Annotated in this window: 83 protein-coding genes and 1 tRNA gene (1 of these 84 running past the window's edge); 48 read left to right on the forward strand and 36 right to left on the reverse strand. The window is 31.8% G+C overall.

What is annotated here, in order from left to right:
- Positions 1 to 455, reverse strand: the start of a protein-coding gene (gene tyrS / locus ABD771_RS05625) for a tyrosine--tRNA ligase (protein WP_345091863.1). 841 nt of this gene lie to the left of the window's left edge; 455 of the gene's 1296 nt are visible here — the first part of the coding sequence; the start codon lies at positions 453 to 455; the stop codon falls past the left edge of the window.
- A 175-nt stretch (positions 456 to 630) separates the two neighbouring features.
- Here tyrS and ABD771_RS05630 point away from each other — a divergent pair, with 175 nt between their 5' ends.
- Positions 631 to 1632 (forward strand): NAD-dependent epimerase/dehydratase family protein, encoded by a 1002-nt coding sequence (locus tag ABD771_RS05630; protein WP_345091866.1) that lies wholly within the window; start codon positions 631 to 633, stop codon positions 1630 to 1632.
- Here the strand turns inward: ABD771_RS05630 and ABD771_RS05635 are convergent, their stop codons facing one another.
- Genes ABD771_RS05635 through ABD771_RS05645 form a run of 3 tightly spaced genes read right to left on the reverse strand, consistent with a single transcriptional unit; the run spans position 1633 to position 4084 of the window.
- A complete protein-coding gene (locus tag ABD771_RS05635) occupies positions 1633 to 2007 on the reverse strand; it encodes a DUF4296 domain-containing protein (protein WP_345091869.1) in 375 nt (124 codons plus the stop codon).
- 3 nt (positions 2008 to 2010) lie between these two features.
- Complete coding sequence (locus ABD771_RS05640) at positions 2011 to 3351, reverse strand: dihydroorotase (RefSeq protein WP_345091872.1); 1341 nt, start codon at positions 3349 to 3351, stop codon at positions 2011 to 2013.
- Between the two features lie 7 nt (positions 3352 to 3358).
- Entirely contained in the window at positions 3359 to 4084 is a 726-nt protein-coding gene (locus tag ABD771_RS05645) for a polyprenol monophosphomannose synthase (RefSeq protein WP_345091875.1), read from the reverse strand.
- Positions 4085 to 4188: 104 nt separating this feature from the next.
- Here ABD771_RS05645 and ABD771_RS05650 point away from each other — a divergent pair, with 104 nt between their 5' ends.
- Both ABD771_RS05650 and ABD771_RS05655 read left to right on the forward strand, forming a co-directional pair.
- On the forward strand, positions 4189 to 4854 hold the full coding sequence (locus tag ABD771_RS05650) for a DUF4271 domain-containing protein (protein WP_345091878.1): 666 nt from the start codon (positions 4189 to 4191) through the stop codon (positions 4852 to 4854).
- A gap of 18 nt (positions 4855 to 4872) precedes the next feature.
- Entirely contained in the window at positions 4873 to 5622 is a 750-nt protein-coding gene (locus ABD771_RS05655; protein ID WP_345092103.1) for a uroporphyrinogen-III synthase, read from the forward strand.
- Positions 5623 to 5701: 79 nt separating this feature from the next.
- Here ABD771_RS05655 and pckA read toward each other — a convergent pair whose 3' ends face one another.
- A complete protein-coding gene (pckA, locus tag ABD771_RS05660; RefSeq protein ID WP_345091881.1) occupies positions 5702 to 7327 on the reverse strand; it encodes a phosphoenolpyruvate carboxykinase (ATP) in 1626 nt (541 codons plus the stop codon).
- A gap of 80 nt (positions 7328 to 7407) precedes the next feature.
- Complete coding sequence (locus ABD771_RS05665) at positions 7408 to 7794, reverse strand: DUF423 domain-containing protein (protein WP_345091884.1); 387 nt, start codon at positions 7792 to 7794, stop codon at positions 7408 to 7410.
- 124 nt (positions 7795 to 7918) lie between these two features.
- Here ABD771_RS05665 and ABD771_RS05670 point away from each other — a divergent pair, with 124 nt between their 5' ends.
- The 5 genes from ABD771_RS05670 to ABD771_RS05690 all read left to right on the forward strand — a co-directional run bounded on the left by ABD771_RS05670 (position 7919) and on the right by ABD771_RS05690 (position 11327).
- Positions 7919 to 8680, forward strand: coding sequence for a DUF3108 domain-containing protein (locus ABD771_RS05670; protein WP_345091888.1), 762 nt, complete (start codon positions 7919 to 7921; stop codon positions 8678 to 8680).
- A 1-nt stretch (position 8681) separates the two neighbouring features.
- Positions 8682 to 9017, forward strand: coding sequence for a hypothetical protein (locus ABD771_RS05675; protein ID WP_345091892.1), 336 nt, complete (start codon positions 8682 to 8684; stop codon positions 9015 to 9017).
- 116 nt (positions 9018 to 9133) lie between these two features.
- Complete coding sequence (locus ABD771_RS05680; RefSeq protein WP_345091895.1) at positions 9134 to 10510, forward strand: saccharopine dehydrogenase family protein; 1377 nt, start codon at positions 9134 to 9136, stop codon at positions 10508 to 10510.
- Between the two features lie 53 nt (positions 10511 to 10563).
- A complete protein-coding gene (locus tag ABD771_RS05685) occupies positions 10564 to 11034 on the forward strand; it encodes an Lrp/AsnC family transcriptional regulator (protein ID WP_298118511.1) in 471 nt (156 codons plus the stop codon).
- A 14-nt stretch (positions 11035 to 11048) separates the two neighbouring features.
- Positions 11049 to 11327, forward strand: coding sequence for a hypothetical protein (locus ABD771_RS05690; protein WP_345091899.1), 279 nt, complete (start codon positions 11049 to 11051; stop codon positions 11325 to 11327).
- A gap of 47 nt (positions 11328 to 11374) precedes the next feature.
- Here ABD771_RS05690 and ABD771_RS05695 read toward each other — a convergent pair whose 3' ends face one another.
- The 4 genes from ABD771_RS05695 to ABD771_RS05710 all read right to left on the reverse strand — a co-directional run bounded on the left by ABD771_RS05695 (position 11375) and on the right by ABD771_RS05710 (position 16264).
- Positions 11375 to 12064 carry a zinc metallopeptidase gene (locus tag ABD771_RS05695; protein WP_345091902.1) on the reverse strand — a complete coding sequence of 230 codons (690 nt, stop codon included), beginning with the start codon at positions 12062 to 12064 and terminating at the stop codon, positions 11375 to 11377.
- 73 nt (positions 12065 to 12137) lie between these two features.
- Positions 12138 to 12323: a hypothetical protein gene (locus ABD771_RS05700; protein ID WP_298304902.1), complete on the reverse strand. Its 186-nt coding sequence runs from the start codon at positions 12321 to 12323 to the stop codon at positions 12138 to 12140.
- Positions 12324 to 12372: 49 nt separating this feature from the next.
- Positions 12373 to 13044, reverse strand: a complete 672-nt coding sequence (locus ABD771_RS05705) for a hypothetical protein (RefSeq protein ID WP_345091906.1) — start codon at positions 13042 to 13044, stop codon at positions 12373 to 12375.
- 190 nt (positions 13045 to 13234) lie between these two features.
- The gene (locus tag ABD771_RS05710; RefSeq protein WP_345091909.1) at positions 13235 to 16264 is read right to left on the reverse strand and encodes a leucine--tRNA ligase; all 3030 of its coding nucleotides are present in this window, start codon (positions 16262 to 16264) and stop codon (positions 13235 to 13237) included.
- Positions 16265 to 16484: 220 nt separating this feature from the next.
- On the opposite strand from ABD771_RS05710, the gene ABD771_RS05715 reads away from it, so the two are divergent.
- The 5 genes from ABD771_RS05715 (at position 16485) to ABD771_RS05735 (ending at position 19819) form a co-directional block, all read left to right on the forward strand.
- Entirely contained in the window at positions 16485 to 17360 is an 876-nt protein-coding gene (locus tag ABD771_RS05715) for a cell division protein FtsX (RefSeq protein ID WP_345091912.1), read from the forward strand.
- 29 nt (positions 17361 to 17389) lie between these two features.
- Positions 17390 to 17635, forward strand: coding sequence for a DUF3098 domain-containing protein (locus ABD771_RS05720; RefSeq protein ID WP_298304913.1), 246 nt, complete (start codon positions 17390 to 17392; stop codon positions 17633 to 17635).
- 81 nt (positions 17636 to 17716) lie between these two features.
- On the forward strand, positions 17717 to 18526 hold the full coding sequence (locus tag ABD771_RS05725; protein ID WP_345091915.1) for an undecaprenyl-diphosphate phosphatase: 810 nt from the start codon (positions 17717 to 17719) through the stop codon (positions 18524 to 18526).
- A gap of 3 nt (positions 18527 to 18529) precedes the next feature.
- Positions 18530 to 19213 carry a tRNA pseudouridine(55) synthase TruB gene (truB, locus tag ABD771_RS05730; protein WP_345091918.1) on the forward strand — a complete coding sequence of 228 codons (684 nt, stop codon included), beginning with the start codon at positions 18530 to 18532 and terminating at the stop codon, positions 19211 to 19213.
- 3 nt (positions 19214 to 19216) lie between these two features.
- The gene (locus ABD771_RS05735) at positions 19217 to 19819 is read left to right on the forward strand and encodes a hypothetical protein (protein ID WP_345091921.1); all 603 of its coding nucleotides are present in this window, start codon (positions 19217 to 19219) and stop codon (positions 19817 to 19819) included.
- Positions 19820 to 19826: 7 nt separating this feature from the next.
- Here the strand turns inward: ABD771_RS05735 and ABD771_RS05740 are convergent, their stop codons facing one another.
- Positions 19827 to 20417: a thioredoxin family protein gene (locus ABD771_RS05740; RefSeq protein ID WP_345091925.1), complete on the reverse strand. Its 591-nt coding sequence runs from the start codon at positions 20415 to 20417 to the stop codon at positions 19827 to 19829.
- Positions 20418 to 20510: 93 nt separating this feature from the next.
- On the opposite strand from ABD771_RS05740, the gene ABD771_RS05745 reads away from it, so the two are divergent.
- The 4 genes from ABD771_RS05745 (at position 20511) to ABD771_RS05760 (ending at position 25260) form a co-directional block, all read left to right on the forward strand.
- Positions 20511 to 21296 (forward strand): patatin-like phospholipase family protein, encoded by a 786-nt coding sequence (locus ABD771_RS05745; RefSeq protein ID WP_345092106.1) that lies wholly within the window; start codon positions 20511 to 20513, stop codon positions 21294 to 21296.
- A gap of 78 nt (positions 21297 to 21374) precedes the next feature.
- Positions 21375 to 22082 (forward strand): UMP kinase, encoded by a 708-nt coding sequence (pyrH, locus tag ABD771_RS05750; RefSeq protein WP_345091927.1) that lies wholly within the window; start codon positions 21375 to 21377, stop codon positions 22080 to 22082.
- Between the two features lie 33 nt (positions 22083 to 22115).
- Positions 22116 to 22676: a ribosome recycling factor gene (gene frr / locus ABD771_RS05755; protein WP_345091930.1), complete on the forward strand. Its 561-nt coding sequence runs from the start codon at positions 22116 to 22118 to the stop codon at positions 22674 to 22676.
- A gap of 103 nt (positions 22677 to 22779) precedes the next feature.
- Complete coding sequence (locus ABD771_RS05760; protein ID WP_345091933.1) at positions 22780 to 25260, forward strand: DUF5686 family protein; 2481 nt, start codon at positions 22780 to 22782, stop codon at positions 25258 to 25260.
- 2 nt (positions 25261 to 25262) lie between these two features.
- On the opposite strand, the gene ABD771_RS05765 is transcribed toward ABD771_RS05760, so the two are convergent.
- Complete coding sequence (locus ABD771_RS05765) at positions 25263 to 27530, reverse strand: cation:proton antiporter (protein WP_345091935.1); 2268 nt, start codon at positions 27528 to 27530, stop codon at positions 25263 to 25265.
- Positions 27531 to 27718: 188 nt separating this feature from the next.
- Here ABD771_RS05765 and ABD771_RS05770 point away from each other — a divergent pair, with 188 nt between their 5' ends.
- The 5 genes from ABD771_RS05770 (at position 27719) to ABD771_RS05795 (ending at position 34332) form a co-directional block, all read left to right on the forward strand.
- Positions 27719 to 30139, forward strand: coding sequence for an efflux RND transporter permease subunit (locus tag ABD771_RS05770; protein ID WP_345091937.1), 2421 nt, complete (start codon positions 27719 to 27721; stop codon positions 30137 to 30139).
- A 52-nt stretch (positions 30140 to 30191) separates the two neighbouring features.
- Positions 30192 to 31628, forward strand: a complete 1437-nt coding sequence (gene asnS / locus ABD771_RS05775) for an asparagine--tRNA ligase (RefSeq protein WP_345091939.1) — start codon at positions 30192 to 30194, stop codon at positions 31626 to 31628.
- Between the two features lie 89 nt (positions 31629 to 31717).
- Complete coding sequence (locus tag ABD771_RS05780; protein ID WP_345091942.1) at positions 31718 to 31996, forward strand: GxxExxY protein; 279 nt, start codon at positions 31718 to 31720, stop codon at positions 31994 to 31996.
- A 225-nt stretch (positions 31997 to 32221) separates the two neighbouring features.
- Positions 32222 to 33688 (forward strand): RNA polymerase factor sigma-54, encoded by a 1467-nt coding sequence (rpoN, locus tag ABD771_RS05790; RefSeq protein WP_345091945.1) that lies wholly within the window; start codon positions 32222 to 32224, stop codon positions 33686 to 33688.
- A 38-nt stretch (positions 33689 to 33726) separates the two neighbouring features.
- On the forward strand, positions 33727 to 34332 hold the full coding sequence (locus ABD771_RS05795; protein WP_345091948.1) for a hypothetical protein: 606 nt from the start codon (positions 33727 to 33729) through the stop codon (positions 34330 to 34332).
- Here the strand turns inward: ABD771_RS05795 and ABD771_RS05800 are convergent.
- The 5 genes from ABD771_RS05800 to ABD771_RS05820 form a co-directional block, all read right to left on the reverse strand.
- Complete coding sequence (locus ABD771_RS05800; protein ID WP_345091951.1) at positions 34327 to 35025, reverse strand: porin family protein; 699 nt, start codon at positions 35023 to 35025, stop codon at positions 34327 to 34329. The two genes, ABD771_RS05795 and ABD771_RS05800, sit on opposite strands and share 6 nt — an antisense overlap.
- Positions 35026 to 35282: 257 nt before the next feature.
- Positions 35283 to 35369: transfer RNA gene (locus tag ABD771_RS05805), tRNA-Ser, on the reverse strand.
- A 49-nt stretch (positions 35370 to 35418) separates the two neighbouring features.
- The gene (locus ABD771_RS05810; RefSeq protein WP_345091955.1) at positions 35419 to 36444 is read right to left on the reverse strand and encodes an asparaginase; all 1026 of its coding nucleotides are present in this window, start codon (positions 36442 to 36444) and stop codon (positions 35419 to 35421) included.
- On the reverse strand, positions 36434 to 37570 hold the full coding sequence (locus ABD771_RS05815) for a 1-acyl-sn-glycerol-3-phosphate acyltransferase (RefSeq protein ID WP_345092112.1): 1137 nt from the start codon (positions 37568 to 37570) through the stop codon (positions 36434 to 36436). Before ABD771_RS05815 ends, ABD771_RS05810 begins: the two co-directional genes overlap by 11 nt.
- A 196-nt stretch (positions 37571 to 37766) precedes the next feature.
- Positions 37767 to 38534 carry a TatD family hydrolase gene (locus ABD771_RS05820; protein ID WP_345091958.1) on the reverse strand — a complete coding sequence of 256 codons (768 nt, stop codon included), beginning with the start codon at positions 38532 to 38534 and terminating at the stop codon, positions 37767 to 37769.
- Between the two features lie 162 nt (positions 38535 to 38696).
- Here ABD771_RS05820 and ABD771_RS05825 point away from each other — a divergent pair, with 162 nt between their 5' ends.
- Entirely contained in the window at positions 38697 to 39134 is a 438-nt protein-coding gene (locus ABD771_RS05825) for a retropepsin-like aspartic protease (RefSeq protein WP_345091961.1), read from the forward strand.
- 1 nt (position 39135) lies between these two features.
- Here the strand turns inward: ABD771_RS05825 and ABD771_RS05830 are convergent, their stop codons facing one another.
- The 6 genes from ABD771_RS05830 to ABD771_RS05855 form a co-directional block, all read right to left on the reverse strand.
- A complete protein-coding gene (locus ABD771_RS05830; protein WP_345091965.1) occupies positions 39136 to 40347 on the reverse strand; it encodes a TCR/Tet family MFS transporter in 1212 nt (403 codons plus the stop codon).
- Positions 40348 to 40434: 87 nt separating this feature from the next.
- Positions 40435 to 41451, reverse strand: coding sequence for a type I restriction enzyme HsdR N-terminal domain-containing protein (locus ABD771_RS05835; RefSeq protein WP_345091968.1), 1017 nt, complete (start codon positions 41449 to 41451; stop codon positions 40435 to 40437).
- 126 nt (positions 41452 to 41577) lie between these two features.
- Positions 41578 to 42798 carry a 2-oxoglutarate dehydrogenase complex dihydrolipoyllysine-residue succinyltransferase gene (gene odhB / locus ABD771_RS05840; protein ID WP_345091971.1) on the reverse strand — a complete coding sequence of 407 codons (1221 nt, stop codon included), beginning with the start codon at positions 42796 to 42798 and terminating at the stop codon, positions 41578 to 41580.
- A 69-nt stretch (positions 42799 to 42867) separates the two neighbouring features.
- The gene (locus tag ABD771_RS05845) at positions 42868 to 43218 is read right to left on the reverse strand and encodes a HepT-like ribonuclease domain-containing protein (RefSeq protein ID WP_345091974.1); all 351 of its coding nucleotides are present in this window, start codon (positions 43216 to 43218) and stop codon (positions 42868 to 42870) included.
- Positions 43205 to 43507, reverse strand: a complete 303-nt coding sequence (locus ABD771_RS05850; protein WP_345091977.1) for a nucleotidyltransferase family protein — start codon at positions 43505 to 43507, stop codon at positions 43205 to 43207. Before ABD771_RS05850 ends, ABD771_RS05845 begins: the two co-directional genes overlap by 14 nt.
- A gap of 58 nt (positions 43508 to 43565) precedes the next feature.
- The gene (locus tag ABD771_RS05855; protein WP_345091980.1) at positions 43566 to 46337 is read right to left on the reverse strand and encodes a 2-oxoglutarate dehydrogenase E1 component; all 2772 of its coding nucleotides are present in this window, start codon (positions 46335 to 46337) and stop codon (positions 43566 to 43568) included.
- 114 nt (positions 46338 to 46451) lie between these two features.
- Here ABD771_RS05855 and ABD771_RS05860 point away from each other — a divergent pair, with 114 nt between their 5' ends.
- Positions 46452 to 46994 carry a hypothetical protein gene (locus tag ABD771_RS05860; RefSeq protein WP_345091983.1) on the forward strand — a complete coding sequence of 181 codons (543 nt, stop codon included), beginning with the start codon at positions 46452 to 46454 and terminating at the stop codon, positions 46992 to 46994.
- Here the strand turns inward: ABD771_RS05860 and ABD771_RS05865 are convergent.
- Both ABD771_RS05865 and ABD771_RS05870 read right to left on the reverse strand, forming a co-directional pair.
- Entirely contained in the window at positions 46991 to 47347 is a 357-nt protein-coding gene (locus tag ABD771_RS05865) for a hypothetical protein (RefSeq protein WP_345091986.1), read from the reverse strand. The two genes, ABD771_RS05860 and ABD771_RS05865, sit on opposite strands and share 4 nt — an antisense overlap.
- A complete protein-coding gene (locus ABD771_RS05870) occupies positions 47340 to 48314 on the reverse strand; it encodes a polyprenyl synthetase family protein (protein WP_345091989.1) in 975 nt (324 codons plus the stop codon). The genes ABD771_RS05865 and ABD771_RS05870 overlap by 8 nt, the downstream gene beginning before the upstream one ends.
- Before the next feature lie 169 nt (positions 48315 to 48483).
- Here ABD771_RS05870 and ABD771_RS05875 point away from each other — a divergent pair, with 169 nt between their 5' ends.
- From ABD771_RS05875 to ABD771_RS05890, 4 genes are all read left to right on the forward strand, one after another.
- The gene (locus ABD771_RS05875; RefSeq protein ID WP_345091993.1) at positions 48484 to 49077 is read left to right on the forward strand and encodes a TetR/AcrR family transcriptional regulator; all 594 of its coding nucleotides are present in this window, start codon (positions 48484 to 48486) and stop codon (positions 49075 to 49077) included.
- 98 nt (positions 49078 to 49175) lie between these two features.
- Positions 49176 to 50498: a TolC family protein gene (locus tag ABD771_RS05880; RefSeq protein WP_345091996.1), complete on the forward strand. Its 1323-nt coding sequence runs from the start codon at positions 49176 to 49178 to the stop codon at positions 50496 to 50498.
- A 51-nt stretch (positions 50499 to 50549) separates the two neighbouring features.
- Entirely contained in the window at positions 50550 to 51695 is a 1146-nt protein-coding gene (locus ABD771_RS05885; protein ID WP_345091999.1) for an efflux RND transporter periplasmic adaptor subunit, read from the forward strand.
- Positions 51696 to 51770: 75 nt separating this feature from the next.
- Positions 51771 to 55241, forward strand: coding sequence for an efflux RND transporter permease subunit (locus tag ABD771_RS05890; protein WP_345092002.1), 3471 nt, complete (start codon positions 51771 to 51773; stop codon positions 55239 to 55241).
- Between the two features lie 70 nt (positions 55242 to 55311).
- Here the strand turns inward: ABD771_RS05890 and ABD771_RS05895 are convergent, their stop codons facing one another.
- A complete protein-coding gene (locus ABD771_RS05895; RefSeq protein ID WP_345092005.1) occupies positions 55312 to 56310 on the reverse strand; it encodes a TlpA family protein disulfide reductase in 999 nt (332 codons plus the stop codon).
- Positions 56311 to 56470: 160 nt separating this feature from the next.
- On the opposite strand from ABD771_RS05895, the gene aspS reads away from it, so the two are divergent.
- The 19 genes from aspS (at position 56471) to ABD771_RS05990 (ending at position 74133) form a co-directional block, all read left to right on the forward strand.
- Positions 56471 to 58222: an aspartate--tRNA ligase gene (aspS, locus tag ABD771_RS05900; RefSeq protein ID WP_345092008.1), complete on the forward strand. Its 1752-nt coding sequence runs from the start codon at positions 56471 to 56473 to the stop codon at positions 58220 to 58222.
- 221 nt (positions 58223 to 58443) lie between these two features.
- Positions 58444 to 58644 carry a cold-shock protein gene (locus ABD771_RS05905; RefSeq protein WP_298116537.1) on the forward strand — a complete coding sequence of 67 codons (201 nt, stop codon included), beginning with the start codon at positions 58444 to 58446 and terminating at the stop codon, positions 58642 to 58644.
- Between the two features lie 203 nt (positions 58645 to 58847).
- Positions 58848 to 59213 carry an NADH-quinone oxidoreductase subunit A gene (locus ABD771_RS05910; protein ID WP_345092115.1) on the forward strand — a complete coding sequence of 122 codons (366 nt, stop codon included), beginning with the start codon at positions 58848 to 58850 and terminating at the stop codon, positions 59211 to 59213.
- A gap of 32 nt (positions 59214 to 59245) precedes the next feature.
- On the forward strand, positions 59246 to 59791 hold the full coding sequence (locus ABD771_RS05915) for an NADH-quinone oxidoreductase subunit B (protein ID WP_298116535.1): 546 nt from the start codon (positions 59246 to 59248) through the stop codon (positions 59789 to 59791).
- Between the two features lies 1 nt (position 59792).
- Complete coding sequence (locus ABD771_RS05920) at positions 59793 to 60314, forward strand: NADH-quinone oxidoreductase subunit C (RefSeq protein ID WP_345092013.1); 522 nt, start codon at positions 59793 to 59795, stop codon at positions 60312 to 60314.
- A 28-nt stretch (positions 60315 to 60342) separates the two neighbouring features.
- Positions 60343 to 61578: an NADH dehydrogenase (quinone) subunit D gene (nuoD, locus tag ABD771_RS05925; RefSeq protein ID WP_345092016.1), complete on the forward strand. Its 1236-nt coding sequence runs from the start codon at positions 60343 to 60345 to the stop codon at positions 61576 to 61578.
- A 79-nt stretch (positions 61579 to 61657) separates the two neighbouring features.
- Positions 61658 to 62188 (forward strand): complex I 24 kDa subunit family protein, encoded by a 531-nt coding sequence (locus tag ABD771_RS05930; RefSeq protein WP_345092019.1) that lies wholly within the window; start codon positions 61658 to 61660, stop codon positions 62186 to 62188.
- Positions 62189 to 62192: 4 nt separating this feature from the next.
- The gene (gene nuoF / locus ABD771_RS05935; protein WP_345092023.1) at positions 62193 to 63560 is read left to right on the forward strand and encodes an NADH-quinone oxidoreductase subunit NuoF; all 1368 of its coding nucleotides are present in this window, start codon (positions 62193 to 62195) and stop codon (positions 63558 to 63560) included.
- 76 nt (positions 63561 to 63636) lie between these two features.
- Positions 63637 to 64683, forward strand: coding sequence for an NADH-quinone oxidoreductase subunit G (locus tag ABD771_RS05940; RefSeq protein ID WP_345092027.1), 1047 nt, complete (start codon positions 63637 to 63639; stop codon positions 64681 to 64683).
- Positions 64683 to 65714 (forward strand): NADH-quinone oxidoreductase subunit NuoH, encoded by a 1032-nt coding sequence (gene nuoH, locus ABD771_RS05945; protein ID WP_345092030.1) that lies wholly within the window; start codon positions 64683 to 64685, stop codon positions 65712 to 65714. The genes ABD771_RS05940 and nuoH overlap by 1 nt, the downstream gene beginning before the upstream one ends.
- A gap of 11 nt (positions 65715 to 65725) precedes the next feature.
- Entirely contained in the window at positions 65726 to 66271 is a 546-nt protein-coding gene (locus ABD771_RS05950; protein ID WP_345092033.1) for a NuoI/complex I 23 kDa subunit family protein, read from the forward strand.
- Positions 66272 to 66273: 2 nt separating this feature from the next.
- Positions 66274 to 66795, forward strand: a complete 522-nt coding sequence (locus tag ABD771_RS05955) for an NADH-quinone oxidoreductase subunit J family protein (protein WP_345092036.1) — start codon at positions 66274 to 66276, stop codon at positions 66793 to 66795.
- Between the two features lie 2 nt (positions 66796 to 66797).
- Positions 66798 to 67118 (forward strand): NADH-quinone oxidoreductase subunit NuoK, encoded by a 321-nt coding sequence (nuoK, locus tag ABD771_RS05960; protein WP_345092040.1) that lies wholly within the window; start codon positions 66798 to 66800, stop codon positions 67116 to 67118.
- A gap of 6 nt (positions 67119 to 67124) precedes the next feature.
- Positions 67125 to 69020: an NADH-quinone oxidoreductase subunit L gene (gene nuoL / locus ABD771_RS05965; protein WP_345092043.1), complete on the forward strand. Its 1896-nt coding sequence runs from the start codon at positions 67125 to 67127 to the stop codon at positions 69018 to 69020.
- 11 nt (positions 69021 to 69031) lie between these two features.
- The gene (locus ABD771_RS05970) at positions 69032 to 70468 is read left to right on the forward strand and encodes a complex I subunit 4 family protein (protein WP_345092046.1); all 1437 of its coding nucleotides are present in this window, start codon (positions 69032 to 69034) and stop codon (positions 70466 to 70468) included.
- Positions 70469 to 70508: 40 nt separating this feature from the next.
- Positions 70509 to 70874, forward strand: a complete 366-nt coding sequence (locus ABD771_RS05975; protein WP_345092049.1) for a four helix bundle protein — start codon at positions 70509 to 70511, stop codon at positions 70872 to 70874.
- A gap of 57 nt (positions 70875 to 70931) precedes the next feature.
- Positions 70932 to 72311, forward strand: coding sequence for an NADH-quinone oxidoreductase subunit N (locus ABD771_RS05980; RefSeq protein WP_345092052.1), 1380 nt, complete (start codon positions 70932 to 70934; stop codon positions 72309 to 72311).
- Between the two features lie 116 nt (positions 72312 to 72427).
- Positions 72428 to 73702, forward strand: a complete 1275-nt coding sequence (locus ABD771_RS05985; protein WP_345092055.1) for a Y-family DNA polymerase — start codon at positions 72428 to 72430, stop codon at positions 73700 to 73702.
- Positions 73693 to 74133: a LexA family protein gene (locus ABD771_RS05990; RefSeq protein ID WP_345092061.1), complete on the forward strand. Its 441-nt coding sequence runs from the start codon at positions 73693 to 73695 to the stop codon at positions 74131 to 74133. Before ABD771_RS05985 ends, ABD771_RS05990 begins: the two co-directional genes overlap by 10 nt.
- A gap of 6 nt (positions 74134 to 74139) precedes the next feature.
- Here ABD771_RS05990 and ABD771_RS05995 read toward each other — a convergent pair whose 3' ends face one another.
- From ABD771_RS05995 to ABD771_RS06025, 7 genes are read right to left on the reverse strand one after another with little or no spacing between them, the layout of a single operon-like run.
- Complete coding sequence (locus ABD771_RS05995; RefSeq protein ID WP_345092064.1) at positions 74140 to 75810, reverse strand: sodium/sugar symporter; 1671 nt, start codon at positions 75808 to 75810, stop codon at positions 74140 to 74142.
- 1 nt (position 75811) lies between these two features.
- Positions 75812 to 76864, reverse strand: a complete 1053-nt coding sequence (locus tag ABD771_RS06000) for a UDP-glucose--hexose-1-phosphate uridylyltransferase (protein WP_345092067.1) — start codon at positions 76862 to 76864, stop codon at positions 75812 to 75814.
- A gap of 39 nt (positions 76865 to 76903) precedes the next feature.
- Entirely contained in the window at positions 76904 to 78073 is a 1170-nt protein-coding gene (gene galK, locus ABD771_RS06005; RefSeq protein ID WP_345092070.1) for a galactokinase, read from the reverse strand.
- 35 nt (positions 78074 to 78108) lie between these two features.
- Positions 78109 to 80511 carry a beta-galactosidase GalA gene (gene galA, locus ABD771_RS06010; protein ID WP_345092073.1) on the reverse strand — a complete coding sequence of 801 codons (2403 nt, stop codon included), beginning with the start codon at positions 80509 to 80511 and terminating at the stop codon, positions 78109 to 78111.
- 2 nt (positions 80512 to 80513) lie between these two features.
- Positions 80514 to 81521 (reverse strand): glycoside hydrolase family 53 protein, encoded by a 1008-nt coding sequence (locus ABD771_RS06015; protein WP_345092076.1) that lies wholly within the window; start codon positions 81519 to 81521, stop codon positions 80514 to 80516.
- Between the two features lie 2 nt (positions 81522 to 81523).
- Positions 81524 to 82606: a glycoside hydrolase family 53 protein gene (locus ABD771_RS06020; RefSeq protein WP_345092079.1), complete on the reverse strand. Its 1083-nt coding sequence runs from the start codon at positions 82604 to 82606 to the stop codon at positions 81524 to 81526.
- Between the two features lie 3 nt (positions 82607 to 82609).
- Complete coding sequence (locus tag ABD771_RS06025; RefSeq protein ID WP_345092082.1) at positions 82610 to 83653, reverse strand: aldose epimerase family protein; 1044 nt, start codon at positions 83651 to 83653, stop codon at positions 82610 to 82612.
- Positions 83654 to 83756: 103 nt separating this feature from the next.
- Between ABD771_RS06025 and ABD771_RS06030 the strand changes: the two genes are divergently transcribed.
- Entirely contained in the window at positions 83757 to 84755 is a 999-nt protein-coding gene (locus ABD771_RS06030; protein WP_345092085.1) for a GntR family transcriptional regulator, read from the forward strand.
- Between the two features lie 278 nt (positions 84756 to 85033).
- On the opposite strand, the gene ABD771_RS06035 is transcribed toward ABD771_RS06030, so the two are convergent.
- The 3 genes from ABD771_RS06035 to ABD771_RS06045 form a co-directional block, all read right to left on the reverse strand.
- Complete coding sequence (locus ABD771_RS06035; RefSeq protein WP_345092088.1) at positions 85034 to 88780, reverse strand: GEVED domain-containing protein; 3747 nt, start codon at positions 88778 to 88780, stop codon at positions 85034 to 85036.
- Positions 88781 to 88789: 9 nt separating this feature from the next.
- Positions 88790 to 89203, reverse strand: a complete 414-nt coding sequence (locus ABD771_RS06040; protein ID WP_345092091.1) for a hypothetical protein — start codon at positions 89201 to 89203, stop codon at positions 88790 to 88792.
- 491 nt (positions 89204 to 89694) lie between these two features.
- Positions 89695 to 91386: a tetratricopeptide repeat protein gene (locus ABD771_RS06045; protein WP_345092094.1), complete on the reverse strand. Its 1692-nt coding sequence runs from the start codon at positions 91384 to 91386 to the stop codon at positions 89695 to 89697.
- Positions 91387 to 91636 lie beyond the last annotated feature (250 nt).

The raw sequence follows: 91636 nt of genomic DNA on the forward strand, positions 1-91636 counted from the left end.
TCTTTTGCCATCATATAATTTACCGTGATTCGTTTTCCGACGTCACGAGCAAAATTGATAAACGAAAAGTCTTTCATCCAATCGTAGTTATTTACTAAAATTGGAGCATTAGCTGCAGTTGAATTAAAATCTAAAAAACGAGATAAAACACCTTTTATTCCGGCAACATTTTTTTCTAAAGTAGCTTCATCAAGTAAGTTTCTCTCATCAGATTTTCCTGAAGGATCACCAATCATTCCAGTAGCACCACCAACAAGAGCAATTGGTTTGTGTCCAAATTTTTCTAAATGAACCAATAAAATAATTGGCACCAAACTTCCAATATGCAACGAATCACTTGTTGGATCAAATCCAATATAGGTCGTTGTCATTTCTTTTAAAAGTTGCTCTTCTGTGCCTGGCATAATATCGTGCACCAATCCGCGCCATTGTAATTCTTCTACTAAATTCCTCATTTTATTCGATAATTTGCGCAAATATAGTTCTAAGATTTCAGATTTCAGATTTCAGATTTCAGATTTTGAATTATTTTGCTAGAAAAATACTGAATACCACTTCTAAACTCCTAAACCTTTAAACTTTTAAACCTTTAAACTTTTAAACTTATTTCTTAAATCCTATCTTTACAAAATGATATTAGTTACTGGTGCAACAGGATTAGTCGGAGCTCATTTAGTACTTCATTTGTTAGAAAATGGTGAAGAAAATATTCGTGCCCTTTATCGAAATCCAAAAAATATAGAGAAAACAAAATCTCTTTTTGATTTGTATAAAAAAAGTGAACTATTCTCTAAAATAAACTGGACACAAGGTGATATTCTAGATGTTCCTTCGTTAGAAATTGCTTTTGAAAATATTGATTATGTCTATCATTGTGCGGCATGTATTTCTTTCAACCCAAATGATGAAGATCAACTTCGAAAGGTAAATATTGAAGGAACTGCCAATATTGTAAATTTTTGTATTGACAAAAACGTTAAAAAACTATGTCACGTTAGTTCAATTGCTGCTCTTGGCGATTTAGCATTGCACGAAACCATCATTACTGAAGAAACAGAATGGAATCCAGAAGTTTTACATAGCGATTATGCCATCTCAAAATATGGCGCCGAAATGGAAGTTTGGCGTGGTCAGCAAGAAGGATTGAAAGTGGTAATTGTAAATCCGGGCGTTATTTTTGGACCTGGTTTTTGGCAACAAGGTAGCGGTGCTTTTTTTACCTCTATTGAAAAAGGAATTCCATTTTACACTTATGGTTCCTCTGGTTATGTTGCTGTTACAGATGTTGTGGAAATAATGCATAAATTAATGAACTCTGATTGTAATGGAGAACGATTTGCATTGCTGTCTGAGAACATTACTTACAAAAATATTATCTACAGTATCGCTGAAAAAATAAAGGCTAAAAAACCAAAAATTGAGGCAAAACCCTGGATGCTCAATATTGGATGGCGATTGGATTGGGTGCTCTCTTCTATTTTTAGAACCAAAAGAAAAATATCTAAACATGCGGCGCAATCAATTCTAAATAGTGATGCGATTTCAAATGAAAAAATAAAAAACTATTTGAATTATGATTTTGAGGCTATTGACAATTACTTAGATAAAATTGTAGTTCATTATAAAAAATAATTACTTTACAATTCCTTCTTCAAGATTTTGAACTGGAATTGGAGCACCGCTTAACTTCTTATTTTCTTTATCTAAGCGCTCTTTAACTTCTTCATACATTCTTTTATACTCTTTAATATCTGAAGCATAATATTGAGTACTTTTTGCGAAAGTTAAACTATCTACTTTATATTTTTCTTTTAAAAAGACACTTGCTTTAGGATAATTTCGAGTAGCAGAACCTTGATTTCTAGCCGCTTCTAGAATTGCTAAATCATAAATAATCTCTTTCATCTTATCCTTTTCGATAAGATTATCTGGCTTTTCAATTATTTCATTCTTGCAACTTGGTAGTACAAATGAAATTATAAATAAAATAAATACTATTTTTTTCATTTCTTATCTATCAAACAGTAAACGTTTTCCGGCTTTAATTTCTTTGACTTTAGAATTTTCATAAACCAATTGTCCATTTACAAAAGTATGTGTAATTCTTGATTTAAAATTGGTTCCTTCAAATGGTGACCAACCGCATTTGTATAGAATATTATCTTTATTCACACTCCAAGGCATCGCAGGATTAACAATTGCCAAATCGGCATAAAAACCTTCTTTTATAAAACCTCTATTTTCTATTTTGAAAATCTTAGCCGGATTGTGAGCCATTTTCTCAACGATTTTCTCCACAGAAATTTTACCTTGATGATGCGCTTCAAACATAGCCACAACAGCGTGTTGAACTAATGGTCCTCCTGATGGTGCTTTTGTGTAAACTTGTTGTTTTTCTTCTAATGTATGTGGTGCATGATCTGTAGCTATAACATCGATTCTATCATCTAACAATGCTTTCCAAAGTCCTTCTCTATCTGAAGCGGATTTTACTGCTGGATTCCATTTGATAAAATTTCCTTTTGTAGCATAATCTTCGTCTGAAAACCATAAATGATGGATACAAACTTCAGCTGTAATTTGTTTTTCTTCTAACGGAATTTTGTTGGTAAACAGATCCAACTCTTTTGCCGTTGAAATGTGAAATACATGTAAACGTGCACCAGTTTCTTTAGCTAACTTAATTATCTTTTCAGTAGATTTATAGCAAGCGTCAACACTTCTAATTTCAGGATGTAGCGCTACAGGAATATCGTCTCCATATATAGCTTTATAATGTTCTAAATTACTTTTTACAGTATTTTCATCCTCGCTATGAACAGCAATTAATAATTTTGTGCTTGAAAATATACTTTCTAAAGCGGCAGTACTATCAACCAACATATCACCAGTTGAAGATCCAAGAAATAATTTTAACCCAGCAACATTTTTGGGATTTGTCTTAAGAATTTCTTCTAAATTATTATTGGTTCCGCCCATCATAAAAGAATAATTGGCATACGAAGTTTGAGCAGCAATTTGATATTTATCTTCTAATAATTCTTGTGTAACAGCATTCGGAACTGTGTTGGGTTGCTCAATAAAAGAAGTAATTCCGCCAGCAACAGCCGCACGACTCTCTGATTCAATAGTGCCTTTATGAGTTAAGCCTGGTTCACGAAAATGCACTTGATCATCGATTGCTCCTGGGATTAAATAATTCCCTTCGGCATCAATAACTTTACAATTGGAACTTTTGTGGCTTATGCTTTCGGCAATTTCTTTTATAAACTCGCCTTCAATAAGAACATCGCCTTCAAAAATTTTACCTTCATTTACAATCCTTGCATTTTTAATTAAAACGGTATTCATATATTTTCTATAATCTATTAAATAATTTTTTTATTCTAAGTGATAAAACACCAAAGATGGCTTCTTTAATAATAGAACCACTCATTTTAGATTGTCCTTTGGTTCTATCTGTAAAAATTACTGGTACTTCTTGAATGATAAATTTTTTAGAAAATGCTCTGTATTTCATTTCAATTTGAAAAGCATATCCAATGAATTTAATTTTGTCAAGATTAATTGCTTCTAAAACTTCTCTGCTATAGCAAATGAATCCTGCAGTAGCATCCATAATTTTCATTCCGGTAATCATTCTCACATAAACTGAAGCAAAATAAGATAGCAAAACTCTACTTAAAGGCCAGTTTACAACATTCACTCCGGTAACATATCTTGATCCAATAGCTAAATCGGCACCTCCAAAATGGCACGCATCATACAATCGCTCTAAATCATGAGGATTATGTGAAAAATCGGCATCCATTTCAAAAATAAATTCATAATCATGAGCTAGTGCCCATTTGAATCCATGAACGTAAGCAGTTCCTAATCCAGCTTTTTTTGTTCTTACTTCAAGAAAAAGTTTATTTGGAAATTCTTTTTGAAGTTCTTTTACTTTATCTGCTGTTTTATCTGGCGAATTATCATCTACAATAAGAACATGAAAAGGTTTATGTAAAGAAAATACAGCTCTCACTATACTTTCAATATTTTCAATCTCGTTATAAGTTGGAATAATTACAATGCCGCAATTCATATTTGTTGATAAAAGTTTGTGCAAAAATACTCATTTTATTACTTCATAATCTTAATAATATTATAATACTAATCAACAAATAAAATTTAGTAATTTTGCGGTTCATGATAGCATTAGAATTACATCCACGAATTATAGAAAACAAAGATTGGGCAACAATTATTTTTGTGCTTTCCTTATTTCTAATTGTTTTAGCAAAATCAGTCTTTGAAACGAGATTTAACGATTATATTCGATTAATTGTATCAGATAAATATACTAAAATATATCGAGAAAGTAGTCATTTAATGAGCGGATTTAATGTAATTCTATTTACAGTAAATATAATTTCACTTTCGTTTTTTATTCAATTAGTTTTAGTACACTACAATTATGGCATTAAAACTGATTGGATTCTTTTTACAAGAATTTTTACCTTATTGACCGTTTTTATACTTTCTAAATTTCTCGTAGAGAAGATTATTGCCGCAACATTTGGGATTGAAGAAATCATCGAGCAGTTTAATTTACAGAAAGTTACCTTCAGAACCTATATTGGATTACTACTATTACCAGTTTCGATTATCCTGTTTTATGGTAATTATTCAACGAATTCTTTAATTATTACCGTAATTTGTATATTATTAATAATAAACTTAGTGACTTATCTTATTTCTTTGAAAAATTATCAAAATTTAGTATTCGGTAAGTTGTTTTATTTTATTTTGTATCTTTGCGCACTTGAAATAGCTCCATATTATTTCATATTTTATTTGATTACAAAAAATTAGAGTTTAAACATGGCAAATTTGAAAGTAAGAACGATTTTGGTTTCGCAACCAGAGCCAAAAGTAGAAAATTCGCCTTATTTTGATTTACAACAAAAGCATAAGGTAAAGATAGATTTTCGTTCTTTTATTCACGTAGAAGGCGTAAGCGCGAAAGATGTTAGAGCTCAAAAAATTGACCTTAACAATTTTACTGCAATCATATTAACAAGTAGAAATGCAGTAGACCACTTTTTTAGAGTGGCTGAAGAAATGCGTTATAAAGTTCCAGAAGATTTAAGATATTTTTGTCAATCAGAAGCTATTGCTTTTTATCTACAGAAATATGTTGTTTATAGAAAACGTAAAATTTATGTTGGTCAAAAAGATTTTGCAGACATGAGTTCACTTTTCAAAAAATATAAAGATGAAAAGTTTTTACTTCCTGCTTCAGATCAATTAAATGCTGACGCGCCTGTGACATTAAACAACCTAAAAATCAATTGGACGCAAGCTGTTTTTTATAAAACGGTAATGAGTGATTTATCTGATTTAGCTGATGTTTATTATGATGTTTTGGCTTTTTTCAGTCCAACAGGAATCAAATCATTATTTAAAAACTTCCCAGATTTTAAACAAAATGACACGAGAATAGCTGTTTTTGGAAGCACTACTCAAAAAGAAGCTTTAGAACATGGTTTAAGAATTGATATTCTTGCTCCAACTCCAGAAACACCTTCTATGACAATGGCTCTTGAGCGCTATGTTGCAGAAGCTAACAAAGGAAAATAAAATTTTATTTATAGATATCAAAAAAGCCCAACAGTGATGTTGGGCTTTTTCTTTGTTTAGGTATAGTTTGTTTGTTATTTTATAATTGTGGTCCAGCATTTACTAAATTCTGTCCCTCAGCATTGTCTGTATATTGAACGAAGTTTTTAATGAATCTTCCAGCTAAATCTGTTGCTTTAGTTTCCCATTCAGAAACATCTGCATAAGTATCTCTTGGATCTAAAATGGCTGGATTAACATCATGTAAAGAAGTTGGAACCTCAAAATTGAATGTTGGAATTACTTTAGTTTCCGCTTTCTCAATTGACCCATCAAGAATAGCATCAATTATGGCACGAGTATCTTTTATAGAAATACGTTTTCCTGTTCCATTCCAACCAGTGTTAACCATATAAGCTGTAGCATTGTGTTGTTCCATCTTTTTTACCAATTCTTCACCATATTTAGTTGGATGCAATGATAAAAATGCTTTTCCGAAACATGCAGAGAATGTTGGTTCTGGTTGTGTAACACCTCTTTCTGTTCCAGCCAACTTAGCTGTGAAACCTGATAAGAAATAATATTTAGTTTGCTCAGGAGTTAGTTTAGAAACTGGAGGCATGACTCCAAAAGCATCTGCCGTTAGGAAAATCACTTTTGTTGCATGACCAGCTTTAGAAACTGGTTTTACAATATTGTGAATATGATTAATTGGATAAGAAACACGAGTATTTTGTGTTACAGAACCATCTTTAAAATCGATTTTTCCGCTGGCATCAACTGTTACGTTTTCTAATAATGCATCTTTTTTAATCGCTCCAAAAATATCTGGTTCGTTTTCTGCACTTAAATCGATGGTTTTTGCATAACATCCACCTTCAAAATTGAAAACACCATCGTTATCCCAACCGTGTTCATCGTCACCTATTAATTCACGTTTTGGATCAGTAGATAAAGTTGTTTTTCCTGTTCCAGACAATCCGAAGAAAACTGCTACATCGCCATCTTTTCCTTTATTTGCTGAACAGTGCATAGAAGCAATTCCTTGTAATGGCAAGTAATAGTTCATCATTGAGAACAATCCTTTTTTCATCTCACCACCATACCAAGTTCCACCAATTAATTGTACTTTCTCCGTAAGGTTGAATGCTACATAAACTTCAGAATTTAACCCATGAGCTGCGAAGTCTTTGAAACTAGTTTTTGAACCATTCATTACAATAAAATCTGGTTCACCAAAATTTTCTAGTTCAGCATCAGTTGGACGTATGAACATGTTTTTCACAAAATGTGCTTGCCATGCTACTTCCATAATGAAACGAACTTTTAAACGAGTATTTTCGTTAGCGCCACAAAAAGCATCAACAACAAATAATCTTTTCCCTGAAAGTTGATTTACTGTTGTTTCTTTAAGAGCATTCCAAGTTGTTTGAGAAATTGGTTTGTTGTCGTTTACCGCTTTTTCAGAATTCCACCAAATAGTATTTTCTGTTATTGCGTCTTTTACAATATATTTATCTTTAGGCGAACGACCCGTGAATTCACCAGTCATTACGTTTACAGCTCCAAGTTCAGTCAATTGACCTTTTTCGTAACCTTGTAAACTTGGACTTAATTCTTCATTATATAAAAATTCAAAAGATGGATTGTATATAATTTCTTGGACATTTTTGATTCCATATTGTTTTAACGAAATCGATTTCGTAGATTGGGCAGTATTCTCCATAAAATTGTATTGTGTTGCAATTAATAAATTGACTGCAAAGGTAAAAATTAATTATTACAACGTTGTAGTTTATTAAAAAATTATGCTTTTTTCTTTAAAAAATGTAAAGAAAAAATTGCCCAAGCCATGATTAGCAACATACCTCCTATTGGTGTGATAAACCCAATAACTTTAAAATTGAAAGCATTTAAACTATCTGTAGCCAATAAATAAATAGAACCAGAAAAGAAAATAATTCCTAAAATAGTGAGCACTAAAATTGTTTTTTTTGTTTTAAAACTCAAATGATTGTTTAATCCTAAAAACAGCAAAAACAAAGCGTGATACATTTGATATTTTACTCCAGTTTCAAATGTAACTAATTGATCTACACTCAAAACTTTCTTTAAAGCATGAGCACCAAAAGCTCCTAAAATAATTGCTGTCATTCCAAAAAAACCTGCTGCGGAAAATATTTTCTTATCCATAATATTAGTTCTTAATAATTTTTAACAAAAATATCAGTTATATATGGAATGCTCAAGGATTTTTATGTTTTCCTTTTGATTTTAACAATTATAAAATTTTATATTTGTACCATAATTTTAAGAAATGAAAAAAGCAACATTTATTATCGCTACCCTATTGATTTTCTGTTCCTTTACAGCAGATAACAAAGTAGTTATTCCATCAGGTGAAAAATTAGTTTATGCTGGCTCTTATAATATGAGTGGATTGATGACACAATTGGCTCAAGTAACCATGTCTACTGAAAATCAGAGTACTTCAAAAAACACATATTTACATTTGAACTGCGAATTAGCAACGTTTAGCAAATGGGATAAATTTTTCAAAATAAGAGATATTTACGAGGCTTACGTAAACCCGACCACTTTAAAACCAAGTTTATATAAAAGAAGTGTTGACGAAGGTGGTTACACTAAAAAAGAAAAATACGTTTTCAAAGGAAATTCTGTCACAAGCACCTCAAAAAAAAGGAATAATCCCGAAACAACTCGTACTTTCAATATTGGAGCTTCGACTCTAGATGTAGTATCGTTACTTTATAAAGTAAGAACTATCGATTTTTCGAAAATGAAATCAGGACAAACTAAATCATTTACCATTGTTTTTGACGAAAAAGAAATTCCTGTTACATTAAAGTACATGGGAACAGAAAGCGTTAATGCAGGGAATCTTGGACAAAAAGAATGCTACAAATTATCTATTGGTGCAAAAACTAACAAGCTAAAAGGAACAGACAAAAACTTAATTTGGCTTACCGCCGATGCAAAAAAAGTACCTGCATTAATGAAGTTTAGTATTCCTGTTGGAACAGGACAATTAACATTAACTTCTGCAACTGGAATTTAAGATGAGAAAGGCTTTATTAATTTTGTCATATGTATTTGTTATCTTGAGTATTGTTTTTTCGATACTTCCATTAGATACTTTAGCTCTTTTACCAATTGGAGCTGCTTTGATTTTGATTTTTATAACTTTCAAAAAATCCGAGACTAATCAACGTAAACTTGTTAAATGTTTGTTTGCAATAACTTATATCTGCGCAATATTTGTATTGGGAAAAACTTATCTAATAAAAGATGAAGTGGAAAAAGACCAACAATTTGAACAACAAAAAATTGAAACAAAACAAGAAGCAAAAAAGGAACTTGAAGACTTAGAAAAAGACCTTGAAGGTTTAGAATAAATTATTACATAAAATTCAAAAGCTCAATCAATTTTGGTTGGGCTTTTTTGTTTTTATCAAATTATTAATGAAAATCATTCCAATTTCATAAATTTGTATCCAATTACAAACAAACCATGAGAAACATTCTTATCATAGGCGCAGGTCGTTCGGCTTCTTCTTTAATTCAATACCTTTTAAACAAATCTTTTGAACAGAATCTTCATATAACTATTGGAGATTTATCTTTAGAATTAGCTCAAAGAAAAACCAACAATCATCCTAATGCAACTGCTATTCAGTTAGACATTAACGATGAAACACAACGTCATGCGGAAATTCAAAAAGCTGATATTGTAATTTCGATGTTACCTGCTCACATGCACATTGAAGTTGCCAAAGATTGTATCACTTTCAAAAAACACATGGTTACTGCATCTTATGTTTCTGATGCAATGCAAGGTTTAGATGCTGCTGCGAAAGAAAATGGATTGATTTTCATGAATGAAATTGGGCTCGACCCAGGAATTGACCACATGAGTGCCATGAAAGTCATTGATGAAATTCGTGAAAAAGGTGGTAAAATGATTTTATTCGAATCCTTCTGTGGCGGATTAGTCGCTCCTGAAAGTGATGATAATCTTTGGAATTACAAATTCACTTGGGCACCAAGAAACGTTGTTTTAGCTGGTCAAGGTGGCGCAGCAAAATTCATCCAAGAAGGTAAATATAAATACATTCCATACAATAAATTGTTTCGTAGAACCGAGTTTTTATTAGTAGAAGGCTTCGGAAAATTTGAAGGTTACGCCAACAGAGATTCACTAAAATACAGAAGCGTTTATGGTCTTGATGATGTGTTGACTTTATATCGTGGAACTATCAGAAGAGTTGGTTTTTCAAAAGCTTGGAACATGTTTGTACAACTAGGAATGACCGATGATACTTATATAATGGAAAATTCTGAAACGATGAGTTTCCGTGAGTTTATCAATTCTTTTTTACCCTATCATCCAACGGATTCTGTTGAAATTAAAATGCGTTTGGCACTAAATATTGAACAAGACGATATCATGTGGGACAAATTATTAGAATTAGATTTATTCAACCCAAATAAAATTGTTGGTTTAAAAAATGCCACTCCAGCACAAATTCTAGAACGTATATTGAATGATAATTGGACTTTACAACCCAACGACAAAGATATGATTGTAATGTACCATAAATTTGGTTACGAATTAGACGGAAAACAACAACAAATTGACTCCAAAATGGTTTGCATTGGTGACGATCAAACCTACACTGCCATGGCAAAAACTGTTGGATTACCGGTTGCAATGGCTACATTACAAATCTTAAACGGAAACATAAAAACGCCTGGCGTTCAATTACCCATTAGAAAAGAAGTTTACGAACCTATTTTGAAAGAATTGGAAGAATTTGGAGTGATTTTCAAAGAAACTGCTATGCCTTATATTGGCTATAATCCTGATAAATTAGTAACAAATAACTAATATTTGTTTTAATTTAAAACAAAATACATATTTTTGATTTAAAATTATAATCAATGAAAATCAATCAGCTTCAAATTGAAATTGACGGAATCGATAAAGAAATTCTTCGTTTCTTGATGGAAGATGCTCGAAAACCAATATTGCAAATCGCTAATAAAATAGGAATTTCAGGCGCAGCAATTCACCAACGATTGAAAAAACTAGAAGATGCTGGTGTAATTTCAGGTTCTAAATTTATCGTAAATAACAAAGTTTTAGGTTATAAAACGATGGCTTTTATTGGTGTTTACTTAGAAAAAGCGGCTTCTAATGCTGAGGCTGTAAAAGAATTAAAAAAAATTCCTGAAGTTTTAGAATGTCATTATACTACAGGTAATTGGAGCATTTTAATCAAAATTATCTGTAGAGACAACGAACATTTAATGCAACTTTTGAATAAAAAAATCCAACCCATAGATGGTGTTTCTCGAACAGAAACTTTTATTTCATTGGAACAACAAATAGAAAGACAAATACAACTCTAGACAATAAATATAAAATGAACCTCAACAAATTTTCAAAAGAAAACCTTACAATTGCTTTTTACACTATCTATATTTTGATTGCAGGTGTTTGTTATGAACTTTTTCCTGGCGATGCAAAAACACCTAATTTTGGTGTGCTTTTATTTTATTTAATGGTACCAATTAGTTTGATTTACTTTATGGTGCATTTAGTACGACAATTGTATGGCGGAAAAAATCATGTGAAATGCCTTATCATTCACGGAGTTGTTTGGGTGTCAATTCTTGTAATTCTATCCTCTTTTGTAAAATAAAAAATCCGTCTGTTATAGACGGATTTTTGCTTTATACTCGATTCAAATTAATCATCATTACTTCTACCCATAAAGATAGAAATGTAATACAATAATGTTCCTATCGAACCAATTGCAGCTACAACATAAGTTCTTGCAGCCCATTTTAGTGAATCTTCAGCTCCTGCATATTCGGCTTGGTTTAACATGTTTTTGTTTTTCAACCATGCTAAAGCTCTATTACTTGCATCATATTCAACTGGTAAAGTGATTATTGTAAACAAAGTTGTTGCAGAGAAAATTACAATTCCAACAAGTAATAACGATGGAAAAGTATTTACCATTAGTATACCAGCTAGCAAAATCCACTGGACAAAATTGGATGCAAAAGAAACTATTGGCACCAATTTAGAACGTAATTGCAACATACTATAAGCCGTTGCGTGTTGCACAGCATGTCCACATTCGTGCGCGGCAACTGCGGCAGCTGCGGCATTTCTTTGATTATAAACTGCTTCACTCAAGTTTACCGTTTTATCAGCTGGATTGTAATGATCCGTTAATTGTCCTGGAGTTGAAATTACTTTTACATCATAAATTCCGTTATCTGCTAGCATTTTTTCTGCTATTTCAGCACCAGACATTCCGTTTTGTAAATGCAATTTTGAATAAAACTCGAATTTGCTTTTCAATCGGTTGCTTACGAACCAACTCATTAGCATGATAATTCCAGCTAAAACCATATATCCCATTCCCATATTTTTATATTTAAAGTTTATAGAGTAATATCAAATTACAAGCCAAATTTAAAAAATGACAAGTTGACATTTATTATCTACAAATAGTTATAAACGCAATCAACTCACTAGCTTCATAATAAGTAAAAGAAATATTGACTATTTCATATCCTTCATTTACTTTTTTATCAAGAAAATGTTCTACTTCTTTAGCTAACTCTTCTTTCATTCCGCCAAAACCAGCAGTTTTCTTTAGAATGTGAACTTCGTGTTTTTTCATTATAATTGTTTCTTACTTATACGTAAAAAATGAAAAATGTTACAAAACTCTACAATAAAGTAATCCCAAAAACAAAACGATTATTTCCTTGTTCCTTAACAGTGTTGTTCACATCGGCGTAATCTGATTTCCATTTACCATTTGTAAATGCAAATTCATATCCAACATTTAATCTAAGTTTGGTAGACTTATTATTAAAAAGATACAATGATGCTGATGGTCCTACAAAGAACAAATTATTTCTTAAAGACAGATTTCCAACATTATTAGCTGGTGTTAAATCGTTAAGATCAATAACGTTATTTTTAGTAAAAACGACTAATTCGCCTGTAGTATTTGAAAAGTTTAACCCTGTTGTGAAGGCAACTTTTTCTTTGTTTATTAAATTGTAGTGAACTCTTAATCTTGTAGTAAAACCAATATATCTATTTTCATTATTTCCGGCCTCATTTTTAGAATTTAAAAATCCAAAGTCAATGTCTCCAGAATATTTTTTTCCAAACATGGTCATACCTATAAAAAACTCTGGAGTAAAACTATTAACCTCAGGAAGTCCGGCAACTTTCAGCTTTTTATCAATACTTAACTCATCTTGAACTTGAGCATTTAGTCCGTAGGTGAAATAAAATTTTGGTTTTTCAGGAGTAGTAGTTCCTTCCTTTTCCTGAGCAAATGACCAACTAATAAAAAATAATGCGATTAAAACTTTAAAATTTCTCATATTTACTTTGATTAATGTTATTTTATTCAAAGCTACAAATCAGATTTTTTTTCTAATTCATTTTTAACTTTAAATTATAAATCATCTAACGTTTATTTTCTCAAAACGAAAACAATAGATATAAAAAACCGCAAATTCGCGAATTTCAATATAGTAATTTGTAAATTTGCGGTAAATAATAATTGAAAAATTATCCCACCAAGTTAATGACTTTTCCTGGAACGATGATTACTTTATTTGGAGTTCTTCCGTCTAATTGTTTGATGGTTCTTTCGTCTGCCATTACAATTTCTTGAATTTGCGGAACGGTTAAATCTAAAGGTAATTTAATTGTAAAACGCATTTTACCATTAAACGAAACTGGATATTCTTTCTCAGATTCAACTAAATATTTCTCTTCACAAATTGGAAAAGCAACAGTTGAAACCGAACCTTCATGCCCTAATTGACTCCATAATTCTTCAGCAATATGTGGAGCATAAGGCGAAACCAAAATCGCTAATGGTTCTAGAATTGCTCTATGGTTACATTTCATTTGAGCCAACTCATTCACACAAATCATAAACTGTGAAACTGATGTGTTGAACGAGAAATTCTCGATATCTTCAGTAACTTTTTTGATGGTTTTATGTAAGGATTTGTACATATCTGCTGAAGGTTCATCATTTGTTACGATAGAACCATTATCATCAAAATACAAGCGACATAGTTTTTTCAAGAAACCTGAAACTCCTGTAATTCCTGCAGTATTCCATGGTTTTGCTTGTTCCAATGGACCTAAAAACATTTCATACAAACGCAACGTATCCGCACCATAATCATTACAAATATCATCTGGGTTGACAACATTGTATTTCGATTTTGACATTTTTTCTACTTCGCGACCTACTATGTATTTGTCATTTTCTTCTTTTATAAAAACAGCTTCTTTATAATCTGAATATAAAGGATGGTTTTTGAAAGCATCAATATTTAATTCATTTGTGATATCATTTATTACTGCTAAATCAACGTGGATTGGAGTAAAATCAAATTTCACACTAACACCACAACTTTCTAAATTTGATATTTTATTAGTTATTAAAACCTCAAATTTCTTTTCAATTTCTGAAATTCTTTGATTTATTTCATCTGTAACATTTCCTCTTTCGATACTTTCTTTAGTGCCTTTAGAAAAAAGAATTGGATTTTCGTTTATTAATTTTTTAAATAGCTCAGTCATCTCATTAGTTGAGTTACCCTGTTCCGCCCAAGTTACGTCAAAATAGGTTCTATAAACAAAAGCACTCATTCCCAAAATCATTCCTTGATTAATCAACTTTTTGAATGGTTCTTCTGTTGGTGCGTAACCTCTATCTTTTAGGAATTTGTTCCAAAAACGAGAATATAATAAATGTCCGGTTGCGTGTTCGCTTCCTCCAATATATAAATCTACATTTTCCCAATATTTTAGTGCATCGGCTGAGGCAAATTCGTTTTCGTTGTGTGCATCCATATAACGCATCCAATACCACGAACTTCCTGCCCAACCTGGCATAGTATTCAATTCTAAAGGAAAAATAGTCACGTTGTCAATCAACTGATTACTGACCACTGAACACTGAACACTATTCCACGCCCAAGTCGTTGCGTTTCCTAGTGGCGGTTGTCCGTCTTCGGTTGGCAAATATTTTTCAACTTCTGGCAATACGATTGGTAAATGTTTAGCATCAATCATTTGTGGCAATCCGTTCACATAATATACTGGAAATGGTTCACCCCAATATCTTTGACGAGAAAAAACCGCATCACGCAAACGGTAATTGGTTTTGCCTTTTCCTTGTCCGATTTTCTCCAATTCTTCTATGATTTTTTTTGTTCCGTCTTTGTAACCCAATCCGTTTAAGAAATCAGAATTTACTAATTCAAAACCACCTTTTTCGCCATAAGCCGCTTCAGAAATATCTTGATTGAAAATATTTTTAATTTCAGGCATTCCTTGAGTTCCTTTGAAGAAATTCGCGAAAGCATAATCACGCTCATCACCACAAGGAACCGCCATAACTGCGCCTGTTCCGTAACCAGCCAAAACGTAATCGCCAATCCAAACCGGAATTGGTTCTTTAGTAAATGGATGTTCGGCAAACGCTCCTGTGAAAACTCCTGAAATGGTTTTTACATCGGCCATTCTTTCTCTTTCCGAACGTTTTGCAGTGGCTTCCACATAAGCATCAACAGCAGCTTTTTGTTCTGGTGTTGTAATTTGTGAAACCAATTCGTGTTCTGGAGCCAAAGTCATAAATGTAACTCCGAAAATAGTGTCAGGACGAGTTGTGAAAACAGAAATTAATTTATCTGAATCTTTCAATTTGAAATCAACAGAAGCACCAACTGATTTTCCAATCCAGTTTCTTTGTGATTCTTTTATTGATTCACTCCAATCAATAGTATCTAAACCTTGTAATAATCTTTCGGCATAAGCAGAAATTCGCATCGACCATTGCGTCATTTTTTTACGAATCACAGGATGACCGCCACGTTCTGAAACACCGTTTACAATTTCGTCATTTGCCAAAACGGTTCCCAAAGCTGGACACCAGTTTACTTCGGTTTCTGCTAAATACGTTAATCTATATTGTAAAAGAATTTTTTGTTGTTCTTCTGATGAAAAAGCGTTCCATTCAGAAGCTGAAAATGAAACGATATTGTCATCACAAACCGCATTTACAGTAGCGTTTCCTTCATTTTCAAAAATTGAAATTAAGGTTGCAATATCTTCCGCTTTATCTGTATTTTTATTGTACCACGAATTGAACAATTGAATGAAAATCCATTGTGTATGTTTGTAATAATCGGCATTTGAAGTGCGTACTTCTCTACTCCAATCGAATGAAAATCCAATTTTATCTAATTGTTCACGGTAACGCGCAATGTTTTCTTTGGTTGTTGTATCTGGATGCTGCCCAGTTTGGATAGCATATTGTTCTGCAGGCAAACCAAAAGAATCATAACCTTGCGGATGCAAAACATTGAAACCTTTATGACGTTTAAATCGAGCTACAATATCGGAAGCAATGTAACCAAGCGGATGACCAACATGCAATCCTGCTCCTGATGGATAAGGAAACATGTCCAAAACGTAATATTTTGGTTTTTCGCTGTTATTTGATGCAGCAAAAGTTTGGTTTTCTGCCCAGTATTGTTGCCATTTGGCTTCGATTTGTTCGTGAAAGTATTTCATTCGTCCTTTTTACATTAAAATTTTAGCGGCGATAAACATTGCTATTGTAAGAATTTACTTTGTTAATTTTTTTACTTAAAACCTTGAAAGTTAATCGAAAGTTAATGTCTACGCTAATTGGCCACAAATTTACATTTATTGTACTAAACACAAAACTTTAAACGTTATAAACTATGAATAAACAAATTCTTTATTATTTTTACGGCTTAAATTACAATGTATGTCATCAAATTTCGATAAATTTCAAAAAAGAAGAGTAATCACTTCCTATGTTTCAGTTGTGATGAGTGTGTTTTTAGTATTATTTTTACTAGGAATGCTTGGTCTTTTCATTATCAATTCTAAACGTTTATCAGACAACTTTAAAGAAGATATTGTAATGACTGTTTTCTTTAAAAACGAAGCCAACGACACTGTTTTCAAGCAATTTGAAGCCGAAATGAAGGCTGGGAAATTCGCTAAAGATTTCAAATATATTTCAAAAGAAACTGCAGCCAAACAACATAAAGAAGTAATCGGAGAAGATTTTATGCAATTTCTTGGAGTAAATCCATTGCAAAATTCTTACGACATTCACCTTAAAGCGGATTATGTAACTAATCCTGGTTTCTCTAAAGTGGAAAGTCAAATACGTAAAAATCCTTTGGTTGCTGATGTAGTTTATGACAAACAATTAATCACTTTAGTAAACGATAATGTTAGAACCATAAGTATGTGGGTTTTAATTGTAAGTGGTGTTTTTGCTTTTATTTCGGTTTTGTTGATTAATAGTTCTATGCGTCTTTCTATTTATGCCAACAGATTTATCATTAAAACTATGCAGATGGTTGGTGCAACAAAATCATTTATTAGAAAACCATTTGTAAAAAGAAGTATTATTCTTGGAATCATTGGTGCTGCTTTAGCTGTACTAGCATTACTAGGAGTTCTTTTATATGTATCAACAAACTATCCTGCATTGGATATTTTTAAAGATATTGAATTAACTATTGTGGTTTTATCGGGAGTTTTAGTTCTTGGAGTTTTAATAACTTGGATAAGTACTCACTTTGCCACACAACGTTTCTTAAATCTAAGAACCGACGATTTATACTAATAGACAAATAGATACAAGATAGAATACTTATGAAAAATAACGAACAAAAACCAGATTTTCTTTTTGATCAAATCAACTATAAATTTCTTTTAATTGGAATTGCAGTTATTGCCTTAGGATTTATATTAATGTCTGGTGGCGGAAGCACTGATCCAAAAGTTTTTAATGAAGATGTGTTTAGTTTCAGAAGAATTAGATTGGCTCCAACAGTGGTGTTAATTGGTTTTGGAATTACAATTTATTCTATTTTCAAAAATCCTAAATCTAGTAAATAGTGAATAATAATTAGTGAATAGTTTTATAATTCTATTTACTAATTACTTTTTTACTTATCACTCATCACTAATTACTGAAAAATGGATTTACTTCAAGCAATTCTTATTGCAATAGTAGAAGGATTAACAGAATATTTACCTGTATCTTCAACTGCTCACATGATTTTTACAAGTTCTTTCTTTGGTATTCAAGAAGATGATTTTGTAAAATTATTTCAAGTTTCAATTCAATTTGGTGCCATTCTAGCAGTTGTAGTTTTGTATTGGAAAAAGTTTTTTGACTTTACAAAAATCAATTTCTATATCAAATTGGCTTGTGCTGTAATTCCTGCATTGGTTCTAGGGAAAATATTTGATGATAAAATTGATGCCGTTCTAGGAAATCCTATTCCAATTGCTATAGTTTTAATTCTTGGCGGAATTGTTTTACTATTCATTGATGGACGATTTAATACTCCAACAGTTGCTAACGAAGAAGATATTACAATCAAAAAAGCCGTAACTATTGGTTTTTGGCAATGTTTAGCGATGATGCCAGGAACAAGTCGTTCTGCTGCTTCTATAATTGGCGGAATGCAACAAGGATTGACAAGAGAAACGGCAGCAGAATTTTCATTTTTTCTAGCCGTTCCAACGATGTTGGCTGTAACTACTTACTCGCTTTTCCTTAAAACTTATGAAGTTTCTCAATTGAAAGGTTACGAATTATTAACCCAATCAAGTGAGAATCTAAAATTGTTTCTAATAGGAAATATTGTTGCCTTTGTTGTTGCTGTTATTGCTATAAAATTCTTCATCGGAATCATTAAAAAATATGGTTTTAAACCTTGGGGTTACTACAGAATTATAGCTGGAATTATTTTATTGACCTATTTTTCTTTAAACAAATAAAAATTGAAAACAGCCGAAGATTTTCTTGAAGGTCAAATACTTTTAATTGACAAACCGTTGACTTGGAGTTCGTTTCAAGCGGTGAATAAATTAAAATACATTTTAAAAAGAAAATACGATTTACCAAAAAAATTCAAAATTGGTCATGCTGGAACGTTAGATCCGTTAGCTACTGGTTTATTGATAATTTGCACAGGAAAATTTACAAAAAGAATTACAGAAATTCAAGCACAAGCCAAAGAATATACTGGAACAATTACCGTTGGAGCAACAACACCAAGTTACGATTTAGAAACTGAAGTTGATGCTACTTTTCCAACCGAACATATTTCAGAAGCCTTAATTCTTGAAACAACCAAACAATTTCTTGGAGAAATAGATCAAAAACCACCTGTTTTTTCTGCTATCAAAAAAGATGGCAAACGATTATACGAACACGCTCGTGCAGGAGAAGATGTTGAAATTGCCTTTAGAAAAACAACCATTCATGATTTTGAAATTACAAGAATTGCTCTGCCAGAAATTGATTTCAGAGTAAAATGCAATAAAGGAACCTATATTCGTTCTTTAGCATTTGATTTTGGAATTGCATTAAATTCAGGTGCGCATTTAACAGCTTTACGAAGAACAAAAATTGGTGATTACGATGTAATTAATGGCGTTTCACCTGAAGCATTTGAAAATTAATTTATGAGAAAAATATTCTTTTTCCTTTTTACTTTTTTGTCAATAACCACTTTTTCACAAATACAAAAAGACACTATAATTGACAAAAAAAGTCATTTAGAATCTTACTTAGAACAAGAGAAATCAAAACCATTAAGTGAAAATGGTCAATTTTTTATTTTTGACATAAGTGTTCCTTTCAGAGGAAATGAAACTTATGGTGAAATTGATGAGAATGGAAATCGAAGTGACTATTGGTTTCTTCCTGATGGATTTGGAGCAAAATTTGGCTACGGAATTCATTTCAGTGAATGGATTGGACTAAGTTTAAACACAGGATTTGATGTCATTGCCCAACAAAAGCTATTCAGCGTTCCTGTTTATGCTTCGATAGTTTTAACACCAAGTGTTTCTTCTGAAAGTTCTATTTTATTACAATACGGTTTTGGAAAATCTTTCGCTATAGGACGCGGAAATCTCTCAGGTTATTATAACAAATTTAGAATTGGTTTTGGAGATGAAGAATTTCTATTTTTTGCTGACTTGAGTTTAAATGGTTTTAATGTGCGAAACATTGCAAACACTGGAAGTATCAGTTTGGGATTGACCATTCCAGTATTTAAATAATTGCTAACTAAAGTAACTCAACAATTTCTTTTTGAGTAGAAACTCCTTTGTCTTGTAAGTACCATTTCTGTAATTCAATTTTAGCAGTTTCATCAACAATTCCGTGAGCAGCTTTGTAATCTAAAATTAGTTGTTTAGCTGCTTTTGGTCGTGGTCCGAAATCATTTACAACTTCATTAGTAGCTTTATCGATAATGATTAACTTCGGAATTGATTTGGTTCCATTTGTCAAAAATAAATTCATTAAATCTTCATTATCGTCACGAAGCACAATTCTCAAATCTATATTCTCTGAAACTTCTGCCATTTTATTAATAACAGGAAGAATTTGAGCAGCATCACCACACCAACTTTCTGAAATAACCAACCAAGTATACTCTTTGGATAGCTTTTGTAAAACTGCTTTGACTTCATCAACAACTTGAGTGGTTTTATCCAATCGATGCAATCTTGCTTCGTTCAATTGCGTGTAATGTATTAGATCTTCTCTTTGTTCATGACCTGTAGTTTTAACTTCTTTAGCCAAATCAGTTACAAAATCTCTATATTCTTGGTATGAAAAACTAACTTTCAAGCTTTTCTCTATAATTGAATTCATTTTTGTTAAATTTATTCTGCAAAATTAGTTTTATTTTTACAAATGAAATGTAACAATAATTACACTGAGGCGTTATCTAAACAAAAAACAGGAATGGATTTACAGTCAAAATCAATTGGTTTAGCACTATCTGGCGGCGGTTCAAAAGGATTAGCTCATGCAGGTGCATTAAAATTTCTTGATGAACAAAATATCAAACCATCTCAAATTGCTGGTTCAAGTGCAGGTGCAATAGTTGGTGCGTTGTATGCTTGGGGCAAAACTCCTGAAGAAATTTTATCTTTTTTCAAATCAATTTATTTTTTTCACTGGAAACATTTTACCATCAAAAAAGCTGGAATTATTGATTCGGAATCTTTTAAAAAGTATTTTGAAGATATTTTTAAAGATTCCAAAATGAGTGATTTACCAATTCCAATGCACATTACGGCTACCGATATGGTAAAAGGCAAACTTAAAATTTTGAATAATAGTTCTCGAGTTGTAGATGCTGTTCTTGCTTCTTCGGCAGTTCCTGGTGTAATTTCTCCTTATATAATTAATGGAAATTTATATAGTGATGGCGGTATTTTAAATCATTTCCCGACAGATGTTTTGCAAGGAAGATGCGACAACATTATTGGTGTTTATGTTAGTCCGATACAAAAAATTGAAGCTAAAGATTTGAATTCTATTAAAGCAGTTACAACAAGAGCTTTTGATTTACTTTCTGCTAACTCCAATTTTCAGAAGTTTAATCATTGTGATTGGGTTATAGAACCTGAAGAGTTGGTGAGATTTAGTACTTTTGAAACCAATAAAACAAAAATGGATAAAATATTTGAAATTGGTTATCAAGCTGCAAAAAAATCATTTGAACAATTGAAGGATAATTTTTAATTTACTATTTCATAAAATCATATTATAACTATATTTGCACAAGAAATACACAACCTTGTTCAAAATAAATATCTACCAATGAAATACAAAAGAATACTTCTAAAACTGAGTGGTGAGGCATTAATGGGTGAAAGACAATATGGAATCGATCCTAAAATTCTATCCGAATATGCTGATGAGATTAAGCAAATTCACGACAAAGGTGTAGAAATTGCAATAGTTATTGGAGGTGGAAATATCTTTAGAGGTGTTGCCGGAGCAAGTAACGGAATGGACAGAGTACAAGGTGATTATATGGGAATGTTAGCAACCGTTATCAACGGAATGGCATTGCAAGGAGCATTAGAAGACAAAGGAATGTTGACTCGTTTACAAACAGCCTTAAAAATTGAAGCTATTGCAGAACCATACATAAAAAGAAGAGCTGTTCGTCATTTAGAAAAAGGAAGAATAGTTATTTTTGGAGCAGGAACAGGAAATCCTTACTTCACAACTGACACAGCTGCTGTTTTACGTGGAGTAGAAGTTCATGCAGATGTAATATTAAAAGGAACTAGAGTTGACGGCGTTTATACTGCTGATCCTGAAAAAGACAAATCGGCTGTAAAATTTGACTATATCTCATTTGAAGATGTACTTAAAAAAGGATTAAACGTAATGGATACAACTGCCTTTACTTTAAGTCAAGAAAACAAATTGCCAATCGTAGTATTTGACATGAACAAAAAAGGAAACTTACTAAAAATCTGCGAAGGCGAAAATGTTGGAACAGTAGTAAATATATAATTAGAAAACTTTTAGAATAAAATCTGAAATACAATGGAAGAAATTGACTTTATAATTGATGAAGCTAAAGAAGCAATGAATGGTTCTGTAGCACACTTAGAAAAATCTTTTTTAAATATTAGAGCTGGAAAAGCGTCTCCTCAAATGTTGGGTAGCGTTTTTGTTGACTATTATGGTTCACAAACGCCACTTTCACAGATTGCAAATGTAAGTGTTCCTGATGCTAGAACTATTACTATTCAACCATACGAAAAAAGCATGTTGCAACCAATTGAAAAAGCAATTATGATTGCCAATTTAGGTTTTAACCCAATGAATAATGGTGATTTAATTATCATAAGCGTTCCTCCACTTACAGAAGAGCGTCGTCGTGATTTAGTAAAACAAGCTAAAGCCGAAGCTGAAGAAGCAAAAATTGGTATTCGTAACCATAGAAAAGATGCCAATACAGATATCAAAAAACAAGAAAAAGAAGGTGTTTCTGAAGATGTTTGTAAAGTAGCGGAAGAAACTATACAAAAACTAACCGATAGTTTTATAAAAAAAGTAGAAGAGCATTTGGTTCAAAAAGAAGCTGAAATAATGAAAGTATAATTTTCGTTAAATGTATATTAAAATCCGTTCGATAGTTCGAGCGGATTTTTTTATTCCTACATTTGTCATAATTCTTTTACACGATTTAAACAAAATCATCTTAATGAGAAAATTTTGGGTTTTTCTATTTATTCTTTTTTGCAATTATGCTATTTCGCAAAAAATAATGCAAGGTCAAGTAATTGATTATGATACTACTGTACCAATTGCTTTTGCAAAAATCACTCACAACAACAAAACTATTTCATCCAATTGGGAAGGTAAATTTACTATTACAATAACCGATGATAAAAAACCAATAGTTGTCACGTACAAAGGATATTATGATAAAAATTATCATTTAACCGTTGGCGCCAAATTTCTAATTATAAAAATGGTAAATAATAATACCATGAAAGAGAAAGAAATTTTTTCGGAGAATCAAGTAAATCTTATCATCAAAAAAGTAATTGAAAACAAGAAAAGCAATCAACCTGAAAAAGCTTTAAATACTTTTGAATATAAAAATTACGAACACTTACTTGTAACTGCTAATCCAGATTCTATTTCTAGCAAAATTGATACGATATACAAAAAATCGCTTTTTGGAAGAAAGAAAATGCAATTTGATTCTACCAATTATAAATTTAAAAAACTAGTTGAAAACCAACATATTTATCAAACTGAGAAAGTAAATTTATTACAACACAACAATTCTGGCACCAAAGAGACTATAATTGCTTCGAGAATGGCTGGATTCAAAAAACCGCTTTATGAATATTTAGGATTAAATTTAGTATCTTATTCATTATATGAAAACAGCTTAGACATTCTTGAAATTCCTATTCGAAATCCAATTTCTAGTTATGGAAGAAAATTGTTTGTTTTTAAAATCATAGATACTGTAAAAATTCAAGATAGAACAGTTTACAGAATTTATTTTCAACCTAAAAAATTAAATTCCAACAAGTTAAGAGGATTACTTTTTGTTGATGCTGAAAATTTCGCCATTGCAAAAGCATTTTACAGAATTTACGGAATTGTAAATATTAATGCTACTTACACCTTTAATTATCTAAAAGATCATAAAGTTTGGTTTCCTGAAAAAAGAAAATTTATCGTTGTAAAAGGAAACAATAGTGAAGATTTAAAAGTTTTTGGAGGAACTATAAAATTCAATTCAAGCATTGAAGGTTTGCAAAAAGATGCTTCCGACCAAATGTATCTCAAACTAGAATCTACACCATACGATGTAAAAATAAATGAGGCGGTTTTCTTCAAAACACCAAGCATCAAAATTGATGTTCCTGAAGCTAGTATGTCTAAACCAGACTCATATTGGGAATCTTTAAAAAAGGACACTTTAGACAGAAGAAGATTGCGTACTTATACCAATCTAGATAGTTTGTCTTTAGCTGAAAACATTGAACAAAAAATCTTTTTAGGTAAAAAAATAATCAATGGTTATGTTCCAGTAAGTTTTGTCGATATAGACTTAAAAACGTTAATAAAATTCAACAATTATGAAGGTTTTAGATTAGGAATTGGTGGCGTTACAAACAATAAACTATCAGACAAATACAAAATCAGTGGCTACGTTGCTTACGGATTTAAAGATGATAAATTAAAATACGGAATAACACCTTCCTATTTACTAAACAAAGAGACCAATTCATGGGTTAGTGCTTCATATGTTGATGATTTGAGTGAAATTGGGCAAATTCAATTTGCTACTCAATCGCGTCGCTTTAAGATTTATGATCCACGACCAATAAATATTTCTACATTCTATAATCACAAAACCTATTCTACATTTATTGAAAGTAAATATGTTCCCAAAACGGACATTTATTTTGGTCTAGCTAGAACAGAAATTCAACCACTTTTTGGATATATTTATAATGTAAATGATAAATTGTATTCCAATTTTACTTTTACAACAGCACAGTTTGCAATACAATGGAGTCCTTTTAGTGGTTATATGCAAACCTCATCTGGACGACTTGAAATTGAAAAAAGATTCCCAAAATTCTCTTTTCAATTTACAAAATCATTTGAAAACATTCTCGACAGCGATTTTGACTTTTCAAAAATAGATTTGCGTATTACTCACGAAATTCCATTTCTTTCTGGACAAAATACATCTTTAATTTTTCAAAGCGGATTTGCTTTTGGAAACGTTCCATTGACGCATTTATATAGTATTGCGCCAAATAATTTAAATCGTGAAACGTTGTTTAAACGAATCACCTTTGCCGGAAAAAACAGTTTTGAAACCATGTTTTTCAATGAATTTTTCTCTAGTAAATATGTGAGCTTTCATGTAAAACATACTTTCAATAAAGTGAAATTAGCTTATAAAATAAAACCACTAATTTCTGTTGTAACACGAATGGCTTGGGGTGAAATGGACAAACCAGAACAACACATCGGACTACAATACAAAACTATGGAGCGAGGCTTTTTTGAAAGTGGCGTTGAAGTCAACCAAATTTTCAAAGGATTAGGCTTGACCTTTTTTGTGAGATATGGTCCGAATGCTTTGCCAAAATTTGAAGATAATTTTGCCTTGAAACTGAGTTATATATTGGATTTAGGGTTTTAAGATTATGGCTTAATAATCAAAACCGAAGGAATATTACTTAACCAAACACTTTGAGAATCAACAAGATTTTTCCAACTTTCTAAGGAAATAATCATTAAATCTTGTTTTAATAAAAACCCTGCTTTCATTTGACTTTCATCAATCGTTGCAGTTTTTTCAGGATAGGATTTTTCTAAAGCAGTAATAGCATTTTCAATTACAAAATTGTTTTTTACCTGATTGTTAATGTCTAAAATTGTAACTTTAGAATCGTTATTGTAAACTAATTTTTGAGCATATTCAATCAAAAAGGTGTCTTCTGTGCCAAATATTGGTAAGAAAATCTCATCTACTTTTACTAAATCTTTATCAATTAAAATCCCAAGCGGCTTTTTAGTTTTAGAAATTACTAAACGAGTTCTATCATCAAATGGAGAATTTTCGAACAACCCTTCTTTTCCTGTAAACTTATCTAACAAACGATCTGGATTGATGATTCGAGTTGTAAATCCAAGTACTTTCCCAAGAAAAGAACCCTCAAAAATAGACTTCCCTAAACCTACTAAAACCAAATCATATCCTCCTCTAACAGCAATGTCTGCAATATCTGTTTCAATATCTATAGTTGATTTAAAAATTGTTGTCAATTCTTGATTTAAAATTTTTGACTCATCAAGAATAGGTTCAAAAGTTTCTTTTTCATATTCCTCAAGATTGTAGGAGTGAACTTCATCACTCAAAGACAAATGCAAAGCGGTTACATTAGAATTTTCTTTTTGCTTTTTAATGAAACTATTTGCCAAACGAAGCAGTGATTTTCCTTTTTCATTATTTCCAAATGAAATTAAAATCTTGAAACTACTATTGCTAATTTCGTTTGGGATAATAACCTCTCTTCTTTTGAAAAAATAATTAATAACATCAATCGCCGGACCTGTCATAAAAGTGGTAAATAATGCCATGATTACCATCATCGTAAAAACTTCCGCTGAAAGAACTCCTAAATCGTAACCAATATTAAGAACAACTAATTCCATCAGTCCACGAGTATTCATTAACGCGCCAATGGTTAAACTATCTCGCCAATTCTGCCCAACAAACCTTGCTGCTAAAGCACTTCCAACAAATTTTCCAACAACTGCCACAAGGATTATTAATCCGGTAATTTTCCACAAATAGGGGTCATTGATTAAGCCAATTTGTGTACGCAAGCCTGTAAAAACAAAGAATAATGGAAGCAATAAAATCAAGGCAACATCTTCTACTTTCTCAATAAAAATCTTTCTAATATTTATAATGTCGGGCATAATTGCTCCTGTCATAAATGCACCAAAAAGTGCATGAATTCCAATAATTTCAGTTAAATAAGAGGAAATAATTAAAGTTAAAAGAAAAATAGCAACAACTGGTTTGCTTAAATTATCTCTTTTCGCATATAAATCTCCAATTTTTTTGAGGAAAGGTTTAACCACAAAAAGCATCATTAGAACATAAACCGTTGCTAATAAAATAATATAAAGAGAACTAACAAAAGTACCAGCTTTTACAATTGCTATAACAGCAGCTAACAAACACCATGCTGTAATATCATCGGCTGCAGCACAGGTAATAACAATTGTTCCGAGTTTGGTTTTATGAATTCCTCTCTCTTGAACAATTCTTGCTAAAACAGGAAATGCTGTTATACTCATTGCAATTCCCATAAACAAACTAAAAGACAAAAACTCAATGCCTTCTGGAGCAAATTTATGATAGATAAAATAAGATAATCCTATACCTAGAGCAAAAGGAAACACAATACTTGCATGACTTATAACAACTGCTTCGTTGGCTTTGTTTTTTAAGACTTTCAAATCAAGCTCCATTCCTATTACAAACATGAAAAGAATCAAACCAATTTGACTTAAAAACTGTAAATTCCCTAACGATTCAACAGGGAAAAGCATAGCAGAATATTCTGGCATGTACATTCCAACTACAGATGGACCAAGAAAAATTCCTGCAATGATTTCACCAATAACGCTTGGTTGACCAATTTTTCTAAAAATCCAACCAAAAAATCTTGCTACAATAATTATCGTTATAATTTGTAATAATAAAATAGCTAATGGATGTTCAAGATTGTGAACTAATGAATTAAGAAATTGTCCGAAAAGACTATCACTTGAAGTTTTAGCAATAACATTTCTCCCTATTTCCAATGACTTGCCTTTGGAGACAATCCAAAACATAAGCGCAATAAATCCGCCTGTTACACCAAAGTAGAATAATGCATTCTTAAAGTTTTTCATTCTTGTCCAAAGCTTTTTTTAAAGATACAAATATGGTAAAAAGTTAATCATAAATTGTAAAATGGATATAAAATTAATATAAAATTAAAATTTATAAAATTTATACCTATTTTCACTTAAAAGATGACTATAAGTTCTTTTGTTTTAAGCGGTTTTCACTACCTTTGCACTCGTTTTTAAATCTTCAAATGAAAAAAATATCAGGTATAGGTTTTTGGGAATTAATTGCCCGAATTATCATCAGAAATAGAATTTTACTAATATGTTTAGTTGTATTGATTACAATTCTAATGGCTTTTCAGTGGAAAGATTTGAAATTTACTCATACAGAAGCCAACTTAATTCCTGCCGATGATAAAGTAAATGTTGACTATAATAGTTTTCTAAAAAACTTTGGTGAAGAAGGAAATCTTATAGTTATTGCTACAAAAGATAAAAAATTATTTACTCCTGAAATTTATAAAAAATGGAGTGAATTAATGCATCAAATCAAATCCGACAAAGAAATTGAATTGGTAATCACCGTTGATAATCTTCAAAAACTTACCAAAAACGATTCGTCACAAACATTTGAACTAAAACCTTTAGTTGATCAATCAAAAACGCTTGACGAAAATTATTTAAAACAAATTAAATCAGAATTGTTTAACAAAATGCCTTTTTATGAAGGTTTATTGTTTAATAAAAAATCAGGTGCCATTCGTTCAGCAGTTTATTTAGACAAAAAAATTGTAAATACCATTGCAAGAAAAGAATATGTTTTACATAATCTGATTCCGAAATTAAATAAATTTAAAGACGAAACAGGAATTGAATTGCATACTTCGGGAATGCCTTATATTAGAACGTTAAACGCCAAAACCATAGTTGACGAAATTGGAATATTCATTGGTGCAGCTTTACTGATTACCTCCTTAATTTTCTTCTTTTTCTTCCGTTCGTTTAGAGCTACTTTAATTTCATTAGTAATAGTAATTATTGGTGTAATGTGGTCTTTTGGAATCATTGCACTAATGGGTTATGAAATCACTGTTTTAACTGCTTTAGTTCCAACTTTAGTAATTGTAATTGGAATTCCGAATTGTATCTTCTTCATCAATAAATACCATCAAGAATATCAAAAACACGCCAATAAAGCCAAAGCGCTTCAACGTGTAATTACAAAAACTGGAACGGCAACGTTGATGACCAATTTAACTACTGCATTTGGTTTTGCTACTTTTATTGCTACAAATAACACGTTGTTATCAGAATTTGGAGTAGTAACATCAATCAATATCATCGCTATTTATTTACTTTGTTTGATTATAATCCCAATTTTCTTTAGTTACATTCCTGCACCTATTCCAAGACATCTTGGGCATTTAGAACGAGAATACTTAACTTCTTTCATGAATTGGATTGTTCGAACTGTAAAATTCAATCGTGTTGGGGTTTATGTAACTTCTGTAATTCTTTTAGTTTTTGGAATCATCGGAATTTATGAAATTCGAATTTCGGGAAGTATTATTGAGGACATGCCTAAAAAGTCGGCTTTCTTTGACGACATTCGTTTCTTTGAAAAAGAATTTGATGGTGTTATGCCATTAGAAATAATGATTGACACCAAAAAGAAAAATGGCGCCATGAAGTTGACCAATTTGCGAAGAATGGAAGATTTGGAAGAAACCATTACGGATATTCCTGAACTTTCTAAACCATTGTCTATTGTTAATGTTGCCAAAAGTTTCAACCAAGCTTACTATAACGGAAATCCTGATTTTTATACATTACCTTCTCCAAATGAAGAATTTGCGTTATTGCCATACATTAAAAACTCTCTTAAAAATTCGAAAGACAATCAATTGAAAAGTTACATTTCTGATGATGGAAGTGTAGCCAGAATCACCACCTTCATTAAAGACGAAAATGGTGAAAAGATGAAATCAATCGAAACGCAATTGAGAAATAAAATCAACAAAATATTTCCATCACCAAAATATGAAGTTATAATCACTGGAAAATCATTAGTTTTCCAAAAAGGAACTAAATATTTGTTAGACAATTTATTATCATCATTATTGTTTGCGTTTTTAATTACAGCAGGATTGGTGGCAATAATGTTCCGATCTTTCAAAATGGTTTTAGTATCTATTATTCCAAATTTATTACCACTTTTAATGACAGCAGGTTTGATGGGATTTTTAGGAATTCCTTTAAAACCATCAACAATATTAGTTTTCGGAATTGCTTTTGGAATGTCAGTTGATGATACCTTACGATTCTTAGCACAATACCGATTGGAACTTTCAAGAAACGATTGGAAGATAAAAAAATCTGTTTTTGCGACCTTTGACGATGCCGGAATCAGTATGTTTTATACATCAATCGTATTATTCTTTGGATTTTCCGTATTCATGTTATCAAGTTTTGGTGGAACGATTGCTCTTGGTGGATTGGTAGCTTTAACGCTATTTTTCGGAATGTTATCCAATTTAGTTTTGCTTCCATCATTAGTATTAACTTTGAACAAAACATTGGCAAACGAACAAGAGTTAAAAACTCCAATTATAGACATCTTAGAACACACTGACGAAGAATTGGACGAATTAGAAAAGAAAAATAATTAATTTATATTTGCATAAGATATCTAATATCTAATATTTAAAATCTAATATTAAAATGAAACATACAAAAGTTAAAGACTTATTAAGTAGTTCTAAAGCGAATTATGAAGTAAATGCAAAAGGTTGGGTTAGAACTTTTAGAAACAATCAATTTATAGCGTTGAACGATGGTTCGACAATTAATAATATTCAATGTGTAGTCGATTTTGAAAACACATCTGAAGAAACATTAAAAAGAATTACAACTGGAGCAGCAATTTCTGTAACTGGAGCTTTGGTTGAAAGTCAAGGTGCAGGACAGAAATATGAAATTCAAGTTTCTAAATTAGAAATTCTTGGCGATTGCGATGCAGAAAAATTTCCGATACAACCAAAGAACAAACCTAGTTTAGATTTTCTTCGTGAAAACGCACATTTACGTACTCGAACTAACATGTTTGGTGCTATTATGAGAGTTCGTTCGGTTCTTGCTCATGCCGTTCACACCTATTTTCAAGAAAAAGGTTTTGTATATGTAAACACGCCAATCATAACAGGTTCAGATGCTGAAGGTGCAGGAGAAATGTTTAAAGTTACAGCTTTACCATTTGACAATACACCAAGAACAGAAGACGGTAAAGTAGATTATAAAGAAGATTTCTTCGGAAAAGAAACTAATCTTACTGTGTCAGGTCAATTAGAAGGAGAAACTTTCGCAATGGCTTTGGGACAAATTTATACATTCGGACCAACATTTAGAGCTGAAAATTCTAATACTTCGCGTCACCTTGCTGAGTTTTGGATGATTGAACCAGAAGTTGCCTTCAATGATTTAGACGACAACATGGATTTGGCAGAAGATTTTATCCAATACGTAATTAAATATACGATGGATAAATGCCCTGAAGATTTAAAATTTTTAGAAGGACGTTTATTAGACGAAGAAAAATCAAAACCACAAGCGGAACGCAGCGAAATGGCTTTGTTAGATAAATTAAATTTCGTTTTAGAAAACAATTTCAAACGTGTTTCTTATACTGAAGCAATAGAAATTTTAAGAGATTCAACTCCAAATAAAAAGAAAAAATTCAATTATATTATAAACGAATGGGGTGCAGATTTACAAAGTGAGCACGAAAGATATTTAGTTGAAAAACATTTTAAATGTCCGGTAATTTTGTTTGATTATCCAGCTAACATCAAAGCATTTTATATGCGTTTGAACGAAGATGGAAAAACCGTTCGTGCAATGGATATTTTGTTCCCAGGAATTGGAGAAATCGTTGGTGGTTCGCAAAGAGAAGAACGCTACGATGTTTTAGTTGAAAAAATGAAAGCATTAGGAATTGACGAAGAAGAACTTTGGTGGTATCTAGATACGAGAAGATTTGGTTCTGCAGTTCACTCAGGTTTCGGATTAGGATTTGAAAGATTAGTACTGTTCGTAACAGGAATGTCTAATATTAGAGACGTAATTCCTTTCCCAAGAACACCACAAAACGCAGAATTCTAAGACACTGAAATTTGCCGCGAAGACACAAAGACACAAAGATTTAATTGATTTGTGCCTAACTATTTTATAAGCCAATAACATTTTTATATATGCCATCAGAAAGAATTGAAGAAATAGCGAGAGTTATTGTGAACTCAGCATTTAAAGTACACAAAGAACTTGGACCAGGATTGTTAGAAAAAATTTATGAAGCCTGTCTTGCTTATGAAATTGAAAAAGCAGGATTAATTGTAAAAAGACAAGTTGATATTCCAATTATATATGACGGAATACAATTGAATGAAAAATTAAGATTAGATTTGATTGTTGAAAATCTTGTCATTATTGAAACTAAAGCAGTTGAGATTATAAATCCTGTGTATTATTAGCCACTTAAGATTAACAAATAATGAATTAGGATTTTTAATTAATTTTAATGTTCCATTAATTAAGAATGGAATAAAAAGATTTATAAACACAAAAAAGTAGCCACAAAGGCGCTAAGACACAAAGAAAAAGTTTAAATTTTAACCTTTTCTATATTTTTTTTAAATAAAAAACTTTGTGCCCTAGTGTCTTCGTGGCAAGAAAAACAAAAAAATTAGTGACTTAAAATGTTAAAGCAAAACTTACAATTCAAATTATCTCAAAAATTATCTCCTCAACAAATTCAGTTGATGAAGTTGATTCAATTGCCTACTTTGGCTTTTGAGCAACGATTATTGGAGGAAATGAATGAGAATCCGGCATTAGAAACGGGTAAAGATGAAGAAGAAGTTTATGAAAAGGATGAACTTGACAACAATGACGAATATGATGATTATGAAGGAAGTGATAACATTGAAGCTGATGACATCAACATCGATGAATATTTAAGTGACGACGATACACCAGATTACAAACTTCAATCAAATAATTATAGTGACGACGACGATGATCGCGAAAGCCCATTTGCTGCGCCAGTAAGTTTTCATCAAGATTTAATTAATCAATTGAATACTTTTATACTTACTGATGAGCAAAGAGATATTGCCGAATTCCTTGTTGGAAGTATTGATGATGATGGTTATTTAAGACGTGACATTCAAGATATCGTTGACGATATGGCTTTTACTCAAGGTGTTTATACTGATGAAAAAATGGTTGAAAAAATGTTGCATATCATTCACGAATTAGAACCTGCTGGAGTTGGTGCTCGTGACTTACAAGAATGTTTGCTATTGCAATTGAAACATAAAACTCCTACAGAATATGTTGATTTAGCCATTGACATCATCGGAAATCAATTTGATGCATTTACTAAAAAACATTACGACAAATTATTATATAAATACGGAATCTCTCAAGATCATTTGAAGAAAACAATTCATGAAATTGAAAAATTAAACCCAAAACCAGGAGGTTCGTTTACAGGAAATAATAAAGTTACCGAAAATATTGTTCCCGATTTCGCCATCAGAATTAACGATGGTGAATTAGAATTAACTTTAAATGGACGAAATGCTCCATCATTGCACGTTTCAAAAGATTATCAAGAAATGATGCAAACGTATAAAAATTCGAGAGACAAATCGAATTCCCAAAAAGATGCCGTACAGTTTATTAAGCAAAAATTGGATTCTGCTAAATGGTTTATTGATGCTATAAAACAACGTCAGGAAACACTATTTGTTACCATGAATGCCATCATGCATTTTCAACAAGAATATTTCCTTGATGGAGAAGAAACTTCAATGAAACCCATGATTCTGAAGGATATTGCTGATATGGTTGGTCTTGATATTTCAACTGTTTCTCGTGTGGCAAATAGCAAATATGTTGACACGCCTTATGGTACAAAATTGATAAAAGAATTCTTCTCTGAAGCCATGAAAAATGATCAAGGTGAAGATGTTTCTACTTTAGAAATCAAAAAAATTCTTCAAAATACTATTGAAGAAGAAGACAAAAGCAAACCACTTCCAGACGATCAATTAGCCGAAATTTTGAAAGAAAAAGGTTATCCTATTGCTAGGAGAACTATTGCAAAATATCGTGAGCAATTAGATATTCCTGTGGCTCGAATGAGAAAGAAGATTTAATTCAAAAAATCTTATATTTGTTTATCAAATAAATCATTTTGAAAAAAATACTTCCTTTTTTTTCGTACCTCTTCCATCCTATTTTCATTCCGATATTGGGTACGGTTTTTTATATACTTTTTGGAGGTAATTATTACATAACTGAACAATATTATTTGCTGTTGCTTCAAGTAATTATAATTACATTTTTCCTTCCACTATCTTTCTTTTATTTACTTAGAACATTTGGAAAAGTAGATACTATAATGCTCTCTGACTTGTCGCAAAGAAAAATTCCGTTGTTAATGCAAATGATTTTAACTGCAGTTTTAATTCAGAAAAGTGTTACTATAGAACAATTTCCTGAATTGTATTTTTTCTTTCTTGGAGGAATTGGTAGCACCTTTATTGCCTTCGCATTAATTTTTGTCAAAATCAAAGCAAGCATTCATATGATTGCAATGAGTGCGCTTAGTTTTTTTGTAATTGGATTGAGCATGCATAATGAGTTAAACATCATTTATACCATTGCATCATTGTTTTTAATAACAGGGATTGTTGCTTCATCGAGATTAGTAATGAAAGCTCACACAATAGAAGAGTTAATTATTGGATATGTTTCAGGCATGTTGCCTCAAATCTTAATGTGGATTTTGTGGCTATAAAATATAAAATTGTAACCCAAGGTTAAAAGTGGTCATTTTTATATCTTCACCATTAATTTTTGCCGATTTATAGATTGGACTTAATCCGTAATAAGCATAAAAATTCCAAGTATTCCATCCAGCTGCCATATAACAACCATATTGGAATTTATTCAAATCAGTATTAGACTTGTAAACTTTTGTTTGAACGTCATTCACAAATTTGTATCTATCACCAATTAAATAACTCAATTTGAAACCTGTATAAATTCTCCAAAATCTATGAGAATCTGGTGTTGAAGAACGCCATCTAAATTCAATTGGTAAATCTAAATAATTTAGTGAAGTTTTATTCTTGTCATAATAAATATCAGACGACAATATTTCATAAGTGTTTTCAGTTTTACCAGCAACTTCTAATCTATTTTGATATAAATTATCGTTATAAATATTTAAAGAATAACCCAATCCAGCTGCAATTGCAATAGTTCTGTTTTTATTAATTGGCATGTCTCTCAAAAAACCAATACAGAAACCTGAAGAAAATTTGTTTTGATTAATTCCGTTTAAATTTTTCAAACTGTTGTAAGTAAAATTCAAATAAAATTGATCTTCTCTGTATAAAGAATCTACAACTTTTTTTTCCACAACTTCTTCTTGCGCAAAAGCACTAAAAAAGAAAAATAAAGTTAGTATGGAAAAATAAAATCGCATAAACTGAGAATTATTTTGATTAGGATATTGAATTTGAAAACTTACTTTAATTAATTTTTAGCAACTAAAATAAGATTTGAACTGCTCTTTAATTAATTTTTTCTAAAAATTTAAAAAAACATCTTAGCAACTAAAATGGGATTCGAACTCCTGCTTTAATTAATTTTTTCTAAAAATTTAAAAAAACATCTTAGCAACTAAAATGGGATTCGAACTCTTTTTAATTAATTTTTTCTAAAAATTTAAAAACTTCTTAGCAGAGAGGATGGGATTCGAACCCACGATACAGTTACCCATATACAAACTTTCCAGGCTTGCTCCTTCAACCACTCGGACACCTCTCTAATTGTTGTACAAAGAACAATAAAAATTAGCAATAATCAAAGCGAAAGGTTAATCCATTTCTCCTCGCAATGACGTTTCAAAAATGGTTTTAAAAACATTTGAAGCTACTTTTTGACCTAACAAATACATTAGTTTTGTAATTGCTGCTTCTGTAGTAATATCTTTTCCTGAAATTAATCCGATTTTTTTTAATTGTGTGCTTGTTTCATATTGTCCCATGCTCACACTTCCGCCTGAACATTGTGTTACATTGATGATATACAAACCATTTTTGATGGCTTTTTTCAATATTTGAATAAACCATTCTTCCGTAGGAGCATTTCCAGAACCATAAGTTTCCAAAACAATTCCTTTCAAATTAGGAATAGCAACAATAGCTGAAAACACCGATTCACTTATACCAGGAAACATTTTAACAACAGCCACATTATCATCTAATTCTTTGTGAACGCGAAGTTTTTTCGTGTTTTTTGGTAATAAAGACAAATTATTTACATTCAAATGAACTCCTGATTCTGCTAATGCAGGATAATTTGGCGAAGTAAATGCGTTAAAATGTTCAGCATTAATTTTAGTCGTTCGGTTACCGCGATATAATTTGTACTCAAAATACAAACAAACTTCTTGAACAACAGGTTTTCCTTTTTGTTGTAGTGATGCAATTTGAATTGCAGTAATTAAATTTTCTTTGGCATCAGTTCTTAAATCACCAATTGGTAATTGTGAACCTGTAAATACAATAGGTTTTGAAACATTTTCTAGCATAAAACTCAATGCAGAAGCAGAATAAGACATCGTATCGGAACCATGTAAAACTACAAATCCATCAAATTGAGCATAATTATCCTCAATAACTGAAGCAATTTGGACCCACTTTTCAGGATTCATATTCGAAGAATCTATAGGTTTTTCAAACGAAAAAGTTTCTATTTGACAATCTAATTGTTTCAATTCTGGAATTTTATCCAATAATTGATTAAAATCAAATGCCTTTAAAGCACCTGTTTCAAAGTCTTTCATCATACCAATGGTTCCACCGGTATAAATCAGAAATATTTTTGGTTTAGATTGCATTCTCGTATTTGGATTTATTCACAACAGGATTGGCATACATATTTAAAAAACTTTCTACCATGAAATCATTGGTTACATCAATCTTCATTTCCAATCGTCTTTCAAATAATGACTTTTCGTCTTCTGTATATTTGTCTGAATATTTATTGGTTTTATTCAATAAATCATAAGCGATATAATTGGTTGGCCACAATTTATAAGATTGCAAAATTGAATCATCAATAACTTGCGCTAATGCCTGAATTTGTTTGTTAGAATTGTCATTTTCAGCCGAAATCAAATCCAATTCAGTATCTAAAACATCTCCAACGTGAATGTGAATTCGCTTTTTCTGACCAATAATTCCGCTTAATAAATTTACGAAATCTTCGTTTTTATCTTTAACGTAAACCTCATCGTTAGCTTCTGCCATAAGTTGAGGCATTTTTAAAGCATCCGTTGGATCATATTCATACGAAATTGAAACCGGAACTATTTTTAATTTCTTAAAATAATCCATTAGATTGGCGCCATCAGAACCCATTCCAAGCATTTTTAAAACGCCTGAATGTGTGGCGTCATTGCCATCTTTAGTTCTTCCTTCGCGTTGAGCAATCCAAACCGAACGGTTTTCTCGAAGAAGTAAATGACCAATATATTCTGACATTAACTTGGAGCTTTGCAATAATTCACGAGGCGGCAAACCTCTTTGAACCAAGAAATTACGATTTAATTTTGCCAATGTATTCATGAAATCTCTTTTCACAAGATTATCACCAATAGCAGAAGCCGTCATCACTAATCCATGATCAAACAAACAAACGTTCAACAAAGAAGTATCTAAAATGATATCACGATGATTAGAAATAAACATATAAGAAGTGTTTCTTTCTAATTTTTCAAATCCGGAAGTAGATAATCCTTCCGATGATTTTTGTAAGACTTTTTGAATCGCTTGATAAATAAAATTGCATTGAAAATCTCTAATAGAATGCGTACGTTTCAGTTGCTCTTTCCAAACCTCATCGTCAAGATCAGGAAATGCAAAATTCATAATCGCTTTCATCATCGGATGATTTAACGACGCTTTTATAGCATCATTAACCTCTGTTTCATAAAACGGACGAATGGCGTCAAATTTCTGCATTTTAGATTTCATTTTTAAGAAAAACAAAATAACAAAAAATTTATGACTTTTTGATTATATAATGGTTAAATGGATTAAAGTTGACACGAATTTCACGAATTATCACAAATTTAAAATTCAAAAAAATTACACGAATTTAGAAAGCATATTTATTAGTTCTACTTTAGTGAAAACCTTTTAAATTTGTGTAAAAAAATTAAATTCCAAAAATATCCTTGGAATTTTCTGTAGTAATTCGAGCGATTTCTTCAATGGGAAGATTATATATTTCAGCTAATTTTTGAGCTACTAAAACGGTATAACTGCTTTCATTTCGTTTGCCACGATGCGGATTTGGGGCAAGATAAGGTGAATCGGTTTCGAGAACAATATGTTTTAAATCGATATCTTTCAAAAACTGATCAATCTTTCCGTTTTTGAAAGTGGCAACGCCACCAATTCCTAGTTTTAACCCTAAGGAAATAGCGCGTTCTGCTTGTGAAAAATCGCCTGTAAAACAATGAAAAATTCCGAACAAATCATTGCTTTTTTCACCTTGAAGAACTTCAAAAGTTTCATCAAAAGCATCACGACAATGAATATTTATAGCTAAACCTTGCTTTTTTGCTAATTGAATTTGCTGTTGAAAAGCAAACTGTTGTTCTTTCAAAAAAGTTTTATCCCAAAATAAATCAACGCCTATTTCACCAACGGCATAGAATTTCCTTTTTGTAAATTCGGCTTCTACATGAGCCAATTCTTCAAGATAGTTTTCTTTCACATAACATGGATGCAAACCCATCATCAAGAAAATATTATCTGGAAATAACGCTTCCAAATCATACATTCGTTGCGTATAAGTAGAATCAATCGATGGAATAAAAAATCGTGAAACGCCTGCATCAATAGCTCTTTGAATCATTTCTGTTCGGTCGTCTTGAAATTGGGAAGAATATAAATGCGTGTGTGTATCCGTGAAAATCATTTTTTTTTATTGTAAGTTGAACACTTCGACTCGCACAGTGTAAAAGTTTCGAGTTGCAAAAGTAAGGAAAGAAAGTGTGAAAAAATACTGTAGATTTTACAATTAAAATATAGGGCAATTGTTTTGTTTGACTATTTTTGTTTGAATGTTAACTATTAATACATGAAAGACTTTCAAGATGTGCTTAAAAAAGCAAAATACAAAAAAATTGCTTTCAAAGTTTCTAAAACCCAGCATTTACTGATAAAGGCAAGTATTAATGGCGTAAAAGGAAACTTTATTCTAGATACTGGTGCGAGTAATAGTTGTGTTGGTTTTGAGAGTGTTGAATTATTTCTACTTACAGCCAAAAAGTCTAAAACTAGAGCCACTGGTGCCGGTGCCACTGGAATGTTTACACAAATTGCAAAAAACAACACCTTACAACTTGGCAGATGGAAAGAAACTGAATTTAGTTTAGTAGTTTTCGATTTATCACATGTAAATGAAGCGTTACAACAATATAAAGCCAAACCTGTTCATGGAATTATTGGTGCCGATATTTTATTACAAGGAAAAGCTATTATTGATTACTACAATCATTGTTTGTATTTGAAATAGATTATTTATTCCTAAATGAAAAATACGCAATAATGGTGCTTAAAAACATCAAAATTCCACCTAATACAAATGGAGCGCCTGCAAATTGAAACGGTGCTTCTTTATGAGTAAAAAAATAAAAAACAGTACTCATCATTGGCGGACCAACAATAGAAGAAGCACTCATCAAACTTGACAATGTTCCTTGAATTTCTCCTTGCTCGTTTGCAGGAACTTGACTTGATATAACAGCCTGCATTGCAGGACCAGCAACTCCTCCAAGACAATAAGGTATTAAAAAGGCAAACATCATCCAACTTTGTGAAGCAGTTGCAAAAAGAAACATTCCAACAGTATATAATGCCATTCCAACATAAATACTTTTTTCGTTTCCTAATTTCGGATTTATAACGCGTATCAATCCGCCTTGAACTATTCCGACTAAAAGTCCGATAGCTCCAAGTGAAATTCCTACCATTTTTTCATCCCAATTAAATTTGTACATCGTAAAATAACTCCAATTACTATGAACAGCATGTGAAGCCGTATAAAGTAAGAAAATGGAAACTACAAGACCAATTAACTTTGGATATTTTCTCAAATTCATAAAAGCACCAATTGGATTAGCTCTTTTCAAACTAAATTCTCTTCGGTTGTCTTTTGATAAAGATTCAGGTAAAATAAAATAACCGTAAAGGAAGTTCAATAAACATAAAACTGCTGCTGCGTAAAACGGAACTCTTGAACCATATTGTCCTAAAAGTCCTCCGATTACTGGACCAATAATAAATCCTAAACCAAAAGCTGCACCAATCATTCCAAAGTTTTTGGCTCTGTTTTCTGGTGTGCTGACATCTGCTATATAAGCAGAAGCTGTTGTAATACTTGCACCCGAAATTCCGGCAATAATTCGTCCGACAAAAAGCCAAGTAATGGTCGGAGCAAATGCCAATAGCAAATAATCTAACGAAAAAGCAAACAGCGAAATTAGAATAATGGGGCGTCTACCAAATTTATCACTTAAATTCCCAATTAATGGGGCAAATATAAATTGTGTTATTGCGTATGCAAAAGTCAACCAACCACCAATTTTTGCAGCTTCACTAATATCACCATGAATTAACTCCTTAATTAACTTCGGAATCACTGGAATAATAATTCCCCAACCTGTAATATCGATAAGCATGGTTATAAAAATAAAACCTATCGCTGCCGATTTTTTGTTTGATGCCATAAAAAGTATTGGTTAGTGAACACAAATAAACGAAAAAATCCCAAACTCTTTAGGAATTTGGGATTGGTAATTAATGTTATATTTATTTTATTTTTGGAAATATATCATTGCAGCATCTAATATTGTTTTTTTCAAAGCTACTACACTTTCAATTCCTTTAACATCATATTTTTTTCCACTAATTTCTATGTAATAATTGTTTTTTGAACTTAGTATTTTACAAACTATTTTTTTATTATTATCATCAACTAAAATATTAAAACTATTTTTTTGATCTCTATAACTTATTCTTTCAGCATCAATTTCTTTTCTATGTATTAGAATAGTTTTAATTGTATGATATATTTTCAACTCTTCGGCAGTAGTAATTATTAAACTGCCATTTTTAGATTCCTCTTCAATAACTTTTTTAAGTGCATTTTGAATTGAATTTGAATTAATTTGTTCTCTAATTTTTAATTTAATTTGGTCTGTCATCCTCTTTCCATTCATTCTATTAAAAATTGCTTTAATAAAATCATCAGAAGGCTCATATAATTCATTAGCAAATGCATTTGAAAATCCCTGAAGAAAATAATATTCTGAAGCTTCATCTAACAATTCTTTTACATCGATATTGTTTTTATGTAATTTAGATAAATTATCGATTAATGAATCATTAATATCATTAAAATTAAAAACTAAAAATGGATTTACATTTATGCTCGTTTCTTTATTTCCTTCATCTGCACTATAAACTCGCCATTCAATTCCGTTTGTTAAAATCCCAATTTTACAACTTGGAGTATTAATAAAATAACCATTTAATTGCCATGCTTCTTTATCAGTTAAAGTCTTACCATACTTTTTACATTCAATAATTATTTCAGGGTTTTTACCTTTGACTAATAGTCCAATATCTGCTTTGTCATTTTTTTGTCCCCAGCCAGCATTTATCTCAGTCAACATATCATCCATTCTACTATAACCAAGTGTTTCAATTATAGGCTCAATTAAATATTGTCTTGTTTGTGCTTCGTTCGTACACTTTTCGTCCATTTTACTAAAATCAATTTTAGAAAGTGTTTTTTTAATTACGTTTGAAATTTGTTTATTTACTGGCATATTTTCAAATAGATTAATATAGTTATGTCAAAGATATTGATTTCTTTTTATTTTATTATTCTCTTAATAAAAAAATCCCATTCAGTTTCCTAAACGGGATTTTAAATATTATAGTTAAATTAAAATCTACAATTCTAATGCTTTTTTAGCATTTCCACCCATTAAATGTTCTACTGGATTTTCTAATGCTTCTTTAACAGCCACAAGGAAACCAACTGACTCACGTCCGTCGATAATTCTGTGGTCATAAGATAAAGCAACATACATTACTGGAGCGATAACTATTTGGCCGTTTTTCACGATAGCTCTATCAACAACATTATGCATTCCTAAAATTCCTGATTGTGGAGGATTGATGATTGGTGTTGACAACATACTTCCAAAAACACCACCATTAGAAATAGTGAATGTTCCACCTGTCATTTCATCAACCGTAATTTGTCCGTCACGAGCACGAATTGCTAATCTTTTGATTTCAGCTTCAACTCCTCTAAATGATAATGTTTCAGCATTTCTCATTACAGGAACCATTAATCCTTTTGGACCAGAAACCGCAACTGAAATATCACAGAAATCATAAGAAATTTTCTCTTGACCATCAATCATTGAATTCACGTCTGGAAATAATTGTAAAGCTCTTGTAACCGCTTTAGTAAAGAAAGACATGAAACCTAAACCTAATCCGTGTTTTTCTTTAAATGCATCTTTATAATCAGCTCTTAAAGCATAGATAGCTGTCATGTCAACTTCATTGAAGGTAGTTAACATAGCGGTTTCATTTTTAGCAGAAACTAATCTTTCAGCTACTTTACGACGTAACATTGATAATTTTGTTTTTTCCGAACCACGATTTCCGCTAGTTGGAGTTCCCATTGATGGTACCGCATTTACAGCATCATCTTTAGTGATTCTTCCCCCTTTTCCAGTTCCAATGATTTCCGTTGGTTGGATGTTTTTCTCGTCTAATATTTTTTTAGCCGCTGGTGAAGGCGTTTGTGTAGCGTATGTTTTTTCAGCAACTGGAGCCGCTTTTACCTCAGCTTTTGGAGCTTCTACAACTGGTTTCGCTTCTTCTTTTGCTGGTGCTTGAGCATCACCTGATGGTTTAGCTGCGCTTGTGTCAATTAAACAAACTACTGCTCCAACAGCTACTGCATCGCCTTCTTCTGCTTTTAGAGTAATAATTCCGCTTGCTTCTGCAGGTAATTCAAGAGTTGCTTTGTCTGAATCTACTTCAGCAATTGCTTGGTCTTTTTCTACATAATCGCCATCTTTTACTAACCAAGTAGCAATTTCAACTTCTTTTATCGATTCGCCTGGAGAAGGCACTTTCATTTCTAAAATCATATTCTTTTAGTTTAAAGTTTCAGGTTTAAAAGTTTAAAAGTTTAAAAGTTTATTCTGAAAATTATATAATTATTTGTTATTATGTTCTTTTATTATTAGTTCAATTTGAAAATGCAATTCAGGAATTTCTTGTGTGATTATGTTCCAAATAGTCTCATAATCTACTCCCTGATAATGATGAATAATTTTATCTCTCAATTTAGCCATGTAACTCCAAGGAACGGAATTATATTTTAATCTAAAATCTTGATTCAGATTTTTTGTTGCTTCTCCAATTATTTCTAATGCTCTAGTTATAGCTCTTTTTAAAGTTTCATCATTATAAAAATCTTCTTCATCTAACTTTTCAACTATAGTTAGAATATAGTTTATTTCTATAAAAATGTGCTTAATGAATTCTATTTCATCAGATTTTGACATAATCTACCTCTTTTAAAATATGTGGTCCAATAAATTCACTTAATCCTTTTTTAGAAACAATATCAATTTTATTATTTTTAAAGAGGTTTTCTAATAAATCACAAAAATCAATATAATTTTTTAGAGTTTTCTTCTCTTTAATTATATCAACTAAGAAATCAATATCACTATCTTCTGTTTGTTCATTTCTTACGTAAGAACCAAACAAACCAATTTCTGTAACACCAAAACTTTTAATTGTTTCCTTGTTATCTTGGATAGTTTTGAATATGTCTTGTTTAGTTAACATAGATATTTTAAAATTTATAATCTATTCTCTTTGTTCTTTATTCTATTTTCTTCTTTAATTATCTAAATAAATTTTTATCAAAAACCATTCTAATTGCATCAGCGTGACGTCTTCTATCTCTAGTATGACTTCCTGCTGCTGGTGCTGCATAAGCTTTTAATGATGCTAATCTCCATTTTACTAAATCGAAATTCATCAACATATAACTATATGCTCCCATGTTTTTTGGCTCTTCTTGTGCCCAAACATAATCGTCAGCGTTTGGATAACTAGCAATAATAGCTTTTAATTGTTCTACTGGCAAAGGAAATAATTGCTCTACACGAACCAAAGCTACATCATTTCTTTCTAATTTTTCTCTTTCTGCAAGAATATCAAAATAGAATTTTCCGGTAACGAAAACTATAGTTTTTACTTTTTTCTTGTCAACTGAATTGTCATCAATTGTTTCTTGGAATTGTCCATTGTATAATTCTTCTTGAGTAGAAACACATAATGGATGACGCAGCAAACTTTTTGGAGAAAAAACCACCAACGGTTTACGGAATTTCGTTTTCATTTGTCTTCTCAATAAATGATAGAAATTGGCTGGCGTTGTACAATCAGCTACATACATATTATGACGTGCACAAAGTTGTAAATAACGTTCCATTCTAGCCGAAGAGTGTTCAGCACCTTGACCTTCATATCCGTGAGGTAATAAAAGAACAATTCCGTTTTGGTTGTTCCATTTGTCTTCACCGCATGAAATATATTGGTCAATCATGATTTGCGCACCATTAGAGAAATCTCCAAACTGTGCTTCCCAAATTGTTAATGCATTTGGATTAGCTAAAGCATAACCATAATCAAAACCTAAAACACCATATTCTGAAAGGAAGGAATTAAACACATTGAACTTCCCTTTTTTATCTTTAAGTGAATTTAAAAGAATTACTTCTTCTTCACTATCTTCTACTTTTACGACGGCATGACGGTGAGAAAATGTTCCTCTTTCAACATCTTGTCCTGAAATTCTAACATCAAAACCTTCGGTTAATAGTGAACCATAAGCTAATGACTCAGCTGTTCCCCAATCGATAACATTGTTATCATACATTGTTTTTCTGTCATTAACAATTTTTGAAATTTTGCTAATAAACTTTTTATCAGACGGCAATGTTGAAATTTCGTTGGCTATTTGATCTAATTTCTTTTTATCAAATTTAGTGTCAAATTTTTGCAACATAACATCATCAGAAACTTGTTCGAATCCTTTCCACTCGTCTTGTAAGAATGGTTTGATTATCGTCAAATCTTTCTTACGAGATGCTTGAAGATTTTCATCTAATTTATCTTTGTATTCGTTTTCAATTTTGGTAATGTAGGCAGCGTCAACGATTCCTGCAGTAATTAATTTCTCTGCATAAATATCTCTTGGATTTCTATGTTTAGCAATGATTTTATATAAAACTGGTTGTGTGAAACGTGGTTCATCACCTTCATTATGTCCATATTTTCTATATCCTAATAAATCGATAAACACATCGCGTCCAAATTGCATACGGAAATCTAAGGCAAATAACATTGCGTGAACAACTGCTTCAGCATCATCTGCATTTACATGGAGAACTGGCGATAGTGTAACTTTTGCAACATCTGTACAATAAACTGACGAACGTGCATCTTGATAATTTGTGGTAAATCCAACTTGGTTGTTGATTACAATATGAATAGTTCCACCAGTTTTGTAACCATCTAATTGAGCCATTTGAACAATTTCGTATACAATTCCTTGTCCGGCAACAGCTGCGTCACCGTGAACTGCAATTGGTAATACTTTAGAGAAATCGTCTGGAGTATATTTATCTTGTTTAGCACGCGCAATTCCTTCAATTACAGCACCAACAGTTTCAAGGTGCGAAGGATTTGGAGCTAAATTGATGTTGATTTTTTTACCCGATTTGGTTTTTCTTTCAGAAGTTAAACCTAAATGATATTTTACGTCACCATCAAAGTATTCTTTATCGTAATCTTTTCCGTCAAATTCTGAGAAAATATCTTGAGTTGCTTTTCCGAAGATATTAGCTAAAATATTTAATCTTCCTCTGTGTGCCATTCCCATAACGAAATGTTCTACACCTTTTTCTGCCGCAGATTCAATCAAAGCGTCAAGTGCAGGAATGATACTTTCACCTCCTTCAAGAGAAAAACGTTTTTGACCAACATATTTTGTATGAAGAAAGTTTTCAAAAGAAACCGCTTCGTTTAGTTTTCCTAAAATGTGTTTCTTTTGGTCTCCGTCAAAATTTGGAAGATTATCGTTTACATTTATTTTATTTTGAATCCACTGAATAACTTCTGGTTTTCTCATGTACATGTACTCAATACCAATATGTTGGCAGTACACATTTTTAAGATGAGTGATGATTTCTTTTAAAGTTTGAGATTGCTGTCCAATTACTTTAGCAGCATCAAAAACGGTATTCAAATCTGCATCTGAAAGTCCGAAGTTTACTAAATCTAAATTTGGTTCGTAGGTTCTTCTTTCACGAACAGGATTAGTTTCAGTAAAAAGGTGACCACGTGTTCTGTAACCATCAATAAGTTTAAGAACATTAAACTCTTTTTGAAGTTTTTCAGAAGCTTGTCCGTTATCTATAGATGTTGCAGCATAATTGGCTACATATTCACCTGCGTTTTCTTCGTTGAAAGTTGCCATTCCAAAGTCAAAACCTTGAAAGAAAGCACGCCAACTTGGTTCAACACTATCAGGATTTACAAGATATTGATCGTATAATTGAGCGAAAAATTCGGTGTGAGCTGCGTTTAAGAAGGAAAATCTATCCATATTTAAAGATAAAATAATCGTTGTGTTAAAAAATTTATGCAAAAGTAAAATATTTATAACAATCTTTCAATGTTTTTACTACTTTTATGTCGCTAATTAACTATATATACATGTATGAAAAAGAATGCCTTACATAATTTAACAAAAAGATTAACATTTGTGTTTTTTATTGCGCTTAGTTTACAAATGATAGCGCAAGAAAACCCTAATACTGAAAATAAAAGTGATTTTTGGAGCGATGTACAATTTGGTGGTGGAATAGGTCTTGCCTTGGGATCAGGTTACAGCAATATTTCTATTTCTCCAACAGCTATATTTAACGTAAACCAATATGTTTCTGTAGGTGCAGGATTGCAATATAGCTTTTTAAAACAAAGCGATTTTTACTCCTCTCACATGTATGGTGGAAGTGTAATTGCCTTATTCAATCCAATCGAAGAAATTCAATTATCTACCGAATTAGAGCAATTAAGAGTAAATGTAGATTTAGAAGGTTCTAATAGTAATTCGGCTGATTTTTGGAATACTGGTTTGTTTGTTGGAGCTGGCTATCGTATGGATAATATAACCATAGGCATTCGTTATAATGTTTTGTTCAATAATGATAAAAACGTGTATGCTGACGCTTTAATGCCATTTGTCAGAGTATTTTTCTAATATTTACTTCTAAACCAAACTTTCATCCATTCGCGTTTTAAAATTAAAAACGAGACTTGTTCGGAAAGTTCCATAATATCGGAACCATCTAATTTTTTTACTTGATCTTCTGGAACATCAACTATATAAAGTAAACTCAAATACTCAGCGAATTTGTATTGAATTAATCGGTAAATTTTTTCGTGAAGTTGAACTTTTAATTCATCAGGTTTAGTGCTTAGATGAAAATCTACAGGTTCATTTGCAAAATTGAAATCCTTATTCAATTGCTCAATAAGTTTTTGGTACAAATTCTCTTTTTCTGCCTCAGAAAGTAGGTGATCTGTTGATATTGGAGCTATAAAACTAGACATTTCTATTCATTAAGTTTTCCCCAAAAGCTTTTAACATTTGTTTTTTATCATTTGAAATATTCATTTTTTCTAAGGTTTCAAATGCTTTAAATGTATATTCTTGAATAGCTTTTTGCGTAGCTGCAGATGCCTTTGTTTGATTAAAAATTGATTTTACTGATTCTATTTTATCCGAATTATCACTTGGTTGAATAGAAAATAAATGTGTTAATTGCTCTTTTTCATCAGCATTAGAAAACTCCATTGCTTTCAAATATAAATAGGTTTTTTTGTTTTCAATAATATCACCACCCACTTGTTTACCAAAGGTTTCAGGATCACCAAAAGCATCTAAATAATCATCCTGCAATTGAAAAGCTATTCCTAAATTCAAACCAAAATCGTAAATCAAATTGGCATTTTCTACTGACGTTTCAGCCACAATTGCTCCCATTTTCATTGCTGCACCAACCAAAACAGCTGTTTTGTATTCAATCATTTTTAGATATTCCGGAATCGTAACGTCTTCTCTAGTTTCAAAATCGACATCATATTGTTGTCCTTCACAAACTTCTAAAGCTGTTTTGCTGAACAATTTTGCTAATTCTCTAAAAATTTTTGGTTCGTATTCTTCAAAATGTTGGTAAGCCAAAATTAGCATTGCATCACCAGAAAGAATTCCGGTATTAACATCCCATTTTTCATGAACCGTTTCGTTTCCTCTTCTCAATGGTGCATCGTCCATAATATCATCATGAACTAATGAAAAATTATGAAAAACTTCTATTGCTGTTGCTGCTGCTAATGCTTTTTTACAATCTACATCAAAAACTTCGGTCGCCATTAATGTTAAAATTGGACGCATCCTTTTTCCGCCTAAATGAAGAATGTATTCAATAGGTTCATAAAGATTTTTGGGTTCTTTATCCAAATGCAATTCTGTGAAATAAGCTGAAATAAGTTCTTGATAGTGAGAAAGTGCGTGCATTAATTGTGAGTTTAATTTTTAATGTTTCAGGTTCACAAAAGTAAGTCAAAAAAACTTTAAAGAGCAAAACCGAAACTTTATCAAATGTTAAATTTATGTAAATACTATGGAAACTATTTTTGTATTCAAAGTTTCCAACTTACATTTGTAATCGAAATTTAGAAGAAAAATGAAAGAAAAAATCATCAAAAAAGCAACAGACATGTTCCTGAAACTTGGTTTCAAGAGTGTAACTATGGATGATATTGCTTGTGAAATGTGCATTTCTAAAAAAACAATTTACAAATATTTTAGCAACAAAGAGAAATTAATTGAAGAAGGAACAGAAGTTATTCATCAAAATATTCATGCTCTAATGGATGAAGTTGTAGCAAAAAACCTTAATGCAATTGAAGAAAATTTTGAAATACGTAAAATGTTCAAGGAAATGTTTCAATCTTTTGATCATTCACCAGCGTATCAATTGAAAAAACACTATCCTGAAATTTATGAGAAAATGATGGCCAATGAAATTGAAGATTGCAATAAAATGTTTTCTCAAAATATTGTAAAAGGAATTCAACAAGGACTTTATAGGCAAGAAACAGATGTTGAATCGGCTACAAAATTCTATTACACCCTTATTTTTTCAATAAATGAAAATACTCAATTAGAAAGTGACGCCTACAAACTAGAAGGAAAAGCATTAGAATATCATACAAGAGCCATTGCAACACCTAAAGGAATAATAGAATTAGAAAAACAATTAATAAACTATATATAATCAACAATCCATGAAATCGCCATAAACACAAGTCTGCGAATGCAAACATCTATGAAAATAGCGATACATATGCACCAAAAAACAAATAATATTTACATATGAAAAACAAAATCATTCTAACCTTACTTTTCTTTGCTTCTTTACTGCAAGCCCAGGAACAAAAAAAAAGCTATTCTTTTACACTAAAACAAGCCATTGAACATGCTGTTCAAAATAATTATTCAGTAATTAATGCAAACAGAGATATTGAAACAGCTAAACAAAAAAAATGGGAAACTACTACAATAGGTTTACCTCAAATTAATGGAGCTGTTGGCTATCAAAATAATTTTAAATTACAAACCAATATTATTGATTTTGGTGGTGTTCCAACAGCATTAACTTTTGGAACTAAACACAATATGAATGCTTCTGCAACATTGAGTCAATTAATTTTTGATGGCTCTTATTTGGTAGGATTGCAATCAGCAAAAACCTATTTGAAAATATCTGAAAATGCAAAAGTAAAAACTACACAAGAAATTAAAGAGATTGTAATAAACTCTTATGGAAATGTGCTTTTAGCTGACGAAAGCATTTTAATACTTCAAAAAAACAAAGGTATTTTAGAAAAAACGTTGTCTGACACCAAAGAAATCTATAAAAACGGATTGATTGAAGAAGAAAATGTAGAACAATTACAAATCACTTTAGCATCCATTAATAGTTCCCTAGAAAATGTAAAGCGTCAAAAAACAATAGCAAATGATATGATGAAATTGTTGTTAGGAATAAACTTAGATAAAGAGTTAAAACTAACAGATAAGTTAGACAGCTTAACACAATCTAATGTTGACCTAGCATTATTAAAAGAAGAGTTTAATGTGACAAACAACATTGATTATCAAATAGGTCAAAATCTTCAAACTAGTAAAGAATTACTTTTAAAGTTAGAAAAAAGTAAAGCTTTACCATCACTTGGAGCAGCAGTAAATTTTGGTTACAATTCCTTTGGAAATGAATTCAATTTTTTAAATCAAGATCAAAAATGGTATAACTATTCTAATCTTGGTATTAATTTAAACGTTCCTATTTTTAGTAGTTTTGGAAGAAGTTCTAGAACACAACAAGCAAAAATTGCTTTAGAACAATCTAAAACACAATTAACAGAAACCGAACAAAAACTAAAACTACAATTTGAAAAAGCTAAAAGTGATTATGAATTTAGTTTAGAACAACTGACAACTTATAAAAGTAATTTGAATTTAGCAGAACGAATTGAAAACAAAAACCAAATCAAATTTACAGAAGGTTTGGCTAGTAGTTTCGATTTAACGAAAGCTCAAGAACAATTATACTCTGCTCAACAAAATTATCTTCAAGCAATGCTTGATGTGATCAATAAAAAAGCAACTTTAGAAAAATTAATAAACAAAAACTAATCCCAAAAAAATATGAAATCGACAATTCACGAATTCCAAAAAATAAAAGTCATGAGTAAAAAAATACTTTTAATCACTATAATATCTTTATCGATATTGTCTTGTTCCAAAAAAGAAAATGCTACAACTGTTGATGAATTAATTAAAGCTGGTAATGTAAAAGATCTTCAAACAAAAAAAGGTGTTATTCAAGCTGATTTAGCTAAAATTGATGAAGCTCTTTCAAAATTAGTAGATGTTAAAAATCAAGAAGCTTTAGTTTCTGTCTTAACTGTAAAAGATACTACTTTTAATCACTATTTAGAAATTCAAGGTAATGTTGACACAAAAGAAAACATTCTTGTTCAACCAGAATTCGGTGGAAACCTTACTTCTTTAACTGTAAAAGCAGGACAAAGAGTTTCTAAAGGACAAATTCTTGGTAGAGTTGATGATGCAGGTATGAGTCAACAATTGGCAAGTTTGGAAAACCAATATGCATTGGCAAAAACATCATTTGAAAGACAAAAAAATCTTTGGGATAAAAAAATTGGCTCTGAAATTCAATTTCTTCAAGCTCAAACTCAAATGGTTTCTGCTCAAAAAGCCGTTGCGCAGATGAGAGCTCAAGTATCTAAAACATTAATTCGTGCTCCTTTTTCAGGAACAATAGACGAAGTTTTTGTAGAAAAAGGGCAAATTGTTTCGCCAAGTCCACAAGGTTTGATGAGGATAATAAATCTTGGAAACATGTATGTTTCAACATCTGTTCCTGAAACCTATATCGGAAAACTAAAAGTTGGTACCGAAGTTGATGTTTTCTTAACTTCTTTGGGCAAAACTTACAAAGGAAGAGTGCGTCAAGTAGGTAATTATTTAAATCCAAATAACAGAAGTTTCGGAATTGAAGTAAGTGTACCAAATCCAGAAAACTTATTACGTCCAAATCAAGTTGCAAAACTAAAAATCATTGATTATACCAATAAAAATTCGATTGTAGTTCCAAGCAATGTTATTCAAGAAGATGGAACAAAAAACAAATTTGTTTTCACGGTAACTAATTCTAATGGAAAAACAGGAACTGCTAAAAAAGTACTTGTAAAAATTGGAAAATCTTCTGATAATGTAACCGAAATTGTAAGCGGATTATCAGCAAATGACATTATTGTAATAGAAGGTGTAAACACTATTGCAGACGGAATGAAACTTAATTTCTAAATGTAAAATAGTTGTCAGTTTTCTGTTGTCAGTTCTAAACCGACAACTGATAACCGACAACCAACAACAAAATATATGAGTCACACAAATAAAGAATTCAGTATATCAAGTTGGGCAGTTGACAATCGAGTTACTGTTTACATCTTGACCTTATTAATCGTTGTTACAGGTGTAATTGCCTATGTAACAATGCCTCGTGAAGATTTTCCAGAAATCATTGAGAACAAAGTTTACATTTCGTCTGTTTTCCCAGGAAATTCTGCCGAAGATGTTGAAAAATTAGTTATCAAACCACTTGAAAAAGAATTTAAAAACATTTCTGGTGTTGAAAAAATCACTTCTAGTTCGTTTCAAGATTATGGTATGATTATCGTTGAATTTGCCGATAAAGTTGGTATTGAAGAAGCGAAAACTAAAATCAAAGACAAAGTCGATTTTTCTAAAGCGGATACAGATTGGCCAAATCTTGACAACGGAAGCAAAGTAGAACCAAACGTATTTGAATTAAACATTTCAGAAGAAGTGCCAATTTTAAATATCAATTTGCAAGGAAATTATACTACACAACAACTTAAAAAATATGGCGAATTGCTTCAAGATGATATTGAAGAAATTCCAGAAGTTAAAAAAGTAGATATTCTTGGTGTCGATGATAAAGAAGTTGAAATCGCTGTAGATATTTTCAAAATGACCGCTGCACAAGTTTCTTTTGACGAAATTCAAAATGCTGTGAAATATGAAAACATGACACTTTCGGGTGGAAATTTAGTTTCTCAAGGTTCTAGAAATAACATCAGAATTGTGGGTGAAATAAAAGATCCTAAAGAATTAGAAAATATTATAATCAAATCTTATGGTGGCGCAGTTTATCTAAAAGATATTGCAACAATCAGTTTCAAGGAAAAAGAAAAAACTACCTATGCTCGTGAAAAAGGAACTGAAGTGGTGATGTTGAATGTAAAAAAACGTTCTAATCAAAACATGATTTCGGCTATTGAGCAAGTAAAAGAAAAATTAGAAAAAGCGGAAACTTCATATTTGCCATCTAACTTAAAACTAACACTTTCAAACGATCAATCATCAAGAGTTGAACACCAAGTTAGTGAATTATCAAACCACATTATTTTTGGTATTGTGTTGGTAATGATTGTATTGATGTTTACTATGGGATTACGAAATTCGCTTTTCGTTGGAGCAGCAATTCCGCTTTCTATGTTGATGGCTTTTAGTATTCTTTCTATGTTTGGATTGACCTTAAACACTATGGTTCTTTTCGGATTAGTTATGGGATTAGGAATGCTTGTTGACGACGGAATCGTAGTTGTAGACAACGTTTTTGCCAACATGAAAAAAGGAATGGATAGAGTTACCGCTTCCAAAGTTGGTATTGGCGAAATTGCTTGGCCTGTAATATCCTCAACTGCAACAACACTTATGGCATTTTTACCATTTGCATTGTGGCCAGGAACTATGGGTAAATTCATGAAATATTTCCCAATTACATTGACAGTTACACTTACGGCTTCATTATTTGTGGCAATGGTTGTAAATGCTGCCATGACTGGTGGTTCTATGGCTATTGAAGATAAAAATGTTTCTAAAAAATCAGCAAAGACCTATTCAATTGTATTTACAGTAATAGCTGTAATTTTTGTGATACTTGGTAATATTTATGATTCAAAATTTGCTAAAGCAATTGGACATTTAGCAATAATTTCATTAGGATTAATGTGGTTGTACAAACTAAAATTACACCAATGGACGCAAGATTTTCAACATAACTTTTTTCCAAAAATGGAAGACAAGTACAAAAATTTCTTGGCTAAAATATTGACAGGAAAAAGAGCTTGGTTTGCCTTGGCAGGAATTATTGGTTTGTTGTTTTTCTCCTTCATTTTACTTGCAATTTTCCCAAGAAAAGTATTGTTTTTTCCAGAAAATACTCCAAATCAAGTAATTACTTATATTGAATATCCGCAAGGAACAGACATTAAAAAAACTAACAAAGCAACCTTATTTGTAGAAAAACAAGTTATCGAAATTTTGAGCAAATATGTTGATGAAACTACCAAAGAAAATTTCTTGGCAGAATCTATTGTTTCTCAAGTTGGTGTTGGTGCAGGAAATCCTAATGTTGACGCAGGTTCAGCATCGGAAACACCTTTCAAAGGAAAAGTAACCGTAAATTTCTCTGAATTCAAATTCCGTCAAGGCATTGACACCAATGTAATTTTAGAAGAAATTCGTGCTAAAGTAAAAGGTATTGCAGGCGCAACTGTTACGGTTGAAAAAGATTCAAATGGTCCGCCAGCAGGTTATCCAATTAGTATTCAACTTACAGGAACTGACTATGATTTGATGTTGAAAGAAGCCGACAAAATGATTGCTTTTATTGATACCAAAAACATTCCAGGAATTGAGCGTTTGAGTGTTGATGTTAATAAAGAAAGTCCAGAACTTGAAGTAAAAGTAGATAGAGTTAGTGCAGGAAGTTTAGGCGTTTCAACAGGACAATTAGGATTTAATTTACGTCGTTCCGTTTATGGTCAAGAAATCTCAACTTATAAAGAAGGTGACGACGATTATAATATTACGATGCGTATGCAAGAGGACCAACGCAAGAACGAAAATGTATTGTTCAATCAATCATTAACTTTCCGTAATCAAAATAATGGACAGATGATGCAAGTGCCAATTTCGGCAGTTTCTCAAACGGAAAAAACGACTACTTACAACCAAATCAAAAGAAAAAACCAAAAACGAATCATGACGGTTTATTCTAATGTTTTAACAGGTTTTAATGGTGACGAAATAACAAAACAAATTCAAACAGAATTAAAAGGATATGAATTACCAAAAACAGTAACCTATTCGTTTTCTGGAGTTCAAGAAGAACAAGGAAAGAATCAAAGTTTCTTGATGTACGCACTGTTTTTAGCCTTGGCAGGAATCACAATTATTATTGTTTTGCAATTTAATTCGGTTTCAAAAACAATGGTAATTTTATTTACAGTTATCTTGAGTTTCAGTGGAGTTTTCTACGGATATGTCATTGCAAATATGGATTTCGTAATCCTAATGACAATGATGGGGATTATTTCTCTTGCCGGAATTGTAGTAAAAAACGGAATTGTATTAATGGACTTCTTTGTACTTTTATTAGATAAAAAAGTAGCAGACAAGCATTTATCAAGCCACGATGATTTATCGCTTGAAGAAATAAAAGAAGTAATCATCGAATCAGGTAAATCTCGTTTACGTCCAGTATTATTGACTGCTTTAACGGCGGTTCTAGGATTAATTCCTTTGGCAATTGGTTTAAACTTTGACTTTTTCTCTTTAATAACAGACTTAAATCCACATATATTTATTGGTGGAGATAACGTAATGTTTTGGGGACCATTAGCATGGACTATCATCTTCGGATTAACCTATGCAACTGTTTTAACTTTGATTATGGTTCCAGTAATGTTCTACTTAGTAAAACGAGTAAAATATAAATTGAGAGACAGAAGAGAAAACAGAAGAATTGCAACTGAAGATTAATAAAATTGTTTATTAAACAAAAAAGCTCCGAAGAATATTCGGAGCTTTTTATTTTATAAAATGATTTCTATTATTTCAATAAAGCATCAAGTTGTTCTTGCAATTTAGGGTTTGAAGGTCTATCAGCATCTGCATTAACCACTTTTCCAGTTGGATCGATTAAAATAAATCTTGGAATAGAATTAATTCCAAATGCTTTAATAAAATCAGACATCCAATTTTTATCAGCATACAATTGAATTCCTCCAAGTTGTTTTTCAACGACAAACTTTTTCCACTTCTCATAATCTTTTTGCTCATCAACAGAGATACTTACAAAAGCAATTTTTTTATCATGATATTTCTCTTCAATTTTTTGAAGTGAAGGAATTTCAGCACGACAAGGTCCACACCAAGTTGCCCAAACATCAATATAAACATACTTACCTTTTAAATCCTCTAACTTTGTTTTTCCACCTGCATGGTTTTCATAATCAAAAGAAGGTGCTTGAGTATTGTTTAATTTTTGTTGTTTTAGTTTCTCTCCAAAATACATCTTCATTTGAAACATTTCTGTTTCCATAGCTTTTTTCTGTAGTGCAACAAAATTTGGATCTAATTTTACAGCATCCAACTTTGCAATATCTCCTTTTTGCTTTTCTGTAATTTTAGCGGTAAACTCTTCCATAGTTTTAGCAGCAAAAAGACTTTCTGCATCAAATTTACTTTCACTCAATATTTTTTGAGCTAAATAATTATTCTCCGCTGCTCCTTTTCCAGAATAAACAATCGATTCGTCAAAATTTTCTGCATCCATTTTCAATTTTAAGTCAAAACCATTTTTCAAAAACAGTTCACTGTACTCAGCCCCATCAAACAATTGATACATTCCTTCTTTAATTTCAAATGACGAACTAAAATGTCCATCACCTTCTACTTTAATTTCTTTTACAATAATTCTATTATTTTTAATAAAAAGGATATCGCCATTTCTGTGAGCAACATCTGCTTCAAACTTTACAACATTATCTTGCCCAAAGCTTATATTTGATAAAACAAGCGCAAATAAAAAGAATCCAAATTTTTTCATATCATTAATTTTAATTTAAGTAAAACCAAATGTAGTTAAATTTATTTACCATCAATTATTCATTATGAAAATATTTAGTGTTTATTTTCGGTTGAAGTTTTTTACTTTTGCACTCGAGACCGAAGGTCGTATTTTTATTTATAAAAAAATTTTATTCCAAATGTATAGAAGTCATAATTGTGGTGAGTTGAACGCCTCACATATTAATCAAGAAGTAACACTTGCTGGTTGGGTACAAAAATCAAGAGATAAGGGATTCATGAATTGGGTTGATTTACGAGACCGATATGGAATAACTCAATTGTTATTTGACGAAAGTCGTTCCGAAAAATCAGTTTTTGAATTGGCTAAAACCCTTGGAAGAGAATTTGTAGTTAAAGTAAAAGGAACTGTAATTGAGCGTGAAGCCAAAAATAAAAATATTGCAACTGGCGAAATTGAAATTCTTGTAAAAGAAATGACAATTCTAAATGCAGCTTTAACTCCACCTTTCACTATTGAAGATGAAACCGACGGAGGTGAAGACATTAGAATGAAATACCGTTACTTGGATATTCGTAGAAATCCAGTTAAAAACAGTTTGTTGTTCCGTCATAAAGTAGCACAAGCAGTTAGAAATTACCTTTCTAATTTGGATTTTTGTGAAGTTGAAACACCTTATTTAATCAAATCAACTCCAGAAGGTGCTCGAGATTTCGTAGTTCCAAGTAGAATGAACGAAGGTCAGTTTTATGCTTTACCACAATCACCTCAAACATTCAAACAACTATTGATGGTTGGTGGAATGGATAAATATTTTCAAATTGTAAAATGTTTCCGTGACGAAGATTTACGTGCCGATAGACAGCCAGAGTTCACCCAAATCGATTGCGAAATGGCATTTGTAGAACAAGAAGATATTTTAAATGTATTTGAAGGATTAACACGTCATTTACTAAAAGAGATAAAAGGCATTGAAGTAGAAAAATTCCCAAGAATTACCTACGATTACGCAATGAAAACTTACGGTAACGACAAACCAGATATTCGTTTTGATATGAAATTTGGTGAGTTAAACGAAGTAGCAAAACACAAAGAATTTCCAGTTTTCAATTCCGCTGAATTAGTTGTTGGAATTGCAGCTCCAAATTGCGCAAATTATACTCGTAAAGAAATTGATGCATTGATTGATTGGGTAAAACGTCCACAAGTTGGCGCATCTGGAATGGTTTATGTAAAATGTGAGGCTGATGGAACTTATAAATCATCGGTAGATAAATTCTACGACCAAGACGATTTAGCAAAATGGGCAGAAATTACTGGTGCAAAAGCTGGTGATATGATTTTTGTGCTTTCTGGTCCAGCTGACAAAACTAGAACGCAACTTTCTGCATTAAGAATGGAATTAGCAACACGATTAGGATTAAGAAATCCAGCAGAATTTGCTCCATTATGGGTTGTAGATTTCCCATTATTAGAATTGGATGAAGAATCTGGAAGATGGCATGCAATGCACCATCCATTTACTTCGCCAAAACCAGAAGACATGGAATTGTTAGCAACAAATCCAGGAAAAGTTCGTGCCAATGCTTACGATATGGTTTTAAACGGGAATGAAATTGGTGGTGGTTCTATTAGAATTCACGATAAAGCAACCCAACAATTAATGTTCAAATATTTAGGATTTACAGAAGAAGAAGCTCGTAATCAGTTTGGATTCTTGATGGATGCGTTCCAATTTGGAGCACCACCACACGGAGGTTTAGCATTTGGATTGGATAGATTAGTAGCAATTCTTGGTGGTCAAGAAACCATTCGTGATTTTATTGCCTTTCCAAAAAACAATTCTGGAAGAGATGTAATGATTGATGCGCCATCTGTAATTGATGACTTACAATTGAACGAATTACACATAAAAGTTGATTTGAAGTAAAAACTATCAAATTCTCAAATATTATAAAAGCAACTATTTAAAAATTTATAAATAGTTGCTTTTTCTATTACAAAATTTAGAATTTTTCAAATATTATGTTGAAAATCATTCAATTATAATTTTAAATTATTATAAAATTTTTAAAATTTTATTTAATTTTTGTTTGCTATGTCATAAATAAGTATATCTTTGACCATTATTAATTTTTTTTACATTACAAAATGCGCACAGGTACAGTTAAATTTTTCAATGAGTCTAAAGGTTACGGATTCATTACAGATGATGAAAATGGAAAAGACATTTTCGTTCACGCTACAGGTATTAAAGCTGAAAACTTAAACGAAGGAGACAAAGTTTCTTACGAAGAAGAAGAAGGAAGAAAAGGTAAAGTAGCTGCTCAAGTAGTAGTTATCGAAGACTAATATATATTATTTTTTGATTGCCTAAATGGTCTAAACGCTCTGAAAATTTCAGAGCGTTTTTTTGTTTTAATAAATATTATTTAGAATAGGTTTAAATAAACGATTTTAACGGATAAATAACAAACGTTTATCTAATGATTTTTGAGAATTAAATAATGCAATGTATATTTGTAGCTATTTTACAAATACTAACTTTTAGAGACATGCCATCTACACAAATTGATTATTTACCAATCTTAATGCAAGCTGGTCTAGCAATAGGATTTGTTGTCGCAACTATTATTGGTTCTAGTTTTCTTGGACCAAAAAGACATTCTAAAAACAAAGATAAAAATTTCGAATGCGGTATTGAATCTGTAGGAAATGCTCGTATTCCTTTTTCTGTAAAATATTTTCTTGTTGCAATTCTTTTTGTGCTTTTTGATGTAGAGGTTATATTCTTGTATCCTTGGGCGGTAAATTTTAAAGAATTAGGAATAGATGGAATGATAAAAATGGTTATTTTCATGTTGTTACTTTTAGTTGGTTTCTTCTACATTATTAAGAAGAAAGCATTAGAGTGGGAATAGATTAATTACGAATTATAAATTACGAATTATAAATGAGTGATTCTAAAACAAAAATGGTTGCTCCACCAGAAGGAGTAACAGGTGAAGGATTCTTCGCTACTAAACTAAATGATGTTGTTGGGTTAGCACGTGCTAATTCACTTTGGCCTTTACCTTTTGCAACTTCTTGCTGTGGTATTGAGTTCATGGCTACCATGGCGTCTCATTACGATTTAGCGCGTTTTGGTTCAGAAAGAGTAAGCTTTTCTCCGCGACAAGCCGATATGTTAATGGTAATGGGAACGATTTCTAAAAAAATGGCACCTATTTTACGTCAAGTTTACGAACAAATGTCTGAACCTCGTTGGGTGATTTCTGTTGGTGCTTGTGCGTGTTCAGGTGGAGTTTTCGATACATATTCTGTTTTACAAGGAATTGACAAAGTAATTCCAGTAGACGTTTATGTACCAGGTTGTCCTCCAAGACCAGAACAAATTGTTGATGGCGTAATGCAATTACAAGAATTAGTGAAGAATGAATCTGTTCGCAGAAGGAATTCTCCAGAATATAAAGAATTATTAGCTTCTTACAACCTATAATATGGCTTTAGAAACGGCATACATACAAGAAAAAATGACTCAAAAATTTGGAAACAAAGCTTTGAATTTTTCTATGAGTCGAGATATTTTTTCATTCGAAGCTACTTCAGATGCTATCTACGAAGTAATTAGAACTTTAAAAACAGAAGAGGATTTAAATTTTCACTTCTTAACCGATTTATGTGGGGTTCACTATCCAGACAATGATGAAAATCATCAATTTGCAGTAGTTTATCATCTTCACAATTGGGTTGAAAATGTTAGAATTAGAATAACTACTTATCTTAATGGTGAAAATCCGGAAGTTCATTCAATGACCGATTTATTTCTTTGCACCAATTGGATGGAAAGAGAAACATTTGACTTTTACGGAATCAATTTCATAGGTCACCCACAATTGAAACGTATTTTGAATATGGATGAAATGGTTTCTTTTCCGATGCGAAAAGAATTTCCAATGGAAGATAGCGGTAGAACAGATAAAGACGATCGTTTCTTTGGAAGAACGGCACAAAAAATATAAAACAAAATAAATAATTCAACATTATAAAATGTCAGACTTATTATTATTACCAGAGCATCGATATGCCAAAGTTATTGAACAAACTCGCAACGAAGACGGAAGCGAGCTTTCAATATTAAATCTTGGTCCAACGCATCCAGCAACACATGGTATTTTTCAAAATATCTTGCTTATGGATGGTGAACGAATTCTTGATGCAGAACCAACCATTGGTTACATTCACCGTGCTTTTGAAAAAATTGCAGAAAACCGTCCTTTTTATCAGGTAAATGTTTTGACTGACAGAATGAACTACTGTTCTTCTCCTATTAATAACATGGCTTGGTGGATGACAGTCGAAAAATTATTAGAAATTGAAGTTCCAAAACGGGCTCAATATTTAAGAGTTATCGTAATGGAATTAGCGCGTATAACAGACCACTTAATCTGTAATTCGATTCTAGGAGTTGATACTGGAGCTTATACAGGTTTCCTTTATGTATTCCAATTTAGAGAAAAAGTATACGAAATTTACGAAGAAATTTGTGGTGCTCGTCTTACAACAAATATGGGTAGAATCGGTGGTTTCGAAAGAGATTGGTCGGAAGCTGCCTTCAAAAAATTAGACACTTTTTTAACAGATTTTCCAGTTGCTTGGAAAGAATTTGAAAACCTTTTCGAAAGAAACAGAATTTTCATCGACAGAACTGTGAATGTCGGACCAATCACTGCTGAAAAAGCAATGCAATATGGTTTAACTGGACCTAATTTACGTGCTGCCGGAATTGATTATGACGTTAGAAAAGCACAACCTTATTCTTCTTATGAAGATTTTGAATTTGATGTTCCTGTAGGAAAATCAGGTGATACTTACGATAGATTTTGTGTAAGAAATGCCGAAGTTTGGGAAAGTTTAAGCATCATCAAACAAGCATTAGCAAAATTACCAGAAGGACCAATTCATGCTGATGTTCCTGATTATTATTTGCCTCCAAAAGAAGATGTTTACCACAATATGGAAAGCTTAATTTATCACTTTAAAATCGTGATGGGTGAAGTCCCAGTTCCAGTAGCAGAAATCTATCATCCTGTAGAAGGCGGAAATGGAGAATTAGGATTTTATTTAATAACTGACGGAAGTAGAACGCCATACAGACTTCACTTTAGAAGACCTTGCTTCATTTACTATCAAGCTTATACAGAAATGATTAAAGGTGGAATGTTATCTGACGCCATCGTAATATTATCAAGTTTAAATGTAATTGCTGGAGAATTAGACGCATAATAAGAAAGATTGCAGAATGCAGATTTTAGATTGCAGATTCAAATATCTAAAATCTAAAATTTAATATCTAAAATTAGAAATGGAAAGATCACATATAAAACAAGAGATAAACATAACTGAATCATTGATGAACCGTATCAATGAATTAATCAGTCATTATCCTGAAGGCAAACAAAAATCGGCTTTACTACCAGTTTTGCACGAAGTTCAAGATGCTCACGACAATTGGTTGAGTATTGAATTGCAAAACAAAGTTGCTGAAATTCTTCAAATTCAAAATATTGAAGTTTACGAAGTTGTAACTTTTTACACGATGTTCAACCAACGTCCAATTGGAAAATACATGTTTGAATTCTGTCAAACTTCTCCTTGTTGTCAAAACGGAGTGGAAGATTTAATGGATTACACCTGTTCTAAATTGGGTGTAAAAGTAGGCGAACCAACTCCAGACATGATGTTTGAAGTTCGCGGTGTGGAATGTCTTGGCGCTTGCGGATATGCTCCAATGATGCAATTGGGTGATTTCTACCAAGAGCATTTAACAAAAGAAAAAATCGATCAGTTAGTGTCTGATTGTAAAGACGGAAAAATCACTTTACACGATAAATAGTATCATGGGAAGAAAAATATTATTAGACAAAATAAACGTTCCAGGAATTAAAACTTATGAAGTATATCGTCGTGAAGGCGGTTACGCATCAGTAGAAAAAGCCTTGAAAAAAATGACTCCAGATGAAGTTGTTGAAGAAGTAAAAACTTCAGGACTTCGAGGACGTGGTGGTGCAGGATTTCCAGCGGGAATGAAATGGAGTTTTATCGATAAAAAATCAGGTAATCCAAGACATTTAGTTTGTAATGCTGACGAATCAGAGCCAGGAACTTTCAAAGACCGTTTCTTAATGGAGTACATTCCTCACCTTTTGATTGAAGGAATGATTACATCAAGTTACGCTCTTGGAGCAAACTTATCCTACATCTACATTCGTGGTGAATACATGTGGGTTTACAAAATTTTAGAAAGAGCCATTGCCGAAGCAAAAGCTGCTGGTTGGTTGGGTAAAAATATACTAGGTTCAGGTTACGATTTAGAACTTTTCGTTCAAATTGGTGGTGGTGCTTACATCTGCGGAGAAGAAACTGCACTAATTGAATCACTAGAAGGAAATCGTGGAAATCCAAGATTGAAACCACCATTTCCAGCTGTTAAAGGTCTTTGGCAAAATCCAACCGTAGTAAATAACGTAGAAACGATTGCTGCTGTGCCTTGGATTATCAATAATTCGGGTACTGACTATGCTGCAATCGGAATTGGTCGTTCAACTGGAACCAAATTAATTTCAGCATCTGGAAACATAAAAAATCAAGGCGTTTTCGAAATTGAATTGGGTGTTTCTGTTTACGAATTCATGAATTCTGATGAATATTGTGGTGGAATGCAAACCGACAGACCATTAAAAGCGTTAGTTCCTGGAGGAAGTTCGGTGCCAATTTTACCAGCCAATTTAATTTACAAAACTGCTGCTGGTGAAGACCGATTAATGACTTACGAAAGTTTATCTGATGGTGGATTCGCAACTGGTTCTATGTTAGGTTCTGGAGGATTTATTGTTTATGATGATAGAGCATGTATTGTTCGTAATACTTGGAATTTTTCACGTTTCTACCACCATGAATCTTGCGGACAATGCACACCATGCCGCGAAGGAACAGGTTGGTTAGAGAAAGTATTACACCGAATTGAAAACGGTCATGGACGCGAAGAAGACATCGAATTGTTGTGGAGTATTCAATCTAAAATTGAAGGAAATACAATTTGTCCATTAGGTGACGCGGCTTCATGGCCAGTTGCTGCGGCAATTCGTCATTTCAAAGAGGAATTTGAATACCATATTCGTTTCCCAGAAAAAGTAAAAAATAGAGATCACTTTGTTGCTGAACCATTTGAAAAAATGGGACATTTAGTAGCAAAACAAGAAATATAATTTAAAAGTACGAAGTTATAAGTTGGAAGTACGAAGTGGAAACACTTAAACTTTTAAACTTTTAAACAATTTGAAAATGAAAGTAACCATAGACGGTCAAGAAATAGAAGTAGAAGCAGGAACAACCATCCTTCAAGCTGCTCGTATGATTGGTGGAGAATCAGTTCCACCAGCCATGTGTTATTATTCTAAACTAAAAGGAACTGGTGGAAAATGCCGTTGTTGTTTAGTTGACGTTACAAAAGGTAGTGAGGCTGACCCAAGACCGATGCCAAAATTAGTAGCATCTTGTGTTACTGGTTGTCAAGACGGAATGGAGGTAGCCAGCAAATCTTCTGAAAGAGTAACCGAAGCTAGAAAAGCAGTAACCGAATTCCTTTTGATAAATCACCCATTAGATTGTCCGGTTTGTGATCAAGCTGGAGAATGTGATTTGCAAAATTTATCATTTGAACATGGAAAATCGGAAACTCGTTTCATAGAAGAAAAAAGAACTTTCGAACCTGAAGATATTGGTCCACACATCCAATTACACATGAACCGTTGCATCGTTTGTCAACGTTGTGTCGAAGTTGCCGATCAATTAACTGACGGAAGAGTTCACGGAGTTTTAAATCGTGGTGATCATTCACAAATTTCAACATGCGTTTCTGCAGCAATTGATAACGAATTCTCTGGAAATATGATTGATGTTTGTCCAGTTGGAGCTTTAACAGATAAAACTTTCCGATTCAAATCTAGAGTTTGGTTCAACAAACCTTTCAACGCTCACAGAGAATGTACTACTCCAGGATGTTGCGGAAAAACAACACTTTGGATGTTTGGAAACGAAATCCAAAGAGTTACAGCGAGAAAAGACATTTACCATGAAGTAGAAGATTTTATCTGTAACACTTGTCGTTTTGACAAAAAAGAGGTTGCCGATTGGATCATCGAAGGACCAAGAAGATTCGAGAAAGACTCTGTTATCAATCAAAACAATTATACACGTAAAATGGATAAAGTGGTGATTGAAACAGAAAAAGGAATATTAATGGGAAGAGATATTGACCGTAAAAAAATCAGTATGTCCGAAATTGATTATAACGAAAAAATTGATGGTAACAAAATAGATACAAAATAATGGATAGTGCATTTATAATAGAAAAAAGTATCTTTATTGTTGTGATATTTGCAGTCACAATGGTTATGGCAATGTATTCAACTTGGGCAGAACGTAAAGTTGCTGCATATCTTCAAGACAGAGTTGGACCTAACCGTGCTGGTTGGGGTGGATTATTACAACCACTTGCCGATGGAATGAAACTTTTTGCCAAAGAAGAATTTGAACCAAATACTAAAAATAGATTTTTATTTTTTGTTGGTCCAGCAGTAGCAATGAGTACGGCATTAATGACCAGTGCTGTAATTCCTTGGGGTGATAGATTAGAAATCTTTGGTAGAACGGTAATTCTTCAAGCAACAGATACAGACAGCGCAATTTTATACATTTTTGCTGTAGTTTCACTTGGTGTTTATGGAATTATGATTGGAGGTTGGGCTTCAAACAATAAGTTCTCATTGATGGGAGCAGTTCGTGCTGCATCACAAATGGTTTCCTATGAAATTGCAATGGGATTATCCATAATTGCTTTATTGATGATGACAGGAACATTGAGTTTAAAAGAAATCTCTGTTCAACAGCATGGTTTACATTGGAATGTATTCTATCAACCATTGTCATTCCTAATCTTTTTGATTTGTGCTTTTGCAGAAACCAACAGAACACCTTTCGATTTGGCAGAATGTGAATCAGAATTAATTGGTGGTTATCATACCGAATATTCCTCCATGAAAATGGGATTCTATTTATTTGCTGAATATGCTAATATGTTTATTTCGGCAACAATAATTTCTGTCTTATTCTTTGGTGGATACAATTATCCAGGAATGAGTTGGGCTATAGAAAATTGGGGTGTAAATATTGGAAATGTCATTGGAATTTTTGCTTTGTTTGCCAAATTGTGTTTCTTCATCTTTTTCTTTATGTGGATTAGATGGACAATACCAAGATTTAGATACGATCAATTGATGAATTTAGGATGGAGAATATTAATTCCGCTATCTATTGTCAATATTATTATAACAGGAATTTGCATTCTAGCTTTTAAATAAGAAAAGAAATTATGTCAACATCGATACAAAGTATATCATTATCAGGTAAGAAAAAACAAGTTTCTAATAAGGAAATGACTTTTCTTGAAAGAATGTACCTGATAGCAATTTTTAAAGGTTTATGGATTACCATCAAACACTTTTTTAAGAAAAAAGCAACGATTCATTATCCAGAACAAGTACGTGAATTTAGTCCAGTTTATCGTGGTCAGCACATGTTGAAACGCGACGAACAAGGAAGAGAAAACTGTACGGCTTGTGGTTTGTGTGCTCTTTCATGTCCAGCAGAAGCAATAACAATGAAAGCCGAAGAACGTAAAAAAGGAGAAGAACATTTATACAGAGAAGAAAAATACGCTTCAATTTACGAAATTAATATGTTGCGTTGCATTTTTTGCGGATTATGCGAGGAAGCTTGTCCAAAAGACGCAATTTACCTTTCAATCTCAAAAGAATTAGTTCCAGCACAATATAATAGAGAAGATTTTATTTTCGGAAAAGATAAATTAGTGATGCCACTAGAAATGGCTATGGCAAATACTAAAAAACTTAATTAATTATGTCACCGATACTTATCATATTTTACGTTTTAGCTGCTATCACATTAGCAACAGCGTTTTTGACCATATACAGTAAAAACCCAATTCATAGTGCTATTTATTTAGTATTATGTTTCTTTTCGATTGCTGGACACTATTTATTATTTAATGCACAATTCCTTGCCATAGTTCATGTAATAGTCTATTCTGGTGCCATTATGATTCTTTTCTTGTTCACCATCATGTTAATGAATTTGAATAAAGAAGATGAAGTTCACAAACCAAGAATTACTAGACTTGGTGCCATAACAACATTTATTTTATTGAGTACAGCATTAGTTTTAATATTTATGTACTCAAAACCTTTCGTTGGCGATTACCCTACAACTGGTGAAGATTTTCAATCCATAAAAAAATTAGGTACTGTTTTATTGGATGACAAAGAAGGATTTATGATTCCATTTGAATTTGCTTCTATCCTACTTTTAGTGGCAATGATTGGAGCTGTTTTATTATCAAAAAAAGAAAAACCAACTAAATAATCATGGAGAATATTTTAAATCAAATTGGTATTGAAAATTACATTTTCCTTTCTGTTCTTCTATTTTGTATAGGAGTCTTTGGAGTATTGTATAGAAGAAATGCCATCATTGTTTTTATGTCAATAGAAATTATGTTGAATGCAGTAAACTTACTATTTGTTGCCTTTTCAACGTATTGGCAAGATGCAAAAGGAGAAGTATTTGTATTCTTTTCAATGGCAGTTGCTGCTGCAGAAGTTGCTGTAGGTTTAGCGATATTAGTTGCTGTCTTCCGAAATATTGGTTCGGTAGATATATCAAATTTAAAAAACTTAAAAGGATAATCCCTAATGGAGAATAGTTTAGTTTTACTCTTATTATTAACCCCATTTGTTGGGTTCTTATTCAATGTTTTCTTTGGAAAGAAAGCAGGAAAAAACATTTCAGGTGCCATTGGAACACTAGCTGTTGTTGTCTCTTTTGCAATGAGTGTTTACTTCTTCATGCAATTAAATACTTCAGGCAAACCAATTCAAGTTAAATTATTTGATTGGATTCAATTAGGAAATCTAAAAGTTGATTTTGGAATTTTATTAGACCAATTATCATTATTATGGTTATTATTTGTAACTGGAATTGGTTCTTTGATTCACTTATACTCTATCAGCTACATGCACGATGATGAAAATATGCCCAAGTTTTTTGCATATTTGAATTTGTTTATCTTCTTCATGATAACATTAGTAGTTGGAAGCAACTTATTAGTAATGTTTATCGGATGGGAAGGTGTTGGTCTTTGTTCTTATTTACTTATCGGATTTTGGTATAAAAACCAAGATTATAACGATGCAGCAAAGAAAGCTTTTATCATGAATAGAATTGGTGATTTAGGTTTCTTGATTGGGATCTTTATTTTGGCAAATTTATTCTCTACTGTTGATTTTGTTCAATTAAAACAAATAGTTACTGGTATTAGTCAGATGCCTTATCCAAATTCATTTTGGTTACAAATTTCAATAGCGGCTTTATGTTTATTTATAGGAGCAACAGGAAAATCTGCACAATTACCACTTTATACTTGGTTACCAGATGCGATGGCCGGACCAACTCCAGTTTCAGCATTAATTCACGCTGCAACGATGGTAACAGCTGGTATTTTCATGATTATAAGAATGAATTTCTTATTTGATTTAACTCATGATGTACAACATATAATTGCAGTAGTTGGAGCAATAACAGCTTTAGTTGCTGCATCAATAGGATTATTTCAAAACGATATTAAAAAAGTACTAGCTTATTCAACAGTTTCTCAATTAGGACTAATGTTTTTAGCTTTAGGAATGGGTGCATATACTGTAGCTGTATTCCATGTTATAACACATGCATTCTTTAAAGCTTGTTTATTTTTGGGTTCTGGTTCAGTAATTCACGCTTTACATGGCGAACAAGATATGCGTAAAATGGGTGGTTTACGAAAAGTAATGCCAATAACTTTTGCAACAATGTTAATTTCAACATTAGCTATCGCTGGTATATTTCCTTTCGCAGGATTTTGGTCAAAAGATGAAATTTTAATGGTAGCCTTTGAACACAATAAAGTTCTTTGGATATTTGGTTCTATAGCGTCAATTATGACAGCATTCTATATGTTCCGATTAATGTACTTAACATTCTTCAGAGAATTTAGAGGAACAGAAGAGCAAAAACATCACTTACATGAGAGTCCGAGTTTAATAACTTTGCCACTTATCATACTTGCTGCATTAGCTACAGTTGGTGGATTAATTAATTTACCTGGAAGCAATTGGTTAAATCATTTCTTAGAACCAATTTTAGCGGCAAAACAGGAACATCATGCTCTTGGAAGTCAAGAATACATGTTGATGGCTATTGCCTTAACAGGTGCAATTATTGGAATTGTTTGGGCGTATTCGAAATACATCAAACAAGGATTTGTTCCAAAAGAAGATTCAAAAATAACAGGTTTCTCAAAAACCATTTATAACAAATATTATGTTGATGAATTTTATACTTCATTAATTGTAAAACCATTGAATGCACTTTCAAATTTCTTTAGAACAACTTTAGAACCTGCTCTAGGAAAAGTAGTTTACGGATTTGGAATGGTTGCAAATGGAATCGGAAATCAAGGGAAAAAATTACAAACAGGAAGTATTGGATTGTATTTATTTGCATTCGTAATAGGAATTTTAGCCATAGTTAGTTACTTATTTTTAGCTCAATAATTTAAAACAAAATGAACGTATCACTTATATTAATACTACTCTTAGTTGGTGCCATTGCAACCTTCCTTTCTGGAGATAAATTCGCTTCTAAAGTGGCTTTATTATTTAGTTTGGCTGCTTTAGTATGCTCTTCAATATTAGTAAATCAATTTTTGGGCGGAATAAACATTAGCTTATCAAATCCTTGGATTTTACAACCTAATGTATCCTTTGCACTTAAAGCCGATGGGTTATCTTTAGCAATGGTACTTTTAACAACTTCATTGCTTCCATTAATTGTATTATCTTCTTTTGGAAATAATTTCAATAATTCTAAAAACTTCTATGGATTAGTTTTATTCATGGCATTTGCTATGGTTGGAACTTTCTTAGCAAGCGACGGATTATTATATTATATCTTCTGGGAACTTGCTTTAATTCCAATATACTTTATAGCATTAGTTTGGGGTAATGGCGATACTGAAGAACGTAAAAAAGCCGTAGTTAAATTCTTCATTTATACTTTAGGTGGTTCCTTATTTATGTTAATAGCATTTGCTTATTTATATACTAAAGCCGGAAGTTTCCTATTGGATGATTTAACAAAATTAGATTTATCTACAACCGAACAAACTTGGATTTTCTTAGCTTTCTTTTTAGCTTATGCTATTAAAATTCCTATCATACCTTTCCATACTTGGCAAGCAAAAGTTTATCAAAAAGCACCAACTGTTGGAACAATGCTTTTGTCTGGAATTATGTTAAAAATGGGATTATATAGTGTAATTCGTTGGCAATTACCAATTGCACCTTTAGCTGCTAAGACTTATATGCCAGTTTTAATTGGTTTGAGCATTGCTGGAGTTATTTATGGTTCAATTGTGGCTTTACGTCAAAAAGATTTGAAAAAATTATTAGCATACTCATCTCTTGCTCACGTAGGATTAATTGCCGCTGGTTGTTACACTTTAACAGCAGATGGTTTAAGCGGAGCTGTTTCTCAAATGATTGCTCACGGATTTGTAATCGTTGGGTTATTCTTTGCGGCAGAAGTAATTTTCAGAAGATTTGGAACGTACAAAATTGATGAAATGGGCGGTGTTCGTTCGCAAGCATCAAAATTCACTTCTATGTTTATGATTTTGGTTTTAGCATCTGTTGCTTTGCCAGGAACATTGAACTTTATTGGAGAGTTTACCGTTTTGTATAGTTTATCTCAAGTAAACATTTGGTATGCAGTTCTTGGTGGAACAACCATAATATTAGGAGCTTATTACATGTTAAAAATGTTCCAAAATGTAATGCTAGGAGAAACAAATACTAAATTATTTACAGACGTTACAATAACCGAAATAATTGTCTTTGTGATAATAATCGCCTTTTTACTATTCTACGGATTATATCCAAAACCAATTGTAGATTTGGTAATGCCAAGCATAAAAGAAACTCTAATTCAAATTAATAGATAGTTTGATTTAGGATTCTTAGAATACGTAGAGCACACAAGTTATGACTAAAGAAGAATTAAAAGCAAGAACGAAAAAATTTGCTGTTGATACGTTTAAGTTTTTAATGGAAATTGAAAAAAACAAAGCTGTTGATGTAATTTCGTTTCAACTTTTTAAATCTTCATCATCTATTGCAGCAAATTATAGAGCAGTATGTAGAGGAAAATCAGATGCTGATTTTTTAAACAAATTAAAAGTTGTTGATGAAGAAGCTGACGAAAGTTTGTTTTGGTTAGAATTTTTAAAAGAATTAGAAATTAAATACAATACTGTCGAATTAGAAAGATTAATAAAAGAAGCCGATGAATTGGTGTCAATTTTTTCAGCTGGAATAAAAACAATTAAATCAAGAAATAATAAAAATTAAGATTTAATGGTGTTGGATAAAATCCTAAATCATTAAATCCTAAATCCTTAATAAAAAATGAATACATTAATAGCAATATCAGGTTTAGGCGTTTTCTGTCTTATAGCTGAAATCTTTAATTTTAGAAAAGCAATTGTACCTGTAGTTATCTTAGGTCTATTAGCAATACTAGGTACAACACTAAATATTTGGTCATTTGGAGAATTGTTAAACAGTCAATACACCAATATGATTGTTGCTGATAAATTTTCTAATGCTTTTTCATCGTTATTCATTGTTCTTACTATATTTTTAGTAGCCATGAGCCATGATGTTTACAAAGATCATGAGACAAAAATTTCTGACTTTATAGCAATAAAAATTTTCCTTTTAGCAGGTGCTGTTGCGATGGTTTCTTTTTCTAACTTATCAATGTACTTTTTAGGAATTGAAACATTATCAATAGCTCTTTACATTCTTGCAGGAAGTAGCAGATTAGATATAAAAAGTAATGAAGCCGGAATGAAATATTTCTTAATGGGTTCGTTTGCATCAGGATTTATTCTATTTGGTATCTGTTTGATTTATGGAGCTATGGGAAGTTTTGATGTTACAGAGATTAGCGAAATGTCTCGCTCAGCAGAATTACCAATTTGGTTTCCAATAGGAATTTCATTGCTAACAGTTGGTATGTTATTCAAAATTGCAGCAGTACCTTTTCACTTTTGGGCTCCAGATGTTTATGAAGGTGCACCTTCAATTGTAACAGCAACCATGAGTACTTTAGCAAAAGTTGTTGCTTTTGCAACATTGTATAAATTATTGGCTACTATGAATGCTGATATATCTTCGGCATACCAAAATATTATCATAATAGTTTCAATTGCTTCTATGACTGTTGGAAATATTATGGCTTTACGTCAAAATAATGTAAAACGTATGTTGGCGTTTTCAGGTATTTCTCATGCTGGTTTTATGATGATGACTTTATTGAGTCTATCTAATTCATCTGGGAACTTACTTTATTATACGGTTGCTTATGCTTTAGCAGGAATTGCTTCCTTTGCAGTAATCATAAATGTTACAAGAAATAAAGACAATGAAGATATTTTAAACTTCAACGGACTTGGAAAAACCAATCCAATAATGGCAGCTGTTTTAACAGCGTCACTTTTATCAATGGCTGGAATCCCAATTTTCTCAGGATTTTTTGCTAAATTCATGTTGTTTACTCAAACCATTCAAGCCGGATTCCTAATTGTTGTTATTGCTGGTGTTATTAATTCTATTATCAGTGTTGGATATTATTTCAAACTAATTTTAGCAATGTATACTAAAGAACCAAATGAAGAAAAACAAAACACACCATTTGTATATTATGCGGTTGGAATAGTTTCAATTGTATTAAATATAATCATCGGACTATATCCGTCTTTAGTTACAGATTTGATTAATTAAGAAACTACGTTTTCAAAAATATCCAAACCATCAAAAGCAATTTTGGTGGTTTTTTATTTATCAACAATCGAATTATTTAACAATCGTGAAATTCAATTATTGACTAATTTTGTACTATGTATGCATTAGTCGATTGTAACAATTTTTATGCTTCGTGCGAACGTGTTTTCCAACCTCAATATAATGGAAAACCGGTTGCTATTTTGTCTAATAATGACGGTTGTGTCATCTCTAGAAGTAACGAGGCTAAAGATGTTGGAGTTCCAATGGGTGCGCCCGAATTTAAAATTCGTGAACTTCTGAAAGATAAAAATGTTAAAGTGTTCTCTTCTAATTACCCACTGTATGGCGATTTGAGTAATCGTGTGATGAAAACTTTAGAAGCGTTTACTCCAAATCTTGAAATTTACAGCATTGATGAAGCCTTTTTAAACTTTGATGGAATGTCGATATCTGATTATCATGATTATGGCATTCAGATGAAGAAACGTGTACAAAAATGGGTTGGAATTCCAGTTTGTGTTGGATTTGCACCAACTAAAGCGTTATCAAAAGTAGCTAATAGAATTGCTAAAAAGTTTCAAGACAGAACAAAAGGGATTTATGTAATTGATACCGAAGATAAACATATCAAAGCTCTAAAATGGACCAAAATTGAAGACGTTTGGGGAATTGGATTCCGGTTGAGAAAAAAAATGATGGCACACAATATTCTAACAGCTTATGATTTTACAAAACCTCAACACGAAGCTTGGATAAGAAAAGAAATGGGCGTTATAGGTATGCGATTGAAATATGAATTAGAAGGAAAATCAGTTTTAGATTTAGAACCTATTCGGGAACAGAAAAAAAGTATTGCTACTACAAGAAGTTTTCCAAAACAGATTTCAGAATTTGATGATTTAAGAGAACGCGTGGCAACCTTTTCAGCAGTTTGTGCCGAAAAATTACGCAAACAAAAATCATGTTGCCAGACGATAATTGTAATGTTAGTAATTGATAAACACAAATACCAATCGCAAAAATACTATTTCAACAAAGCTATTACTTTGCCCTATTCAACCAATTCAACTTTGACAATTTCAACGGTTGCTATATCCATGTTGAAAGATTTGTACAAAGGAAATGAAGGAATCAAATTCAAAAAAGCAGGAGTAATAGTTACTGAATTAATTGATGAAGATAAAAAGCAACTTCAATTATTTGAAGAAGAAAATCCAAAGCATTTAGCGATAATGAAAGCTATGGATTACTTAAATGCAAAAATTGGAGATCGAAAAGTAAAATTAGGAACACAAAATTTAAATCTAACTTGGAACATGAAACAAAATCATTTGTCGCCAAGATATACCACAAGATTCAATGAAATACTAGAAATAAAATGCCACTAAAAAAAGAACCCTCTTTAACTTTTTTCCGTCCAGATTTAGAAAGCGAGTTGAAAATTCCTTACATAAAAGAAGGAGTTTCTGCTGGATTTCCATCGCCTGCAACCGATTTTATGGAAAGCGGAATTGATTTGAATAAAGAATTATGTAAAAATCCGTTAACGACATTTTACATAAAAGTGAAAGGAAATTCAATGATAAACGCAGGAATAAATGATAAAGATATTTTAGTTGTTGACAGAAGTTTAGAACCTCAAAACAATAAAATTGCTATTTGCTTCATCGATGGTGAATTTACTGTAAAACGAATCAAAACCGAAGAGAATTGCATGTATTTAATGCCCGAAAATAAAAATTACCAACCCATAAAAGTCACAGACGAAAATGAGTTGATAATTTGGGGTATTGTAACTTATGTAATTAAAAATCTATAATTCTCTCTACCAGAAAACAGTATATAAAGCAGCGGTAACAGCAACAATAACAAGCATTCCTACAGTAAAACTTGGTGACATTTTGAACATCGTTTTATCAACTTCTAAGCCATTGGTTTGAACACCTTTTTTATTTTCATAAATACTAATAAAATACATTCCGATAACGCAAATTAAGAATACAAATCCCATTCTATCAATAAACGGAATTTCATATACGCCATCAGCATTTGGCACTGCAAATCCCATCGGATTTAAGAATGATAAATCAACGAAAGCTGGCATGAATTTGAAAATGATTGAAAGAATAAATCCGCCAATCGTTGCAAACAAAGCGGCGTTTGAAGTAGTTTTTTTCCAAAAGAAACCCAAAATAAACATCGCAAAAACTCCTGGACTCACAAAACCAGTATATTCTTGAATGTATTGAAAACCTCCTTTTTTATCTATTCCTAAAAATGGCGCAACGACAACTGCTATAATCATTGCGGTAATAATTGTTAATTTTCCAATATTTACTAATTTTTTCTCGCTTGCCTCAACATTAATTTTTTCTTTATAAACGTCCAATGTAAAAATCGTTGCAATGCTATTGGCTTTTCCTGCCAAAGAAGCTACAATCGCTGCGGTCAATGCTGCAAACGAAAGTCCTTTTAATCCAACAGGTAATAAATTCAATAAAATAGGATAAGCTCGGTCAGGATTTACACTTCCGTCTTGTAACATTTCCGTTTGAAAATGTCCGTTTTGATATAAAACATAGGCTGCAATTCCTGGTAGAACCACAATAATTGGCATTAATAATTTTAAAAAAGCCGCAAATAAAATTCCACCACGAGCTGTTTTTAAATCGGCACCTAAAGCTCTTTGGGTAATATATTGGTTACAACCCCAATAATTCAGATTGATAATCAACATTCCACCAATTAGTACAGAAAGTCCTGGTAAATCCATATAATTAGGATTCGATTTATCAAAAATCATATGAAAATGATCATCGGCTTTGTCTCGCATAATAGTAAATCCGTTGATAACTCCATCTGAACCAAATTCAGTTGCTACTAAATTTAATGCTAAATACGTGGTAATCAATCCACCTAATATCAAGAAAAATACCTGTATAACGTCGGTGTAACCAATAACTTTCATTCCGCCAAGTGTTATCATAACCGCAAAAATCGCCAAGAAAATCATACACAAAGTAATATTCAAACCTGAAATACTGCTAATTGCAAGAGCTCCTAAATATAATATTGAAGTAAGATTTACTAAAACATACAACAGCAACCAAAAAACCGCCATAATCATTGCTACATTGCCATTGTATCGTTTTTTGAGATATTGCGGCATCGTGAATATTTTGTTTTTAAGATATACTGGCATGAAGAAAATCGCTACAATTACCAAAGTAATTGCTGCCATCCATTCGTAAGTGGCAATAGCTAATCCCATTTTGAAACCACTTCCACTCATTCCAATAAACTGCTCAGCACTAATATTACTTGCAATTAAAGACGCTCCAATCGCCCACCAAGTAAGCGAACCTTCAGCAAGAAAATAATCGTTACTACTGGTTTGCGCTTTCTTTTTGCGGTTGTAAATCCAAAATCCGTAGCCTACAATTATGATAAAATAGAGGAAGAAAACAATATAGTCTTTGGTTGCTAAGGTTTGCATATTAGTTGATTTTAGTTTTATAATGTTGGTGGGGTAATTCTCTTAAAATTTTAGCACTTTGTTCAGGTGAAATATCGCGTTGCGCTTCGGCAAGCATTTCGTAACCGACCATAAATTTTTTTACAGTTGCGCTTCGTAACAATGGTGGATAAAAATGCATGTGAAAATGCCATTCTGGATGCGAAACTCTGTCCGTTGGCGATTGATGAATTCCTGCTGAATAGGGAAAAGAGGTTTCAAATAAATTATCATATTTGATGGTTAATTCCTTTATGATTTCGGCAAATGCCTTAGTTTCATCATTGGTCATTGCGATTATGTTTCCGAAATGGCGCTTACTTACTATCATCGTTTCATATGGCCAAGTTGCCCAAAACGGAACCAAAACCACAAAATGGTCATTCTCAATAACGACGCGCTCTTGCAACTTCAATTCTTGTTCAAAATAATCTTTCAACAAACTTGATTGGTTTTTATCGTAGTAAGAACGAAGGTTTTTTTGAGTCTTTTCTATTTGAGTTGGTAAAGAAGACTGTGCCCAAATTTGACCATGCGGATGCGGATTACTACAACCCATTACGCTTCCTTTATTTTCAAAAATTTGAACGTAATTGATAAAATCTTGACTTCCTAGTTCGATGTATTGCTCTTTCCAAACTTTTACTACTTTCTCAATATCTGAAACTTCCATTTCGGGTAATGTGAGATTGTGTTTTGGTGAAAAACAAATGACTTTATTGATGCCACGCTCTGGTTTTAACTGAAATAAATTGTTGGAATTATTTTCAAAATCAACCTCATCTCGCAACAAAGCAGAAAAGTCATTTTCAAATACATAACAATCGGTATAATTGTCATTTTTCACCCCATTGGAACGAACATTTCCCGAACACAAATAACAATTTTCATCGTGTTCTGGACGATTTTCTTCTGCAATTTTCTCGTTTTGACCTTGCCATGGACGTTTGGCGCGATGTGGCGAAACCAAAATCCATTCGTCTAGTAACGGATTGTATCTTCTATGTGGATGTTCATTATGGTTGAATTGCTGCATAATTTTAGTTTCTCGCAAAGTCTAAAAAGCGATATGATTTTAATTTTTATACTCTGTTGTTCCTTTGGATATTTTGACTTTATATGATTTTAAATCTATTCCAAATTTGGAACGATATTGTTGTGAAACTTTTTCGATTAATTCCTTTTCCGATCCTTTTTCTACTAAATTTATCGAACAACCTCCAAATCCTCCACCCATCATTCTTGCACCTAAAACAGAAGCTTCGTTTGCTACAGCATCGACTAAAAAATCTAATTCCTCACAACTCACTTCATATTCTTTAGACAAACCGTGATGTGTTTCAGACATTAAATTTCCTAATCTATTAAAATCTGAATTTTCTAAAGCATCAACGGCATCTTGGACACGTTGAATTTCTTTTACTACAAAATGACATCTTTTGTAAACGATTTCTCCTAATTCATTTTTAAGAGTATTTACCATTTCTTCAGTACAATTTCTAAAGGTTTTTACTTCCGGAAAATGACTTTTTATAATGACTAAACCTTGTTCAACTTCGTTTCTTCTGTCGTTGTAACCTGATGTTAAATGAGTGTGTTTTACATTGCTATCCAATAAAAGTAACGAATATTTTTTGAAATCAGCTTTATGATATTCGTATTCTAAGGTATTGCAATCCAATTTAATTACTTTATTTTTTTGGCCAAAAACAGATGCAAACTGGTCCATAATCCCACAATTTACACCAACAAAAGTATGCTCTGATTTTTGTCCGATTAGCGCAATTTCCTCTTTGGTTAAGCCTAAAGTAAACATTTTATTGAACGCATAAGCAAATCCACATTCCACAGCCGCAGAAGATGAAAGTCCTGAACCAATAGGAACGGAACTACTAAAAACTGCGTTAAATCCGTTATCAAATTGTTTTTTTTCTTTTAGTTGTTGCAAAACACCAAGGATGTAATTAATCCACATGGTTGGATTTGGAACTAAAGTATCCTTCAAATTAAATTCAAAAACCTCATTCAAATCTTTAGCTATAATTTTACAATCAGAATTTTTATTGGGCGAAATTGCGATGCAAACGTATTTATTAATTGCGGCTGGCAAAACAAATCCGTCATTATAATCTACATGTTCGCCTATAATATTGATTCTTCCTGGTGAAAGGAAAATATGTTCCGGTTTATTTTGAAAGGTTTTTTCAAAATGTTCCGTTGTGTTTTTTATTAATTTTTTCTTCATTTTATGCTTTCCCGAAAATTTAGGATTTTTTCAAATTATTTTTGATTAATTTCCACTACAGTTGAAAGTAATCCGTTTGATTTTACCTCCAATTTTACATCGCCAACTGATTTTCCAGCTTGAATAATCACTTGACATTTTCCGTTGAAAGCGATTCTTTGCCAAGCTCCATCAGCACATTTATCTGGTTCGTGTGAACTTGGATCACCACTGCCTACTCCAATAATTTTAGCATCGCCAGAAATATAAAATTTCACCATATTATCAGCAACTGGCACTTCACGACCATTGTCATCTACTATTGAAATATTCACCACTACGCCATCTTTTCCGTCAGCTAAAACTGTGGTTTTATCAGCAACTGCGACCACTTTTGTAGCATGATTAGTAGTTTCTACTTTTGTAGTTAGCTTTCTTCCATTCTTGTAACCAATAGCTTCTAAGGTTCCTGCTTCATAGATAACATTCCACTGCAAATGACTGTTTCTCTCCATGGTTTTCTTTCCAAGACTTTTTCCGCTTAAGAAAAGTTCTACTTCATCGGCATTAGAATTTACCCAAACATCAATTGGTTTTCCCACTTTTTCTGGCCAATTCCAATGCGGTGAAATGTGCAAAATATCGTCGTTTGTCCACCAACTTTTATAGTAATAGTAAATGTTTTTTGGGAAACCACATACATCTAAAATTCCAAAATGCGAACTGATATTTGGCCATTTATAAGGCGTTGGTTCACCTCGATAATCAAATCCTGTCCACACAAAACCTCCAAGCCAATAGTCATTTTCTGCAGCTAATTTCCACCAAGTTTCAGCTTTACTTGCCCACCAAGGATGTGTAATGTCTTGGTCTGGAACATAGGCGCGAATTTCATCTTTTTCATAGATTCCACGAGTAGTTACGGTACTTCCCATTTCAGTTCCAAGTAAAGGTTGATTGGGATGATCAAGATGGTAATCGGCAACGGCATATTCTCGATAATTAAATCCGCGGATTGGAATTACTTCATTTACACCTTTAAAATCATTTGCCATATCGGCAGCATAAGTCGAAGTTCGACTTGGGTCTAATTCTTCTTGAATGGCTAAAAGTGTTTTTGCAATTCGCTTTCCATAATCGTTTCCTTGAATGTTTTGTTCCTCATTTCCAATGGACCATAAAAAAACGGAAACGTGATTTCTATCGCGTTTAAGTATTCTTTTAAATTGGTCGATATATTCTGGACTGCTGTTTAGCAAACGTTGTTCATCAAGAACTAACATTCCCAAACTATCACAAGCTTCTAAAAGTTCTGGAGTTGGTGCGTTATGACTAGCTCTGTATGCATTGGAACCCATTTCTTTCAGTAATTTTATACGATAATATTGCATGAAATCAGGTAGCGCACTTCCAATTCCGGCATGGTCTTGATGATTGTTTGTTCCCTGAATTTTGATTTTTTTACCGTTTAAGAAAAAGCCTTCTTTAGAATCGAATTTAACCGTTTTAATTCCGAAACGAGTTTTCGTTTGATGTAGAATTTGGTTTCCCGATTTTACAACAGAAATTACCCTATACAAATACGGATTTTCAAGTGACCAAAATGTAACATTGTTCAAATTCAAATTTTGCTTAATGGTAGTTTTCCCATTTACTGAAAGTGCTACTTTTTGTTCAGAAGTTTTACCTAATTGTTTGCCGTTTCTATCAGTAATTATGGAATAAACAACTGCATTAGAAGATTGTAGATTTTTATTTTCAATTTCAATTTCTACAGTTACTGTTGCGTTTTTACCGTTTACTTTTGAATGAACAAAAACACCATCATTTGGTATGAAAATTTTATTGGTAACATTCAACCAAACGTGTCGATAAATTCCGGCACCTTCATAAAACCAACCTTCATATTGTGTGGCATCCACTCGAATTACAATGACATTATCGCCTTCAAAATTGATGTAATCCGAAACATCATAAGAATTGCCAACGTAACCACTAAAATTAGTTCCCACATAAAATCCGTTCAACCAAATTTCAGCATTTCTATAAATACCGTCAAATTGAAGTTCAAATCGTTTTCCATCGTCTTTTTTATCTACAGAAAAACGTTTGCGATACCAACCAATACTCGTTTCTGGATAAGCACCACCAACAGGTTTGTAACCATGACTATCCATTTCAACTTGGTCTGATTTTACAAAAGGAAGTTCAACAACCCAATCGTGAGGAACGTTAATTTTTTTCCAGGTGGAATCCACAAACTTTGGATTTACAATAGTCGTCGCATACACATTAGACTTGTGAAGCAAAGTTGTTTTTCCATAATCGAAATCTTTGGAAACATCAGATGAATTTCCAAAATGAAATTTCCAATCTTCGTCTAAACTTATTTTTTTCTGAGCAAAAGTTGTACTTAAACTCATTAGAAGTAAAGCAAAATAGTATATTTTTTTCATCATAATTATTCTTTAAAAGCATCTAATGCTGGTGAAGGTTTTCCATCTGCTTGCCATGCACTTAAACTGTAACCACTCCATGATTTTGCTCCTTGTGGTTCCCAATACATCACTCCCAAACCTCTATTATTTGGCACTTTTTTAACGGCTTCAATGGTAGCTTTTAATAATTCATAAGTGTTTTGAACTTTGTCGTCTTCACCACCAACTTCAACAATCATAACGTCTTTATTGTAACGTTTTACCATATCGTTTAGGTTGAATTCTAAGTCGGCAATGGTTTCAGAATAATCTTTTTTAATCCAATACGGATAATAAGAAAGTCCGATGATGTCGTATCTTACATTTTGAGCTGTGGCATTATCAAAAAACGTTCTAAATTTTGCATTGTTATTGCCCTCATCAACATGAACGATTACTTTGATATTTTTATCTACAGCTTTTACAGCATCGTAACCTTTATTCAAAAGTTGACCTAGTTGGTTCCAATTATCGGTACTTCCCTCTGGCCACATCATTCCGCCTGGTATTTCATTTCCAACTTGAACCCATTCAGGAGTTACACCTGCATTTTTCAGAGCAGAAATGACTTCAAAAGTATGATTGTAAACATCATTTAGCAATTCTGGAAAAGTATGATTTTTCCAAGCTGCAGGTTTATTTTGCTTTGCAGGATCAGCCCAAGAATCGGAATAATGAAAATTAATCATCACTCGCATTCCCATTTTTTGCGCACGTAATGCCATTGCTACCGTTTCGTCTTTACTGCTATGTCCGCTAGCTTTGTCGTCATTTGGATTTACCCAAACACGCAAACGAACGGAATTCATTCCTCTATCTTTAAGTAATTGTAAACACTCTTTTTCGGTTCCGTCTTGGTCGTAAAATTTGTAACCTGTGGCTTCCATTTGAGGCAACCAACCCACATCGGCACCTTTTACGAAAGATGATTTAGAACTTTTACATGAAGCAAATAAAACGAAAAGCGCTATTATTTTTAGAATATTTTTCATTATTAATTTGGACTAAAAGCATCCATCACTGGAAGCGAATTGTTGTTAAAATCCCATAAAGCTTGATTTTCCCATGAAGAACCATTTGTAGATTGCGTACCTCTAAAAGCAACCCACTCTGAGCCCCAATAGCAAAAACCTAGTCCGTGAGAATTTTGTTTCACAAGGTTTTTTATTGCCAAAACAAAATTTTTCTGACCATCAGTAGTTGCTGGATATGTTGTAATAAGTTGGTCATTTTGTCCTACAATATTATTGGTCCAATCGTTCCAATTTAATGTAAAAGGATAAGCTGTTTCGGCTATAATAACTTTTTTGTTGTGTGTTTGTCCCAATGAAGTAATTGTAGCATTTACATCCGAAAGATTTTTTCCATGCCAAATTGGATAATAAGACAATCCGATGTAATCATAATTTACAGTACTCATTTTATTGAAAAACCATGTAGCTCCACTTCCAATTCCTGCATAATGAAGCATTATTTTTGTATTAGGTTTTTGTGTTCTAATTTTAGCACTTATGGCATTAATCAGTTGTAGACTCTGACTTTCATTATTGATTAAATGTCCTTGAGGCCAAAGTAATCCGCTGTTGATTTCGTTACCAATTTGGATAATATCAGGATTGATTTCAGTTAAAATAGTTGATGTGTAATTTTCAGCCGCTGTTTTTAAATCATTAAAACTTAAACTTTGCCATTCAGCTGGAGTTGTTTGATTGGCTGGATCTGCCCAAGTATCTGAATAATGAACCGAAAGCCAAACTTTAAATCCGGCATTTTTAGCTCTTGTTACTAATGTTTTCACTTCATTAAAAGTAGATTGATTTACGGTTGGATTTTTCCATAAACGAATTCTTATCGTATTACAACCTGCATTTTTTAAAGTTGTTAATGCGTCTTGTACTGCACCATTATTTTTATATGTTATTCCTTCACTTTCGATTAAGGGTAAAAATGACATGTCTGCGGCACGAATAAAATCATCCGTTGGTGTTGGAAACGGTGATGGTGTTGGTTGAGCATCATCACTTGAGGAACATGACACTAATGAAATACTAAAAATTAAAATAAATAGCTTTTTCATAACTTATATTTTTTCAAATTTGAATGTAGTTTCATGATGATAGGTTTCGCCTTTTTTCAAAATTGCACTTGGAAAATGTTCGTGATTTGGTGCATCTGGAAAATTTTGAGCTTCAAAACAAATACCACTTAATGGGTGGTAACTAGCGCTTTCCTTTCCTTTTATTTGATTAAAACAATTCCCTCCAACATAAATATGAACTGCAGGTTGATTGGTAAAAACCGACATTTTCAGATTATTCTTTTTACTTATTAATATTGCCGAAACAGTATCGTTATCATTTAAAACAAAGGTGTTATCAATTTTAGTCGGACATTCTTTTGGTGAACTAAAATCAAATGGGCTTCTAGCAACTTCAAAAAATCTACCAGTTGGTATGTTTTCAATATTGGTTTCCAAAGTTTTGGATGAATTTACAAATAAATCTTGATTTACAGTATCTTCAGAATGTCCATCTAAGTTAAAATAGCTATGCTGTGTTAGATTTATTATGGTATCTTCAGTAGATTTCGCAATCATATCAACTTTTAATTCGTTTTCTTCAGTAAGAGTATAGGTAACTTGAGTGGTCAATTGTCCTGGAAAATTTTCTTCATTTTCTAAACTGATATTTTCCATCATAATAGAATTTGTTGTAACACTCATAACGCTCCATAATGCTTTGCTAAATCCATTGATTCCTCCGTGAAGTTGATGAGAACCATGATTTTTTGTAAGTTCTACTTTATTTCCATTTAAAATAAATTCGGCATTTTTTATTCTTCCTGCATATCTTCCGACTATTGCGCCTAAATATGGAGCACTAGGTAAATTATATGATTGAATATAATTTTCTATAGTTTCAAACCCTAGAACAATATCAACTTTTTTATTTTTAGAAACAGGAACTTTTATTGAAGTAACTACTGCTCCATAATTAATGATTTCTACTTCAAAACCATTTTTATTTGACAAATTGTAACAAAATACTTCTTCTCCACTTGGTAAACAACCAAATGATTTGTCTTTTTTAAGTTCCTTAAAATGTGAATTACGAATTTGTAACATCGTTATTTTATTAATACAATATCAAATGTAAAAAAATACATTATTAAACCATACCAGTACCTACCAGTTTTTATGTAACTTGCCACCAGTTAATTCATTTGTCATGAAAATTATTACTGTTGATAATCATTCAAATTTACCCAAGTACAAACAAATTGTTTTTTCGATAGAAGCAGCTATTTCAGAAAATCGATTGACAAAAAACGACAAATTACCTTCGGTCAACAAAGTTAGTTTAGAGTATTCTATTTCAAGAGATACGGTTTTACTAGCTTATGATGAACTCAAAAAACGTGGTATTATTTATGCCATTTTAGGAAAAGGATATTATGTAAAAAGTGTTGAATTTAGTTTTGAACAAAGAATTTTTTTATTGTTTGATGAGTTAAACATTTTTAAAGAAGATATCTACAATTCTTTTTTGGAAAAGATGAATAATACAGCCCAAATTGATATTTTCTTTCATCATTTTAATATTGAGATGTTCAAAAAATTGATAAACGAAAGCAATGGGAACTATTCAAAATATATCATAATGCCAACAAATTTAGTTGGTGCGGCATCATTAATAAAAACCCTTCCAAAACAAGATGTTTATATTTTAGATCAAACAAATTCGGATTTGAAAGATTATCCTTCCATTCATCAAAATTTTATAAAAGATATCTATGAAGCGTTATTAAAAGGAAAACATCTAATTGACAAATACCAAAAGTTAATTTTAATCTTTCCAGGATTTCGTGAACCATTAGGAATGAAAATTGGATTTGAAAAATTCTGTAATGACAATCTTTTAACTCATGAAGTTATCAATCAATTTGAAGAAAGAGAGTTACAACGAGGTGAAATTTATGTAATTCCAGATGACAGAGATTTAGTAAAAGTTATTGAAAAATCTAAAACTCAAAATTTAAAATTAGGATTGGATTTCGGAATTATTTCCTATAATGAAACACCTCTTAAAAAGGTTGTAGAAAACGGAATCACTACCATTTCAACTGATTTTCAATATATGGGCAAGCGACTTGCAGAAATGATTTTAGAAAATAAAAAAGTTCAAATTGAAAATAATAACAATTTGATTATCCGGAATTCATTGTAAAAAAACCTTCTGAAATAATCAGAAGCTTTTTTTTTACACAATTCATTTAAAATTTTAACCAACTAATATTTTATTGCATAAATTTTGCAGATTACATTTGTAATTAAAACTTTTGAATTAAGACTAATATATACTGATTTAAATATTTTTATAATACTTCTTAATCTGTATAAAAAATAATAAGCATATACTTTATGAGCTAAGTAAATCGAAATTTAAAACAAAAACCTCCTCAGTTTCCTGAGGAGGCTTTAAACTATTTAGTTTTTGTTTAAAAACTATCTTTTAATAACACGTAGTGTTTTAGTGTTGGACTCTTGAGATACAATGACATTGTAAACTCCAGATGGATATTGGTTTCCTAATTCGAAGTTTTGAATATCAGAAGCATTTATCATTTTGTCTTCTACTAGTTTTCCTATCATGTCATAAACTCTAACATGAATGTTTGCCTCACTATTAGTTTTTACATCCAACTTGAAGTTGGCTGCAAATGGATTTGGATATGCTAAAGCCTCAAATACATTTACTACTTCTAATTGAACATCGGATGCAATAATTCTTGATGTTTGCATAGGAGTCTTGATGGTACATGTTTTACTAAAAGATCCAAAATTTGATTGATTTGGAAACTTAATAGCTACTTGAACAGAGTATATCTCACCATTTGGAACTAATCCAGGGAAGTTATCTAAAGTAAAGCTATTATTTGAACTATCGTAAAAAGTGTCATAATCGATTCCATTGAAAACTCTAAATCGATACATTGTTGCACCTGCTACTGCATCTGCTTCTATTAACATCGAATTACTTGTAACTTGATAATTGTCGCACTGTGAAGCTACCAACGAAGTTGTTGTTAGATTTTGATATATTACATTACATGAATTACCATATGACCCATAATTCCCATTAAATCCAGCAGCTACACGTATTTGATAAGTTTGATTTGGTTGTAAGTTACTGATTAAACCAAGAACTAAAGCTCTATTATTTCTAATTACTTCTATTGGATTAATAAGGCTATTTCCACTTATTTCAAATTTATAACTTGTTGCCCCCAAAACTGTATCTGCAAATATAAAACTAGAACCATTAAATGTGTTTCCACAATGTGTACTGATTAATTTTGTTGGCTTAATTACAGATGTAGTAAAGGTACATGTTGGTCCCCAATCCGAAAATTCTCCATTTGCTCCAAATTTAATAGCCACTCTTACATTGTAAGTTTGATTAAATATTAAACCATTAATTTGGTTTAAACTTAAAACAGGTGATGTATTTGTAAGATAAACAGGGCTTGTCAAGTTACCGCCTGAGATTTCGAATTTATAGTTTGTTACTCCAGCTATTAGACTTGTATTTAGAATATCATCAAGCGCTACATTTTTATTGCAATCTGAACTTGTTAAACTTGGAGGATTTCCCGGGAATACAGTTTGTATAGAGCAAGAAGCTCCATAAAATCCAAAATTGGTATTCCCATTTAATTTAACAGCTACTCTAACGCTGTAAGTTTGATTAAATGAAAATCCAGGTATTTGACTTACGCTTAAAAACCTATAATTTCTAATCAATTCTATAGGTGAAGTTAAATTTCCACCGCTAATTTCAAATTTATATTCACTTGCATTATTGACATTAGTTGCCTGAATTACATCAGTATTATTTACTTGTCTGCCACAATCCAAATCTCTTAAATTAGTGTAATCCCCACAAGCAACGGTAATATTAAAAGTTCTTGTACCGCCACATGCTGTAGTAAAGGATACAGAAACCTGATTAGAGTTTGCAAAATTTATTGGGTGAGTAATACTAACTTGTATACTTGATGTACCAGAACCACCCGTTATGTTCATACCAGTAGGTAAACTCCATACATAATTTGTTCCTATATCTGTTGGTACCGAGTAGGTAGCAGTGGTTAGCGAACATATGTTGGTAGGTCCTGCAATATTTCCGGTAACGCTGCTCACGGCAAGTGTGCGAATAATTCCTGTTCCACATGAGTTACTACCTTGAACATTAATGTTACCAGATCCAAAATTAGATAAATTAAAACTTACTACAATAGCATTTGTTCCTTGCCCAGAAACCAAAGTTGCACCAGTTGGAACAGACCAATTGTAGTTTGTAACACCTGCTACAGCAGCAACAGCGTAAGTATATTGATTTACTGGATTGTTGTTTAACACCTGACCATTAGCGCCTATGGTAGCTTGTGCAGCACCACATACAACCGCAGCACCACTTATCCCGCTTAAAACAGGAGTAGTACCAACAGTTAGGTTAACAGCAGCACTCGTTCCGCAAGAAGAGATAGAACGAACACTTACCAAACCTGATACAGCGTCAGTAACAGCAACAGAGATACTAGAAGTTCCTTGTCCTGAGGTAATAGTCATTCCAGAAGGAACAGTCCATTGGTAGGTTAACCCAGCAACATTAGTAACACTATAGCTTGCTTGTGTTAGAGAACATACAGTACTTGGTCCTGCTATTACAGAAGGAAGTGGAGCGCCAGAAACGTTAATTGTAGCTATTTGCGTAGCTGTTGCCGTAGAACAACTAACACGAATTTGACCCGATACAAAATCTGAAGTTGAAGAAACTGTTATACTTGAAGTTCCCTGACCAGATACAATAATAATACCCGTAGGTACTGTCCAAAAGTAAGTACCGTTGTTTACAGTAGTAGCAGTATACTCTTGCGTAGCATTTGTACAAAGTTCAATCTCACCTGTAATTGCTAAAGCAAAACCACCAGGAGGTATTGGCGCCGCTCTACGAATACGTAGACTACGAGTTGGACTCTCATTACAAGTATTTGTTGCCTTAACACGAAGCGTACCATCGGTATAAGTAGAAGATAAATTCACTGTTATCGATGGACCTGTTTGAGAAAGAATAGTCATACCAGCTGGTAATTCCCAAACATAACTTGTAACACCAGTAACTGGTGTTACAGAATAAGTTGCAACAGTTGTTACAGAAGGTAAAACTGATATTCCGTTAATTGAACTTAATGCTCCTAAATTAGGCAATATTGTAACAGCTACCGCAGTTCTCGCACTTGTTGAACCCGATATGGTCTGTGAAACGAAATAGCTTCTTGTTGCTAAAATAGTATTATTACTTAGCGCAACTCCACCATTTGCAGTTGTAAACCAACTTAAATTAGAGCCTGTAGCTACTAAATTAGCTACTGTTGATCCTGGGCAAAATTCTTGGGTAGCAGGGGCTGTTGGTGGAGGAGTAAATGATCTAAAATTAGCAGTAATGGTTTTTGCTTGATTCATTGTTACTGTTATTGGGTTGGTTGTACCAGTAGCAGCTCCACTCCATCCTGTAAATGATTGCGGCGCAATAGGCGTGGCAGTTAGTGTAACTAATGAATTTTCTGCAAAATTAGAAAAGTTTACATTGTTGGCAGTATTGATACCTGATGGATTACTTACCACATTACCAGTACCTGTTCTATTTACTGTTAGTCCCACGGGATTTACTCCTCCTTGTACAGAGGAACCAAAATCAAAGGTATTACCATAGGCGTAATCACCACAAAGCTCAGGTATAAAGTTATATACCATTATTAAACGCATTCTAACTGGACCGTTAAATGCATTTGCTGGTACTTGTATATTTCCTGTAAATGTAAAAGTAGAACTGTCAATAAACTCCGTTTCGTCATAAACCAACTCTCCTGGATCTTCTAAATTTCCATTGTTGTTAAAGTCAATCCAAAATTTCACATATTCTTGGTAAGGTCCATTGGTTGTTACAACTACGCTTAATGGTACCGTTGTACCTGCTTGTAAAATAGGTATAGGAACGCTGGTGTAGTTGTAATACCCGGGACCTGTGTAATCGTTGTTACCCTGGAAGGATACTCCATTAAATGTTAGTGATTCAACATATTCGCAACAGAATTGCGTCGCCGTCGAAGGGCACAAATCTGTTTGGGCATGGTTAAGCTGACTAATCAACAAAAACCATATAATGAATAGTTTGGTAATTATCTTCATAATTTAAAATTAATTAATTGATTGTTGGTATAAATTTGTAATACGCTGTAATCCGTCTTCAGTGGAAAATTTATCTTTAGGAAAAATAATCCAAACATAGCCATATGGTAAACCGTGATTTACTTGAAAAGAAAATCCGTTTTCAGAAAGTTTTCGATAAAAATTATCTTTTTGTGGAGCTGATAATTGACCAATGTCACTTAAAAAATAAATTTGATTTTTATCGGTAACTAAATGCACAAATTCGCCATTAGCAGGTTTAACTTTTTGAATTTCTTCAATTGTTTCTGCAGATAAACTTTTAAAATAATTTTCTACAATTAGAGTACGAATTCTACCATTTTCACTATGAAAAATCGACTTGTTCTGCGAAAAACAAGTTCCCATAGTGACAAAGAATAGAACTAAAAAATAATGTTTCATTGTTTTGTTTTTTAAATTAATTTTTACTTTTTTAATTGTTTCTACAATAAGATTGATTTTCTATGTCATTGGCCAAATTTTTTTAAGATTAATTATTATTGTACAAATTTGGAATTTTTTTGATTAAAATATATATAGAAAAAATATAGATTTTTTTTTACTTAATTTTATTTAAAATATTGAAAAACAATTAGTTTGGATAAAATGATTTTATTGTGTTTACTTTTTCTCAGTCACTATTTTTTTTTAAATTTAGTTAATTTTTCAGTGAAGCTTTTTAACGGTATAACTTCATAGATAAATAATAATGATGCTTACAATTATTTATATTTTTTTTTAATTTTATTGATACTAGAAAGATAAAGTTGCGGCTTTTTTATTATTGCAAAATAGCTTAGATTGTTTTAGAAAAATAAGATACTGTTATTTTGTATGTTTGTCAGACTTTATTTTATTTAAATAGATTTTTTATGAAGACTTTTCAGTTGCTACTACAGTTCGTTTACATATTCTACAAGTTCATTCTCAGATGAGAAGTTCATTTTTTTTCTAAGTAAGTATTTTTTACTTATAACACTTTCATATGAGATGTTTATAAGCGTTGCAATTTCTTTATTATTTAAGTTTAGTTTTATCAATGATAAAAAGTCAATATCTTTTTTTGTTAGTACGGGATATGTTTTTTTTATTTTTATGGTAAAATCAGGATGCATGTTTGTGAATCTAATTTCAAATTCGCGCCAATAATCATCATTATTAAAAAAACTTTCAATTTTAACAATTATATTTTTCAGTTCTTTATCGTTTGTTTTAATAATATTTGATTGTAAAAAATCAATAATATTAGATTTAATTTGGAATATCTTTAATTGAAGTGCTGTGAGCTCTCGTTCTTTTATTCTTAATAGCTCTCCTTCCAATTTTAATTGCTCGTCTTTAAGTAGGTTATTTTGTTCGTTTAGTTCTTTTTCTTGTTGCAATTGCATCAATATTAGGCCTTGTATTTTATTTTTCTTCTTGTATTTATCAAAAAAATAGGAAATTAGTAATACTGTAAAAAGTATTAAAATCCAAATAATAGTATTTTGTAGTTTTAAATTGGATACTTGTAATTCAAGGTTGCGGTTTTTGTTTATTTCATTCTTGATATTGTACTGATTTAATTTTTTTTGTAACTCTTCAAAAGTATTTTCCTTTTGTCGCTCTGCATAGAGCGTTTGCAAACTTTTTAGCGCGCTGTATTCGGATGCTTTATCTCCAAATTTTCCGTATAGAGTAGCTAGTGTTTCGTAATAAAAAATCTTTTCCTGCAAATTAGCCTGCGAAAGCATTATAGCTGCATCTAAAGCCAACAACTCCTCTATTTCAGAAAAACTATTTTGTTTTTGCAAACTATTAAGATAAAAAGTGAAAATCTCTAAAGATATGTGAGGCAAGTTGGCATACATATAATCAAAAGATTTCTTCAAATAAGGTGTTGCTTTCTTATAATTTTTGATTTTATAATAATACTTCCCAATTCTTCCCATGCAGAAAAACTCATTTCTACTATCTGAAATAACTCGAAATCCTTTGAGCGCAATTGAAAAATAGTGTAACGCTTTGCTTTTTCCTAATTCACTGTAGCACGAACCTATATTCATAATTGCCACATATTTATTTTGAAGGTTATTATCTATATCCTTACCAAAATAAGGTAAGGTTTTATTGTAATTAACAATAGCATTTTCAAAATCACCAACATTGAACTCAATATTAGCTTGACGTAATAATTGAATATTTAATAATTTTTTATCTCCTAAAGCTTCTAATTTTGGTAGTAATTCAGATGAAATTTCTAATGCTTTATTGAAATCAGATTTACTATAGTACACCGAACAAATTTCACTTTCAATTTTTAATAAATTTTTTTCGTCAGAAATAGACCCATATAATTTTTTTGATCGATGTAAATTCGCAATCGCCAAATCATATTTTCCAAATAATTTTTGTGTGTTAGCAATATTACACAAAATATTTGCCTTAGTTTTTACTCCACAATTAGGGTCAAATGCATAGGATTTTTCAAAATAACGAATAGCGCTATCATAATCACCTATTGTGGCATGATAAATCCCAACGTCATTATATGTTTTACAAATTATACTATCCGGTAACTTGGGAAGTAGTAAAATAGAATCCAAATATTTTTTTGCGAGTTTAGTATTAGAAAACTGTACCTTTAAAAATCTCTTATAATAACCATTATAAACCTGATTACTTTGAGCAAAAAGTAAAGAAATATTGAGCAAGAAAATAAAAAAAAATACTTTTTTAAACATACTGAACTTATTTAACGTGAGTTCGACATAAAATTATTGAAAAAGAATTAATTGTTTAGTATCTACAAAGTTGTTTTTTAAAGATGGTTTTTTCTCAGCAAAATTGTAAGCA

The organism is Flavobacterium chungnamense, assembly GCF_039539165.1.
Lineage (GTDB): Bacteria > Bacteroidota > Bacteroidia > Flavobacteriales > Flavobacteriaceae > Flavobacterium > Flavobacterium chungnamense.

Coding starts and splice junctions, on each gene's coding strand:
- nuoK (WP_345092040.1), top strand. CDS start 66,798: ATGGAGAATATTTTAAATCAAATTGGTATTGAAAATTACATTTTCCTT.
- ABD771_RS05975 (WP_345092049.1), top strand. CDS start 70,509: ATGACTAAAGAAGAATTAAAAGCAAGAACGAAAAAATTTGCTGTTGAT.
- ABD771_RS05715 (WP_345091912.1), top strand. CDS start 16,485: ATGTCATCAAATTTCGATAAATTTCAAAAAAGAAGAGTAATCACTTCC.
- ABD771_RS05845 (WP_345091974.1), bottom strand. CDS start 43,218: ATGTCAAAATCTGATGAAATAGAATTCATTAAGCACATTTTTATAGAA.
- ABD771_RS05780 (WP_345091942.1), top strand. CDS start 31,718: ATGCCATCAGAAAGAATTGAAGAAATAGCGAGAGTTATTGTGAACTCA.
- ABD771_RS05815 (WP_345092112.1), bottom strand. CDS start 37,570: ATGCAGAAATTTGACGCCATTCGTCCGTTTTATGAAACAGAGGTTAAT.
- ABD771_RS05860 (WP_345091983.1), top strand. CDS start 46,452: ATGAAAAAGAATGCCTTACATAATTTAACAAAAAGATTAACATTTGTG.
- ABD771_RS05725 (WP_345091915.1), top strand. CDS start 17,717: ATGGATTTACTTCAAGCAATTCTTATTGCAATAGTAGAAGGATTAACA.
- pyrH (WP_345091927.1), top strand. CDS start 21,375: ATGAAATACAAAAGAATACTTCTAAAACTGAGTGGTGAGGCATTAATG.
- nuoH (WP_345092030.1), top strand. CDS start 64,683: ATGGATAGTGCATTTATAATAGAAAAAAGTATCTTTATTGTTGTGATA.
- ABD771_RS05765 (WP_345091935.1), bottom strand. CDS start 27,530: ATGAAAAACTTTAAGAATGCATTATTCTACTTTGGTGTAACAGGCGGA.
- aspS (WP_345092008.1), top strand. CDS start 56,471: ATGTATAGAAGTCATAATTGTGGTGAGTTGAACGCCTCACATATTAAT.
- ABD771_RS05985 (WP_345092055.1), top strand. CDS start 72,428: ATGTATGCATTAGTCGATTGTAACAATTTTTATGCTTCGTGCGAACGT.
- ABD771_RS05880 (WP_345091996.1), top strand. CDS start 49,176: ATGAAAAACAAAATCATTCTAACCTTACTTTTCTTTGCTTCTTTACTG.
- ABD771_RS05905 (WP_298116537.1), top strand. CDS start 58,444: ATGCGCACAGGTACAGTTAAATTTTTCAATGAGTCTAAAGGTTACGGA.
- ABD771_RS05955 (WP_345092036.1), top strand. CDS start 66,274: ATGTCACCGATACTTATCATATTTTACGTTTTAGCTGCTATCACATTA.
- ABD771_RS05650 (WP_345091878.1), top strand. CDS start 4,189: ATGATAGCATTAGAATTACATCCACGAATTATAGAAAACAAAGATTGG.
- odhB (WP_345091971.1), bottom strand. CDS start 42,798: ATGATTTTAGAAATGAAAGTGCCTTCTCCAGGCGAATCGATAAAAGAA.
- galA (WP_345092073.1), bottom strand. CDS start 80,511: ATGATGAAAAAAATATACTATTTTGCTTTACTTCTAATGAGTTTAAGT.
- ABD771_RS05910 (WP_345092115.1), top strand. CDS start 58,848: ATGCCATCTACACAAATTGATTATTTACCAATCTTAATGCAAGCTGGT.
- ABD771_RS05735 (WP_345091921.1), top strand. CDS start 19,217: ATGAGAAAAATATTCTTTTTCCTTTTTACTTTTTTGTCAATAACCACT.
- nuoL (WP_345092043.1), top strand. CDS start 67,125: ATGGAGAATAGTTTAGTTTTACTCTTATTATTAACCCCATTTGTTGGG.
- ABD771_RS05895 (WP_345092005.1), bottom strand. CDS start 56,310: ATGAAAAAATTTGGATTCTTTTTATTTGCGCTTGTTTTATCAAATATA.
- ABD771_RS05865 (WP_345091986.1), bottom strand. CDS start 47,347: ATGTCTAGTTTTATAGCTCCAATATCAACAGATCACCTACTTTCTGAG.
- galK (WP_345092070.1), bottom strand. CDS start 78,073: ATGAAGAAAAAATTAATAAAAAACACAACGGAACATTTTGAAAAAACC.
- ABD771_RS05760 (WP_345091933.1), top strand. CDS start 22,780: ATGAGAAAATTTTGGGTTTTTCTATTTATTCTTTTTTGCAATTATGCT.
- ABD771_RS05710 (WP_345091909.1), bottom strand. CDS start 16,264: ATGAAATACTTTCACGAACAAATCGAAGCCAAATGGCAACAATACTGG.
- ABD771_RS05685 (WP_298118511.1), top strand. CDS start 10,564: ATGAAAATCAATCAGCTTCAAATTGAAATTGACGGAATCGATAAAGAA.
- asnS (WP_345091939.1), top strand. CDS start 30,192: ATGAAACATACAAAAGTTAAAGACTTATTAAGTAGTTCTAAAGCGAAT.
- ABD771_RS06030 (WP_345092085.1), top strand. CDS start 83,757: ATGAAAATTATTACTGTTGATAATCATTCAAATTTACCCAAGTACAAA.
- ABD771_RS05670 (WP_345091888.1), top strand. CDS start 7,919: ATGAAAAAAGCAACATTTATTATCGCTACCCTATTGATTTTCTGTTCC.
- ABD771_RS05890 (WP_345092002.1), top strand. CDS start 51,771: ATGAGTCACACAAATAAAGAATTCAGTATATCAAGTTGGGCAGTTGAC.
- ABD771_RS05995 (WP_345092064.1), bottom strand. CDS start 75,810: ATGCAAACCTTAGCAACCAAAGACTATATTGTTTTCTTCCTCTATTTT.
- ABD771_RS05740 (WP_345091925.1), bottom strand. CDS start 20,417: ATGAATTCAATTATAGAGAAAAGCTTGAAAGTTAGTTTTTCATACCAA.
- ABD771_RS05980 (WP_345092052.1), top strand. CDS start 70,932: ATGAATACATTAATAGCAATATCAGGTTTAGGCGTTTTCTGTCTTATA.
- ABD771_RS05690 (WP_345091899.1), top strand. CDS start 11,049: ATGAACCTCAACAAATTTTCAAAAGAAAACCTTACAATTGCTTTTTAC.
- ABD771_RS05915 (WP_298116535.1), top strand. CDS start 59,246: ATGAGTGATTCTAAAACAAAAATGGTTGCTCCACCAGAAGGAGTAACA.
- ABD771_RS05705 (WP_345091906.1), bottom strand. CDS start 13,044: ATGAGAAATTTTAAAGTTTTAATCGCATTATTTTTTATTAGTTGGTCA.
- ABD771_RS05830 (WP_345091965.1), bottom strand. CDS start 40,347: ATGGCATCAAACAAAAAATCGGCAGCGATAGGTTTTATTTTTATAACC.
- ABD771_RS05820 (WP_345091958.1), bottom strand. CDS start 38,534: ATGATTTTCACGGATACACACACGCATTTATATTCTTCCCAATTTCAA.
- ABD771_RS06035 (WP_345092088.1), bottom strand. CDS start 88,780: ATGAAGATAATTACCAAACTATTCATTATATGGTTTTTGTTGATTAGT.
- ABD771_RS05640 (WP_345091872.1), bottom strand. CDS start 3,351: ATGAATACCGTTTTAATTAAAAATGCAAGGATTGTAAATGAAGGTAAA.
- nuoD (WP_345092016.1), top strand. CDS start 60,343: ATGTCAGACTTATTATTATTACCAGAGCATCGATATGCCAAAGTTATT.
- ABD771_RS06000 (WP_345092067.1), bottom strand. CDS start 76,864: ATGCAGCAATTCAACCATAATGAACATCCACATAGAAGATACAATCCG.
- ABD771_RS05745 (WP_345092106.1), top strand. CDS start 20,511: ATGGATTTACAGTCAAAATCAATTGGTTTAGCACTATCTGGCGGCGGT.
- frr (WP_345091930.1), top strand. CDS start 22,116: ATGGAAGAAATTGACTTTATAATTGATGAAGCTAAAGAAGCAATGAAT.
- ABD771_RS05885 (WP_345091999.1), top strand. CDS start 50,550: ATGAGTAAAAAAATACTTTTAATCACTATAATATCTTTATCGATATTG.
- ABD771_RS05700 (WP_298304902.1), bottom strand. CDS start 12,323: ATGAAAAAACACGAAGTTCACATTCTAAAGAAAACTGCTGGTTTTGGC.
- ABD771_RS05920 (WP_345092013.1), top strand. CDS start 59,793: ATGGCTTTAGAAACGGCATACATACAAGAAAAAATGACTCAAAAATTT.
- ABD771_RS05695 (WP_345091902.1), bottom strand. CDS start 12,064: ATGGGAATGGGATATATGGTTTTAGCTGGAATTATCATGCTAATGAGT.
- ABD771_RS05720 (WP_298304913.1), top strand. CDS start 17,390: ATGAAAAATAACGAACAAAAACCAGATTTTCTTTTTGATCAAATCAAC.
- nuoF (WP_345092023.1), top strand. CDS start 62,193: ATGGGAAGAAAAATATTATTAGACAAAATAAACGTTCCAGGAATTAAA.
- rpoN (WP_345091945.1), top strand. CDS start 32,222: ATGTTAAAGCAAAACTTACAATTCAAATTATCTCAAAAATTATCTCCT.
- ABD771_RS05970 (WP_345092046.1), top strand. CDS start 69,032: ATGAACGTATCACTTATATTAATACTACTCTTAGTTGGTGCCATTGCA.
- ABD771_RS05950 (WP_345092033.1), top strand. CDS start 65,726: ATGTCAACATCGATACAAAGTATATCATTATCAGGTAAGAAAAAACAA.
- ABD771_RS05770 (WP_345091937.1), top strand. CDS start 27,719: ATGAAAAAAATATCAGGTATAGGTTTTTGGGAATTAATTGCCCGAATT.
- ABD771_RS05635 (WP_345091869.1), bottom strand. CDS start 2,007: ATGAAAAAAATAGTATTTATTTTATTTATAATTTCATTTGTACTACCA.
- ABD771_RS05665 (WP_345091884.1), bottom strand. CDS start 7,794: ATGGATAAGAAAATATTTTCCGCAGCAGGTTTTTTTGGAATGACAGCA.
- ABD771_RS05855 (WP_345091980.1), bottom strand. CDS start 46,337: ATGGATAGATTTTCCTTCTTAAACGCAGCTCACACCGAATTTTTCGCT.
- ABD771_RS05675 (WP_345091892.1), top strand. CDS start 8,682: ATGAGAAAGGCTTTATTAATTTTGTCATATGTATTTGTTATCTTGAGT.
- ABD771_RS05825 (WP_345091961.1), top strand. CDS start 38,697: ATGAAAGACTTTCAAGATGTGCTTAAAAAAGCAAAATACAAAAAAATT.
- ABD771_RS05990 (WP_345092061.1), top strand. CDS start 73,693: ATGCCACTAAAAAAAGAACCCTCTTTAACTTTTTTCCGTCCAGATTTA.
- ABD771_RS05870 (WP_345091989.1), bottom strand. CDS start 48,314: ATGCACGCACTTTCTCACTATCAAGAACTTATTTCAGCTTATTTCACA.
- ABD771_RS05875 (WP_345091993.1), top strand. CDS start 48,484: ATGAAAGAAAAAATCATCAAAAAAGCAACAGACATGTTCCTGAAACTT.
- ABD771_RS06025 (WP_345092082.1), bottom strand. CDS start 83,653: ATGTTACAAATTCGTAATTCACATTTTAAGGAACTTAAAAAAGACAAA.
- ABD771_RS05930 (WP_345092019.1), top strand. CDS start 61,658: ATGGAAAGATCACATATAAAACAAGAGATAAACATAACTGAATCATTG.
- ABD771_RS05645 (WP_345091875.1), bottom strand. CDS start 4,084: ATGAATTGCGGCATTGTAATTATTCCAACTTATAACGAGATTGAAAAT.
- ABD771_RS06040 (WP_345092091.1), bottom strand. CDS start 89,203: ATGAAACATTATTTTTTAGTTCTATTCTTTGTCACTATGGGAACTTGT.
- ABD771_RS05940 (WP_345092027.1), top strand. CDS start 63,637: ATGAAAGTAACCATAGACGGTCAAGAAATAGAAGTAGAAGCAGGAACA.
- ABD771_RS06020 (WP_345092079.1), bottom strand. CDS start 82,606: ATGAAAAAGCTATTTATTTTAATTTTTAGTATTTCATTAGTGTCATGT.
- ABD771_RS06015 (WP_345092076.1), bottom strand. CDS start 81,521: ATGAAAAATATTCTAAAAATAATAGCGCTTTTCGTTTTATTTGCTTCA.
- ABD771_RS05630 (WP_345091866.1), top strand. CDS start 631: ATGATATTAGTTACTGGTGCAACAGGATTAGTCGGAGCTCATTTAGTA.
- ABD771_RS05800 (WP_345091951.1), bottom strand. CDS start 35,025: ATGCGATTTTATTTTTCCATACTAACTTTATTTTTCTTTTTTAGTGCT.
- ABD771_RS05850 (WP_345091977.1), bottom strand. CDS start 43,507: ATGTTAACTAAACAAGACATATTCAAAACTATCCAAGATAACAAGGAA.
- pckA (WP_345091881.1), bottom strand. CDS start 7,327: ATGGAGAATACTGCCCAATCTACGAAATCGATTTCGTTAAAACAATAT.
- ABD771_RS05680 (WP_345091895.1), top strand. CDS start 9,134: ATGAGAAACATTCTTATCATAGGCGCAGGTCGTTCGGCTTCTTCTTTA.
- ABD771_RS05810 (WP_345091955.1), bottom strand. CDS start 36,444: ATGCAATCTAAACCAAAAATATTTCTGATTTATACCGGTGGAACCATT.
- ABD771_RS05835 (WP_345091968.1), bottom strand. CDS start 41,451: ATGCCAGTAAATAAACAAATTTCAAACGTAATTAAAAAAACACTTTCT.